At 59.0% G+C, this 113,959-nt stretch carries 104 protein-coding genes and 4 pseudogenes (2 of these 108 only partly in view); 42 read left to right on the forward strand and 66 right to left on the reverse strand.

Going from position 1 to position 113,959, the window contains the following annotated elements; translation table 11 throughout:
* A protein-coding gene (locus ACOI6Z_RS13615) for a flavin-containing monooxygenase (protein WP_065813099.1) crosses the window boundary here: on the reverse strand, positions 1–629 show its 5' portion. 628 nt of this gene lie to the left of the window's left edge; 629 of the gene's 1,257 nt are visible here — the first part of the coding sequence; its start codon is at positions 627–629; its stop codon lies off the left edge, out of view.
* A gap of 170 nt (positions 630–799) precedes the next feature.
* Positions 800–1,714 carry a LysR substrate-binding domain-containing protein gene (locus tag ACOI6Z_RS13620; RefSeq protein ID WP_004204026.1) on the reverse strand — a complete coding sequence of 305 codons (915 nt, stop codon included), beginning with the start codon at positions 1,712–1,714 and terminating at the stop codon, positions 800–802.
* Positions 1,715–2,202: 488 nt separating this feature from the next.
* Between ACOI6Z_RS13620 and ACOI6Z_RS13625 the strand changes: the two genes are divergently transcribed.
* From ACOI6Z_RS13625 to ACOI6Z_RS13640, 4 genes are read left to right on the forward strand one after another with little or no spacing between them, the layout of a single operon-like run.
* On the forward strand, positions 2,203–3,723 hold the full coding sequence (locus tag ACOI6Z_RS13625; protein ID WP_050534142.1) for an amino acid ABC transporter permease/ATP-binding protein: 1,521 nt from the start codon (positions 2,203–2,205) through the stop codon (positions 3,721–3,723).
* Between the two features lie 26 nt (positions 3,724–3,749).
* The gene (locus ACOI6Z_RS13630) at positions 3,750–4,622 is read left to right on the forward strand and encodes a phytanoyl-CoA dioxygenase family protein (RefSeq protein ID WP_044522589.1); all 873 of its coding nucleotides are present in this window, start codon (positions 3,750–3,752) and stop codon (positions 4,620–4,622) included.
* A 23-nt stretch (positions 4,623–4,645) separates the two neighbouring features.
* Positions 4,646–5,476 carry an ABC transporter substrate-binding protein gene (locus ACOI6Z_RS13635; RefSeq protein ID WP_023289439.1) on the forward strand — a complete coding sequence of 277 codons (831 nt, stop codon included), beginning with the start codon at positions 4,646–4,648 and terminating at the stop codon, positions 5,474–5,476.
* A gap of 5 nt (positions 5,477–5,481) precedes the next feature.
* Positions 5,482–6,213, forward strand: coding sequence for a class II aldolase and adducin N-terminal domain-containing protein (locus tag ACOI6Z_RS13640; protein WP_032452631.1), 732 nt, complete (start codon positions 5,482–5,484; stop codon positions 6,211–6,213).
* A 17-nt stretch (positions 6,214–6,230) separates the two neighbouring features.
* Here ACOI6Z_RS13640 and ACOI6Z_RS13645 read toward each other — a convergent pair whose 3' ends face one another.
* Together ACOI6Z_RS13645 and ACOI6Z_RS13650 are read right to left on the reverse strand one after the other, a co-directional pair.
* A complete protein-coding gene (locus tag ACOI6Z_RS13645) occupies positions 6,231–7,121 on the reverse strand; it encodes an oxidoreductase (RefSeq protein WP_065813100.1) in 891 nt (296 codons plus the stop codon).
* A gap of 124 nt (positions 7,122–7,245) precedes the next feature.
* The gene (locus ACOI6Z_RS13650) at positions 7,246–8,745 is read right to left on the reverse strand and encodes an aldehyde dehydrogenase family protein (protein ID WP_065813101.1); all 1,500 of its coding nucleotides are present in this window, start codon (positions 8,743–8,745) and stop codon (positions 7,246–7,248) included.
* A gap of 235 nt (positions 8,746–8,980) precedes the next feature.
* On the opposite strand from ACOI6Z_RS13650, the gene feaR reads away from it, so the two are divergent.
* Positions 8,981–9,883: a transcriptional regulator FeaR gene (gene feaR / locus ACOI6Z_RS13655; protein ID WP_065813102.1), complete on the forward strand. Its 903-nt coding sequence runs from the start codon at positions 8,981–8,983 to the stop codon at positions 9,881–9,883.
* On the opposite strand, the gene ACOI6Z_RS13660 is transcribed toward feaR, so the two are convergent.
* Genes ACOI6Z_RS13660 through ACOI6Z_RS13670 form a run of 3 tightly spaced genes read right to left on the reverse strand, consistent with a single transcriptional unit; the run spans position 9,884 to position 13,036 of the window.
* On the reverse strand, positions 9,884–10,207 hold the full coding sequence (locus ACOI6Z_RS13660; protein WP_023289434.1) for a YdbL family protein: 324 nt from the start codon (positions 10,205–10,207) through the stop codon (positions 9,884–9,886).
* A gap of 7 nt (positions 10,208–10,214) precedes the next feature.
* Positions 10,215–10,400 carry a YnbE family lipoprotein gene (locus tag ACOI6Z_RS13665; RefSeq protein WP_004204017.1) on the reverse strand — a complete coding sequence of 62 codons (186 nt, stop codon included), beginning with the start codon at positions 10,398–10,400 and terminating at the stop codon, positions 10,215–10,217.
* A complete protein-coding gene (locus tag ACOI6Z_RS13670; protein WP_065813103.1) occupies positions 10,397–13,036 on the reverse strand; it encodes a YdbH family protein in 2,640 nt (879 codons plus the stop codon). The genes ACOI6Z_RS13665 and ACOI6Z_RS13670 overlap by 4 nt, the downstream gene beginning before the upstream one ends.
* A gap of 206 nt (positions 13,037–13,242) precedes the next feature.
* Between ACOI6Z_RS13670 and ACOI6Z_RS13675 the strand changes: the two genes are divergently transcribed.
* From ACOI6Z_RS13675 to hslJ, 3 genes are all read left to right on the forward strand, one after another.
* Complete coding sequence (locus ACOI6Z_RS13675) at positions 13,243–13,743, forward strand: DedA family protein (RefSeq protein WP_420687413.1); 501 nt, start codon at positions 13,243–13,245, stop codon at positions 13,741–13,743.
* A 147-nt stretch (positions 13,744–13,890) separates the two neighbouring features.
* Positions 13,891–14,880, forward strand: coding sequence for a 2-hydroxyacid dehydrogenase (locus ACOI6Z_RS13680; protein WP_032452619.1), 990 nt, complete (start codon positions 13,891–13,893; stop codon positions 14,878–14,880).
* 122 nt (positions 14,881–15,002) lie between these two features.
* Positions 15,003–15,443 carry a heat shock protein HslJ gene (hslJ, locus tag ACOI6Z_RS13685; protein WP_023289430.1) on the forward strand — a complete coding sequence of 147 codons (441 nt, stop codon included), beginning with the start codon at positions 15,003–15,005 and terminating at the stop codon, positions 15,441–15,443.
* Between the two features lie 31 nt (positions 15,444–15,474).
* On the opposite strand, the gene ACOI6Z_RS13690 is transcribed toward hslJ, so the two are convergent.
* The gene (locus tag ACOI6Z_RS13690) at positions 15,475–15,738 is read right to left on the reverse strand and encodes a DUF333 domain-containing protein (RefSeq protein WP_008805145.1); all 264 of its coding nucleotides are present in this window, start codon (positions 15,736–15,738) and stop codon (positions 15,475–15,477) included.
* A 361-nt stretch (positions 15,739–16,099) separates the two neighbouring features.
* On the opposite strand from ACOI6Z_RS13690, the gene nifJ reads away from it, so the two are divergent.
* The 5 genes and pseudogenes from nifJ to ACOI6Z_RS13715 form a co-directional block, all read left to right on the forward strand.
* Positions 16,100–19,627 carry a pyruvate:ferredoxin (flavodoxin) oxidoreductase gene (gene nifJ, locus ACOI6Z_RS13695; RefSeq protein WP_065813104.1) on the forward strand — a complete coding sequence of 1,176 codons (3,528 nt, stop codon included), beginning with the start codon at positions 16,100–16,102 and terminating at the stop codon, positions 19,625–19,627.
* Between the two features lie 358 nt (positions 19,628–19,985).
* Positions 19,986–21,110, forward strand: coding sequence for a porin OmpK37 (ompK37, locus tag ACOI6Z_RS13700; protein ID WP_023289428.1), 1,125 nt, complete (start codon positions 19,986–19,988; stop codon positions 21,108–21,110).
* Positions 21,111–21,254: 144 nt separating this feature from the next.
* A complete protein-coding gene (locus ACOI6Z_RS13705; RefSeq protein WP_023289427.1) occupies positions 21,255–21,467 on the forward strand; it encodes a KTSC domain-containing protein in 213 nt (70 codons plus the stop codon).
* A gap of 81 nt (positions 21,468–21,548) precedes the next feature.
* The gene (gene uspF, locus ACOI6Z_RS13710) at positions 21,549–21,983 is read left to right on the forward strand and encodes a universal stress protein UspF (RefSeq protein ID WP_023289426.1); all 435 of its coding nucleotides are present in this window, start codon (positions 21,549–21,551) and stop codon (positions 21,981–21,983) included.
* A 327-nt stretch (positions 21,984–22,310) separates the two neighbouring features.
* Positions 22,311–22,478, forward strand: a pseudogene (locus ACOI6Z_RS13715) (SOS response-associated peptidase); the annotation flags it as partial.
* Between the two features lie 291 nt (positions 22,479–22,769).
* Here the strand turns inward: ACOI6Z_RS13715 and ACOI6Z_RS13720 are convergent.
* The 3 genes from ACOI6Z_RS13720 to ACOI6Z_RS13730 form a co-directional block, all read right to left on the reverse strand.
* Positions 22,770–23,030 (reverse strand): bacteriocin immunity protein, encoded by a 261-nt coding sequence (locus ACOI6Z_RS13720; RefSeq protein ID WP_004203992.1) that lies wholly within the window; start codon positions 23,028–23,030, stop codon positions 22,770–22,772.
* Between the two features lie 205 nt (positions 23,031–23,235).
* Entirely contained in the window at positions 23,236–23,373 is a 138-nt protein-coding gene (locus ACOI6Z_RS13725) for a hypothetical protein (RefSeq protein ID WP_349950190.1), read from the reverse strand.
* Positions 23,374–23,522: 149 nt separating this feature from the next.
* Positions 23,523–23,843, reverse strand: a complete 321-nt coding sequence (locus ACOI6Z_RS13730) for a TonB family protein (RefSeq protein WP_071996700.1) — start codon at positions 23,841–23,843, stop codon at positions 23,523–23,525.
* A 446-nt stretch (positions 23,844–24,289) separates the two neighbouring features.
* On the opposite strand from ACOI6Z_RS13730, the pseudogene ACOI6Z_RS13735 reads away from it, so the two are divergent.
* Together ACOI6Z_RS13735 and ttcA are read left to right on the forward strand one after the other, a co-directional pair.
* Positions 24,290–24,724, forward strand: a pseudogene (locus tag ACOI6Z_RS13735) (tyrosine-type recombinase/integrase); the annotation flags it as partial.
* Positions 24,725–24,772: 48 nt separating this feature from the next.
* Positions 24,773–25,708, forward strand: a complete 936-nt coding sequence (ttcA, locus tag ACOI6Z_RS13740) for a tRNA 2-thiocytidine(32) synthetase TtcA (protein ID WP_023289425.1) — start codon at positions 24,773–24,775, stop codon at positions 25,706–25,708.
* 45 nt (positions 25,709–25,753) lie between these two features.
* Here the strand turns inward: ttcA and dbpA are convergent, their stop codons facing one another.
* From dbpA to zntB, 3 genes are all read right to left on the reverse strand, one after another.
* Positions 25,754–27,127 carry an ATP-dependent RNA helicase DbpA gene (gene dbpA / locus ACOI6Z_RS13745; RefSeq protein ID WP_044522571.1) on the reverse strand — a complete coding sequence of 458 codons (1,374 nt, stop codon included), beginning with the start codon at positions 27,125–27,127 and terminating at the stop codon, positions 25,754–25,756.
* 14 nt (positions 27,128–27,141) lie between these two features.
* The gene (locus ACOI6Z_RS13750) at positions 27,142–27,318 is read right to left on the reverse strand and encodes a hypothetical protein (protein ID WP_369707506.1); all 177 of its coding nucleotides are present in this window, start codon (positions 27,316–27,318) and stop codon (positions 27,142–27,144) included.
* Between the two features lie 335 nt (positions 27,319–27,653).
* Complete coding sequence (gene zntB, locus ACOI6Z_RS13755) at positions 27,654–28,637, reverse strand: zinc transporter ZntB (protein WP_032436262.1); 984 nt, start codon at positions 28,635–28,637, stop codon at positions 27,654–27,656.
* A 277-nt stretch (positions 28,638–28,914) separates the two neighbouring features.
* On the opposite strand from zntB, the gene ACOI6Z_RS13760 reads away from it, so the two are divergent.
* From ACOI6Z_RS13760 to ACOI6Z_RS13770, 3 genes are all read left to right on the forward strand, one after another.
* Positions 28,915–29,658 carry a DeoR/GlpR family DNA-binding transcription regulator gene (locus tag ACOI6Z_RS13760; protein WP_065812966.1) on the forward strand — a complete coding sequence of 248 codons (744 nt, stop codon included), beginning with the start codon at positions 28,915–28,917 and terminating at the stop codon, positions 29,656–29,658.
* Entirely contained in the window at positions 29,621–30,739 is a 1,119-nt protein-coding gene (locus ACOI6Z_RS13765; RefSeq protein ID WP_048334941.1) for an oxidoreductase, read from the forward strand. The genes ACOI6Z_RS13760 and ACOI6Z_RS13765 overlap by 38 nt, the downstream gene beginning before the upstream one ends.
* A gap of 236 nt (positions 30,740–30,975) precedes the next feature.
* On the forward strand, positions 30,976–31,170 hold the full coding sequence (locus ACOI6Z_RS13770; protein ID WP_004203980.1) for a hypothetical protein: 195 nt from the start codon (positions 30,976–30,978) through the stop codon (positions 31,168–31,170).
* A gap of 274 nt (positions 31,171–31,444) precedes the next feature.
* Here the strand turns inward: ACOI6Z_RS13770 and ACOI6Z_RS13775 are convergent, their stop codons facing one another.
* Positions 31,445–32,824 (reverse strand): amino acid permease, encoded by a 1,380-nt coding sequence (locus tag ACOI6Z_RS13775; RefSeq protein WP_065812967.1) that lies wholly within the window; start codon positions 32,822–32,824, stop codon positions 31,445–31,447.
* 334 nt (positions 32,825–33,158) lie between these two features.
* On the opposite strand from ACOI6Z_RS13775, the gene ACOI6Z_RS13780 reads away from it, so the two are divergent.
* From ACOI6Z_RS13780 to ACOI6Z_RS13790, 3 genes are all read left to right on the forward strand, one after another.
* Positions 33,159–33,638: an Lrp/AsnC family transcriptional regulator gene (locus tag ACOI6Z_RS13780; protein ID WP_065812968.1), complete on the forward strand. Its 480-nt coding sequence runs from the start codon at positions 33,159–33,161 to the stop codon at positions 33,636–33,638.
* A gap of 251 nt (positions 33,639–33,889) precedes the next feature.
* Positions 33,890–34,504: a YitT family protein gene (locus ACOI6Z_RS13785; protein ID WP_004176405.1), complete on the forward strand. Its 615-nt coding sequence runs from the start codon at positions 33,890–33,892 to the stop codon at positions 34,502–34,504.
* Between the two features lie 38 nt (positions 34,505–34,542).
* A complete protein-coding gene (locus ACOI6Z_RS13790; protein WP_023289418.1) occupies positions 34,543–35,742 on the forward strand; it encodes an amino acid aminotransferase in 1,200 nt (399 codons plus the stop codon).
* A 44-nt stretch (positions 35,743–35,786) separates the two neighbouring features.
* Here ACOI6Z_RS13790 and ACOI6Z_RS13795 read toward each other — a convergent pair whose 3' ends face one another.
* From ACOI6Z_RS13795 to ACOI6Z_RS13805, 3 genes are read right to left on the reverse strand one after another with little or no spacing between them, the layout of a single operon-like run.
* Entirely contained in the window at positions 35,787–36,455 is a 669-nt protein-coding gene (locus ACOI6Z_RS13795; protein WP_044522560.1) for a methionine ABC transporter permease, read from the reverse strand.
* Positions 36,448–37,461, reverse strand: coding sequence for a methionine ABC transporter ATP-binding protein (locus tag ACOI6Z_RS13800; protein ID WP_032429140.1), 1,014 nt, complete (start codon positions 37,459–37,461; stop codon positions 36,448–36,450). The genes ACOI6Z_RS13795 and ACOI6Z_RS13800 overlap by 8 nt, the downstream gene beginning before the upstream one ends.
* An 8-nt stretch (positions 37,462–37,469) precedes the next feature.
* Positions 37,470–38,273: a MetQ/NlpA family ABC transporter substrate-binding protein gene (locus ACOI6Z_RS13805; RefSeq protein ID WP_048297379.1), complete on the reverse strand. Its 804-nt coding sequence runs from the start codon at positions 38,271–38,273 to the stop codon at positions 37,470–37,472.
* 220 nt (positions 38,274–38,493) lie between these two features.
* Between ACOI6Z_RS13805 and ACOI6Z_RS13810 the strand changes: the two genes are divergently transcribed.
* Positions 38,494–39,669, forward strand: coding sequence for an aminotransferase class I/II-fold pyridoxal phosphate-dependent enzyme (locus ACOI6Z_RS13810; RefSeq protein WP_049015174.1), 1,176 nt, complete (start codon positions 38,494–38,496; stop codon positions 39,667–39,669).
* 19 nt (positions 39,670–39,688) lie between these two features.
* Here the strand turns inward: ACOI6Z_RS13810 and ACOI6Z_RS13815 are convergent, their stop codons facing one another.
* The 3 genes from ACOI6Z_RS13815 to ACOI6Z_RS13825 all read right to left on the reverse strand — a co-directional run bounded on the left by ACOI6Z_RS13815 (position 39,689) and on the right by ACOI6Z_RS13825 (position 42,029).
* Entirely contained in the window at positions 39,689–40,048 is a 360-nt protein-coding gene (locus ACOI6Z_RS13815) for a hypothetical protein (protein WP_049015170.1), read from the reverse strand.
* A gap of 206 nt (positions 40,049–40,254) precedes the next feature.
* On the reverse strand, positions 40,255–41,166 hold the full coding sequence (locus ACOI6Z_RS13820) for an NmrA/HSCARG family protein (protein WP_065812970.1): 912 nt from the start codon (positions 41,164–41,166) through the stop codon (positions 40,255–40,257).
* Positions 41,166–42,029: an MBL fold metallo-hydrolase gene (locus tag ACOI6Z_RS13825; RefSeq protein ID WP_074423660.1), complete on the reverse strand. Its 864-nt coding sequence runs from the start codon at positions 42,027–42,029 to the stop codon at positions 41,166–41,168. Before ACOI6Z_RS13825 ends, ACOI6Z_RS13820 begins: the two co-directional genes overlap by 1 nt.
* 87 nt (positions 42,030–42,116) lie before the next feature.
* Here ACOI6Z_RS13825 and ACOI6Z_RS13830 point away from each other — a divergent pair, with 87 nt between their 5' ends.
* A complete protein-coding gene (locus ACOI6Z_RS13830) occupies positions 42,117–43,040 on the forward strand; it encodes a LysR family transcriptional regulator (protein WP_049015163.1) in 924 nt (307 codons plus the stop codon).
* 60 nt (positions 43,041–43,100) lie between these two features.
* Here the strand turns inward: ACOI6Z_RS13830 and ACOI6Z_RS13835 are convergent, their stop codons facing one another.
* Positions 43,101–43,967 (reverse strand): LysR family transcriptional regulator, encoded by an 867-nt coding sequence (locus tag ACOI6Z_RS13835; RefSeq protein WP_420687414.1) that lies wholly within the window; start codon positions 43,965–43,967, stop codon positions 43,101–43,103.
* Between the two features lie 138 nt (positions 43,968–44,105).
* On the opposite strand from ACOI6Z_RS13835, the gene ACOI6Z_RS13840 reads away from it, so the two are divergent.
* The gene (locus tag ACOI6Z_RS13840) at positions 44,106–45,035 is read left to right on the forward strand and encodes an aromatic alcohol reductase (protein ID WP_065812973.1); all 930 of its coding nucleotides are present in this window, start codon (positions 44,106–44,108) and stop codon (positions 45,033–45,035) included.
* A gap of 25 nt (positions 45,036–45,060) precedes the next feature.
* A complete protein-coding gene (locus ACOI6Z_RS13845; RefSeq protein ID WP_032452602.1) occupies positions 45,061–45,267 on the forward strand; it encodes a DUF1471 domain-containing protein in 207 nt (68 codons plus the stop codon).
* 50 nt (positions 45,268–45,317) lie between these two features.
* On the opposite strand, the gene ACOI6Z_RS13850 is transcribed toward ACOI6Z_RS13845, so the two are convergent.
* The gene (locus tag ACOI6Z_RS13850) at positions 45,318–46,196 is read right to left on the reverse strand and encodes an AraC family transcriptional regulator (RefSeq protein ID WP_023289406.1); all 879 of its coding nucleotides are present in this window, start codon (positions 46,194–46,196) and stop codon (positions 45,318–45,320) included.
* 158 nt (positions 46,197–46,354) lie between these two features.
* On the opposite strand from ACOI6Z_RS13850, the gene ACOI6Z_RS13855 reads away from it, so the two are divergent.
* Positions 46,355–47,110 (forward strand): SDR family NAD(P)-dependent oxidoreductase, encoded by a 756-nt coding sequence (locus ACOI6Z_RS13855; RefSeq protein WP_032452600.1) that lies wholly within the window; start codon positions 46,355–46,357, stop codon positions 47,108–47,110.
* Between the two features lie 4 nt (positions 47,111–47,114).
* Here the strand turns inward: ACOI6Z_RS13855 and ACOI6Z_RS13860 are convergent, their stop codons facing one another.
* The 20 genes and pseudogenes from ACOI6Z_RS13860 to tssB form a co-directional block, all read right to left on the reverse strand.
* Positions 47,115–47,609: a hypothetical protein gene (locus ACOI6Z_RS13860; RefSeq protein ID WP_065812974.1), complete on the reverse strand. Its 495-nt coding sequence runs from the start codon at positions 47,607–47,609 to the stop codon at positions 47,115–47,117.
* A 126-nt stretch (positions 47,610–47,735) separates the two neighbouring features.
* Entirely contained in the window at positions 47,736–48,278 is a 543-nt protein-coding gene (tssJ, locus tag ACOI6Z_RS13865) for a type VI secretion system lipoprotein TssJ (RefSeq protein WP_049015155.1), read from the reverse strand.
* On the reverse strand, positions 48,256–49,341 hold the full coding sequence (tssG, locus tag ACOI6Z_RS13870; protein WP_065812975.1) for a type VI secretion system baseplate subunit TssG: 1,086 nt from the start codon (positions 49,339–49,341) through the stop codon (positions 48,256–48,258). Before tssG ends, tssJ begins: the two co-directional genes overlap by 23 nt.
* On the reverse strand, positions 49,305–51,059 hold the full coding sequence (tssF, locus tag ACOI6Z_RS13875) for a type VI secretion system baseplate subunit TssF (RefSeq protein WP_065812976.1): 1,755 nt from the start codon (positions 51,057–51,059) through the stop codon (positions 49,305–49,307). The genes tssG and tssF overlap by 37 nt, the downstream gene beginning before the upstream one ends.
* A gap of 76 nt (positions 51,060–51,135) precedes the next feature.
* The gene (locus tag ACOI6Z_RS13880; protein WP_077269270.1) at positions 51,136–51,606 is read right to left on the reverse strand and encodes a hypothetical protein; all 471 of its coding nucleotides are present in this window, start codon (positions 51,604–51,606) and stop codon (positions 51,136–51,138) included.
* Positions 51,603–52,658, reverse strand: coding sequence for a polymorphic toxin type 44 domain-containing protein (locus ACOI6Z_RS13885; RefSeq protein WP_074423656.1), 1,056 nt, complete (start codon positions 52,656–52,658; stop codon positions 51,603–51,605). Before ACOI6Z_RS13885 ends, ACOI6Z_RS13880 begins: the two co-directional genes overlap by 4 nt.
* Before the next feature lie 30 nt (positions 52,659–52,688).
* Entirely contained in the window at positions 52,689–54,287 is a 1,599-nt protein-coding gene (gene tssA / locus ACOI6Z_RS13890; RefSeq protein WP_420687415.1) for a type VI secretion system protein TssA, read from the reverse strand.
* Positions 54,284–57,742: an ImcF-related family protein gene (locus ACOI6Z_RS13895; protein ID WP_077269271.1), complete on the reverse strand. Its 3,459-nt coding sequence runs from the start codon at positions 57,740–57,742 to the stop codon at positions 54,284–54,286. The genes tssA and ACOI6Z_RS13895 overlap by 4 nt, the downstream gene beginning before the upstream one ends.
* The gene (locus ACOI6Z_RS13900) at positions 57,739–58,947 is read right to left on the reverse strand and encodes a hypothetical protein (protein WP_065812979.1); all 1,209 of its coding nucleotides are present in this window, start codon (positions 58,945–58,947) and stop codon (positions 57,739–57,741) included. Before ACOI6Z_RS13900 ends, ACOI6Z_RS13895 begins: the two co-directional genes overlap by 4 nt.
* A 17-nt stretch (positions 58,948–58,964) precedes the next feature.
* Positions 58,965–59,564 (reverse strand): annotated as a pseudogene (vgrG, locus tag ACOI6Z_RS13905) (type VI secretion system tip protein VgrG); the annotation flags it as partial.
* 64 nt (positions 59,565–59,628) lie between these two features.
* Positions 59,629–60,015, reverse strand: a complete 387-nt coding sequence (locus ACOI6Z_RS13910; protein WP_065812981.1) for a hypothetical protein — start codon at positions 60,013–60,015, stop codon at positions 59,629–59,631.
* Positions 60,016–61,230, reverse strand: a complete 1,215-nt coding sequence (locus tag ACOI6Z_RS13915) for a hypothetical protein (protein WP_065812982.1) — start codon at positions 61,228–61,230, stop codon at positions 60,016–60,018.
* Positions 61,223–63,733, reverse strand: coding sequence for a type VI secretion system Vgr family protein (locus ACOI6Z_RS13920; RefSeq protein ID WP_263063900.1), 2,511 nt, complete (start codon positions 63,731–63,733; stop codon positions 61,223–61,225). The genes ACOI6Z_RS13915 and ACOI6Z_RS13920 overlap by 8 nt, the downstream gene beginning before the upstream one ends.
* Position 63,734: 1 nt before the next feature.
* Positions 63,735–66,389: a type VI secretion system ATPase TssH gene (gene tssH, locus ACOI6Z_RS13925; protein ID WP_065812984.1), complete on the reverse strand. Its 2,655-nt coding sequence runs from the start codon at positions 66,387–66,389 to the stop codon at positions 63,735–63,737.
* A gap of 265 nt (positions 66,390–66,654) precedes the next feature.
* The gene (gene hcp / locus ACOI6Z_RS13930) at positions 66,655–67,146 is read right to left on the reverse strand and encodes a type VI secretion system effector Hcp (protein ID WP_023289393.1); all 492 of its coding nucleotides are present in this window, start codon (positions 67,144–67,146) and stop codon (positions 66,655–66,657) included.
* Between the two features lie 4 nt (positions 67,147–67,150).
* The gene (locus ACOI6Z_RS13935; protein WP_065812985.1) at positions 67,151–68,857 is read right to left on the reverse strand and encodes an OmpA family protein; all 1,707 of its coding nucleotides are present in this window, start codon (positions 68,855–68,857) and stop codon (positions 67,151–67,153) included.
* A complete protein-coding gene (gene tssL, locus ACOI6Z_RS13940) occupies positions 68,854–69,543 on the reverse strand; it encodes a type VI secretion system protein TssL, short form (RefSeq protein ID WP_064157522.1) in 690 nt (229 codons plus the stop codon). The genes ACOI6Z_RS13935 and tssL overlap by 4 nt, the downstream gene beginning before the upstream one ends.
* Positions 69,540–70,883: a type VI secretion system baseplate subunit TssK gene (gene tssK / locus ACOI6Z_RS13945; protein WP_072199075.1), complete on the reverse strand. Its 1,344-nt coding sequence runs from the start codon at positions 70,881–70,883 to the stop codon at positions 69,540–69,542. The genes tssL and tssK overlap by 4 nt, the downstream gene beginning before the upstream one ends.
* A gap of 9 nt (positions 70,884–70,892) precedes the next feature.
* Positions 70,893–72,437 carry a type VI secretion system contractile sheath large subunit gene (gene tssC, locus ACOI6Z_RS13950; protein ID WP_420687416.1) on the reverse strand — a complete coding sequence of 515 codons (1,545 nt, stop codon included), beginning with the start codon at positions 72,435–72,437 and terminating at the stop codon, positions 70,893–70,895.
* A gap of 42 nt (positions 72,438–72,479) precedes the next feature.
* Positions 72,480–72,971, reverse strand: a complete 492-nt coding sequence (tssB, locus tag ACOI6Z_RS13955) for a type VI secretion system contractile sheath small subunit (RefSeq protein ID WP_420687417.1) — start codon at positions 72,969–72,971, stop codon at positions 72,480–72,482.
* Positions 72,972–73,571: 600 nt separating this feature from the next.
* Between tssB and ACOI6Z_RS13960 the strand changes: the two genes are divergently transcribed.
* Entirely contained in the window at positions 73,572–74,138 is a 567-nt protein-coding gene (locus ACOI6Z_RS13960) for a DJ-1/PfpI family protein (protein ID WP_023289387.1), read from the forward strand.
* A 142-nt stretch (positions 74,139–74,280) separates the two neighbouring features.
* On the opposite strand, the gene ACOI6Z_RS13965 is transcribed toward ACOI6Z_RS13960, so the two are convergent.
* Positions 74,281–75,042: an SDR family NAD(P)-dependent oxidoreductase gene (locus ACOI6Z_RS13965; RefSeq protein WP_065812986.1), complete on the reverse strand. Its 762-nt coding sequence runs from the start codon at positions 75,040–75,042 to the stop codon at positions 74,281–74,283.
* Positions 75,043–75,150: 108 nt separating this feature from the next.
* Between ACOI6Z_RS13965 and ACOI6Z_RS13970 the strand changes: the two genes are divergently transcribed.
* Together ACOI6Z_RS13970 and ACOI6Z_RS13975 are read left to right on the forward strand one after the other, a co-directional pair.
* Positions 75,151–76,065, forward strand: a complete 915-nt coding sequence (locus ACOI6Z_RS13970; RefSeq protein WP_065812987.1) for a LysR family transcriptional regulator — start codon at positions 75,151–75,153, stop codon at positions 76,063–76,065.
* 302 nt (positions 76,066–76,367) lie between these two features.
* Positions 76,368–76,556, forward strand: coding sequence for a hypothetical protein (locus tag ACOI6Z_RS13975; RefSeq protein ID WP_023289384.1), 189 nt, complete (start codon positions 76,368–76,370; stop codon positions 76,554–76,556).
* 45 nt (positions 76,557–76,601) lie between these two features.
* Here ACOI6Z_RS13975 and ACOI6Z_RS13980 read toward each other — a convergent pair whose 3' ends face one another.
* The 5 genes from ACOI6Z_RS13980 to opgC are packed head-to-tail and all read right to left on the reverse strand — an operon-like array spanning position 76,602 to position 80,767.
* Positions 76,602–77,069, reverse strand: a complete 468-nt coding sequence (locus ACOI6Z_RS13980) for an ATP-binding protein (protein WP_072199077.1) — start codon at positions 77,067–77,069, stop codon at positions 76,602–76,604.
* A gap of 19 nt (positions 77,070–77,088) precedes the next feature.
* Entirely contained in the window at positions 77,089–77,427 is a 339-nt protein-coding gene (locus ACOI6Z_RS13985) for an STAS domain-containing protein (RefSeq protein WP_023289382.1), read from the reverse strand.
* The gene (locus ACOI6Z_RS13990; RefSeq protein ID WP_060590975.1) at positions 77,417–78,631 is read right to left on the reverse strand and encodes a PP2C family protein-serine/threonine phosphatase; all 1,215 of its coding nucleotides are present in this window, start codon (positions 78,629–78,631) and stop codon (positions 77,417–77,419) included. Before ACOI6Z_RS13990 ends, ACOI6Z_RS13985 begins: the two co-directional genes overlap by 11 nt.
* An 8-nt stretch (positions 78,632–78,639) precedes the next feature.
* Positions 78,640–79,539, reverse strand: coding sequence for a hypothetical protein (locus tag ACOI6Z_RS13995; RefSeq protein WP_065812988.1), 900 nt, complete (start codon positions 79,537–79,539; stop codon positions 78,640–78,642).
* 10 nt (positions 79,540–79,549) lie between these two features.
* Complete coding sequence (opgC, locus tag ACOI6Z_RS14000; protein WP_065812989.1) at positions 79,550–80,767, reverse strand: OpgC domain-containing protein; 1,218 nt, start codon at positions 80,765–80,767, stop codon at positions 79,550–79,552.
* Positions 80,768–81,043: 276 nt separating this feature from the next.
* Between opgC and ACOI6Z_RS14005 the strand changes: the two genes are divergently transcribed.
* The 7 genes from ACOI6Z_RS14005 to ACOI6Z_RS14035 are packed head-to-tail and all read left to right on the forward strand — an operon-like array spanning position 81,044 to position 92,424.
* Positions 81,044–82,861 carry a glycosyltransferase gene (locus tag ACOI6Z_RS14005; protein WP_065812990.1) on the forward strand — a complete coding sequence of 606 codons (1,818 nt, stop codon included), beginning with the start codon at positions 81,044–81,046 and terminating at the stop codon, positions 82,859–82,861.
* Complete coding sequence (locus ACOI6Z_RS14010; protein ID WP_065812991.1) at positions 82,858–84,189, forward strand: DUF3131 domain-containing protein; 1,332 nt, start codon at positions 82,858–82,860, stop codon at positions 84,187–84,189. The genes ACOI6Z_RS14005 and ACOI6Z_RS14010 overlap by 4 nt, the downstream gene beginning before the upstream one ends.
* Entirely contained in the window at positions 84,186–85,733 is a 1,548-nt protein-coding gene (locus ACOI6Z_RS14015; RefSeq protein ID WP_065812992.1) for a DUF3131 domain-containing protein, read from the forward strand. Before ACOI6Z_RS14010 ends, ACOI6Z_RS14015 begins: the two co-directional genes overlap by 4 nt.
* Positions 85,718–87,112: a DUF3131 domain-containing protein gene (locus ACOI6Z_RS14020; RefSeq protein ID WP_065812993.1), complete on the forward strand. Its 1,395-nt coding sequence runs from the start codon at positions 85,718–85,720 to the stop codon at positions 87,110–87,112. The genes ACOI6Z_RS14015 and ACOI6Z_RS14020 overlap by 16 nt, the downstream gene beginning before the upstream one ends.
* Positions 87,109–87,543, forward strand: coding sequence for a hypothetical protein (locus ACOI6Z_RS14025; RefSeq protein ID WP_023289374.1), 435 nt, complete (start codon positions 87,109–87,111; stop codon positions 87,541–87,543). The genes ACOI6Z_RS14020 and ACOI6Z_RS14025 overlap by 4 nt, the downstream gene beginning before the upstream one ends.
* Positions 87,544–87,545: 2 nt before the next feature.
* Complete coding sequence (locus tag ACOI6Z_RS14030; protein ID WP_064154736.1) at positions 87,546–90,236, forward strand: hybrid sensor histidine kinase/response regulator; 2,691 nt, start codon at positions 87,546–87,548, stop codon at positions 90,234–90,236.
* Positions 90,226–92,424 (forward strand): glycosyl hydrolase 2 galactose-binding domain-containing protein, encoded by a 2,199-nt coding sequence (locus ACOI6Z_RS14035; protein WP_420687418.1) that lies wholly within the window; start codon positions 90,226–90,228, stop codon positions 92,422–92,424. Before ACOI6Z_RS14030 ends, ACOI6Z_RS14035 begins: the two co-directional genes overlap by 11 nt.
* Positions 92,425–92,448: 24 nt before the next feature.
* On the opposite strand, the gene ACOI6Z_RS14040 is transcribed toward ACOI6Z_RS14035, so the two are convergent.
* The 3 genes from ACOI6Z_RS14040 to ACOI6Z_RS14050 form a co-directional block, all read right to left on the reverse strand.
* Positions 92,449–93,318, reverse strand: coding sequence for an aldo/keto reductase (locus ACOI6Z_RS14040; RefSeq protein ID WP_023289371.1), 870 nt, complete (start codon positions 93,316–93,318; stop codon positions 92,449–92,451).
* Between the two features lie 77 nt (positions 93,319–93,395).
* Positions 93,396–94,598 (reverse strand): MFS transporter, encoded by a 1,203-nt coding sequence (locus ACOI6Z_RS14045; RefSeq protein WP_065812995.1) that lies wholly within the window; start codon positions 94,596–94,598, stop codon positions 93,396–93,398.
* A gap of 72 nt (positions 94,599–94,670) precedes the next feature.
* Positions 94,671–95,807 carry an alpha/beta hydrolase gene (locus ACOI6Z_RS14050; protein ID WP_065812996.1) on the reverse strand — a complete coding sequence of 379 codons (1,137 nt, stop codon included), beginning with the start codon at positions 95,805–95,807 and terminating at the stop codon, positions 94,671–94,673.
* 172 nt (positions 95,808–95,979) lie between these two features.
* Between ACOI6Z_RS14050 and ACOI6Z_RS14055 the strand changes: the two genes are divergently transcribed.
* Together ACOI6Z_RS14055 and ACOI6Z_RS14060 are read left to right on the forward strand one after the other, a co-directional pair.
* On the forward strand, positions 95,980–96,864 hold the full coding sequence (locus ACOI6Z_RS14055) for a LysR family transcriptional regulator (RefSeq protein ID WP_065812997.1): 885 nt from the start codon (positions 95,980–95,982) through the stop codon (positions 96,862–96,864).
* Positions 96,865–97,187: 323 nt separating this feature from the next.
* The gene (locus ACOI6Z_RS14060) at positions 97,188–97,574 is read left to right on the forward strand and encodes a VOC family protein (protein ID WP_064154740.1); all 387 of its coding nucleotides are present in this window, start codon (positions 97,188–97,190) and stop codon (positions 97,572–97,574) included.
* A gap of 167 nt (positions 97,575–97,741) precedes the next feature.
* Here ACOI6Z_RS14060 and ACOI6Z_RS14065 read toward each other — a convergent pair whose 3' ends face one another.
* A complete protein-coding gene (locus ACOI6Z_RS14065; protein ID WP_064158363.1) occupies positions 97,742–99,358 on the reverse strand; it encodes a peptide ABC transporter substrate-binding protein in 1,617 nt (538 codons plus the stop codon).
* Positions 99,359–99,472, reverse strand: a pseudogene (locus ACOI6Z_RS14070) (hypothetical protein); the annotation flags it as partial.
* 72 nt (positions 99,473–99,544) lie between these two features.
* On the opposite strand from ACOI6Z_RS14070, the gene mpaA reads away from it, so the two are divergent.
* Positions 99,545–100,252: a murein tripeptide amidase MpaA gene (gene mpaA / locus ACOI6Z_RS14075; protein ID WP_032452569.1), complete on the forward strand. Its 708-nt coding sequence runs from the start codon at positions 99,545–99,547 to the stop codon at positions 100,250–100,252.
* Here mpaA and ycjG read toward each other — a convergent pair.
* A complete protein-coding gene (ycjG, locus tag ACOI6Z_RS14080) occupies positions 100,249–101,214 on the reverse strand; it encodes an L-Ala-D/L-Glu epimerase (protein ID WP_064158316.1) in 966 nt (321 codons plus the stop codon). The two genes, mpaA and ycjG, sit on opposite strands and share 4 nt — an antisense overlap.
* 102 nt (positions 101,215–101,316) lie before the next feature.
* Between ycjG and tpx the strand changes: the two genes are divergently transcribed.
* Positions 101,317–101,823, forward strand: coding sequence for a thiol peroxidase (gene tpx, locus ACOI6Z_RS14085; protein WP_008805229.1), 507 nt, complete (start codon positions 101,317–101,319; stop codon positions 101,821–101,823).
* Positions 101,824–101,893: 70 nt separating this feature from the next.
* On the opposite strand, the gene ACOI6Z_RS14090 is transcribed toward tpx, so the two are convergent.
* The 3 genes from ACOI6Z_RS14090 to ACOI6Z_RS14100 form a co-directional block, all read right to left on the reverse strand.
* On the reverse strand, positions 101,894–102,946 hold the full coding sequence (locus ACOI6Z_RS14090; RefSeq protein ID WP_023289363.1) for an AbrB family transcriptional regulator: 1,053 nt from the start codon (positions 102,944–102,946) through the stop codon (positions 101,894–101,896).
* Positions 102,947–103,047: 101 nt separating this feature from the next.
* Complete coding sequence (gene tyrR, locus ACOI6Z_RS14095) at positions 103,048–104,589, reverse strand: transcriptional regulator TyrR (protein WP_023289362.1); 1,542 nt, start codon at positions 104,587–104,589, stop codon at positions 103,048–103,050.
* 172 nt (positions 104,590–104,761) lie between these two features.
* The gene (locus tag ACOI6Z_RS14100; RefSeq protein ID WP_065812998.1) at positions 104,762–106,075 is read right to left on the reverse strand and encodes a 6-phospho-beta-glucosidase; all 1,314 of its coding nucleotides are present in this window, start codon (positions 106,073–106,075) and stop codon (positions 104,762–104,764) included.
* A gap of 143 nt (positions 106,076–106,218) precedes the next feature.
* Here ACOI6Z_RS14100 and ACOI6Z_RS14105 point away from each other — a divergent pair, with 143 nt between their 5' ends.
* Positions 106,219–107,088 carry a LysR substrate-binding domain-containing protein gene (locus ACOI6Z_RS14105; protein WP_223825673.1) on the forward strand — a complete coding sequence of 290 codons (870 nt, stop codon included), beginning with the start codon at positions 106,219–106,221 and terminating at the stop codon, positions 107,086–107,088.
* 99 nt (positions 107,089–107,187) lie between these two features.
* Here ACOI6Z_RS14105 and ACOI6Z_RS14110 read toward each other — a convergent pair whose 3' ends face one another.
* The 6 genes from ACOI6Z_RS14110 to pspA all read right to left on the reverse strand — a co-directional run bounded on the left by ACOI6Z_RS14110 (position 107,188) and on the right by pspA (position 111,300).
* Positions 107,188–108,249 carry a YcjF family protein gene (locus tag ACOI6Z_RS14110; RefSeq protein WP_023289359.1) on the reverse strand — a complete coding sequence of 354 codons (1,062 nt, stop codon included), beginning with the start codon at positions 108,247–108,249 and terminating at the stop codon, positions 107,188–107,190.
* On the reverse strand, positions 108,246–109,643 hold the full coding sequence (locus ACOI6Z_RS14115) for a YcjX family protein (RefSeq protein WP_032452561.1): 1,398 nt from the start codon (positions 109,641–109,643) through the stop codon (positions 108,246–108,248). Before ACOI6Z_RS14115 ends, ACOI6Z_RS14110 begins: the two co-directional genes overlap by 4 nt.
* Positions 109,644–109,745: 102 nt before the next feature.
* Positions 109,746–109,964 carry a phage shock protein PspD gene (gene pspD / locus ACOI6Z_RS14120; RefSeq protein WP_002901915.1) on the reverse strand — a complete coding sequence of 73 codons (219 nt, stop codon included), beginning with the start codon at positions 109,962–109,964 and terminating at the stop codon, positions 109,746–109,748.
* 28 nt (positions 109,965–109,992) lie between these two features.
* Entirely contained in the window at positions 109,993–110,352 is a 360-nt protein-coding gene (gene pspC / locus ACOI6Z_RS14125; RefSeq protein ID WP_004203911.1) for an envelope stress response membrane protein PspC, read from the reverse strand.
* Positions 110,352–110,576, reverse strand: coding sequence for an envelope stress response membrane protein PspB (pspB, locus tag ACOI6Z_RS14130; protein ID WP_023289357.1), 225 nt, complete (start codon positions 110,574–110,576; stop codon positions 110,352–110,354). The genes pspC and pspB overlap by 1 nt, the downstream gene beginning before the upstream one ends.
* A 55-nt stretch (positions 110,577–110,631) precedes the next feature.
* Positions 110,632–111,300: a phage shock protein PspA gene (gene pspA / locus ACOI6Z_RS14135; protein ID WP_004203910.1), complete on the reverse strand. Its 669-nt coding sequence runs from the start codon at positions 111,298–111,300 to the stop codon at positions 110,632–110,634.
* A 152-nt stretch (positions 111,301–111,452) separates the two neighbouring features.
* On the opposite strand from pspA, the gene pspF reads away from it, so the two are divergent.
* On the forward strand, positions 111,453–112,442 hold the full coding sequence (gene pspF, locus ACOI6Z_RS14140; RefSeq protein WP_074423658.1) for a phage shock protein operon transcriptional activator: 990 nt from the start codon (positions 111,453–111,455) through the stop codon (positions 112,440–112,442).
* On the opposite strand, the gene ACOI6Z_RS14145 is transcribed toward pspF, so the two are convergent.
* Both ACOI6Z_RS14145 and ACOI6Z_RS14150 read right to left on the reverse strand, forming a co-directional pair.
* On the reverse strand, positions 112,433–113,824 hold the full coding sequence (locus ACOI6Z_RS14145) for an MFS transporter (protein ID WP_050533916.1): 1,392 nt from the start codon (positions 113,822–113,824) through the stop codon (positions 112,433–112,435). The genes pspF and ACOI6Z_RS14145 overlap by 10 nt on opposite strands.
* Before the next feature lie 25 nt (positions 113,825–113,849).
* A protein-coding gene (locus ACOI6Z_RS14150; RefSeq protein WP_064158318.1) for a M20 aminoacylase family protein crosses the window boundary here: on the reverse strand, positions 113,850–113,959 show its final stretch. 1,060 nt of this gene lie beyond the right edge of the window; the window shows 110 of its 1,170 coding nt (coding positions 1,061–1,170); its start codon lies off the right edge, out of view; its stop codon occupies positions 113,850–113,852.

The following is a 113,959-nucleotide window of genomic DNA, read 5'->3' on the forward strand; positions in this document are numbered from 1 at the left end:
TGGCGATAGCGACGCGGCGGCCGGTCGTGCGCCCCCACCGACAGCCACACCGCGCGTCCGGCACGCTGTAGCTCATCGGCAATCTGCACGCCGGAGGATCCGGCCCCCACCACCAGCACGCCGCCCTCCGGCAGCTGCTGCGGATTAAAATAGTGCGCCGAATGGAGCTGCTGAATAGCCTCACTCTGCGGGGCGATGGCCGGGATCGTCGGGCGCTGAAAGGGTCCGGTAGCCGCCACGATCCGCTGCGCCTCAATCACCCCCTCGGAGGTGTCGACACGAAAGCCCGGCCGCCCGGCGAGGCGTTCGGCGCTGTACACCTCCACCCCGGTGCGGATCGGCGCATTGAAGCTGCGGGCATAGGCGGCAAAATAGTCCGCAACCTGCTCTTTGCCGACAAAGCTGTCCGGCGGGCTGTCAGGGAACACCATCCCCGGAAACCGATCGTGCCAGGCCGGGCCGTTGGCCACCAGCGAATCCCAGCGCCCGCTGCGCCAGGCCTGGGCAATACCCTGTTTCTCCAGCACCAGATGGGGGATATCCAGCCGGGTCAGATGCTCGCTCATGGCGACGCCCGCCTGTCCCGCGCCGACCACCAGGGTATCAATCTCGGTTATCTGTTCAGTCATTTCTCTATCCTTCAAGCACAGTTGCCGACGAGGTCGCCGGAATTGACGGCTTTCAGGTTATTTAACTGTGACGAATTGGTAAAATATTATAAAACGATCGACTGAATAGAATTTTACGAGGCTGAGTGGCGACAGAAAAAATAACGCCTGCCGGATCGACAGGCATTATTTCAGCCGTGAGAGGGGGTTAATTCGATACTGCGACAATAATCCATAAACAGTTGCGTCGGCCGCGTCGGCTCATTATTAGCGAGGTGCGCCATAATTAAGGTTGAGGCGGGCATGTCGTCGGCAATATCCCGCTGCACCACCCTTTCGCCATCGTAGGTCATATCGCAGCAGGGCCGGGTGACCAGCACCGAAAAACCGAGCCCCTGGCCGACCATACAGCGCACCATTTCGATAGAGGGGGAGCTGTAAGCCACTTCCGGGTGATAGCCCTTTTCCTTAAAGATGGAGATGAAATAGTTTTTACTCGGGACCGCATCGAGGAGGATCATCGGCTCGCGACTCAGCTCCTGCAGCGTCACCTGCGCCTTTTGCGCCAGCGGATGCGCGGCGGGCAGCAGCGCGTAGGGTTTATGCGGGGCATTAAGCCGCTCTTTATTGATCGAGTGGCCGAGCTCCAGATCGTAGACCAGCGCCAGGTCGAAGCGGCCGCGGTGCAGGCCATGCATCAGCTCATGCTGTTCGCCGTCATACAGATGCAGCGTAATTTCCGGATAGCATTTCTTAAACCCGGCCACCAGCTTCGGCATATACAGCGGGGCCACCGACTCAAAGCAACCAATGGAGATCATGCCAGAAACCAGCTCCTTATCCGCTCGCGAATTCTGCTCAAATTCCCACGACAGGCGCAGCAGCTCCTTCGCTTTATCGTAGATCCGCCGACCGCTGGAGGTGAGCGAGACGCCCTGCGCGTGGTGGCGAATAAACAGCTGCTGGTCGAAGGTGCTCTCCAGATTCTTAATGGCAATGGAAATCGACGGCTGCGCAATGTGCAGCTGGCGGGAGGCCTCGGCGATACTCTCCGTCTCCACCACGGTGACGAAATATTTGAGCTGCTTCAGGGTAAATCGGTTCATAGCATCACCATTGATAAAATATGGTCCGGCGCACGCGGGGAATAGTTTTCCTCTAAGTCCCAAGCAATCCGCGTGCCACCCGCGAAGAATGGCGGCGCATTGCCCGCCAGGGGGCGATATTATTTTTTCTCCGCCCGCGCCGGCGCGGTTTATTTCCCCGTTTGCACCATCATGCATCACGCTGCACATTGAGCAGGCAGCGGTCGCCCCAGTTTCGCGCAAAATAACCTGTCTGCATAAAATGGCGTTATTGAATTACAGCTATTGTTTTTAAATTGTTTACGTAAAGTATCCTGATAATCACTTTAAATTCCATATCGTTAATAACGCTGTATAGTTTTTTTAAACTTAAAGACCAAAAATTTACTAATTGCCTCTGAAAGCATCCTGCCAGCATAGTGTATTCGCACGATGAACACCGGCGGCTCCCCATTAATGCACAGCCGAGCCGCTTTCATTTAGGTTAATTATGACGAGTGAAATAGCCCATGACGTTTAACTGGAACTACATGTTAAGCCTGCTCAGCGATGCCGATTTTTGGTGGGCCACCTGGACCGTCATTAAATTAAGTCTGCTGACCTGGGGCTGCAGTATTGTGCTCGGATTTGTTCTGGCGCTGGCTAAACAGTCGCCGCGCGGCTGGTTATCCACCCCTGCCCGGCTGTATATCTGGTTATTTCGCAGTATGCCGCTGCTGGTCCTGCTGATTTTTGTCTACAACATGCCGCAGGCGCTGCCCTCCTTCGCGCCGGTGCTGAACGACCCCTTCTGGGCCGGCCTGCTGGCGATGGTCCTCAGCGAAGCAGCCTATATCGCCGAGATCCATCGCGGCGGGCTGCTCTCCATCCCCCGCGGGCAGAGTGAAGCCGCGCGGGCCCTGGGTTTGCGCTACGCCGGGATCCAGTGGCGGGTGATCATTCCCCAGGCGCTGCGCGTCGCCCTGCCGGCGCTGGCCAATGAGTATATCGCCATCGTGAAGCTCAGTTCGCTGGTGTCGGTGATCTCCCTGACCGAAATATTGATGGTCGGCCAGCAGCTCTACTCGCAGAACTTTCTGGTCATGGAGACCATGACCGCCGTGGCGTTTTATTACATCTTTATCGTCACGGTGTTCGATTTTCTGCTGAAACGGCTGGAGAACTACCTCGATGTCACCCGACGCGACACCGCCCGGCCGGTGGATGCCGAGATGCAGCAGTTGGCGACCGCCCGCCGCCCGGCGATGGCGCGCAGCGTCTCCCAGGGCCATGAGCCGGCGCTGCAGGCCTCTAAGCTGCATAAGGCCTACAACAACGTCGAAGTGCTGGGGGCGGTGAGCCTGCAGATCCAGCCCGGCGAAGTGGTGTCGGTCATCGGCCCGTCGGGCTCGGGAAAAACCACCCTCATTCGCCTGCTGAACGGTCTTGAGCAGATCGACAACGGCGAAATTCAGATTAACGGCCAGCCCTTTATTCATCTCGACCGTCAAGGGCAGCAGAAGCCGCGCTTTATGGAGAATGCCGAACACCGTCTGAATATCGGCATGGTGTTCCAGAGCTTCAACCTGTTCCCGCATCTGACCGTGTTCGGCAATCTACTGCTGGCCCCGCGCTATCACCATCTGGCAAGCGACGCGGAGCTGCGCCAGCACGCCTGCGAGCTGCTGCACAAGGTGGGCATGCTGGAACACGCCTGGAAGTATCCGCACCAGCTCTCCGGCGGTCAGCAGCAGCGGGTGGCTATCGCCCGCGCCCTGATGATGCGCCCGCAGATCATGCTGTTCGATGAGCCCACCTCGGCGCTGGATCCGGAAAAAGTGAATGAGGTGCTGCAGGTTATCGAATCCCTGGCCCATGAAGGCATCACGATGGTCATCGTCACCCACGAGATGAACTTCGCCTTCAAAGTGTCTGACCGGATCGTGTTTATGGAGAAAGGCCGGGTGGTGTGCGATGACACGCCGCAGGCGATGCGCAGCGGGCAACACCCGCGGGTCGAGGCCTTTCTGAAAGATGTTTCTCTGGCTTAACTATCGGGACGTGAAGAGGAAAAACTATGATTGCGCAGTGGCAAATTGAGCAGTTTCATCAGCAGGGTTATCTGGTGGTCGAAGGGGTGCTTTCCGCCGCCGACATCGCCACTCTGCAGAGCGATTTTGACGGCTGGGTCGAGGAGAGCCGCCGCCACGCGTCGGCGTGGGGGGAAACCCTCGACGGGCGGCCGCGCTTCGATATCGAGCGCGACCATGCTCCCGACCATCCGTCGCTGCGCCGGGTCGCCTCCCCGACGGAGATCTCCGAGGCGTATCGCCATACTGCGCTCAACTCGCGGATGGCGACCATCGCCGCGCAGTTGATCGGCGGCAGCGGCACCCGCTTTCATCACAGCAAAATTAACTCCAAGCTGCCGCACACCGCCACCGAGGTGAAATGGCATCAGGATTTCCTCTTCACCCCGCACAGTAATGACGACATCATCACCGCCCTGCTGATGGTCAGCGAGGTGACGCCGGAGAATGGCCCGCTCAATGTGGTGCCGGGCAGCCATCAGGGGCCGCTGTGGTCCCACTGGCAGGAAGGGCGCTTCACCGGAGCGGTGGATGACGAGGTGGTGACGGCTCACTGCCAGCAGCCGCAGGCCTGTTTTGGTCCGGCGGGCTCAGTCTGCTTTATGCATACCCGCCTGCTGCACGCCTCCAGCCCCAACGAAACCGCCCTGCCGCGCACCCTGTTCATCAGCGTCTACGCCGCCGAGGATGCGCTGCCCTTCGGCGAAAACCCGCTGCCGAGCCGCCATGCCGGCCAGCTGGTGGCCGGGGAAGAGAGCGGTCTGGTGCGCAGCACCGATAACCAGCTTCGTCTGCCGCAGAAGCCGCGCGGCGCTTCGTTTTTTGTTCAGCAGGCCGGTGCCGATCGCGCCAGCATGTAATTCGCCCACACTCCGGAGGTTTTATGACACGCTTTTTCGCACCACGCCCGCTGGCTCTGCTGCTCTGCGCAGCGGGGGCTCTGACATCCCTGAACGCGCTGGCCTTCCAGCAAAGCGGCAAAATCACCGCCGGTTCGGACATGACCTTTTTCCCTTACGAGTATATGGAGAACAATAAGCCGGCGGGGTTTGATATTGAACTGCTCGACGGCCTGGCGAAGAGCATGGGCCGCGAGGCGGTGAATATCGATACCCGCTTCCCTAACCTGATCCCCGGACTGCAGGGCGGGCGCTTCGATATCACCAACTCGTCGATGTACATTACCGCCGAGCGCCTGAAGGTGATCGACATGGTGCCGTACCTGAAAAGCGGGGAAGCGATCCTCGCCCGTAAAGGGAGCGACTATCAGCCAAAGACCCCGGAAGACTTCTGCGGGCATAAAATCGGCTCGATGGGCGCCACCTCGTGGCTGGCGCAGTTGCAGAAGCTTTCCGCCGACTACTGCGTGAAGAAGGGGCTGAAGCCGATTGCGCTGAGCGTCTATACCACCGACCCGCAGACCACCCAGGCGCTGCTGTCGCGCGCAGTGGATGCGCAGATCACCGACGCCGCCGTGGCGCGCGGGGTGGTGGAAAAGCTGGGCGACCGGGTGGTGATCGCCTCTGACACCCTGATCTATCCGGTGCTGAACGGCTTTGGCGTTAAAAAAGGCAACACTGAGGTGAAAACCGCCCTTGAAGAGGCGCTGAAAAAATACAGCACGACGCCGGAATACGCCGCCCTGCTGAAGAAATATCACTTCCAGGCGCCGACGGCAGAGGATCTGCAGACCCTGATGCCAAAAGCGGAGTAATGCCCATGCGCGATACCGATGAAGAGCAGATCCGCATCGACCTGGCGGCCACCTTTCGCATCATTGCCCATCTTGGCATGCATGAGGCGGTGGCCAACCATTTCAGCGCCGCGCTCTCCGCCGACGGGAAGACGTTTTTACTGAACCCGAAGTGGAAACACTTTTCGCGCATCCGCGCCAGCGATCTGCTGGTGCTGAACGCCGATGATGAAAGCTGCGCCGCGCGCCCTGACGTCGATGCCACCGCGTGGGCTATTCACGGGCAGATCCATCAGCGGCTGCCGGACGTGCGGGTGGTGCTGCATCTGCACCCGGTGTACACCACCAGCCTCGCCTGTCTGGCGACGCCGCAGATCCTGCCCATCGACCAGAACACGGCCCGCTATTTTAACCGGGTCGCCGTCGATACGCTGTACGGCGGGATGGCGGACACCGCGGCAGAAGGGGCCCGGCTGGCGGGGCTGCTGGCGGATAAACGCCGTCTGCTGATGGGCAACCACGGGGTGCTGGTGACCGCCCCGACCATCGGCGAAGCGTTCGACGATATCTGGACCCTGGAGCGCGCCTGTCAGATCCTGATCACCGCCTGGTCAACCGGCCAGCCGCTGAAGGTGCTGTCAGACGCGGTGGCGGAAAAAACCGCCCAGGACTGGGAGAAGATTGCCGATTTCTCCCGGCAGCACTTTGCCGAGATGAAGCAGTTGATGATCGACCTCGATCCCTCCCTGGTGGACTAACCCCGCGCCAGCCCGGGTCAGCCCGGGCCATCGCTGGCCGCCGCCAGCAGCGGCACGATGATATCGCTGAGCGGCGTCGGTATGCCGTGCTGACGCCCGCGACGCTGCACCACCCCGTTACGAATATCCCACTCCAGCGGTCGGCCATGCAGGCGATCGATCAGAATAGAGGTGCTCAGGTCGGCAGGCGCCCGATGAAAACCGGCGATGATCTCCTCCGGCACGCTGTCGCTCAGGACGGCCCCTTCCGCCCGCGCCACCTGCAGGCATTCGCGCAAATAGGCCAGTCCGAGAGCGGTGATCTCCTCCCGGGCGAACATCCCGGCGCGTCGTCCGGTCAGCACCATCAGTCCGGCGACGGCGTTCTGCAGCAGTTTACGCCAGGCCACGGTGGTAAAATCGGCCGCCAGCTCCACCGCGCAGCGGGTTCCCGCCAGCGCCTGCTGCACCCGCTCCGCCCCCGGCAGGTCCGGCAGCGTCAGTCGCGGCGCGGCGCGCAGCCAGACGGAAGCATCGGCGTCGCGCTGCGCCGGAAACCAGACCACCGACGGCAGCACCGTCGCGCCGCCGGTCAAAGGGGCAAACTGCTGGCGCTGCTCGACGCCGTTTTGCAGCACGCATACCACGGTGTCCGTCGAACACAGGGCCGTCAGCCAGGGGGCGATGGCCTCCGTCTGGGTGGCCTTCACCGCGACAAACACCAGGTCGAAGGGGGCGGCTATCGCCGTCGGGTCGGTGAGCACCGGGCCGGGCACCACGATCTCACCCTCATCAGTGCGCAGCACCAGCGACGTATGGGCAGTGCGCCCGCAAACCACCGGCGCCCTTCCCACCGCAAACAGGGCGGCGGCGATAGTCGTGCCGATGGCGCCGGGACCAATTAGTGCAACCTCAGGAAATGCTGTCATGCCGAAGACCTCCTCATCATTCACTGCCCTGCGCGGGCAAAGATTGCCCTCCACAGTAGCGAGAAAGCGCGGAGGTCGGCAAGCGGGATGTCGGGAAAAGCGATGCGCCTTCCCCGACGGAGGGCTAGTAACGCACGCAGACCGATTTGGTTTCGCACCAGCCGTCGAGCCAGTCCGGGCCGAAATCGCGACCGGTACCGGACTGCTTCATGCCGCCGAACGGCAGGTTGGCGTCAATCAGGGTATGGCTGTTGACCCATACCGTCCCGGCCTGCAGGCGGTCGGTATAGTTGAGAGCCTGGGTCAGGTCGCGGGTCCAGACGCTGGCGGTCAGGCCGAAATCGCTGTCGTTGGCCAGGCGCAGCGCCTCCTCGCCGTCAGCCACCCGCACCAGGTTCACCACCGGGCCAAACACCTCCTCGCGGGTAAGGCGCAGCCCGGCGTCCGGGTTGACCACCAGCGTCGGCGGAATATAGTACCCCCCGGCATCCGGCCCGGCGCTGCCGCTGATAAGCTCCGCCTTCTGCTGGCGGGCCTCTTCGAGGTAGGCCGCCACCTTGTCGCAGTGGGCCCGGGAGACCACCGGGTTGATCTGCGCCGTCTCCTGCATCCCCGGTCCCACCTGCAGCGATTTCACCGCCTGCTCGAAACCGCTGACAAGGGTGTCAAACAGCGGCGCTTCAATGTAGATCCGCGAACTGGCGGCGCAGACCTGTCCCTGGTTGAGGAAGCTGCCGGTCATCAGCCCCTCAATGACCCACTGGGGATCGGCGTCTTTGAGCACAATCGCCGGGTTCTTGCCGCCCAGCTCCAGCGTCACGCGGGTCAGTCGGTCGGCGGCCACCCGCGCAATCTGTTTCCCGGTGGCCGTCGAGCCGGTAAAGCTCACCTTCGCCACCTGCGGATGCGAGGTCAGCGCCGCGCCGCAGCCGGCGCCGCTGCCGGTGACCACGTTGAACACCCCGTCAGGAATGCCCGCCTGGGTCGCCAGCTCCGCCACCCGCAGCAGGGTCAGCGGGGTGGTTTCCGAGGGTTTGATGACGATCGAGCAGCCCGCCGCCAGCGCCGGCATCACCTTCCACATGCCGATCATCAGCGGGAAATTCCACGGGACGATGCCCGCCACGACCCCCACCGGCTCTTTTTTGGTCCACGCCTGGTAACGGGCCCCTTGCGGGAACGGGATCGAGACGTCCAGCGTCCGGCCGCTGATTTTGGTGGTCAGCCCCGCCGTGTAGCGCATCCAGTTCAGGGTGCAGCCGACCTCGAAGGCGCGGGAGATGGCGATGGATTTACCCTGCTCAAGGGTCTCCAGCTGCGCCAGCTCCTCGCCGTGCGCCTCCACCAGATCGACAAAGCGCAGCAGGATGCGCTCACGGTCGGCCGGGGTGCGAGCGGCCCAGCGGCGATCGACGAAGGCGCGCCAGGCGGACATCACCGCCCGGTCGACATCCGCCGGGCTGGCGTCGGCGGTGGTGGCGATCGCCTGCCCGGTGGCCGGATCCCAGACGGTTAACCGGTTTTCGCTCTGCGCGGCGCAGGGAGCGCCGTCGATATACAGGCCATGCTGACGGTCTAAAAACTGCTGGACGCTGGCAAGCAGCGCTATCTGAGAGGTGGACATACCCTTTCCTTATTCTTCGCGGATAGTGCTTTCAGTCTATGTCCGGTTGGCGGCTGGCGCTTTTTTCTCTGTGACATTCGTTTGCGCCGCTGTGACAGTCGCCGCAATTCCGTCGCCTGCCCTGACAGAAATGTGCCGCAGGTAATAGTTCTTTCATATACCCGCCATCGCGCCCTTGCCTGAGGCGGCATAAATGCAACAATGCAGAAACATTATTATTACAGGAGAACGGCGAATGATGACCACGGCTGAGGGGGGGCTGGCCTACCAGCGCTGGCTGGCGACGATCAATCAGGTCTGCGGCCATTTCGCCGCCCGGCCGCTGGAGGGACGCTTTCACGGCGAGATTGACGCCCGCTACGCCGTCAGTCTCAAAGTCAGCACGGTCACCGCCGCCGGCGTCAATCTCTACCGCACACGCAATGAGATCAAACGCGATAACGACGCCTGGTTCTATACCGTGTTTCAGCTCGCCGGCGAAGCGGTGATCGAACAGGACGATCGCCAGGTGACCCTGGCGGCGGGGGATATCACGCTGATCGACGCCGCCCGCCCGTGCTCTATCGTCTGGCAGCAGACCTCGCGTCAGGCTTCGCTGCTGCTGCCGCGCCAGCGGGTGGCGCCGACGGGCGAGATCGCCACCGCCTGCCGGCTGGACAAGTCTCTGCCGATGGTGCAGCTCAGTCAGCGCCTGCTGCTGGAGAGTATGGGCGGCACGACGCTCTCCGCCAGCGAGAGTGAGGCGGCGCTGGACGCGATCGCCTGCCTGTTGCGCCCGGTACTGCGCCAGCGCGAGCCGACCCCGTCCCGGCGGGACCAGCAGTTTCAGAAGATCATTGCGTTAATCGATGCGTCCATTCAGTCGGAACACCTGCGGCCGGAGTGGCTGGCCAGCGAGACGGGAATGTCGGTGCGCAGCCTCTACCGGCTGTTTGCCGACAAAGGGCTGGTAGTGGCGCAGTATATTAAGAACCGGCGGCTGGATCTGTGCGCCCGGGCGTTACAGAACGTCCATGACGACGAAAAGCTGGCGGGGATCGGCTACCGCTGGGGCTTCAGCGACCACAGCCATTTCTCCACCGCCTTTAAGCAGCGCTTCGGCGTCTCGCCAGGCGAATACCGTAAGCGCTGCCGCTAACTATTTGCGCAGCCACTGGCCGTTCAGCCCCTGAACGTACTCGCCGGGCTGAGCGCGGGCCACCAGCTTCTGTCCGGCCATTTTCGCTACCTCATCCACCGGCAGATTGTTGTCATCCGCCAGCTGCTGGTAGCTTTCACTGCGCGCGGCGTTAATCTGCTTCACCAGCGCCAGCGTCTCTTTATCCTGACGCAGCGGCGCCAGATAGCCGTTCAGCGTCTCCCCCACCCGCCCCTGCTGGCGCGCTTCGTTCAGGGTCAACGCCAGCGCGGGCGCGCTGAGCAGAGTCAGCGCCAGCGCCGCGGTTAACAGTCGTTTTCTCATCGTCGCCTCAGAACAAATCGCTGCGGGATTTCAGCAGGTTTTCCACATCCTTATCGACCTTGATATGGATCTCATGCTCAATTTTGACATTCATATTGATGGTGATGGGCTCTTTCGACGCCGCAATTTCGATACGCGGCGTACAGCCGGCGAGCAGCATCGACGCCACTATGGCCAGTAACAGCTTCTTCATTTAGGTTCCTTACATGTCTTACCGTCCGTACAGCGCCGCACGGGCAGCGTGGCATTTTGCTCAAGCCACGCCTGTAAATTGTCGCCGAAGCGTAAACTGCGCCACAGATCGAAAATATTCTCCTCATGAGCGTAGTTTAAATGCACGGTACTGCTTTTCCCGTCCACCCGGCTGGTGCCGTTGATGGCGGCCTTAAGCGTCAGCACGCCCAGATTGTTGAGGTTAATCTGCGTCGATGAACGGGAGATCTCCATATAGCGCAGCCAGTTGATCGCCGCCCCGGCGGAGACGTTGTCCGCCACCAGCGCATCGGCGGTGTCTTTATCGAGCCGCAGCGTCATCGGTCCGTCATTGCGCAACCAGCCGTCGTGGATAATCCATTGATTGTTCTCCAGCCACAGCGGCAGCGCGCCGCTCACCGCCCCGGACATGGCGAACTGCTTCACCTTGACCGCGCTGGTCAGTTCGCTGCTGGAGATGTGCTGCAGACGGATCAGCGCCGGGTCGCGCTGCGGCATGCGCAGCTGCAGCAGGGTCAGCTTGCCGCCTAACAGGTCGACGCTGACGTCGCTAAGCTGCAGCGGATTGGCCTCGCTCCATGGCCAGGTGCCCTGCAGGTCCGCCGTCAGGTTGCGCGCGGTGACCTGGTTGACGATTTCGCCAATGCGCAGGGAGACCGGACGGCGGGTGCCCAGCTGCCAGTGGCCATCGCTGAAGCGGAACGGCAGAACGAAGTCGACGCCATTGATCTGGTTATCCGGCATCCAGGCGCTGCCGCCCTTCAGGACGCCATGACCGCCCGCCTCAAATCCCTGCCCGGCTGCCGCCGAGAAGGCCACCTGCGCATAGAGACTGCCTTCGCGCAGGTTCATCTTCCAGTCCGGCGGCACCAGCGGCTGGAATACCGTCAGCGACTGTTTAGGCCACCAGGCCTGGCCGCGCAGCCGTTCGCCATCCCAGCGCCCGGTCAACCGCACCGGGCCAATGGTATCGGCGTGCAGCGCGCCGGTGAACTGGAACCACGTCGGGTCCCGGCCGTCGACAGCGAATTTCAGCGTCGACGCCGGGAGATAGCTGCCGCCGGAGAAGGTGGTTTTTGCCGCATCCAGCGACAGCGCGCCGGTCAGCCGCGGATGCTCAGCGTCGCGCAGCCAGCGAATCGGCTGCTCGAGGGTCAGACGCGGCGTGCTGACCCGCATCGTGCCGTACTCGAGCTTATCGAAGCCAGTGGAGAGGCTGCTCAGCGTAATGGCATTGTCCCGCCACTCACCGCTGCCCTTCACATCCCAGCGCGCCTGCATTGGCGTGAAATGCCCCTCGCCCCAGTAGCGCCACTGCCAGCGGCCGCTGTCGGGCAGAAAATCGTTCGCCAGGCCGTCCAGGTGCAACGTAAAGTCGCCCATCTGCTGCTCATGGGCGCGGAGGATCGCCTGCAGGCGGCCATCGACGCCCTGCTGGGTGACCTTCACCCCGGCCAGCGGCCAGCGGATTTCGTCAATGTTCAGCGCGTCGATCACCCGCCCGCGCGAACGCAGTAGCGCCCCGGGGTGAAACGCCAGCTGCGGGCTGACCAGCGACCCGCTGAGCTGGGCCGGCAGCGCGGCGTAAAAGATCATCTCTCCCAGCTTGGCCTCGCCGGTGAGCCGCAGCGGCAGGTCGCTGTTATCCATGCTTAACTTGCCCGGGCCGATATTCAGCACCGCGTTGCCTTTGCCGGCATGCCCCTCGGTGAGCACATTTAAGCGGCCGCTGACGATCATCTGTTCCGTGCCCTGCTGCCAGTTACCGACCGACAGCGCCACGCGGCCGCTCAGCGGATACGCCTGGTAGCGGGTGCGCCAACGGCCGTCGCTGATGGTGATCCGTTCCGGGGTGATCTCCCACGGCAGGTCGAGAATGGGCTCCACCTCGCCGCGCGGGGTGACCAGCAGCTGGCCGCGATTATGCTGCCACGCCAGCTCGGCATCGATCCATTCTGCAGTCTGCGGGAATTCGAAGGTGCCCTGCATCTGGCCATCGACCGGCAGGCCATCCGGCACCAGCGGCAGATGGAAGGTCCCCACCAGCTTCACCGGCGGCTGATCGTCAGTCAGCCGGGCGCTGAACTGGCTGACAGTGAGCGCCTGGCCGCGCAGGCGCGCCTGCAGGCTCAAATCGTTTCCGGCGAAGCCGATATCCTGCTGCGCAGGCGTCAAGGACATCACCAGCCGCCCCTGCCATTTTTCCCACGGCGACAGCCGCAGGTTCTCAATGGTTAACCAGCTGTAGGGCAGCATTGATTGCCATTCGGCGAGGGTGCGCGGCGACCCCGGCGCGGGATCGCTGGCCGGCAGTTTGCTCAGGCAGGCGCTGTTGATCTCCAGCTGGCCAATATGCAACCGCCAGCGGCTGGGGCGCGAGAGACGGGCATCGGTCACCCGGGCGAGTTCACAGTCGCCCACCAGATAGCGTAGATCGGGGATCAGCAGGGCGGAGCGCGTAAGACGCGGGCTCTCCTGCAAAGCGATATGAGTCCCCACGGGCAGCCAGATGCCCGCCAGCGTCGGCACCCAGTGGGTCAGCGTCAACAGCAGGGTTAGCGGCAGTAACACCAGCGCTAACACCAGCGCGATGGCGGCTTTATATTTACCCTTCATGGGCAGTTAATATCCTGATTCAACATAAGTAAAAGCCGAAAGGCGCCCATTGTGACACGTTCGACCAGTGAGTGAAAGTTTGCGACCTGTTAAAGCATAGTTGCCAGCCGGTATCGCGGCGCGGCGATCGCTCGTCACTATTTAGCTTTTGTTTAAGCGCTACCTGCCACACTCCAGCCAGTTCGGTTTTGCTTGCGGGAGAGACAGTGTCGTTAATTATCTCGCTCATTGAGAGCGCACAGGGCCACTATCCATTGGTATTACTGATGGTTTTCCTGCTCACTTTCACTAAATCCTGCGCGCTGGTGTCGCTGGCGATCCCGGGCACCTCCGGCCTGCTGCTGCTGGGGACATTCGCGTCCGCCAGCCTCGGTCATTTCCTGTTAATGTGGTCCAGCGCCAGCCTCGGCGCCATCGGCGGATTCTGGCTCTCGTGGTGGTTAGGCGTTCGCTATCGTCACCGCCTCACGCAGTTGCGCTGGCTGACCGCCGAGCGGCTGGCCCGCAGTCGACTCTTTTTTCAGCGCCGCGGGCTGTGGGCGGTCTTTTTCAGTCGCTTCCTCTCTCCCCTGCGCGCCACCCTGCCCCTGGTCAGCGGCGCCAGCGGCCTGCCGCTGTGGTCGTTTCTGCTGGCTAACGTCACCTCCGGTCTGCTGTGGCCGTTTCTGCTACTCTCCCCCGGTGCTTTAAGCCTGAGTTTATGGTGAAAAAACTTTGTCTTTCAAAGAGATTCCGCAAATCCGCGATATGCTCTAGAATTAGGATAAGCACCTGCTATTTAAACTATTTTTTAATAATTGTACGATTATTTTAAATATGCTACCGTGACGTTATAATCACTGGAGAAAAGTCTTATGAAAATCGCGGTTTACAGTACGAAGCAGTACGATAAAAAGTACCTGCAGCACGTTAATGATACCTACGGCTTTGAACTGGAATTCTTCGACTTCCTGCTGACAGAGAAAACCGCCAAAACCGCCCACGGTTGCGAAGCGGTATGCATCTTCGTCAATGACGACGGCAGCCGTCCGGTGCTGGAGGAGCTGAAGGCTCACGGCGTGAAGTATATCGCCCTGCGCTGCGCCGGGTTTAACAACGTCGACCTCGAGGCGGCGAAAGCGCTTGGCCTGCGCGTCGTGCGCGTCCCGGCCTACTCGCCGGAAGCGGTCGCTGAACATGCGATCGGCATGATGATGTCGCTTAACCGCCGCATCCACCGCGCCTACCAGCGTACCCGTGATGCCAATTTCTCCCTCGAAGGCCTCACCGGTTTCACCATGTACGGCAAAACCGCCGGGGTGATCGGCACCGGGAAAATTGGCGTGGCGATGCTACGGATCCTTAAAGGCTTCGGCATGCGTCTGCTGGCTTTTGATCCGTACCCAAGCGCCGCCGCGCTGGAGCTGGGGGTGGAATATGTTGACCTGGCCACGCTGTACAAGGAGTCGGACGTGATCTCCCTGCACTGCCCGCTCACCGACGAAAACTACCATCTGCTCAATCGCGAGGCCTTCGATCAAATGAAGGACGGGGTGATGGTGATTAACACCAGCCGCGGCGCGCTGATCGATTCCCAGGCGGCCATCGATGCCCTGAAGCACCAGAAAATCGGCGCGCTGGGGCTGGACGTTTATGAGAACGAACGCGATCTGTTCTTCGAAGACAAATCCAACGACGTGATCCAGGACGACGTCTTCCGTCGCCTCTCCGCCTGCCACAACGTGCTGTTCACCGGCCATCAGGCGTTCCTCACCGCCGAGGCGCTGATCAGCATTTCGGAGACCACCCTGGGCAATCTGCAGCAGGTCGCCAACGGTGAAACCTGCCCGAACGCTATCGTCTGATTCCTTTCCCTTTTGTGCTCCTCTCCCCGGGGGAGCACATTCAGATAATCCCCACAGATCCCCGCTGCGATACCGTTACACTGGCTTTGTTTTATTAGTAATGTGAATGTTTTGGAGTAAAAATGAACAAATTTGCGGCATTACTGGCGGCAGGGTTGCTGCTGTCCGGCTGTGTCTATAACAGTAAGGTGTCCACCGGCGCGGAACAGCTACAGCATCATCGTTTCGTGTTGACCAGCGTCAACGGCCAGGCGGTGAACGCGGGCGACCGGCCGCTGGAGTTGAGCTTCGGCGAGAAGACGGCTCTTACGGGCAATATGTATGTTTCGGGCAATATGTGCAACGGCTTCAGCGGGGAAGGTAAGGTGTCGGACGGCGAGCTGAAGGTTAAATCGCTGGCGATGACCCGGATGCTGTGCCACGATGCCCAGCTCAATACCCTTGACGCGACCATTGGTAAGATGCTGCGCGAGGGCGCGCAGGTCGATCTGACGGAAAACCAGTTGACGCTGGCGACCGCCGACCAGACGCTGGTCTATAAACTCGCCGACCTGATGCACTAGCCGGCGTGGTGAACCCGCTGCGGGGCTGCCATTAATAGCCGCAGCTTCCGCCCGCCAGCGCCTGCTCGCTGCAGCGTTTACCGTTCGGCAACGCGCACATGCCGATCGCCGAACCATCGAGCTGACGAGCCACCGATAACGAGCCGCCTATCATGGCGCAGTTGGCCTGGCCGGCGTCGCTCATCGCCGCCCGCATTCCTGGCGTGACGTGCGCCGCCGTGGCCTGCTGAACGGGTTCACTACTGCACGCCGACAGCAACAGCGCCGCACATCCCACTAATATCGCAGCTCGCATTTTCTCTCCCCTCGGAAACGTCTTAAAAAGCAAACCCAAGAATAATAGGCAGCGTGGCGCGCGGCGTCGAGAGGGGAAGTACGTATTTATGCGTCTCATTAACATTTTCTAGCAAATTTCTGCCTAAAGGTTGATCTCCCCCGGGTTCGCCACCGGACAATCGCTAGCCTTCACGCCCTGGAAAGCCACTTTCTCCGCGAAACGCGCAAAATATTGATCTGGTCACGGGTGGCCGCCGCATTGAGGACACAAATGCAAAAATGGCGGCATCAACGGTTTGCTAAACTACCTCTTATATAATTACAGGGCGCGTCGCGGTTTTACGCGTCCATTCTTTTGCGCAATGTAAGGGTGTCTTCCTATGATTACTATTGATGGTAATGGCGCGGTCGCTTCCGTCGCGTTTCGCACCAGTGAAGTTATCGCCATCTACCCGATCACGCCCAGTTCAACGATGGCGGAACAGGCCGACGCCTGGGCCGGCAACGGGCTGAAAAACGTCTGGGGCGATGTGCCCCGCGTGGTCGAAATGCAGTCGGAGGCAGGCGCCATTGGCGCCGTACATGGCGCGCTGCAGACCGGCGCCCTCTCCACCTCCTTTACCTCATCGCAGGGCCTGCTGCTGATGATCCCCACGCTGTACAAACTGGCCGGCCAGCTGATGCCGTTTGTCCTGCACGTCGCCGCCCGCACCGTCGCCACCCACGCGCTGTCGATCTTCGGCGACCATTCCGATGTGATGGCGGTCCGCCAGACCGGGTGCGCCATGCTGTGCGCCAGCAGCGTTCAGGAAGCGCAGGATTTCGCGCTGATCTCGCATATCGCCACTCTGCAAAGCCGGGTGCCGTTTATTCATTTCTTTGATGGTTTCCGCACCTCGCACGAAATCAACAAAATCGCCCCGCTGGCGGATGACACGATTCGCACCCTGCTGCCGCAGGAAAAAATCGCTGAGCATCGCCAGCGCGCGCTCAATCCGGAACACCCGGTGATCCGCGGGACCTCGGCCAACCCTGACACCTACTTCCAGTCGCGGGAGGCCACCAACCCGTGGTACGACGCGGTTTATGATCATGTCGAGAAAGCGATGGACGACTTCGCCGCCGCCACCGGCCGCCAGTACAAACCGTTTGAGTTTTACGGCCATCCGCAGGCGGAGCGCGTCATCGTCATTATGGGCTCGGCCATCGGCACCTGCGAAGAGGTGGTCGATGAGCTGCTGAGCCGCGGCGAGAAAGTCGGCGTACTGAAGGTCCGCCTCTATCGTCCGTTCTCCGCCGCCCACCTGCTGGCAGCGCTGCCGGAGAGCGCCCGGGCGGTGGCGGTGCTGGATCGCACCAAAGAACCTGGCGCGCACGCGGAGCCGCTGTATCTCGACGTGATGACCGCCCTGGCGGAAGCCTTTAACCGCGGCGAGCGCGAGACGCTGCCGCGGACCATCGGCGGCCGCTACGGTCTCTCTTCCAAGGAGTTCGGTCCGGAATGCGTGCTGGCGATATTCCATGAGCTGCAGGCCGCCCAGCCGAAGCCGCGCTTTACCGTCGGCATCTATGACGACGTGACCAACCTGTCGCTACCGCTGGGCGAAAATACCCTGCCGGCAGAGGCCAAGCTCGAAGCGCTGTTCTACGGCCTCGGCAGCGACGGCAGCGTGTCGGCCACCAAAAACAATATCAAAATCATCGGCAACTCCACCCCGTGGTTCTCCCAGGGGTACTTTGTCTATGACTCGAAGAAGGCGGGCGGCCTGACGGTCTCCCATCTGCGGGTCAGCGAAAAGCCGATTCGTTCTTCGTATCTGATTTCGCAGGCCGATTTCGTTGGCTGCCACCAGCTGCAGTTTATCGATAAATACCAGATGGCCGAGCGGCTGAAGCCCGGCGGCATTTTCCTGCTCAACACGCCGTACAGCGCCGATGAAGTCTGGTCCCGCCTGCCGCAGGAAGTGCAGGCTACCCTGAATCAGAAAAAAGCGCGTTTTTACGTGGTCAACGCGGCGAAGATCGCCCGCGAATGTAGCCTCGGGGCGCGCATTAATACCGTGATGCAGATGGCCTTCTTCCATCTGACTCACATCCTGCCTGGCGACAGCGCGCTGGCGGAACTGCAGGCGGCCATCGCCAAAAGCTACAGCAGCAAAGGTCAGGAGCTGGTGGAACGTAACTGGCAGGCGCTGGCCCTGGCCCGCGAGTCCCTGGCGGAAGTGCCGCTGCAGCCGGTGAATGCCAGCAGTCCGAACCGCCCGCCGGTGGTCTCCGACGCCGCGCCGGATTTCGTCAAAACGGTTACTGCCGCCATGCTGGCCGGCCTCGGCGATGCGCTGCCGGTCTCCGCCCTGCCGCCGGACGGCACCTGGCCCATGGGCACCACCCGCTGGGAGAAACGCAACATCGCCGAAGAGATCCCGATCTGGAAGGAAGCGCTTTGCACCCAGTGTAACCACTGCGTTGCCGCCTGCCCGCACTCGGCAATCCGCGCCAAAGTGGTCGCGCCGGAGGACATGGAGAACGCCCCTGCCAGTCTGCACTCGCTGGACGTTAAATCCCGCGATATGCGCGGGCAGAAATACGTACTGCAGGTCGCCCCGGAAGACTGCACCGGCTGCAACCTGTGCGTGGAAGTGTGCCCGGCAAAAGATCGCCAGAACCCGGAGATCAAGGCCATCAATATGATGTCGCGCCTGGAGCATGTGGAAGAGGAGAAAGTGAATTACGATTACTTCCTCAACCTGCCGGAAATCGACCGCAGCAAACTGGAGCGGATTGATATCCGCACTTCGCAGCTGATCAGCCCGCTGTTTGAATACTCCGGCGCCTGCTCCGGCTGTGGCGAAACGCCGTATATCAAACTGCTGACCCAGCTGTATGGCGACCGGATGCTGATTGCCAATGCCACCGGCTGCTCATCCATTTACGGCGGCAACCTGCCCTCGACCCCGTACACGACCGATGCCAACGGCCGCGGCCCGGCGTGGGCCAACTCGCTGTTTGAGGATAACGCTGAATTCGGGCTCGGCTTCCGCTTAACCGTCGACCAGCATCGCCAGCGCGTGATGCGCCTGCTGAGCGAATTCGCCGACCAGCTGCCGACAGAGCTGAACGCGGCGCTGCATGCCGAGGCGACGCCGGAAGCGCGCCGCGAACAGGTGGCGGCCCTGCGTCAGGTGCTGGCCGGCGTGCAAGGCGCTGAAGAGCTGCTGACCGATGCCGACGCGCTGGTGGAGAAATCCGTCTGGCTGATCGGCGGCGACGGCTGGGCCTACGATATCGGCTTCGGCGGTCTGGACCATGTGCTGAGCCTGACGGAAAATGTCAACATTCTGGTGCTGGATACCCAGTGTTACTCCAACACCGGCGGCCAGGCGTCAAAAGCCACCCCGCTGGGGGCGGTCACTAAGTTTGGCGAGCACGGTAAACGCAAGGCGCGCAAAGATCTTGGCGTCAGCATGATGATGTACGGTCATGTCTATGTGGCGCAGATTTCGCTGGGCGCGCAGCTGAACCAGACGGTGAAAGCGATTCAGGAAGCGGAAGCCTATCCGGGGCCGTCGCTGATCATCGCCTACAGTCCTTGCGAAGAGCATGGCTACGATCTGGCGCTCAGCCACGATCAGATGCGTCAGCTGACCGCTACCGGCTTCTGGCCGCTCTACCGCTTCGACCCGCGTCGGGCGGAAGAAGGTAAGATCCCGCTGGCGCTGGACTCCCGCCCACCGTCAGACGCCCTGGCTGAGACGCTGCTCAATGAGCAACGCTTCCGTCGCCTGAATGCGCAGCAGCCGGAAGTGGCGGAGCAACTATGGAAAGACGCGGCCGCCGACCTGCAGAAGCGCTACGACTTCCTCGCCCAGCTGGCGGGCAAAGCGGAGAAATCACCGAGCGAGAACTAAGGTTATTTTTCCTCCCGCAGTCATAAAAAAAGCCCGAACATAAAGTTCGGGCTTGTCGTTTTACCGATAAACAAAATCATTCCGCAGAATGAGACGGCAAATAAAAATGCTTGGTATGACAATAAAGGCATATAACGCCCGAATAATACGCGATCAAACTGAATATGTATAATTTTTATTTTGTATATTATTTGTAGATATATTCACCACAATTATCACCATTACTTCAGAAGTATTTTATTTAGATTTTACTTATATCGTAACAATTGAGTCTTACCATATCTCAGACCGCTCCTTTAGCATGAGTTCACTTCCTTCCCGGAAGCTAGAACATAAAAACAGTTAAAGGAATTTCTTCATGAAAAGAAAAGTACTGGCCCTCGTTATTCCGGCTTTATTAGCCGCTGGCGCTGCGCACGCGGCGGAAATTTATAATAAAGACGGAAATAAATTAGATGTCTATGGCAAGGTAGACGGTCTGCACTATTTCTCCAGCGACTCGAAAAAAGACGGCGACCAAACTTACGTTCGCTTTGGCTTTAAAGGCGAAACCCAGATCAACGATATGCTCACCGGTTACGGCCAGTGGGAATACAACGTTCAGGCCAACAATACCGAAAGCGCCGGCGATCAGGCGTGGACCCGTCTGGCCTTCGCCGGTATCAAAGTGGGCGATTACGGTTCTTTCGACTATGGTCGTAACTACGGCGTGCTGTACGACGTCGAAGGCTGGACCGATATGCTGCCGGAGTTCGGCGGCGACTCTTACACCTATGCGGATAACTTTATGGCAGGCCGCGCCAACGGCGTCGCGACCTACCGCAACAGCGATTTCTTCGGTCTGGTGGATGGTCTGAACTTCGCCCTGCAGTATCAGGGTAAAAACGAAGGCCAGAACGCCCAGGATATCAACGTCGGCACCAACAACCGCAGCAGCGACAGCGATGTTCGCTTTGACAACGGCGACGGTTTCGGTCTCTCCACCTCCTATAACTTCGGCATGGGCATCAGCGCGGCTGCGGCCTATACCTCTTCTGACCGTACCAACGACCAGATGACCCGGACCAACGCCCGCGGCGATAAAGCCGAAGCCTGGACTGCCGGTCTGAAGTACGACGCCAACGATATCTACCTGGCGACCATGTACTCTGAAACCCGCAATATGACCCCGTACGGCAATGACGGCGTGGCCAACAAGACGCAAAACTTCGAAGTCACCGCTCAGTATCAGTTCGACTTCGGTCTGCGTCCGGCTATCTCCTACCTGCAGTCCAAAGGCAAAGATCTCTATAATACCGGCAGCTACGCCGATAAAGATCTGGTCAAATATATGGACGTCGGCGCCACCTATTACTTCAACCGTAATATGTCCACCTACGTTGATTACAAAATCAACCTGCTGGATGACAACGACAGCTTCTACAAAGACAACGGTATTTCTACCGACAACATCGTCGCGCTGGGCCTGGTTTACCAGTTCTGATGCGCCAGCCCGCCGGTTCCGGCGGGCTTTCTCTCTCTCTGCATCGCAGCAGCTAAAACAAAACAATATATCCCACAGCTTAAAATAGCCGTCCGCTTAGTGATATAGTCGTGCTCAGTCAGTGCCTGCCCGAGGACGTCCATCATGCATCATCACCCGGTAAAATCTTCCCGAATTATCTCTGTCGCCTATGATGACGCCTCCGCCACGCTGGAAATCTGTTTTTATCACCAGCCGCCGTTGCAATATACCGGGGTTCCACCGCGTATTTTTCGTGACTTTTTACAGGTGGTGTCAAAAGGCCGATTTTATGACGGCGTGATAAAGGGAAAATTCCCCGAACGCAAGCCACGTTAATGTCAAAGTGTGACTGCGGTCATGATACAAAACGTGCCATAATGCCGTACAATATGAGGGGATACTTAAACAGGAGGTTTTATGAGCAGAATGATTCTTGTCCCCATCGATATCTCTGATAAAGAATTTACTGAACGCATTATCAGTCACGTTGAATCGGAAGCGCGGATTGACGACGCTGAGGTCCATTTCCTCTCCGTTATCCCTTCCCTGCCTTATTATGCCTCACTGGGAATGGCCTATACCGCCGAACTGCCTGGTATGGATGAGCTGCGCGAAGGGACGGAAACGCAGCTTAAAGAGCTCGCGAAGCAGTTCTCTATCCCGGAAGATCGGAAACATTTTCACGTTGCCGAAGGATCGCCAAAGGATAAGATCCTGGCCCTCGCCAGGTCGCTACCCGCCGACCTGGTGATCATCGCTTCGCACCGGCCGGATATTACCACCTATCTGCTGGGCTCCAACGCCGCCGCGGTGGTCCGCCACGCCGAGTGCTCGGTGCTGGTCGTTCGCTAACGCCTCAGCCCGCCGCCCGGCGGGCTTTTTATTTTTACTTCTGCCCCTGCCCCCAGCCGAAAGTGCCGGAAAGATGCTGACATTCCGCCCCTGAATCCGTACCATACACGCCACGGTTGTCTGTCAGACCTCATTAATTGCTACGCGCCAGCGCCACGTTGTCCAGCGGCTGGCAGAACGCGTGCTCTTCTGATGCCACACTATGAATTGAGCCACTATTACATGCTGCAAAATAAAGAAATCAGTAAAAATGTACAACACCAATAAGTTGTGCCCCCTCCAACCAACTGAATTTATTTTATATTTACTTACAGCCAGCCCCCACAGCGCCGGCCGCTGGTCCTGGTATCTGAATCCACCCGGGAATGGATGAGGCAGGCTATTCGAGGAAAAGAGGTGAATGAGATAATTGCAGATGGTGCGGTACCTGCTGATCATTTCACATGGCACCCCGTTTTCCGAGCGGTGGACAACGTTAGGAATCAGGGGGCGTAATTGATTGAGGCTATTAAAATCCAATAACCTGATAATACCCGCACTATGCTGAAAGCAGACCTTGGTGTTCTGATTGCCTTTTGCTTCGGGAATGCCCTCAAAGCGCATAAGTTAAGGAAGTTGCTCAGGCTCCGAGGGCATCTTTAGGGCTGGTTGATAAAAAATCAAAATTGTGAGCTACTTTCATCGATAATAAATTCAACGTAATAAAAAACCGCCGGCGCGAGTTTCAATCAGAAGTCATCTATTATCACGTTAAGATAGGTAAGATAACGCAACTGTACCGATCAGCTACTCTTTGAAACCAGGCTTGCCATTCCTGGCCCGCCATTCTTTCACTTCCTTAACAACCCTTTCCGGACTATCCTCTCGGCCCTTTGGAGGATAGAAAATTACATCAGAACCATCAGGGTGTTCAGTGATACGTTCAAACTCTAAAACATTTTGCACATCTTCATCTTCGGTTGTATTATCCGGATTAAATATCTTTTTCACAAAAGCTAAAAACTCAGATTCGGTGTAATCAGAAATGCTTTTTTTATTGTCCATCATTTACCACCATTGCTTAGTGAACTTCGACATGGCTTTTTGTGCATCATAACTCGCCAGTTCTCAATACCATACACATCACCGGTATTTTAATAGCTTTTGCGTGCTCTAATTCATGTTTAAGCCTTCCCCCGACATGCTCATTTTACGAATGAACGACCGTGTTTCTAACTTGATACTCCCTAAGCTAGCTTGTCAAACCGCTCAGTTAGCTCAGTGGTATCAGAAACCGCCTTCCTGAAAGCTCTCCGAATGAATGAAAGTTCGAAAACTCACAGCCACGAAATTTTTCAGCAATCACACCGGGAACAGGAGAGCCTGACTCGTCTCCGTTTTTTTCAGCCAACCATGACTAACCTGCTCCCCTTAACCAGTGATTTTGCCAGGTAAATCTCTAGAGCTTGCCAACATAACATCACTTGGCTCGACTCCCATTGCAAGAGCATCAGGCTGCTAGATCTCTCAGTACAGAAAATCCAGGCAGGCTAGCAGTATTTACGGTTGAGATGGACGAAATCTTATTGTTCCACGCGCAATGCCTGGCTTTCCGGGCTCATACTTGCATTTTCTCATTGCTGATCTTGTTTCTCTAAAAAAGATCTCAGCACCAGTTGTCTCAACAGAAGTTACTTCCCCTTTTTCATTTACTGAGGCAGCGTAATTTACAGTGCCACTAATCCGATTAGCCATGGCAGAAACTGGATAATAAGGATTAGGGCAACTTATCCGCACAGGCACAACTTCTTCTTTATTTTCTGCAGCAAGTGCCAAGTTTGATATAAGAACAGCGCAAACCAGAAGTAATGTTTTTTTCATAACCGATACCAATTGTTGTTTTCCTTATGTCTATAGATCTCTAATACGCCTTTTTCATGCAACGCCTGAGAATGCGGCTCCACTTCTACATCCCCGCTGGTATGGAGGGGATTATATATCACAGCCGGGTTAGCTGCGCGCTTTGCGTTCTGCGGGGGATTGAGGCATCGCCATTCTTCCGCAGGGCTACTCCTTCCCTATAACGCTTCCATTCACCTATATTCCATTAAAAAATGAGGAGTTTCGACTTATCATTTAGAATCAAGTAAAGTAAACACCTCTCTTACAGCCAGATTTCCAATCTTATGTGAGCCCCAAAACCCGGCACTGATTGCCGGGTATTTTATTGCTTCCCAGGTGCTTTTACGGTTTCTCACGCCCGGCACATCTCCGGCGAGTTACCTCTCACCAGCGCCTCAGCAAAAGGCCTCGGTATGGCATTAGCAGCAGGAAACCGGACGATACAATTGCTCGGCCCTGCCCTGGACGCGCTCAAAGCGCAGCATGAACTGACAGCTGGACATCCGGTCGCCACTATCACGTTTCACCACAGGGAATACGGCTCAAGCGAGGAACAGAATTTGCGACTTGTTTTCATGCCGCGGAGACGGAAAGGCGAGCAAAAACCCTGCTACTCGCACAGCAGCATAGGCAGCAGATGGGAAGCTGCAGTAAAACGCGCTGGCATTCGCCGCAGGAATCCGTACCATACGCGGCATACTTTTGCCTGCTGGCTCCTGACGGCTGGCGCAAACCCGTCTTTTATAGCCAATCAGATGGGGCATGAAAACGCGCAAATGGTGTACGACGTTTATAGTACATGGATAGAAGAAATGAACGGCGACCAGGTTTCTATGTTGAATTCCCGGCTTGGGCTTTAACACGTTTTGCCCCCTATATGCCCCTTTAAGATTTTGAGAATGTTAATAATGCAAGAAAATCAAGAACTTACAAAGAAAGAGAAATACAACATCGATAAGCTGCAGAAACGTCTGCGCCGCAACGTCGGTGAGGCGATCGCCGACTTCAATATGATTGAAGAAGGCGACCGCATTATGGTTTGTCTGTCAGGCGGCAAGGACAGCTATACCATGCTGGAGATCCTGCGTAACCTGCAGAAAAGCGCGCCCATCTCCTTCTCGCTGGTGGCGGTGAACCTCGACCAGAAACAGCCCGGGTTCCCGGAGCATATTCTGCCGGCGTATCTTGAGCAGCTGGGCGTTGAATACAAGATTGTCGAAGAGAATACCTACGGCATCGTCAAAGAGAAGATCCCGGAAGGGAAAACCACCTGCTCGCTCTGCTCTCGCCTGCGTCGCGGCATTCTCTACCGTACCGCCAGCGAACTCGGCGCCACCAAGATTGCCCTCGGCCATCATCGCGACGACATCCTGCAGACGCTGTTCCTGAATATGTTCTACGGCGGCAAAATGAAAGGGATGCCGCCGAAGCTGATGAGCGATGACGGCAAACACATCGTCATCCGCCCGCTGGCCTACTGCCGCGAAAAGGACATCGAGCGTTTCTCCCAGGCCAAGGGCTTCCCGATCATTCCGTGCAACCTGTGCGGGTCGCAGCCTAACCTGCAGCGCCAGGTGATCGCCGATATGCTTCGCGACTGGGATAAGCGTTATCCGGGACGCATTGAAACCATGTTTAGCGCGATGCAGAACGTGGTGCCTTCGCACCTGAGCGACGTTAATCTGTTTGATTTTAAAGGCATCACCCACGGTTCTGAGGTGGTGGACGGCGGCGATCTGGCGTTTGATCGGGAAGAGATTCCCCTGCAGCCTGCCGGCTGGCAGCCGGAGGAAGAGGACGCCCGGTTAGATGAGCTGCGTCTGAACGTAGTGGAAGTGAAGTAACCCGAAAGCGTCTCAGGCCGCCGCCTGAGACGCGCTATTCTGCCCTTACTTCAGCAGTCGTACGCGGCAGGCTTTGCCTTTGATCTTACCGTTTTGTAACTGCTTATACGCTTTCTGCGCCATATTCTGGCGGATCGCTACATAGACGTGGGCCGGGTGGACGGTAATTTTGCCGATATCGGCGCCATCAAACCCCATATCTCCGGTCAACGCCCCCAGCACATCCCCCGGGCGCATTTTCGCCTTTTTTCCGCCGTCGATGCACAGCGTCGCCATCTCCGCCGTCAGCGGCGTAATAGCGTTGCCCGTCGGCGCCGGCAGCCAGTTAAGGGATAATTGCAGCATGTCGGCCAGAATGGTGGCGCGCTGCGCCTCTTCCGGCGCGCAGAAGCTGATAGCCAGGCCTTGTTCGCCGGCGCGGGCGGTGCGGCCGATGCGGTGAACATGCACCTCCGGATCCCAGGCCAGCTCGAAGTTCACCACCAGCGCGAGAGATTTGATGTCCAGGCCGCGGGCGGCGACGTCGGTCGCCACCAGAACCCGGACGCTGCCGTTCGCGAAGCGCACCAGCGTTTGATCGCGGTCGCGCTGCTCGAGGTCACCGTGCAGCGATAATGCGCTCTGCCCGGCGGCGTTGAGCGCATCGCAGACCGCCTGGCAGTCGCGCTTGGTATTGCAGAACACCACGCAGGACGCCGGCTGATGCTGGCTAAGCAGACGCTGGAGCAGCGCAATCTTGCCGTGACGGGAAACTTCAAAGAACTGCTGTTCGATAGCCGGTAGCGCATCGACGCTGTCAATCTCAATCGTTTCCGGATGACGCTGCACCCGACCGCTGATCGCCGCGATCGCCGCAGGCCAGGTGGCGGAAAACAGCAGCGTCTGCCGGTCAGCCGGCGCGAAGCGGATCACCTCGTCGATGGCGTCGCTGAAGCCCATATCGAGCATGCGGTCCGCTTCATCCATCACCAGGGTCTGCAGCGCGTCGAGAGAGACCGTCCCCTTCTGCAGATGATCGAGCAGACGGCCCGGGGTGGCGACGATAATATGCGGGGCGTGCTGCAGTGAATCGCGCTGAGCGCCAAACGGCTGCCCGCCGCAGAGCATCAAAATCTTGATGTTCGGCAGGCAGCGCGCCAGACGGCGCAGCTCGCCGGCAACCTGATCGGCCAGTTCGCGGGTCGGACACAGCACCAGCGACTGGGTCTCAAAGCGCGACGGATCGATATGCTGCAGCAGGCCCAGCCCGAAGGCGGCCGTTTTTCCGCTGCCGGTTTTTGCCTGCACGCGCACATCTTTCCCCGCGAGGATCGCCGGCAGGGCGGCGGCCTGAACCGGCGTCATCGACAGATAACCCAGCTCGTTAAGGTTGGCTAATTGGGCGGCAGGTAAAACAGTCAGGGTAGAAAAAGCGGTCACAATGTATTCTCGTATTAAAGGACAGACGATCTGCAGGCGCGTATCCTCGCAGATCTCCGCGCCTGATGCGACAATTTAATCGGCTCTTCATCAGGCGGCGGATCGGGCTGCGGCTGCGGGCGCGGTCGCGGATCGGGTAAAGGAACCGGATCGTTCGGCTCGGGCGAGATGGGGATGGACTGGGCTGTCAGCCCTGAAGCGTAATGCATAGTGGCCTCCCGGAAAGTGATACGGGCGTACCCGCAGGCGTAAACGGCCTGAAGACCGTCGGGTGTCTTAGTAAGCGTAGAAGCTGGTCAGGAGAGCGCAAAAAAAAAGCCGACTCAACAAAGTCGGCGTCGTACGAATCAATTGTGCTATGCAGTAATTCAAAAAAGGAAGTAAGACAATATGGAGCGCAACGCCCATCGCTTGACGTTGCATTCACCTGCGAGAGAGATATTGCCCTGAATGGGTAGAGGGTTTATTGATTTCGCTCAAAGATTGCCGGGTTTTCCCGGCATCGTCGCCGCCAAAAGGCGATTCTTTACAACCATTTACTGCGATGTAACCACCACGCAACACCACCGATGACAACGACTAACATCAGGCAAAAGAGGCTAAAGCCCAGATGCCAGCTGTTACCAGGGATCCCCCCGAGGTTGACGCCGAACAGGCCGGTTAAAAAGGTGCTGGGCAGAAACACCATCGCCATCAACGACATCGTATAGGTCCGCCGCGCCAGCGACTCCTGCATAATCTGGGCGATCTCATCGCTCATGATCGCCGTCCGGGCAATGCAGCTGTCGATCTCGTCCAGCCCGCGCCCCAGCCGCTCGGCGATATCCTGCATCCGCCGCCGCTGATCGTCGCTCATCCACGGCAGGCGTTCGCTAGCCAGCCGGGCGTAAACATCGCGCTGAGGCGCCATATACCGGCGCATCACAATCAGCTGCTTACGCAGTAGCGCGAGAAAACCGCGCGGCGGCACCTGCTGATCGAGCAGGTCGTCTTCGAGGTCGATAATTCGGTCGTGCAGTTGTTCAATAAACTCACTGGCATGATCGGTCAGCGCGTCGCAGACTTCCACCAGCCAGCTGCCGCCATCCGTCGGCCCATTGCCCTCCTTCAGGTCGCCCAGCACATCGTCCAGCGCCAGCACTTTGCGCTGACGAGTGGAGACGATCAGCCGCTCATCCATATACAGACGCATCGCCACCAGCTGGTCTGGCCGTTCATCGGTGCTGCCGTTGATGCAGCGCAGGGTAATCAACGCCCCGTCGCCGATCCGCGTCACCCGCGGTCGGGTGCTCTCGCCCGCCAGGGCATCGCGCACGTTATTGGGCAGCAACGGGGTGGCCGCCAGCCAGTCGGCGCTGTCGCTATGGGTATAGTTGAGATGCAGCCAGCAGGGCTTCTCTTTATCGATAATATCGTCATCGGCGAGCGGCTTCACGCCCCCCTGCCCGTCGAGCACCCACGCGAAGATCGCGTCCGGTATCTGCAACTCCGAGCCTTTAATCGCGTCCACTCAACCTCCGTTAATCCATGCCTGTCGCATTGCGCGCGCTCTGTATAAGGTACGCGAAAGCGCGCTTTTTCGCTGTTTATTGCCCGGTGAAAGAGGCTAATCGCTTCATTAAAAAGCGCTTTCCCCGGGCCGCGCCCGCTTTCCTCATTTAACGTTAAAGTGTAGTGAAATCAAGTTCTTCAGGTTTTGCGCGGTTCACTGCGACCTTTTGCGGTTTATTTTGCGGCCTTTTGCTGTATTATGCCGTTTATTGCGTCAATTTGCGGAGTCCCTCGCCATGCATAAGCTCGCGCGACAAAAACACATCCTTGACCGGCTGAGTGAAACCGGTCAGCTGAGCATCAGCGAACTGGTTGATGCGCTGCAGGTGTCGGCCGATACCATACGCCGGGATCTCAGTGAGCTGGAAAACCAGGGGGTACTGCAGAAAAGCCACGGCGGCGCCATCGCGCTTAACGTCCCGGCGATGACGCGCCAGGGAAGAAACGCCCTGCTCCCCGGAACGAAACAGCGTCTGGGCCAGCAGGTCGCCGCGCGCATCCCCTCCGGCTCGACGCTGTTTCTCGACGCCGGCAGCACACTGCTGGCCGTCGCTACACAGCTGAAAGGCCCCATGACCGTGATCACCGCGTCGCTGGATATCGCTCAGCTGTTCAGCGACCGCGCCGATATCCAGCTTATCCTGCTTGGCGGCCAGTGGGACAGTGAACAGCGGCTGTTCGCCGGCAGCGCCACGCTGTCGCTGGTGGCGCGCTACCGCGCCGATATCGCGATTCTCGGCGCCTGCGCGTTGCATGCCGAACTGGGCCTGAGCGCCAGCCAGGAGGCCGATGCGGACGTAAAACGCGCCATGCTCGCCGCCAGCGCGGAACACTGGCTGGTGGCGGACCATACCAAAGTCAACCATTGCGAACCCTGGCTGGTGGCCGGTCTCAGCGACATTCGCCATCTTTTCCTCGATCGTCCCTGGCCTGAGCTGGGGGATGACCCTGTCCTCTCTGTACATATTGCTGACGCTTAACAACGTGGAGAACCTGATGAGTAACAACACGATAAATATCGCCCTGATTGGCTATGGCTTCGTCGGTAAGACTTTCCACGCGCCGCTTATCCGTTCGGTGCCGGGCCTGAACCTGGCCTTCGTCGCCTCGCGCGATGAAGAGAAAGTCAAACGCGACCTGCCGGACGTCACGGTGATCGCTTCCCCGGAAGCGGCGGTCCAGCACCCGGATGTCGATCTGGTGGTTATCGCCTCCCCTAACGCCACGCACGCGCCGCTGGCCCGCCTGGCGCTGAACGCCGGCAAGCATGTGGTGGTGGACAAACCCTTTACCCTTGATATGCAGGAGGCCCGGGAGCTGATCGCCCTGGCGCAGGTGAAACAGCGGCTGCTTTCCGTCTTCCATAACCGCCGCTGGGACAGCGATTATCTCGGTATCCGTCAGGTTATTGAGCAGGGCGCCATCGGCACGGTGAAACATTTTGAGTCCCATTTCGACCGTTTCCGCCCGGAAGTCCGCGTCCGCTGGCGCGAGCAGAACGTCCCCGGCAGCGGCTTATGGTTCGATCTGGGGCCGCACCTGATCGATCAGGCGCTGCAGCTGTTTGGTCTGCCGCAGTCGGTACAGGGCAATATCGCCACCCTGCGCGACGGCGCGGAGATCAACGACTGGGCGCATGTGGTCTTAAACTACCCGGCGCATAAAGCGATCCTCCACTGCAGCATGCTGGTCGCGGGGGGCTCCTCGCGCTTCACGGTGCATGGCGATAAAGGCAGCGTTGTCAAAGCGCGGGCCGACCAGCAGGAGAGCCAGCTGCTGGCGGGTGTGGTACCGGGAAGCGCCGGCTGGGGCGAGGATGAGGATGGGCTGGTTATCTATGACGCCTCGCTGCAGACCCAAACCCAGCCTACCCCGCCGGGCGATCAGCGCCAGTACTATATGCAGATCCGCGACGCGCTGAAGGGCCAGATCGCCAATCCGGTGCCGCCGGTACAGGCGCTGGCGGTGATGGCCGTCCTGGAAGCGGCGGCGCGCTCTGCAGAAAGCGGCGTGGCGCAGACCCTCGACCTGACCGACGACGAGCGCAACGCGCTGCGCTAAGCCTGTCGTTACTCCGGTTATCTGTGCGGCCCGCAGGTAACCGGATCGCCACCCCGACTGCAGAAATAATCACTGCCTGTCAGCAGATTATCCTTTCTTTATCCTGCCTTTTTGCCTAAAGCACCGCTGGAAATTTCAGCCAATTGGGAGGAGGATAGAGAACAGATCGATCGTGATGAGAACAAGGTTGCTGACGCTGTGGACGCGGTGACCGCAATACCCGACAGGAGAAGCTCATGTACTACACGTTAGGAGATACCACTCTCCATTTTTATCGCTATCAGTGCAAATTCTACGTCGCCCACTGGGAAGGAGGGAACGTGATGGACGAAAAATTTAAACCGTTTATCGAGCAGATCACTGAGAAGACCGGGCTGGACGCGAAGCGCGTCGAGACCGCCGCGCGCGATTATTTTACTAACGTGGATTAACAGGCAGCCTGTTGCGGTATACCCAAGGCCTGGCCGACGTGCCTGCCGTTGATCTCCCCCCTTCCGCCGCCACGGCCCTCGTTCCCGCTGGCGGCTCTCCTTCCCCACCGGCGATAAACAGGATAACGACCAGCCAGAACCCCATGCTGTCTGCCCCACGCTTTTGTCAATTTTCAGACCGATAACGTGAAATGTCATTTATCGTAATTATCTATTTCCCCGTGATTTTTTAGTCGAAACAATATCGCCCTGCCGCCAGGCAGGGCGTCGGCGACTACCGCTCCTCCAGCGCCGCCACCGGCTCCGGCGCGCTTCTCCTGCGCAGCAGATAGCCTGCGGCAAGGATCAGCAGCCATACCGGGATCAGGCAGACGGAGATGCGGATGTCCGGGGTCAGATACATCACCCCGAGGATCCCGGCGAGAAACAGCAGACACAGCCAGTTTGTCAGGGGATAGGCGAAACTCTGGAAAGCCGTTACCTTCCCGGCCCGCTGCATGGCGCGGCGGAACTTAAGATGAGTGATGCAGATCATCGCCCAGTTGATGACCAGGGCGGCCACCACCAGGGCCATCAGCAGGGCAAAGGCTTTCCCGGGCATCACATAGTTAATCACCACGCAAAGCGCCGTGGCGACGGCGGACACCGCCAGGGCGGTCAACGGGATCCCGCGGTGGTTCACCCGCAGCAGCGCGCGCGGGGCGTTGCCCTGCTGAGCCAGGCCGAACAGCATCCGGCTGTTGCAGTAGACGCAGCTGTTGTAGACCGACAGCGCGGCGGTGAGCACCACCAGATTGAGGGCGTTGGCCACAATATTGCTGTCAATGGCGTGAAAGATCAGCACAAAGGGGCTTCCCCCTTCCACGACGTTCCGCCACGGGTAGAGTGACAGCAAGACCGCCAGCGACCCCACATAAAAAAGCAGAATACGGTAGATCACCTGGTTGGTGGCTTTGGGAATGGTTTTATGCGGTTCGTCGGCTTCCGCCGCGGTGATCCCCACCAGCTCAAGCCCGCCGAAGGAGAACATGATCACCGCCATGGCCATCACTAAGCCCGTGATACCGTTAGGGAAAAATCCCCCGTCCTGCCACAGGTTGGCCACCGTCGCCGCCGGCCCGCCGTGACCGCTAAATAACAGATAGCAGCCAAAGGCGATCATGCTGATGATGGCGGCCACTTTGACAATCGAGAACCAGAACTCCAGCTCGCCATACACTTTGACGTGCGTCAGGTTGATGGCGTTGATCGCCACGAAGAAGATTGCCGCCGACAGCCAGGTAGGTACCTCCGGCCACCAGTACTGAATATAGATGCCCACCGCCGTCAGCTCCGCCATGCTTACCAGCACGTACAACACCCAGTAATTCCAGCCGGACATAAACCCGGCGAAGGGCCCCCAGTAGCGGTTGGCGAAATGGCTGAACGACCCCGCCACCGGCTCCTCTACCACCATTTCGCCAAGCTGACGCATGATAAAGAAGGCGATAACCCCGGCGATGGCGTACCCCAACAGGACCGAGGGGCCTGCCATACGGATCGTTTGCGCGATACCTAAAAACAGTCCGGTGCCGACCGCCCCCCCGAGGGCGATTAACTGGATATGGCGGTTTTTTAACCCGCGCTTTAACTGATGCTCTTGCTGCGTTGTCATCTCTGACCTGCCCCTGTCTGTAAAAAGTCACTTTCGCCGGTAGCAACTTTCAGGCCAGTGGATCGCCGCGGAGCGGCTGACCCAAACTAATCCATTGAATGATATTGAAATATTATTTTCCAGTTCGTTCTGAAAGCTGGTCATCGCGCCGCTGACCTGGCGCATAACGCGCGAAAATTGGCCAGATGACGCACAGATCATGAGAAAACAAGTGGCTTAATGCATGAAGCTGACCCGTTTTGGTGCATCCGGTTTGCCGCCGTCGGGTCAGGCTTCACGCCAGGCAAAAAACTGTTAGGCTGGTAGCCACTTTTACGTTCCACTAGTGGCCACTATGTACAACATCGACGACTATGATCTGAAAATTCTTACCCTGCTGCAGGCCAATGGCCGTTTGACCAATCAGGAGCTTAGCGAGCTTATCGGCCTGTCCGCTTCCCAGTGTTCGCGCCGCCGTATCGCCCTTGAACAGGCGCAGCTTATCCTCGGCTACCATGCGCGTCTGGCGCCGGATGCCGCCGGGCAGGAGATGCTTGGCCTGATTGAGGTGCGCCTGCTGAATCACACCCCGAAATGCGTGGAGAGCTTTCATCAGATGCTCAGTGAAGTGGACGCCATTCTGGACGCCTGGAAAACCACCGGCGACGCCGATTATCTGCTGCGGGTAACGGTCCCGGACCTGCCCGGACTGAGCCATTTGATCAGCCATATTCTGGCGCAAAACAAAGGGGTGGCTCATCTGAAAACCGCCGTCGTGCTCAACCGCCTGAAGGAGAACGGCCAGCTGATGCCGGGCACGCCCTCGCTGCGCTGAACCGGAGCACAGTGCCCTGCGCTGGTGCAGATGCGGGGCCAGTCAATGCGTGATAAGCAGTAAATTCGCACAATTTACGCATTTCATAACCATTATGCGCACGACTCGTGCGATTCTCTCTTTCCAACAGAACAACAGGTTAGGCTAATCCTCGGCTATTTTTTCCGCAACCAATCGCCCGGGCCCGCTCCTCTGGTGCGATTTTTGCAAACAAGAGCTTATCCTTGTTAACGAAAAGATAGTGCTTATTTATGGATAACGTCCTTTCCCCTGAAAAACTGACCCACACCTGGCTGGAGGATGCCCTGGCGCTGCTGTTCGGCACGCTGATGATCTCCTTTGGCATTATCCTGTTTCGCCAGGCCGGCGCCCTGACCGGCGGGACGGCAGGCATGGCCTTTCTGATCCACTACGCCACCCACCTGCCGTTCGGCGTGGTTTTCTTCGCCATTAACCTGCCCTTCTACTGGCTCTCCGTCCGGCGGATGGGCGCCGCCTTCACGCTGAAAACCTTCTGCGCGGTCGGACTGGTGTCGCTGTTCTCCGACCTGCACGGCTACTTTATCCATGTCGATCGCCTGAACCCCTATTACGCCACCCTCTTCGGCAACATCATGGTCGGTATCGGCTTTGTGGTGCTGTTCCGCCATAAAGCGAGCCTCGGCGGCGTCAATATTCTGGCCCTCTATCTGCAGGATAAAAGCGGTATCCGCGCCGGTAAATTCCAGATGGTGGTGGACGCCTGCATCGTCACCGCCTCGCTGTGGGTGGTTAGCCTGCCGATGCTGCTGGTCTCTGTCCTCGGCGCCGTGATTTTGAATTCGATTATCGCCATGAACCACCGCCCAGGACGCTACGCGGTGTAATGGCTTCACCTTTAACGGTCATTTCAGGAGTAACCACTGTGTTCCAGAACGTTGACGCCTACGCGGGCGATCCTATCCTGTCGCTGATGGAGGCCTTTCAACAGGATCCCCGGGCAGACAAAGTTAACCTTAGCATCGGGCTGTACTATAACGAGCAGGCCATCATTCCTCAGCTGGAGGCGGTCCGTCAGGCCGCTGACCGGCTGCAGAGCCAGTTGCACAAGGCCAGCCTCTATCTGCCGATGGAGGGACTGGCTCCCTATCGCCGCGCGGTCCAGACGCTGCTGTTTGGCGAACACCATCCGGCGTTGCGTGCCGGACGCATCGCCACCATCCAGACGCTGGGCGGCTCCGGCGCGCTGAAGGTGGGTGCTGATTTCCTCAAGCGCTACTTCCCCGACTCCGCGGTCTGGGTCAGCGATCCAACCTGGGAGAACCATGTGGCCATCTTTGCCGGGGCGGGTTTCGAGGTGCATACCTATCCCTGGTTCGACAGCGCCACCCGTGGGGTCAATTTCCCCGCGATGCTTGCCGCCCTCCAGCAGCTCCCGCCGCGCAGCATCGTGCTGCTCCATCCTTGCTGCCATAATCCGACGGGGGCCGATCTCGCCCCCGAGCAGTGGGATCGGGTGATTGAGGTGTTGATCGCCCGGGAGCTGATCCCGTTCCTCGATATTGCCTACCAGGGTTTTGGCCGCGGGCTGGATGAAGATGCCTATGCCATACGCGCCATCGCCAGCGCCGGACTGACGGCGCTGGTCAGCAACTCGTTCTCGAAGATTTTTTCACTGTACGGCGAGCGTGTCGGCGGCCTGTCGGTGGTCTGTGACAACGCCGATGCCGCCGGGCGCGTGCTGGGCCAGTTGAAAGCCACCGTACGCCGCAACTACTCCAGCCCGCCGGGGTTTGGCGCCCAGGTGGTGTCGCAGGTGCTCAACGATCCCGAGCTGAATGCCCTGTGGCAGGGGGAAGTGGAGGCCATGCGCACCCGCATCAGCGCCATGCGCGTCGCGCTGGTGAAGGCCCTGCAGGCAGCCCTGCCGGCGGCGGATTTTTCCTATCTGCTGACCCAGCGCGGCATGTTCAGTTACACCGGCTTTAGCGCCGATCAGGTAGACGTTCTGCGTGAAGAACATGGCATCTATCTGATTGCCAGCGGTCGCGTCTGCGTGGCCGGGCTCAACCACGGCAATATTGCGCGGGTAGCCAGCGCCTTCGCCGCGGTCTGCGCACGCTGATCCGCTTTCCCGCTGGCCGGGGCAACCCCGGCGCGGTATAGCAGTTATTCGCGACGCAGTCGGCGAGCCAGGCGGGTGCCCAGCGTCTGAATAAGCTGGACAATAACAATCAGCACCAGGGCGGTGGTGAGGGTGGCAAAGGCGTCGAAACGCTGATAGCCGTAGGTGATCGCCAGGTCGCCGATCCCGCCGCCGCCCACCGTTCCCGCCATGGCGGTCGCGCCAAGCAGACCGATGGTCGCGGTGGTAAGGGCCAGAATCAACGACGCCGCCGCCTCCGGCAGCATGAAATGCCAGACGGTCTGCAGAGGGGTCGCGCCCATGGCGTCTGCGGCCTCAAGGATCCCCTCATCCACCTCCAGCAGCGAGCTCTCCACCAGCCGGGCAATATAGGGGGCGACAAAAACGATCAGCGGCACGATGGCCCCCGCGGTGCCGATAGTCGTGCCCACCAGCAGCCTGGTGAAGGGCAGGATCACAATCAGCAAAATGATAAACGGCAGCGAGCGCAGCACGTTGATCAGCGGATTCAGCGCCTGATGCACCACCGGGTTGGCCACGATGCCGCCAGGACGGCAAACCACCAGCACAATTCCCAGCGGGACGCCGAGCAGCGCGCCAAAGCCCAGTGAGATGGCGACCATAATCAGGGTATCATGCAGCGCCAGCAGAAACTGCTCGCCGGTAATGGCGGTATCAATAAGATCAAACATGGATGATTTTCACTCCTGCGTCGGCCAGATGGGTGATGGCGCGTTCGGTTTCGTCAGGCTCGCCGAGGAGTTGCACAATCATAAATCCCAGTATCCGGCCCTGAACTTCGGACATGCTGGCAAACAGGATATTCACCTCGACAGCATACTCGCGGATCAGGCGGTTAATGATCGGCTGCCGGGCCGTCGCGCCGATAAATTCGAGGCGTAAAGCCCGGGCGCCGTTGTCGCGCTGCAGGAGCGATGCCACCCGCTGCGGCAGGCGATCGTGCACCACCGACTGCACGAAGCTGGCGGTGACCGGATGCTGCGGCTGGGCAAAAAGATCGAAAACCGTCCCCTGCTCAACAATGCGCCCGGCCTGCATCACCGCCACCTTGTGACAGATTGTCTGGATCACTGACATTTCATGCGTAATCAGCACAATGGTGATGCCATAGCGGCGATTAATCTCCTGCAGCAGCAATAAGATCTGTACCGTGGTATGGGGGTCGAGCGCCGAGGTGGCTTCATCGCACAGCAGCACCGACGGGTTGGTGGCCAGCGCCCGGGCGATACCGACCCGCTGCTTTTGCCCACCCGACAGCTCATTCGGGTAACTGTGCATTTTGTCGCTCAGGTCGACAAACGCCAGCAGCTCCGCAACCCGCGCCTGGATAAAGGCCTTGTCGCGTCCCTGCAAAATAAGCGGGATAGCGATGTTATGAAATACCGTTTTCGAATTCAGCAGATTAAAATTCTGAAAGATCATGCCGATATCTTTTTTTATCGCCTGCAGGCGCTGGCCGCTGCAGTCCTGGAGCGACTCACCGTTCAACACCACCTCGCCCTCACCCGGCGTTTCCAGACGATTAATCAGCCGCAATAAGGTGCTTTTTCCTGCGCCGCTATAGCCAATAATGCCGAAAATATCGCCCCGGTCGATACTGAGATTAATATCCTGCAGGGCCAGAACCGGATGCCCTTTTCTGTTAAAGGTTTTACTGACATGGCGAAATTCTATCATCGCGTTATTCATTTTAAATAATCAGGCAGCAGGTAACCATCATACTGCGGATGGCTGAGAATATATTTTTTGAAATCGGCAGAGTGATAGCCGTCGATGATATCTTTGGCAAACTGCGCCTTCTGATTTTTACCGGCAACGGTCACAACGTTAATAAAATGGCTGGTAGCGGCCTCCAGCTTTAATGCCGAGGTAAGCGCCATGCCGCTGGAGACGGCGAAATTACCCTGAATCAGGCCATAGTCGACGTCCGGCAGCGCGCGAACCTGCTGGGCATTGTCCATCTCCTTAAGCACGATGTTATAGGGGTTGGCAACGATGTTACGCTGCGAAAAGGTGGCGGGATCGCTGTCCGGTTTAATCTTCACCCAGCCGAGGCTTTCCAGCACCAGTACCGCGCGATATTCGTTCGACGGCTGGTTTGGCACCGACACCACCGTGCCGGCTGCCGGGGTGCCCAGGGTCGTCAGTTTGCCGCCGTACAGACCCATCGGCGGCGTGGGTACCTGCACAATGCCGACGTTATCGATCCCCAGTCGCTCATTGATCGCTTTCAGGTATACCGGATGCTGCATAATATTCGCTTCGATATCGCCGCGAGCTACCGCGTCATTGACCTGAATACCGTCGCTGAAATCTTTATATTCGATTTTATATCCTTTACTCAATAAATAGGGGGCGACCCCTTTTTCAAATTGCTCTTTATACGGCCCGGGGTTAAAGCCGATGCGAATAATTTGATCGGCGGTGGCGTAAAAGGAGGAAGCGGATAACAGGGCGAGCGTCATTCCGAGCGCAACTGACTTGTTCATAAGGTATTTTCCTGGAAGGTTGGCGATATTGAGCGATTAAATCACAGCCGAAAGCGGGTTGTAAGCCAGAACGCCGGATTTCCTTTTGCTTATTCCTCATAAACTTTTGCCATCCCGACATATCCTAAAAACAATAATCCTTTGCATATATTGTTATTTAGCCAGGCGCAATAAATCCCTTAAAGATGGCAGATTATTGATAACGTAAACCGGGAAAATTATGCCTGATTTCGCTGCTTCACCGCTGGTGGACGCCCTGGAAGAGAATCTGTTCAGCCTGCTGGAAAAACTGGCCGCGGAGGTCAACACCGACGCGCTGCCGTTGATCGACCTCTCCAGCGGCAGTCCGGATCAGCCCACGCCGCCGGAAGTGATTGACTCGCTGCAGAGCGCCATTCATCGTCGTGAAAACCATGGCTACCCGTCGTTCTGGGGCAAGCCGCAGGTCCGCGAAGCGATCGCCCATTTTTATCGCCGCCAGTATGATGTGGAAATCGATCCGCACAGCGAAGTCGCGGTATTTCAGGGCTCGCATATCGGTATTGGCGGCATCCCGCGGGCACTGCTCCGTCCCGGACAATACCTCATCTCCACCGATCCCTGCTATCCCATTTACCGCTCAGCGGCGCTGCAGTCCCAGGCGGCGTTTTATGGCCTGCCGCTCAGGGCTGAGAACCACTTCCTGCCGGATTTTAACGACCTCCCCCGGGAGGTGGCTGACCAGGCCGGGCTGGTGGTGCTTAACTATCCGCATAACCCCACCGGCGCCCTCGCCACGCCGGCGCTGTTCGCCAGCGCCCTGCAGTTTGCCCGCCGTCACCAGGTGCCGATCCTGCATGATTTTGCCTATGCGGCCATCGGCAGCGCGGCCAGCGATGCGCCGCTGAGCCTTTTCTCCCAGCCCGACGCGAAAGCGTGGGGAGTGGAGACCTACACCTTCTCCAAGACCTTTAATATGGCCGGCTGGCGCTTCGGCTTCGCGGTCGGCAACGCCTCGATTATTCGGGCGTTTAAAAAACTGCACACCCACAGCTACAGCACGGTGTTTGGCGCCATTCAGGATGCAGCGATCGCCGCGCTCAGCCTGCCGGCAGAACGGATTGCGCAGCTGACGGCGGTGTATCATCAGCGCCGGGAGTGGGTTCTGCGTCGACTGGCCGCACTGCGCTGGCCGGTTCGTGCCGCACAAGGCACTTTCTTCCTCTGGCTGAGCGTGCCGCCCGGGTACCGTTCACAGGAGTTTGCCCGCCTGCTGCTGCAGGAGGCGCATATTCTGGTGGCGCCAGGCACTGGTTTTGGCGATGGGGGTGAAGGGTTTATTCGCATCAGTCTGACGGCTGGGGACGACGCGCTGCGCAAGGCGCTGGACCGTCTCGCCCGGCTGGCGCTGTTTTAGCGCCTGCCTCGCGGAGGCGTTACATCTTCAGGTAGCCCGCCATGCGTTGAATACGCGCGGCGGAATAGTCATAGCAGGCGCTGGCGGGTTTACCCAGTACGCGATATTTGGCGCCATTGTAAAAGGCGGTCTTATTCTCCTCTTCCAGAAAGCGCCGGGAGACGGTGTCGCTGAAAATACGGTCGCCATCCGACTGTGGCTGATAGCGGCTGGATTTGACGCTCTCCCACGCCACGCCGATCGGCTTATGGTCATAGCCGGTCATACAGAACAGCCGGTTGGAGGCCAGCAGATCGGCCTCGATGGTTTTAAATTCCGCCGCCGTAGCGGCGCAGGTTATGCTTAACAGGCAGGCCGAAGCCCATCGGTAAATTGTCATTATTCAGGCGATCCCAGAGAGTTTCCTCCATTCTAAGCGGCTGAAAATTCTGGACGTTCACTTTCACCTATCGTTGCCAGCAAAAACCGCAAAATAATTTACACTCAGACTCCTCGTGCGTTGTCTTAACGACCTGCAGGCCTTCCCTGCGCAGCTCATCCGCCGGGCCAGACAACGAGACGCCGGCGGGAAGGATATAGCCGTCTTTAACGATTAAACGCCCAGCGGGTCCCGCTGGTCAGCGCCCGCTCGAAGGCGGGACGGCCGGGGCCCGCCAGCCAGCCGGCGAAGGTGTGCAGCTGCGGGTGCAGCTGGCGCAGGGCGTCGAGGTCGGCGTGCCCCGCCAGCCGCCCGTCGTCCACCAGCCCGGTCAGCTTGTGCAGAAAAGGGCTGGCGGCCAGCACCTCGTCGGAAAATCGCGAATAGGGGATCGGCCGTCCCGCCGCCGCGGAGAATAACGCCTCGAGCTGATGACCGGTCACGCTGTCGCTGGCGATCTCGAACGTCTTGCCGGCAAACCGCGCCGGCGCGGCAAAAATCGCTGCGACAAGCTGGCCGATATCCTCCACCGCCAGCACCTGCATCCTCCCCTCCGGCAGCATAAAAAAGTGAAAATGACCTTCATCAAGGCCAAAACCGGGCATCACCAGCAGCTCCATAAAGGTGGCGGGCCGCACGATGGTCGCCGCCAGCGGCAGGCGGCGGATATGCCGCTCAATCGCCGCTTTGGTGTCATAATGCGCTACGCCGGTCGGCGTCTCCCCCGCCGCGCTGCCGGAGCTGTACACCAGATGCTTCACCCCGCACTCGACGGCAAGGTCGGCGATGGTTATCCCGTAGCGCACCTCCTGCTCATCGGTTACCGTCCCGCCCGGCGAGCTGGGCTGCACGCTGAAGACGCCGTCGACCCCGGCCATCGCCGCCCGCATTGCCGCCCGGTCTTCAAAGGCGCCCACGACCAGCTCGGCTCCCCGCGCCGCCAGCGCGACAGCCCCGGCGGAGAAAGGATCCCTGACCAGCGCCCGCACTCGCCAGCCGCGGTGCAGCAGCGCCCGCGCCACCGAGCCGCCCTGCTGGCCGGTGGCGCCAAAAACCAATACGCTCTGGGCATTATTCATCACCGTTCCCCCTCGTCAGCAGATAGTTGTCCGGCGTCTCGCCAGCGATACTCCCCTGGCCTGTCCTCCTCCAGCCAACCGCAGGAGGGTCCGGCGAAATGCCCGGTGAACCATTGGGCATGATGGCTTGCGCACCACGCCATCATCTCGCGTCGCGAACGTTCCGCCTGCCGGGGATCGCCGCAGAACGCCGAGCTCCAGTGCGGATGGGTAAACTGGCGCGGGGAATGAAGAAGATCGCCTGAGAAACAGGCGTAGTCATCGCCAGAGGAGAGGATCAGCGCGGCATGGTCCGGACTGTGGCCGGGGGTAGGGATAAAGGCGATCCGTCCGCCGACCAGCGGCCTGGCCGCCACATCCACAGTCTCCAGCTGGCCAGCCTCGATCACCGGCAGCAGGCTGTCGAGCCACAGCGCCCGGTAGCGTTCGCTGTTCTTCACCCGCGTGAGCTCTTTTGCCGAACACAGGTAGCGCGCGTTGGGAAACAGCGGCGCCCAGCGATCGTCCCGCCAGACGGTATTCCACCCGACATGGTCGGTGTGCAGGTGGGTCAGTAGCACCAGGGTCACCTCCTCCGGGTTCACTCCCGCGGCGCGGAGATTCTCCAGATAGGGCGTGTTAAGTTGATGATAGAGCGAATTGCCGCCGCGCTCCCGACCATTGCCGGTGGCGGTATCGATAACGATCAGATCGTGGGGAGTCTGTACCACCCAGCTGTGGATTGACAGCGCGATTGGCTGATTATCGGCGTCCGCCTCCGTCACAGGGAACGCCGCGGGATAGAGCGCCGCCGGCTGCAGGCTAATCTCGCGCTCCGGCACTTTGAATATCAGGCTGTCGCCTGTCTGGTAAGTTTGCATCACTCCCTCCGCGCGCATTGCGCTGGTTGATTTACCGGGGTGATATTCACTATGCTGCCGGGATAACCCACATTCAAATTGATTAACATAATGAAGAAAATCATTGAAAATGATTTTAGTCGTATCGATCTGAATTTGTTGACGGTCTTGATGGTGCTGTACCGCGAAGCCAGCGTTACCCGCACCGCAGAGGCGCTGCATCTTGGCCAACCGGCCATCAGCGGGGCGCTGAAACGGCTGCGCGAGATGTTTGACGATCCGCTGTTCGTGCGCAGCGCCAGAGGCATGCTGCCGACCCCGCGGGCGCAAGCGCTGATGACCGAACTGCAGCCGCTGATGGAACACCTGCATTCGGCAATGTTTGGCGCCGGGGAGTTTTCCCCCGCCAGCGCGCAGCAGCTTTTCCGCGTCGGCCTCAGCGACTGGAGCGAACACTGGCTGATGCCGCAGCTGTTACCCGGACTGATGCAGGAGGCGCCCGGGGTGTCGCTCCAGACACTCGCCGCCGACCCCTTCCAGGTACGCCAGCTGCTGGAGGCGGATCGCATTGATGTCGCGGTGTCCCTCAACAAGCAGAGCCGCGGGGAGATCGTCAGCGAACCGGTGATGAGCATGGGGGTGACCACCCTCTGGTCGCCGCAGCAGATCCCCTGCCGCGGGCCGTTGTCGGTGGGCGATTTCGTCGCCTGGGAACATGTGATGGTGGCCTATCGCGAAACCGGCCACGGGGAAATAGATCGCCAGCTCGCCAGTCAGGGACTCGCGCGGCGCGTGCGCTTCGCCACGCAGAATTTCTCCACCTTTCCCCTCCTGCTCACCACCCTGCCGCTCTTCGCCACCGTCCCCCAGGGGCTGGCGCAACGCTGGCAGGCGCAGTATGCGCTGCGCGCGGACGCCCCGCCGGTGGCCTACCCGGAATTTACCCTGTGTATACTGCGCCACAAACGCCGGGCGCAGGATCCGGCGCTGAACTGGCTGATAGCGAGGATAAAACAGGCCATGCGCGGACCATAGCGGTAGCGAATACCACCGTCATCAGGCCTCGCTGCGCGGGGGTTGCAGAACGCGCCTGCTTCAGTCGTAAAACGCGCGCACCGCCGGCGGCAGATAGCGGTTTTGCGGATAGACCAGCGACAGGGGAAGATCAGCCGCGGCCTGCTCCAGACAGGCGACCAACGCGCCGCTCTGCAGCCAGGGTTGCGCCAGATAGCTGGCGACGCGGATCAGGCCCAGCCCCTGAACGCCGGCCTGGATATAGGCCTCGGTATCGTCGACCACCAGCGTCTCCTGCATGCGGATCGCGCAGTCGCCGTCATCGAGGGAGAAAAGCCAGTCGATGGTCCGCCCGGTACGGTGGTTCAGGTATCCCACCGCCCGGTGCTGGTGCAGATCGTCGATGCTTTGCGGCCGGCCGTGGGCCGCTATCCAGGCCGGCGAGGCGAGGACCATCCAGCGGTAGCGGGCCAGAGGGCGCGCCACCAGGGTGGTGGAATCTTCGATTTGCCCGGTACGGATCACGCAGTCGAATCCCTCCTGGATAATATCTTCCACGTTGTCGCTTGAGCAGAGGATCAGCTCCAGGTCGGGATACTGCTGCAGAAACTCGCCGATCCTCGGCAAAACGCAGTGCCGGGCGAGAGATTGCGGCATCCCCACCTTGAACCGCCCGGCGGGCTGCGCCGAGCGGCCGGGAAAGGAGGCTTCCATCGCCGTCATTTCGGCCAGCAGCCGTTTACACTCTTCGTAATACCGACGCCCCTCCGCCGTCACGCTGAGCTTGCGGGTGGTGCGCTGAAGAAGCTGCGCCCCAAGCCAGGCTTCCAGCTCCTTCACTACCCGCGACACCGTTGAGCGCGGCTGCCCCAGCGCCTCCGCCGCCCGGGCGAAGCTGTGGGCATCCACAACCGCAACATACAACTGCATGGCATCCAGTCTGTCCATTTGGTGCTCCCCCGACGGTTATTATCCCATTATGACGAACAGTCTAACCCGAAATCCTGTTCTTATCGAATGATGCCCTCCCCCCTACACTGAGCCTGTAGCCAGTGAATACAAGGCTTAACTGAGCAAGGAGTTAAAATGAAAACTGATGATATTAATCTTGAGGAAAAAGTATTAGTTCTGGGAGCGGGACAACTGGGGGCCGCCGTACTGGATGCGCTGGTGCCAGCGGTGATCCAGCGCCAGGGCGCGGTCTCGGTGATCGTCTCGCCGGCGGCCTGGGATGAAACCGGCCAGCTGCGTTCGGCAAGCCACCGGGCGCTGGCCGACGCCGGGGCCGCCTTTCTCGCCGTCGACATCGCCGGTAGTTCACTGGAGACCCTGACCGGCGCGTTTCGCGGGTACAGCACCGTGATTAACTGCATGGGCTTTGTCGCCGGTCCGGGGACGCAGCTGAAAATTACCCGCGCGGTGCTGGCCGCCGGAGTGCCTCGCTATTTTCCCTGGCAGTTTGGCGTCAATTATGATGTGGTCGGCAAAGGCAGCGGCCAGCCGGTCTGGGACGAGCAGTATGATGTCCGGACCCTGCTGCGCGCGCAGCAGGCCACGGAGTGGGTCATTGTCTCCACCGGCATGTTTACCAGCTTTCTCTTCGAGCCAGACTTCGATGTGGTGAATTTATCCGCCCGAACCCTTCACGCCCTTGGCAGCTGGGACACCCAGGTGACCGTCACCTCGCCAGCGGATATTGGCCGCCTGACCACCGCGATTTATCTGCATCAGCCGCGGATCGTCAACGAGGTGACGTTTGTTGCCGGCGAAACGACCTCTTACCGGCAGCTGGCGGACACCGTGGAGCGCGTGACGCAGCAGACGTTCAGCAAAGCCCTTCACACCCTGTCCGCCCTGCTGGACCAACTGCGGACAGACCCGGATAACGCCATGCTGCGCTATCGCGCCGCCTTCGCCCGGGGGGATGGCGTGTGGTGGCCGATGGGCGACACCTGGAATACCCGCCACCATCTGCCGACCCAGGACATTGCCGGCTGGCTGCAGGCCGCGCGCTGATTTTCTCTCACAGGACAGAATGACGATGAACAAGCTGATTCCACTGATCGTATTGAGTTGCCTGCTGCCGCTGGCGGTCAACGCCAGGACCCTCACCGCCACCGGCGATACCCTGGACCACGCGGAAAGTAAAATTCGCCAGCAGGCCGCCCGCGAGGGCGCAACCGCCTATCGGATCATTGAGGCGCGAATGGGTAACAAAGTGCACATCACGGCGACACTCGATAACTGAACCACCGCTATCCGGCTCAGGGAGGAGCCGCCGCCAGCCCGCGCGCCAGATCAGGCGCTCATTCTTTCCCGTCGACGGTCGCGGCCCGGCGGCGCGCCGTACAGGCGAGCGTATTCCCGGGTGAACTGCGACACGCTGATATAGCCCACTTCGCCGGCCGCCTGCGCAATGCTCATCCCTTCCGCCAGCATCAGGCGGCGGGCGTGGATCAGGCGCAACTGCTTCTGAAACTGCAGCGGCGACAAGGTGGTCATGGCGCGGAAATGACGGTGAAAGACCGAAACGCTCATCCCGGCGGCGTCGGCCAGCGCGTCGACGCTGACTGGCTGCATAAAATCCCGGCGCAGCACCGCCACCGCCCGGCGGATCCGCGCCGAATGGCCGTCTGCGACGCCCAGCGCCCGGATGGCCGCCCCGTGAACACTCTGCAATAGCCAGTAATGCAGCTCCCGCCGCAGCCCTTCGCCTAACACCGCCAGCGCCCCCGGTTGATCAAACAGTCTTGCCAGCCGGTAAGCGGCGTCCGTCACGTCGGCATTCATCGGTTCGATACCCACGCGGGGCGCCTCATCCGCCCCTGACGGCCCCACCTCCTGCAGCTCGCGCAGGATAGCCAGATCCAGCTCCAGCACCAGCGCGTAATAGGGAAAACGCTGGCTGGCCTCGGTGATCTGGCTGGTGGTGGGGACATCCGCGGCGATCACCATCGCCTCCCCCGGACCATAGTCGAAACTTGCCAGGCCGGTGGTCACGCTTTTGCGCCCCTGCAGCAGCATGGCCACCAGCGGCCTGGCGATGGCCGCCTGCAGATCGCCGGGGTGCAGGGCCCGCACCAGAGTGATGCCGGGAACCGGGGTAACCGCCACCCCGCTGCTATCGACATGAGCATCGGCATACCGGCGGCAGAGAGCGAAGAGTTCGTCGCGCATAAGATCCTTTCAGGCAAGTTTTAAAGCCTCAGTATGCGCTATTTCCCACCAGAAGAGAGGGTATTGAGAGGAATGGGCAAAAAATAACAAGGATTGGGCAACCCGGTCTGGTAGCCCCCCCCTATTGTAAGGACTCCACACACCAGAGAGGATCGAACATGACTAAGATTGCACTTATCACCGGCGCCAACCGCGGCCTTGGCCGTCAGACCGCACTGGATATCGCCCGCCAGGGTGGGGACGTCATCGTCACCTGCCGCGGCAATATTGAACAGGCGGAAGCGGTGGTGGCCGACATTCACGCCCTCGGCCGCAAGGCCATCGCCCTGCCGCTGGATATGGCGCAGACCGCCAGCTTTCCGGCCTTCGCAGACAGCCTGCGCGCTGCGCTGGGCAGCGTCTGGGGACGGGACACCTTCGACCATCTGATCAATAACGCGGGACACGGCGAATTTGCCCCGCTGGCCGAAACGCGCGAGGCGCAGTTCGACGGGCTGTTTAACGTCCACGTTAAGGGGGTGTTTTTCCTCGTTCAAACCCTGCTGCCGCTGCTGGCTGACGGCGGACGGATCGTTAACTTCTCCTCCGGACTGACCCGCGTCTCTTATCCTGGCTTCTCCGCCTACGCCGCGGCCAAAGCGGCTGTGGAGATGCTGAGCGTATACATGGCCCGCGAGCTGGGCGGGCGCGGCATCACCGTCAATACCGTCGCCCCCGGCGCTATCGCCACCGACTTTGGCGGCGGACTGGTGCGGGACGACGCGGGGGTTAACGCGCAGTTTGCCGCGATGACGGCGCTGGGACGGGTGGGCGTTCCCGAGGATATTGGGCCGATGATCGCCAGCCTGCTGCGCGACGATAACCGCTGGGTGACCGCCCAGCGGATCGAGGTATCGGGCGGACAGACCATCTGACCAGTCAGGCCAGGCTGTCGATCGCCATAAAAAAGCGGTCTTCGGTGAGAATCTGTCGCGCCTCCGGGGGCTGGCGCGCCTGACGGATCAACCAGCCGCCGTCCGGGGCCAGGCTCAGATAAAACACCTCCCGGGAGCCCGCCCCGCCAGGTGTCTCAAGGCTCAGGGTCACGACCCCCTTTTCCACGCCATCCCACAGCTGCTGCGGCACGATATTGACGCTGCGCTCGCCGTTTTGCAGGCGGAGAGTGGGGATATCGTAGCGGCAGATGCCGCTATTGAGGCTGTAGCCAAGGGTGCTCAGATCGTGGAGGTGTCGGGTCGAAACCACCACCTCGATGCCCGTTCCGTCAAACCACTGATTCACCTGCCGGGCGAGTGCCGCCATCTGCTGGCGAAACATGGCAATATCCGCGGCGGCCGCCCTATCGTAGGTGGTTGTCCGCGGCGGATTTTGCTGGTGCTGCAGTTTCTTAAAAAAACGCTCCCTCGCTGTCACGTTATCTCCCTGTGCTGTGATGAAACCGGTGAGGCTGGATGAGGATGGTTACCGCCAGTTCGCTGGTTAACGAAGATTACGGGCCAATCGCCACGATGGACCCGCCGCAGAAATTTGTTTTCGACATTACTTCGCCGCTTCAGGCCTGAGCCTTAGCTGGTTAGTTTCGGCGGTAAAAATACGTGGCTTGTCAGGATCCAATTCCTCACGCGCCAGCACCTGCTTCCAGGTATTTCTTTCTGTATCCGGATGGCGGAACAGGCCGACAACCGCCACGAACTTCGCCTGCGTTTCCAGCGGCATAGTGAGACTGGCGTCCCCTCCGGGGTTGATCACTACGTCGCGACTGGCGAGGAGATCGGCGGCGAGCAGAATATCCCCCTCCTCCAGCAGCTGCTGGTAAACCAGCCGGTCAAAGGTCCGGCGATCTTTAAGCTGATAGATGCGCACCACCACCGGTTCGGAGAGCGAGTGATTCTCTCTGGCATCGGTGTTGAGCGCTTCGCGCGCCGTAAAATCCAGATGCAGCGTATTAATTTGCTTATAAAAAACGGCGTTGAAGGCGGATTTTGTTCCCTCCGAGACGCGCTGGGTGAGCCCGCATCCGCTCAGGCAAAGCGCTAGCAGGGACAGCAGGCAGGCGGTTTTAATTAAACTTATACGTAACACGTCGGTTTCCTTGCGATGAGGTGGCAGGCTGCAGGCCGGTATAGGTGCCCAGTTCGGTGGTAAATGTCTGTGGGATATCATCCTGACTCTCACCCTCTCCAGCGCCCAGCACGCCGTTCATACCGAGCCAGAACGGTCCGTCCCCCAGCGGCGGGACAGCCAGCAGTCGGGTCGGCGCGGTCAGGGTGATTCTGGCCCGGAATCGCCAGCCCAGATACACCCGCAGCAGGATGAGAAAGTCCCGAAACAGCGGGCCATCAGGCTTCCAGCCCTGCGCCTCCTCGGGATTATCGGTGATAAGGGCGACGAGGAGCTGGCTACTGCTGTCCATCGCTTCGTCACCCAGCGGGGTATTGCCGTCCAGTAAGAAGTCGTCATCGCCGTAAAAGCCCAGCGGCTGGCTGACCGCCACCGGACGCAGGCAGTAAGGGCTCGCCCTGACGGTGGTCTTCGGGGCCAGCAGCGTGACCAGCGCCTGGATCCCCTGCTGAGTTTTGCCCGGCTGACGCAGCACGCCAGTCAGCGCCAGAAAGCGCGACGCTGGCGAGGCGATATGCCGCGTCGTGCCGGGGATGCCCAGCCCCGCCAGACCCAGCAACGACTGTGACAGGCGGTCGGTACCGCCGGGCTCAAAGGTGGCGGGCCAGCAGTATTTCCGCCAGAGGCGGTAATACTGCGTGATAATCCGGTGACTGAAGATATCCAGCACCCCCTGCAGCGCTTCATGCCCTTCCCTGCGCTGGGCGATATCATCGAGCCAGGCCGTCGGGAGCGGCGAATCGACACCGTACAAGCCCATAAAGGTGGTGCGAATGACCGGCGGCCCGCTGTCATTGGCCTCATCGTATTCCACGGCTCGGAGTTCGCTGGCGGGGAATCCCATCCCCGGATGCGGATAAAAACGTACCGGATCGTCAGCCGGATGGCTGGTCGCCCCCAGCAGCGGTTTATCGGGGTGCTGTCGTTCCAGAAGCTGACAAAAGCGGTAAAAATTGATCCGCGGCAGGTCGGCCTCCAGACGCGGCATCAGCCGGGAATGCGTCGGCTGTGCTTCTCTTCCCATTCCAGTCGTTCTCCGGTTGGTTGCAGAATGATAATCAGGCGGTTGAACAAGTAGATATCGGTGTAGAGCGCAAAGAAGCGGCTGAGCATCTCGCCAAACAGGCATATATCGCCTCGTCCGGCAAAGCCGCGGCTGTCGAGGGTGACTTCAATCTGCACGCCGCGCACCAGATGGCCCTGTGCAAAGCGCTGTGTTGCGCGGTGCTTCACCTCGAGGATGGCTTCCAGACGCCGACGATTCATCTCTCTGTCGGTCCATTCATACAGCGCCAGGGTGCCGCGCAGGACTTCAGCGTTGTCCATCAGGGAAAGAAAACTGCTGCCCAAATGGCTCAGCACCCGCCAGTGAAAACGATCCTGGGCAGGGGGATAGCACGGGAGCGTCGGCGCGCAGAGGTTACGAACCGCGACGCTGGCCGAGGTGGTTTTCATCACCGTATCGAGCACGGTGCTCTGCAGCGCACGACGCGGAAGCTGGCCGTTGGTTCCGGTGAGGGTGAGCGACAGGCTTTCATCTTCCGGTACGGTATGCTTGTCAAAGGCTTCCCCGCCGACGATAAGCCAGGTGTTATGCAACCCGGAGGGGCCACGGCGCACCCGGGTATGATAGTAATAATCAGGCGCGTCATGACGCATCATGCCGCCTTTGTGACGAAAGCTTGAGAACGGCGCGTAAGCCTGTTGGCTCGAGGAGATCACGGAATCGACGGTGTAAATTTCAGTGTGGCCGTCCTGCACGCGCAGTGGGCGCAGCAGGTATTCTGTCTGCAGGGAATTGATGGTCAGCGGATCAGACTCCAGCGGGAACAGGTTGATCGCCGGCACGCAGTGCAGGCGCAGCTGCTTTTCGCTGAAGCGGAAGTCATGTTCCCAGCGTTCCGCCAGCACGACGTCGATCTCAAACCACGCCATCCCGGCCGGGAAAGCCACCGTCTCCAGCCCGCGCAGGTCGATGAACATGAACTTTTCGCGGAAGGTAAAATACTCCAGCAGCAGCTGGTAGCCGCGAAAACTGCGGCCATCTTCGGGCCAGAGGCCGTCATCCTCGCCAAATCCCAGCGCGCTGAAATACCCGTCCAGCGGCTTTCTGTCCTCCTCACCGGGTACGCGCAGCCACATCCTGGCCACCTTGAGGGTAAAGGCCTCGTGCATGGCGCAGGCCAGCGGCGCATCGGCGTTGCAGTACAGCGGGATATGGCTGAGATCGATCCGGCGCCAGTCCGTCAGGCTGCTGCAGTTAAAGCGCAGCGTGATCACCGACCGGCCATCCGTATCGGTGGTCAGCTGAGCGCGCTCCAGGGACAACGGCTGCAGAGCGATCGCTTTGGTGGTGGTGTACCGACAGCGCGTGCCCTTTTCACCGATCGGCCGGGAAAGCACTTCAAAGCCTTTGGCCATCGTCATCGGCTCTTTCATTTCCTGCCAGTCGGGGGTGAATTCCACGACCGACAGGGAAGGAATGGTACGTAAATAATGTGGCCACAGCAGGCTGACCACGCCTTCGGTGAGTTCGGGCAGATCGTCATCGAGCTTCTGGCGCATGCGGCCCATCAGGAAGGCAAAACCTTCAAACAGACGCTCGACAAAGGGGTCGCGGGCGCCCGCTTTGTCAAGATTGAGCATTGCCGCCTGCTCAGGATGAGTGCGGGCAAACTCTTCACCCGCTTCCAGCAGGTAGCGCATTTCAGCGTCGTAATAACGCAGGGTTAAATCGTCCATATATTTATATTGATTTCCTTTCAGTTATCAGATTTTGAAATTGTCTACTAAAAAAATAATCTTTATAACACCTGAATTAATATTTATAATTAAATGCCTTTATTTTTTTAAAACATTTATTGCCAGGACTATTTTTAATCATGCCTTTAACAAAATCATCTTTTATATAAATCGACGCGTAGCACACGCCCTCTTTTGTGGAAAGAATAAAATTTTGACCGCCGCCACCTGCAGCGTTATATTCGTATTGACCGCCAATCCTCCAACCAATATCGAGTGCTGCATCTTTCCTAAACAGAGATATAAAAGAAACTTTAATTTTAACTCTTTTTCCAGGCGCTATAATTTCAGGCTTTGATCGTACTATACGCGCGACTTCGTCAGGCTCAGGTTCGACATTATATATACTCTCACCTGCATACACGAATATAGTTTCATTGGTGTTATTTATAATAACTACGACTGGCCTTATCGGAATAAAATGAACAACAATGAATGACACTGCCATAAATAATGCAATAGCTGTTAACGTTTTTATTTTTTTCAAAATGATTCGTCACTTTTTTCTGGATTATCTGTATTCCAGCACCAATGATTTTCTCTTGAGTGTGGAAGGCGCGCATCAGGTGTTTTTTCTAAAACGCAAAGAATATTATCTGCCGTCAACGTCTCTGCAAATTTCCCATGTTCATGAAAAAGATTAAACCCTATTTTCATGCTAGTAATATCATCCAGGGTATCATCCCCCATTGCACCTGGCGTCATGTTTTGTTCCCAAGTAGATCCTTTCAGGAGAATTGCTTCAGAAAAGCCGACACTAAGTCCAACATAACCATAATGTATGTTTGACCACACATCATAAAAATAATCATACTGTTTGAATTTATGGTAATAAGACTTTGATGATTTTCCTTTCCTGGGAAGTGGTCGTGCTACTGCAACGGATGAAAACCGATCGCGAATCTTCGGTTTATGATCCCAGATTGAACCTGTTTTCACGGTCTGATACCAAATAGCCATTGCAGAAAGTAAATCCCTTTTAGGGGGCGGACCCAGCTTTGCATAAAAAGGAAGTTTATTCCATTCAGTAAGCCTTTTTATTAGATAATCTTCGTCAATTAAATATCGTATTGTTTCTGCCGTATCGCTTCTGACATTCGCCTTGATTTCACTTAGTATATATTCTGCAACTTTAATCGCCCCATCTGTGTGAGTACATTGCCGTTCAGTCTTATTTTCTGGATGAGGATTCTTATCGGGATCCTGTAAAGATGCCTTAAGCCCATCGAGTGAAAATAAAGTAGTTATGCACTCACCTCCTTTCTCATAAGTATCATTTATCATTGATGGAATAAACTTCGCCTTACAGGGGCAAGTACTACAGCTGTCGAGGCTTCCAGCCATTCGCCGGCCGTGAATGGTATCGTTGTCGATGCCACCGGCAATCTTGTATCGACCCGGGTGCTTTCCGCAAGTGACGCTGTCCTGCTCCCGGGCAACAGGTTTATCAAACAGAGTGTGATCTTCAGCGCCCGTTGTTATTCTTCCGCCACAGGTCGTTCTGTCTCCCTGCACCAGATAAAATCCTTTAGTTGTCATAGGTTCTCCTTGGCGTCAGTTTCCGTTCAGTTAGCCGCAAAGCACCGCGCTACTGGCTGGATCGAGCGCAATCAGCCGCGCCAGCAACTGATCCATCTCCGGTTGCAACCGTAACTTTTCACTCTCGCTGCGAGTGGCTTTCATGCGCAGCAGCCTGAGCCGTCGCGATTTAATCTCGAATAACAGGGCTGGGATCCACTGCGTGAGGGTGATAGATCCTGCCGTATCGTCAAGTTCTTGCAGCAGATAGAGCGCGAGGTCATTCTTCCCCTTCTGTTCGGCCACGCGGGCCATCAGCAGGCGCAACAGCCATTTATCTTTAATGGATTCCGTGCCCGGGCGAGTCTGAAGCCAGTGGAGTGCAGCATCGAGACCGTCTGTGTCAGCCTTCTCAAGTGCTTCAGGTTCGAGGGCCAGAATGTCGTTATCAGCGCCGCTGGCAGCCGATACTGGCTCATCCCGCCAGATGGACATATCGTCGACTACATTCTGATTTATCCAGCTCAGCGTGACCTCATCGGCAAACGGCGTGCCATCGTTAAAAGCCAGTGTTTCAAGCCCGGTCAGACGGCGCAGCAATCCTTTCAGATCGGCAATGATAATATCGGCCAGCACATCCTGACCCGACTTCATCAGCGCCTGATGGATATACCATTGCAGGTCAAGCCAGAGATGATTAGCGCCACGTGAGAAGTTGCTGTCTGCCTGTTCCAGTATCTCCGACCAGCTCTGTTGAAGATACAGTCGCTTGAGCATGGCACGCTGATCTGCTCTGGGAGGCTCGATACGCGTTTTTCCATCAGCATCAGGCGCTGGGATGATTGTCAGGGTGTCATGACGAAGGCTTTTCATTAGCCGATGCGCGGCAAGCCAGCCATCGGGTTGAACACGCAGATATGCGGTCAGGGCTCGCGCCTGGGCCAGCAGATCCTGACCGGAAGAGATGTTGCTGAGAACTGGCGCTTCATATTCAGCCGTGCGGGAAGCAGTTTGATCCAGCCCCTGATTTCCGACGTTCTGAGGCACCACCGCTTCGACTCCCCCGCTCTTTATCAGGCGCGACTCCAGTGCGCCCCAGAGCGCTTGCAGATCTGGCCGTGATGTTTCGGGTTCTGACGTCAGACAATCATCAATGAGAAGCAGCGCGCCGATGGACCGCCTTGCGTCCTCCCGGACAACTTCTGGAAAAAGTGAAAGACTGTCCAACATACGTGTACCGCCCAACCACTCGAGGGCTGCTTTGCGGCTACGGTCGCGCTGCGGATGAAGCTGCATGCCATATTGTTGCAGCAATCCTGCCAGCAGCTCCAGCCCATCGGCCAAGCCAGCTTCCCCGTCCTGGTGTAAACGGGCCCAGCAGTAATAGGTGACAATCCGGATATCTTTTGTTGTTGCCAGTAACTGTCCAGCCAGCTGGCAAATCAGTCCCGTATCGACACCGGCGATCTTATTGACCTCCTCGCGGATACGCTGAAAATCATCGTCATAGCCCGGATCGCTGCCGGTGGGCTGGCTATCACTGATTGGCGCAAGCCATGACTGCCAGTTTTCCTGGCGTGACCGGGCCTGCTGGCGCAGTACGCTTTCATCCAACTGACTGGCGGCAACCAGATTTTGTAAAATACTCATTTTTCCATCTCATCCATGTCACTATTCCCTACCCCCGCCGTCAGGGCCTGTGCGCTCTCAGCCGCATCGACAGTGAAAATCTGATCCGGCAGGGTCAATCCGCGCAGCGCCAGAAGCACCAGCGGGCCGCTCCCAAGCTGGGAGCGCAGTACCCACTGCAGGGTGCGGCCATCCGGAGCGGTGAAGCTCATCATCCACTGGCTGCGTTCGAGCTGCTGGCGTTTACCCTGCTCCAGCCAGCGAATAAAACCCCAGGTTCCGCTGTAGTCACCAAACAGACGCGTGCCCGCATTGACGGTGGTCCAGGTCAGCAGAGCGCCGGGTTTATACGTTTCCCCCGGCCAGCGGAAAGTCTGCCAGTCGGCCATCTGATTGAAATAGCGCAGCTTTTGGCCGTCTATCGTCAGCTGTGTCTCCACGACCTGTGCAACAGGCCTGGCCTGCAATTCGAAGCTGATGCCCTGGCTGCCATCGGTGAAAAGAATGTCGGACAGCTGGCTTAGCTGGTTGATGGCGCGCAGAAAGGCTGGATTAAAGACCAGGCCGTGGCTGTTGACCTTATCCGGCACCCACTGACTACCTTCTTTATGCAGGACACCGTTCAGCTCCGTCGTAAGAAAACGTTCGATTCGCCCGCTGTCTTTGCGCACAAACTCAGCCAGCATCGGCAGAGAGGCGTCGCTTTTGCTGGCGGCAAACGGAAAGCGGCCGTCAAAGGCAGTGTGCCAGTTGGCGACTACCGATCGGCGCCATTTATCATTCAGACTGGCCGCCGACGGCAGAAGCACGGTTTCCCAGGCCTGAGTCAGCGGCTGCACAAACAGAGTGTTACCGAAGCCACTCCACTCTTCGCCAAGGCTTGCCGAAATCAGACTGCCATATTGTTGCGTGTCGGTCAGGTCGACGCTTTTCCCCTGGAAGACGGTCTGCGCCAGGGTCTGCATCATCTCCTGCGGATCGGAGGCATTCGCAACCTGCTGCAGACGCAGGCGCACGCGGGTGATGCGGGTCAGATAGGTTTGCAGGCTCAGGGTGCTGTCGGCCGACATGACGTTGTTGCCCGTGTTTTTCCCCATTAGCTGGAGCAGTGGGCCGAACGTGTCATCCAGAGGCCCCTGCGGCCCGGCTGCCGACTGGTCGATGACCGGCTTGTCTTTTCCGCCCACCAGATCTTTGGCCGATTTAATAAGGCTGTCCGACAGCCCCTCCCTTTGTTGCCCCGCCTGCCCCTGCCAGGCAAGGGTATTCATCAGGGCAATCAGCGGCGACTGGCGGACATCGCTTATCAGCGTGAGCTGGTCGGTAACATCAGCAATGGTGGTCGCCGGATTAAGTCGCAGACTGTTGAGAAAATTCAGCCAGCTGCCAGCGAAATCGGTGAAGTAGCGTCGGGTCAGACGCGCTTTCAGCGCCTCCGGCGACAGGTCTGTCGACACCGTTTTGCGCGAATCGCTCAGCACCCAGTCGATTTCCTCCCGGCGCGAGCTGGCTGCCTTATCAATGGCCTGCTGAATGCCGCCTTCCCATGCCTGGCGGGTAAACATCCCCGGGACCACTTCATCGGTGGTAAACAGGCGGCGCGCATCGGTGCCACTGGTCATGTCTTCCAGCGATACATCGGCAAAATTACGACGCACGGATTTGAGCATGTTCTCATATAAGGTGCTTTCGGCATTGCGGCGACCTATCTGCTGCAACAGAACCTGACGGCTCTGACTGACACGTTGTGCATCCGGGATGATCTTCCACTCTGGCCGCTCGGGCAGCAGGGAGAGATAAAAGGCCCACAGATCCGGCGCCAGACTTTGCCACAGTCCGGTCGAGATCCCCTTTCGCGTTGGCTGGACCGTTTTCATGGTCTGCGCGAAAAAGGCGCCATCGGCTTTATCCGGACGAGCCATCATCAGCCAGGCTTTCAGCTGGTCATAGCCCGGTTTCGCCAGCCGGGCTCGCTGGTCGCTATTGGGTGCGGAGTTGACCAGCGCGCTGAGCGCCTGCTGCAGCGCGACATTGGCCGGGTCACGTATCAGGCGGTTGTTTGCCACGCCGTACCAGGGCAGGACGGCGTCTAATAGTTGCTGATGATGGTCCAGACCAAAGCGCCGATACCAGGGCGCTCCCTTCTGGCCATCGTGCACGAGACGGCCGGCCTCATTGCGCAGGGCATGGAGGGCCGTCAGTTGATAGTCAGAAACAGAGGGGTGGGTCAGCAGGTCACGGGCTTTTCCCGCTACCGAAACAATCTGGCTGTAATTAAGGGTAAAGGAGAGCAGCAGTCCCGCCGCCCACAGGCCGAGGATGGCCATCAGACCGCACGCCAGGCCCCGCTCCCACGCCATTCCCACGTGATGCCCGCGTAAACGGCGGCAGTCATCGACGATTCCCTGCCAGGTGGCGGGCAGCGTCAGGAGATGAGGCTGGCCCGCAGGCGAGGTATCAGCCTCCTGATAAGGATCTACGGTACGAGGCGCCGGCAGGCTAAACATTAGGCCTCGCAGCGCAAACTTCTGCCGCGAGGCGGTCAGCCATGGCGCCAGCTGCCAGCGCCATTGCGCGATCCCCCCGTCGAGAAGCTGCTGCCCCAGACGCAGCAGGAAGTCGTGGCGGGTCTCCTCCGCGATCTGGCGCATCCCCTGCTCCCGCAGCGTGGGCAGCATCTGCGCAAGCTGACGGGCGACATCGTCCTCGGTAGCGCGTAACGGGAAGCTAACCCCTACCGCCTGCACCGCGCGGTCAGCCTGCGACCACTCACTGCCGCACAGTTTCCACAGCCAGACCGGAGCGGCATAGCCCAGCAGTTCGCTAATTTTTTCCAGCCCGCGCAGGTCGTTTTCGCTTATCTGCGGCGTCAGGGTGAGAGACGATGGCATCACCCGCACAATCCCGTCCAGAGGACGGCCGCGGCGCAGCTTGCGTAGCGCGATGTATTTTTTTCGGTCAGGCTCCGATGCAAGGCTGCCGCCGTAAATCAGCACGGTGCGGTTGCCTTCAAGCCAGTGCTGCCGTTGTAGGCCGGGAACCAGTTGTTCGATTGCCGACTCATCGCCAGTGACCAGAAGCAGGCGGACTTTGCGCCGCCAGTGAATTCCAATTCGGGTTCGCAGATGGTCACGTATCCTGGCACACATCACCACTGCCGGAGAAACAGAGATGTTTTCACTCTCATTTTTTCTCTCATTATCATCACCACAGGTGACATCCAGGAGAGCCTCAAACTCCTTTTTACCGGCACTGAGCGCTGTCCAGAGGAGCACAACTGACATGATAAATATACATCCCGTAATGCAACACCCACCAATAAGCCAGTAAATCTGCTGCTGATTATCGTCCTCAAGTCCGGCCATGTCAGGATGTTTCCAGACGATAAATGTCATTGCAGCCAAGAGTAAAAAGAGAATGAATACAACAGAAAGATAGCGACCTTCCGTAGTTTTCGGTGCTAAAAGTAACTTCACGGATCCATCTCCTGTCTTGAAGCTATCGGAGTAATAAGCGTGCTCCACAGTACATTCTGAGTGGTATCTCCGCATATGATCATCTGTGGCGATTGTGTTTGTCGGGCAATTTCAGTGGCGGCAGCAATAGCCAGCCAGGGTGCAGCGGCTCCAGCATTCCCCATAGATATATCGAGTGAAATGACATCCTCATCTTTTACGCACTGCGCAGGATGTGCATTCTGACATCCAATCGCTTCTGCACGTTGCTCACCTGCCATTCCAGCGAGCCATAAATTTTTCACCATATTTTCTTTTAGCGGGACGTTCCAGGCGGCCATGCCCATCCCCTCGCTCAGTTCACCTGATCGAGCAGCATCTGGCCGGTGTAATAACGCTTGGGGTTCGAATACATCCTGCGTCAGGCGGTTACCAAGAAGAAGAGCTACCCCGGCTTCTGCGGTGTTGTCAGAAATGACCGGATTAAACTGGAGCCCTATAATCAATAACATTGCTTTATCTTTAGTACGTACGTTCAACCAGTGTTCAATTATGCTAAGTCCATTCCCTTCGCCGTATTCAACTGGAATATTAATATTATTGCTTTGCCAAGCCGCATCCCAGTATTGGCGAATACTTTTCAGAGGCAGCGATGTTGTTACATCAAAAAATACTACTAATGGATATTTATCAGGAATTTGTGTAAAAGGAATTTCGGCTATCAACTGCGAAAAAATATTTGTTATTACGAATTTCAGAGAATCCTGCGGGCTGGAAGTAATTTGGCTCATTCTGGAGCTTTCATTACCATCCCGGTCAACCTGTGAAACAATAATGCTTTCGTTGTTTTGCATAGCAATAGCTGTATCTTTCTGAGCAACTGATGGGTGGCCGGTAATAAATGTTGCATTCAGCACCTGCAGTGCACGCCGTGCCTTACGGGTTTCCCGCAGAATCCACTGTTCTCGCTGTTTGTCAAAAGCGTTTGCTTTACTATCCTGTAAAGACCCAAGAAGCAGACGAGAAGAAAGCAAGACACTCCATAAAGCAACAGGAAAACCTAATGCTAATTTCCAAAAATACAGACTTTCAAGATAATTTCCCCAAATATACAATAAGATAATGCTGACCAAAAACATGACAACCAGAGCAATAAGCCAACGAGAGAAATTCAGAGGCTTAGTTCTGGGATAGCGTCTTGGCAAATTTTTAAGTGTATATGGCATCTGTTTTCTTATATTACAGTGTCGCAGAACTCAGCGACGTCGATGTGAAGCCGCGTGCCGGCGGTAAAGCGAAACCAGATCCCTACCTCACCCAGCAGCCGGGTGATAAAGCACAGGTCATCCTCACCGTACTGCATCACCTGCTCACGGCGCGGATACGTTTTTGTCAATGAGAATAGAAAATCCTGACCGCGCAGGCCGTGGCGCTCGCGGAGGATTTTTTCCACAATTTGCGGAACGGACTGGTCCTGGAAAATGGCGTTCTGGTGTGAGCGGTTAAGCAGCGGCTGGAGCGTCAGCGCGTAGTGCGTTTCATCCCCGGAGGTACTGAGCCGTTCAAACCCCTTCACCACGCCCTGGATCACCCGCACGGCTTGCTGAACATCAATGCCGAAGCCCTGAGCCATCGGCGCCTGCAGCGTCAGGGAGGCAGCCTTCATCAGCATCATCTCTTTGCTGATGGCATGGTCTGCGCTGGTGAATTCGATACGGTAGCGAAACAGCTGACTCAGGGCGTCATCGCCCTCAAACGCCAGCAAATCAAGCCCGGCTTCAAATCCTTTCACCATCAGCAAGTGATGGTTGTGGCTGAATTTGATCGGAGGGTTACTGCTCATAGTATTCCTTCACATCGGCAGAGAAATAATGCTCTAGAAGAACAAACATGCATTAAGTCAGTTACTACTTGATCTTTATCGTATATTGCTTATAAAAATCTTCACCGGAATACATTGTGCCAAGAGTAAATCCAGAAATAGTTACGCGATAATCACCTGATTTTTTCGGGATCCCAGATATGATGATGCGATGAAAATCTTTTTTTACTCCATCCTCTCCACCAAGCCTATATTTTATGTCTTCCGGACTCCATGCTAACCCTGAGTCGTTCGGGATTATACTCACCGACACGCTGGATTCATTAACAGCCCCACCTTTTATTTCAATGACATCTTGGTACTTGTGATTAACTATTGCAACTTTAAGATCTTTTTTTTCGGGCAGGATTGTTGGGTAAGTACCAGAGCAACCAGCTACAATAACAATCAAAACACAGATAAAATATTTCATTCAGTTCAATGGTTTAAACACCACCCCTCCAAAAATGTGCTTGCGGACATATTCCAAATCTTTGTTTAACTTAATTTGATTTTTTACCGCCCCCCATGAGAATAATTTCAAATTAACAATCTCATCAGGCGGTGAGTTTTTTGTTATAGCTTTCCCATTAGCATTTTTTAAAGCACCGGCCCAAACAACCCAATGGTTTTTTGAGGAAGTATCGTCAGAGCCAAAATCAAACAGCATCCCAGCAGAAATTAGACAAAGAACTTTAAATCCATTATCAGCATATTCACTGAGCCGCGCAACATCCTCAATACTGCACCGACTTAAGCCAACATTGCTATAAACTTTTACATAGCCACTCTTTTCAAACCACTCGGTAATCTTTCCCCACATTGTAATCCCGGCGACTTCATCGTCTATATCATCATAACTCATAATTGAGTTTTCAGAGTCTCTCAAACTGGCAAGTGTTATCCAATCCAAACCTGAAATTCTCTCACTACCGCCAAAATAAAAACTGCCCTTTGGATGTTTACATCCATCGCCAGGAGTTATATCTAAAGTTCCTATCTTCGTTTTTCCTTGCATCCATAGATCAATTGCAGCTTGTTTATATACATCCGGCCTGTCCATTTGCAAGCAGTAAAAGAAGGAGGCTGGCCCACATAAACTTGTCCTTCCCTGATCAGGAAAACTACTGTAATTTATTCTTGATGAAACTTGAGTTTCAAATTTACTTCTGTCAAATGGATCATCAGGACTACCTACAGGATACTCTTTTGCAATAAACACTCTTTCCTGACAGGTAATCTGCACAGTATGTATATTATCCTCACCCTTATCATTAACCGGTTTTGTCTGTGCTTTTGTCTCAAAATAACAAACATTTTCACGCTTATTTTTAGAATATGCTTGCCCTGATGCCATTTCACCAAGTGTGTACATCTTTTTCACAGGCGAGGAAAGCACAGAAAACAACTTACCACCGTGCTTACGATATAAGTTCATTTCCATTATGTAGATTACAGACAACCCATCCTCTGTGTCATTCGTTTCATGGGACTGAGTTTGATAATTTGATGTTACTGGTTGTTGCGCCACTGACAGTAGTATATGTTTTTTATTACTGGCATCAGTTTTGTAAACATTCAGATCGTAAAAAAGGTCGACTGCTGAAACATTCGATTCAATCTTTGTATAAACATTATATTTAGGCATTGATGGCCTCCGGGATCATATGCAGCAGAACATCCTGTATCTGTGCAGAAGTAAACAACGTCGTATACCCCTCGCCATCACTGACACCCTCTAATACCGAGCCATCAGCCAGAAAGGCCCTGTAAGGAGTATTCAGCATCGGCATCCCATTATCATCTGTACACAGGTAGCGAATATTATGGCTGCCGTCATTTATCGCATTAGCTAAAGGTGTAATGTCAGGCTTATGCTGTGCTCTCGTCTGTCTCGCGTAATACCCGGCCCTTGTTCTGTACTCACCAGCCGTCGCTGATTCAATGGCATTAACATCCAGAGTAATGTAACTGCCCCCGCCATTTACCGTCAGCTTCTTCTTCGCAATAATTTTGATTTCATCCTCCGTGCTGACAATGCTGATTTCCTTCCGGGCAAGCAGCGCCATCAGGTCATTCTGCGCCTGCATCTGTACCGGTCCCTGGTTCGCTATCAGCCTGATCCCAAGCTTTCGCACAAACACGCTCAGCGCACTGCCCACCCCGATGAACAGATTTTTCACCACGCTAACGTCTGCATTTTTACCAGCTGTGGCGATCAGGTTCTGGCCGGCTGAGACCTGCAGATGTTGTCCGCTGGTCAGCGCTATTCCATCCGGCGCGCTGAGGAGCAGTACTGATTTTTTGAGATCCGTCAGTTGCTGTTCCAGCAGAGTGATTTGCGCCTGGAGATCGGCAGGGTTAGCGGTCGCCTTCTGCGCGTCACCGGAGATGGACATCATCTGCTCCCGGGCTTCGGCCAGATTGCTGACCGCCGGCTCCATATCCAGCACCTGCCCCTGGGCCTTCGCCTGCCCGTCAGCGCTGATAAATATCCCTTTCTGCGCCCGGATGGCCCCCCAACTGTCGGTTCTCAGCTCAAAGCCTTCGCCGCGCGGCTGCCTGTCGCTGCTCACCAGATGCCCCAGATTCAGCTGGCTCTTGCCGCCATACTCCGTCGACACCTTGATATGCTCTTTCCCACGCTCATCGTCGAGGCGGATTTTGTTGTTGGCCGGGGTGCGCAGGACGTTACGTTTGTCATTGCGGATGGTGACGTGATCGCCGTGCGCCGAATCGTGGAGCACGCCGGCGATATACGGCCGGTCCGGGTTACCGTCCTCAAAGCCAATCGCCACCTCCGTCCCCGCCAGCAGCGGCAGGTGCAGGCCATAAGTGTCTCCGGCATACGGCCGCGCCTGGCGGACCCACAGGCTCTCGAACCCGGTTTCCCAGCGCGCCCGGTCAAACAGCATATTCACCCGGTAGCGCCCGTGTTTGTCGATATGCCCGTAGGTGTCGTTTTCCCGGGTGCTGGTCACGCGGGCCGGCAGCGTCCCGGCCATCACCGGACGCGCGCCGGGCTCGGGCCGGTAGCCGACGTCCGGGCTGTCCGGTATGCCGGCAAACTCCACCGAAAAGTCGGCATCGCGCCGGGCGTGGCTGTGCATCGCCGTGATAAGCACACCATCAGCAAACTCTCCGGCCACCTCCTCTCCGCCGGTCACCTTCAGCACCTGACCCGGGCAGAGCGTCGGGCAGCTGGTGGTGGCCTGCATCCGGGTCTGGCCGTTCAGATAACGCTCATGGCGAAGCCGGGCGTAAAACGCCCCGGTCTCCGGCGCCGGATGGCGGTCATGGACATTCCCGGCGGTCTGGTAGTTATCTCCCCAGTGGTAAGCCTCACCAAAGGTAGTCGTCTCCCCGCGGGTGACATCCACCTGCGCGTTCATGTCAGCCGTCGCCTCGCGGTAGTTGTAGTCGCAGGTACTGACCTGCTGCTCCACGACGCGGTGGCGGCATGCCATCCCCCACACCGCGTCCACCCCGGCCGACTGCTGCCCGGACGGCGGGACCGAAGGCAACGTCAGTCCCTTCTCATAGCCCTGCTGACTGTCGCAGAACTCCGCGACGTCGATGTGCAGCCGCGTGTCGGCGGTAAAGCGAAACCAGATCCCCACCTCACCCAGCAGCCGGGTGATAAAGCGCAGGTCATCCTCACCGTACTGCATCACCTGCTCGCGGCGCGGATACGTTTTTGTCAGCGAGAACAGAAAATCCTGACCGCGCAGGCCGTGGCGCTCGCGGAGGATTTTTTCCACAATCTGCGGAACGGACTGGTCCTGATAAATGGCGTTCTGGTGCGAGCGGTTAAGCAGCGCCAGGCGCGGCTGGAGGGTCAGCGCGTAGTGCGTTTCATCCCTGGAGGTGCCGAGCCGTTCGAACCCCGTCACCACGCCCTGGATCACCCGTACGGCTTGCTGAACATTGATGCCGAAGCCCTGAGCCACCGGCGCCTGCAGCGTCAGGGAGGCAGCCTTCATCAGCATCATCTCTTTTCTGATGGAATGGTCTGCGCTGGTGAATTCGATACGATAGCGGAACGGCTGGCTCAGGGCTTCATCGCCCTCAAACGCCAGCACATCAAGCCCGGCTTCACATCCCTTCACCGAAAGCAGATGGTGGTTGTGGCTGAACAACAACGATTTCACGCTACTCATCGGCGATTGCCCCCTCGTCAAACGCCATCACGATGCCTTCTTCTTCGTGATACCCCAGCGTCACATGGTTCGGTTTATGCCCCGCCGCCATATGGCTCAATAGCTGCTGACTCAGCGCCGGCAGGATCTGCTGATTGAGCAGAATGTCGACGTTGCGGGCGCCGGTGTCCGGCAGCAGGCAGGCCTCGGTCAGCGCGTCGAACAGGCTCTCGCTGAGGGTGGCGGTCATCCCGTAATGGCAAGCCAGACGCTGACTCACCTGCCCGAGCTTCATGCCGACAATGCCGCGCAGCGCTGCCGCCGGCAGCGGACGGTAAATCACCGTCTGGAAGCGGGCCAGCAGCGCAGGCTGGAAGTGACCGCGCAGCACCGGGCGCAGCAGCTCGTGCAGGTCTGATTCGCTGGCTTCAGGCTGTTCATCCAGCAGCTGCATTAGCAGGTCACTGCCAAGGTTGGCGGTCATCAGGATCACGGTGTTGCGGAAGTCGATTTCACGCCCCTCGCCGTCGCGCATTACCCCCCGGTCGAAGACCTGGTAGAACAGGTTCATCACATCGCGATGGGCCTTTTCCACCTCATCGAGCAGCACCACGCTGTAGGGGCGTTTGCGCACCGCCTCGGTCAGGATCCCGCCCTGGCCGTAGCCGACGTAGCCCGGCGGAGAACCCTTCAGCTGGCTGACGGTGTGCGGTTCCTGGTACTCGGAGAGATTGATGGTGATCAGCGCTTTCTCGCCGCCGAACAGCGCATCGGCGAGGGCGAGCGCCGTTTCCGTTTTGCCGGTGCCGCTCGGCCCGACCAGCAGGAACACCCCCTGTGGACCGTTCTCCGGCGTCAGGCCGGTTTTCGCGGCGCGCAGGCGCCGGGCAATAGCGCTCAGGGCCGCCTCCTGGCCAACCACCCGTTTGCCGAGACTCTGTTCCAGGCTCAGCAGCTCCGTCTGCTCATCCTTCATTAACGAGGAGAGCGGCACGCCGGTCCAGTCGGCAATCACCGTCGCCACGGTGCGGACGTCGACGTCCAGCCCGAGCAGCGGATTGCCGTGCTGGGCGGCAGTAAGCGCGTTTTGCAGGTCGTTGATTTCCCCCTGGCGGGAGATATCGCGACGACATGCCCGCAGCGCCTCCGTCAGCTGCAGCTCCTGACCATATTGGATTTCGAGGGTATCCAGCGCCAGGATAAGGCGGTTCTCCTCCTGCTCAATGAACGCCAGCCGTTCGCCGTGGGCGCTGTTGCCCAGCGCGATATCCTCCAGCAGCGCCTGCTTCTCCATCGCCAGCGCGGTGAGCTGCGCCTTCAGGCGGGTCAGCGGCTCTGGCACGGTATCAAGGCTCATGCGCAGGCGGGCGGAGGCGGTGTCGAGTAAATCCACCGCCTTGTCCGGCAGCTGGCGGCCGGTGAGATAGCGTCGTGACAGCGTCACGGCGGCACGCACCGCGTCATCCGTGATATGCACCCCGTGGTGGTGGGCATACCGGGGCTTCAGGCCGCGCAGCATCAGGCAGGCGGTGTCGTCGTCCGGCTCATCCACCTTGACCATCTGAAAGCGGCGCTCCAGCGCGGCATCGCGCTCGAAGTACTGCTTGTATTCACGCCAGGTGGTGGCGGCGATGGTCCGTAGTTCCCCCCGGGCCAGCGCCGGCTTTAACAGGTTGGCGGCATCCGCCCCGCCGGCCTGATTGCCCGCGCCGATAATCGTGTGCGCCTCGTCGATAAACAGCAGCACCGGCCCAGGCGACTGCTGCACCGCCTCAATGATATTTTTCAGCCGCTGCTCGAACTCGCCTTTTACCCCGGCGCCGGCCTGCAGCAATCCGAGGTCCAGGGTGCGCACCGACACCGGCTTCAGCGCGTCGGGGACGTTGCCTTCAGCAATGCGCAGCGCCAGGCCTTCCACCAGGGCGGTCTTGCCCACGCCCGGTTCACCGACGAGGATCGGGTTGTTTTTACGACGCCGGGAGAGAATATCCACCATCTGGCGGATTTCCGTATCACGTCCGAACACCGGGTCAATCTGCCCGTCTCTGGCTTTGGCAGTGACGTCGAGAGTAAATTTGTCGAGGGCGTTCTGCAGCGCCGGGTTGGGCCCATCCGCGTTCGGTACCCCGTCCGCAGGACGCCCCACAAACTCCACGTCCCCGCCATGACGCTGCGCCAGCGCCGCCTCCTGCTGCGCTTGCGGACGTTCGTCGGACTGGGTATCCAGCAGGGGGCGCAGGCGTTCCAGCTGGCTCTGGCCCAGGGTTAACAGCGGCCACAGGCCATCGCACTGGATCAGATTCTGTTTTGCTACCAGCGCCATCAACAAGTGAACACTGCGGATCTGCGCTTCGCCGCTGAGCGAGGCAATCAGCCAGGCCTCCTGCATCAGCTTCAGGATAGCGCCAGATAGCTGAGGACGATGACGTACCGAGCGCGGCTGTTTATCCAGCCAGCTAAGCAGATCCTGCCATAGCGCATTCACATCCCATTCATAGCGCCGCGCCAGCACCGTCAGATCGCCTTCCCCCTGTTCCAGCAGCTTGAGCAGCCAGTGCTCGGGCAGGATCTCAGCGTGCGCCCGGGACTGGCACAGCGAGGCCGCCCCCTCCATCGCGCGGGCACAGCAGGGATTAAGACGGCGTAACAGGCTGGCTGGATTTTCCATGAGATCCTCTCTTTATTGGTTCCGGACACGCTACCGCCCGTCGCTGTTCCCCAACAGGAACCCATAGCGCACAGGGTCAGGCAGGCAGATTGTGTTTTCCTTTGCTGAGTACCCGCATCTCAGGCATTCAGCAAAAAACGGCGGACAGAGAAACGCTGTCCGCATCAGGCGATGGCCCTCCTTACTCCCCGGTCGCATAGATAACGATGCGACCGGGGTGAGCGAACGCCGCCAACGCGCCTCCGGCGCGAAGAATGACGGGCAATTACGCGGTAGCGCGTTCGTTCCAGCTATCGGAATGAATGATGTTGCCGTCTTTATAGGTCCAGATGATCTTCTCGTAGCGCAGCTCGATCTGTTCCAGATGGTTGTGCTTCTCGTACGCAGGGTCTTTGATGTCGTGCATCAGAGGATTCACTTTCACCACCTTGACGTTCTCAAGCGTGGTGTTGAAATACTCCACTTCCTGGCCAGCATCGTTGATCCGGTACCACTTGAACTCGGCGGATTTCAGGGTCTGACCGGTGGTCACCGCCTTGTACAGGTAGGGGCTGGAGGAGTCGATCTCCTTGGTGAACAGGAAAGGCGTATGGATCCGCGTGCCGGTCAGTTTGCCGGTGTTGTTATCGGTCGGGATGTACAGGTTATGCTCCTGGGCCACCACTTCGATACTGCCTTCACGATCCTGAACGTCGACAGACCCTTTAATGTCCGCGCCGCCGTCGTCTTTCAGCCAAAGATAAACAGGAATTGCCATGGAATTACTCTCCATTGTGTAGTGAAGCGCCATCATCCTGGGATGACGCAGAGGGTTTGTCCGGTAACCGACAGGCGTCGACCTGCGGCACCAGACTGATTTCGACACGTCGGTTCAGCGCCCGGCCTTCCGGCGTGTCGTTTGTTGCAATTGGGCGGCTTTCGCCATAGCCCTGAACGGCAAAGCAGCTGTCCGGCACGTCGCCGGTATCGCGCATCCAGTCGCGGACCGATTCCGCGCGTTTCAGCGACAATAGCTGGTTGGCTTTTTCCTCACCGACGCTGTCGGTGTGGCCGGCCACCACGATAAGCCACCCGGGCCTGGCCTTAATGTCCACCAGCGAGTGGACCAGCTGCTTTGTCGAACCGGGTTTCAGTACCCATTTCCCGGTATCGAACAGCGACATGCTGTCAAGGCGGATGACGTGCGGCGCGACGCGCTGCACCGGCCTGGGGGGCGGTGGCGGCGGCACGTAGCGGCGAATAGCCTCCAGCAACGGCAGGCGAATCCGCTCCCCGCGATATAAGCCAAGACTCAGGCGCAGCGGGACGCCGTTACGCGCCCAGCTATCCAGCAGCGCGGCATCTTCACGCAGCACCCTGACGGCGCTGGCTTTTGCCCCATAATCATCCATCGCGATCCGCTCATAACGGGCAATATCAGCGCCCACGCGCTGCAGCAGTTGTCGATTATTCCAGCCACTGCTGAGCAGCGCGGCGACAGCCGCAAGAGTGAAAATAGCGAGTGCCGCGCGCCCGGCCCTGCCCCATGGCGTGAGCCCCCGTCCCGCCGGTAACTGCGGCAGGATGAAATCCGGCAAGGATGACGCATCCGGGGTGTCGGTCTCGCCTGGCTGCCAGCCAGCTACCCGCGTCAGGCCGGTATGCCGGGATAACCACCTCGTCCATGCCGACGACGCCAGGCTCCCGGCATGGGTGGGTTCGATCCCCCAAAGTACGGCCGCTGGGGTCAGGGGTGGCAGGTCGGCATTCTCCTCCGTTAACACGGCAAGGACGTGCCGTTCGAACCAGCCCATCAGGCTGTTCATTAACACCTGCTGCTGCAGCGCCGCCGCGCCGCCGACGCTCAACCAGGTCGCCACAGAACAGGGGGCGCAGGATGGCTGCCAGACTTTCACCGCCTCACCCGGGATCGCCGCCTGCCAGAGCAGACTGGGGCTCATCGCGCTGCCCACCTGCCCCTGCAGCGCCAGCGGTACGGCATACCTCGTCTGCTGCCGCAATTGGCTGAGTTGCCAGCGCAGGGCCAGCAGGGCGCTGGTCAGCGCGTCGCTTTGCGCGTGCCGCTGCGGGCAGACGCAGAGCAGCACCGACAGCTGAGGCCCCCACTCCGGTCGCTGGCTTAATATCTGGCGCGCAACCTGCGGCAGCTCCTCCGTCTTTTCCACTCGGATCCAGCAGCCCTGTTTGACGACCCGCACCGGGGACGGCTGCGGCCAGACACACGGCAGATCGCCGCAAACGAGGACTACCGGCTGGCGATAAGCGATCGCCGGAAGTTCGTGCAGGGTTGACGTGACCTGACGTTCGGCACCACGACGGGCAATACGCCAGATCGCAATAATCAGGGCCAGCGTGACCAGCAGAATGAGCCACGCCCCCCAGCGGGGAACCGGCAAAAATAGCAGGCACACCAGCGCGCTCAGCAAGCCTGCCCACAGCGCCAGCCCGCGCTGCTGGGCGGGGCTCATTTCACCTCCCCCGGCAGCAGGGTCAGCAGCAGATGATCGAGCCAGTGGTTCAATCCCCACCACAGGGCCACGATCACCGCCACGCTCAGCCCTGCACGTACCGGCCAGGAGGCCAACCAGCCGCTTATCCCCAGTCCGGCGCGGCTCTCTATCAGCACCGGAGCGCTCTGCGGACAACGGAAAGGCGGGACATGTTCACTGAGCGCGTTGACCAGCTTCAGGCGCTCCGGGTCGTGGAGGGAGCGAAAGCTGCCAACAAAACCCAGCAGCATCACCCGCTGAAAACAGGTGACCACAGCCAGGTCGGGCGTCGGATCATGCAGAACCTCGCGCATCCGCTCGCACAGGGTGTCGCCGGCGTCCATGGTGCCGAGAAAATGCCCCTGCAGCGGAATGTCATACCACTGCAGGCAGGCATCATCTTCCACGCCGCGCCCTTTCACGACTTCATCGAGCAGCGCGCACTGGGCGGTGAGAATATGCTGACAGCTGACGTCATCAAGCCCGCTCGCCTTCAGCTCAGTTTGCACGCGCTCGACATCAGCAATACACCGCTGCCATAGCGTGTACCCCTCCTCATCGCGGAACTGCGGGCCATGGCGCAGGCTGATAACCTGCAGCCAGGTGTTTTGCAGCAGCGCATCGATATCAATGGACGCGGCGTTGCCGCGTTGACGTTCATTCACGTTCGTAGCACCGCAAAAAGTTCAAGTTCTGGCTCGCCAAGCATCCCCGGGACGTAGAACATACAGGTACCGCTCTGCAGCATTTCCGTCGCCAGAGGATGGGACACATCGAGGCTGAAATACTGGTTTTCCAGACGCAGCGGGATCGCCGCCGGCACATGACGCAATGGCGTCAGGGGCACCCCTGTCCGCGAGGAGTTGACGATGGCTTTGACATGATCCGGACTGCCCACTTTGCACTGCCGCGGAAACTGTTCCTGCAGCTGAGCGACCGGTACCGACGAACGAACCGACAGATAGTAATCCGCCCCTTCCCGCAGCCGGGCATCGTGCAGACGCGCCTGCCAGAAGTGCAGCCGGGCATCATGCTCCAGGGCAATCGCTACCACCCGCGACGGCAGGCTCGCCTCCAGCAGGTCGCTGAGTAAATCAAACAGCGGCGGAAAAACCGCGTTCAGCTGGTCATGTTGATAGATCGGGACGGCATTCGCCTGATGGGTCAGCGAAAAGGTCAGCAGGCTGCCAGCCAGGCGCGCCAGCTCCGGATAGAGGCGTTCCGGCGGGCTTTGCCGGTAACGCAGAAAATACCCCAGCACCGGCTCAGCGCTGTTCAGCGCGTTCAGCAACCAGAACAGAGAGACATCGGCCACGGCAAAATCAGCCATCCGTTCATTGCTCTCGCGACGCATGGCCATCAGGCGCGTCAGACGAGCCCGGAGCTGAGTAAGCAGCAGTTCAAGCTGCGTCGCCAGCCAGCGGCTGCCCTGAATCTGCAGCAGCGGCGGGAGAAACGTCTCGTCGATGAGCCAGGCCCCCTGCGAATCCCGCAGCAGGCGTACCACCGGACAGGTCAGGTAATCGCTGTTATCCTGATGGGCGAAGCGGAGGGATAGCTCCGGCTGCATGACGGCAATCTGCCGGGTATCATCCCCGAACTGGTTGCGGACATCGCGCCAGCGCTGCCGGAAGCGCACCGGCCTGTCGGCCACATCATCAGGCTTCAGGCAGTTGCCGCCATTGGCCTTCATCAGAGGCAGCGCCAGCATCACCAGTCCCGTGCGAGATTCGCCCTCCAGCGACAAAGCCGGCGGCAGCGCATCGGCATTGTCCGTATCAATCATCGTGCCATCCTGGAACCGGACCTGCAGCCTGTGAGCCTGCAGGCGGCCCAGTTTGAGCATCTCTGGTTCGAAGGTCGCCTCAACCACTCCCCAGGGGTGGTTGAGGCCCATCCGGGCAATCGCTTCCGCAGCCCAGGCGGCATACGCAGCCTGCTGTTGAAAATGCTGGGGCGACACCATAATGCCCCGGCCCCATAACGGACGTTCGGTTTTCATCATCGTCCGACCCTACGCCTTCGCCTTCGGCATCTGGCTGACCAGCGACAGATTGACGTCCAGCCCCTCGACCTGGAAGTGCGGCACGGCGTACAGCTTCACGCGGAAGAAGCCCGGGTTGTCCTCGATATCTTCCACCACCACGCTGGCATCGCGCAGCGGATGGGAGGCCTGCAGCTCGTCGCCCGGATCGGTCATTTCGGTGACCAGGCTCCGCACCCAGGTGTTCAGCTCCAGCTCCAGCAGACGCCGGTCCTTGGTGGTGCCGATATTCTCGCGCTGGATCATCTTCAGGTAGTGCGCGATGCGCGACAGCAGGAAGATATAAGGCAGACGCGCGTTGATGCGGCTGTTGGCGGTAGCATCGGCGGTATCGTACAGCGCCGGTTTTTGCGCGGAGTTGGCCGAGAAGAAGCAGGCGTAATCGCGATTTTTGTAGTACGACAGTGGAATGAAGCCCAGGCTGGCGAATTCAAACTCCCGTGTTTCCGGGATCATCACCTCGGAAGGGATCTTCACCTGATTGCCGGTGCCCAGATCGTACAGATGGATGGGCAGATCTTTCACCGCGCCGCCGGCCTGCGGGCCGCGGATCTGCACGCACCAGCCGTTATTGACAAAGCTCTTCACCATATTGGAGGCGAAAGAGAACGCCGCGCTGGTCCAGAGATACTTTTCGTGGTCCGGCCCCTTCACCTGCTCGACATAGTTGAAGCTGCGCACCGGCACGGTGTCCGGACCATACGGCAGACGACCCAGCACGCGCGGCATGACCAGGCCGATGTAGCGGGCATCGTCGGTTTCCCGAAACGCTTTCCAGCGAATATATTCCGCACGTTCGAAGTAGTTACCGATATCTTTGATGGCGGCGACCTCTTCCATGGTCTCTTTCAGGAAGAAAGCCGGGCCGACGGCGCCGATAAACGGCATGTGGGCGGCAGCGGAAACCCGGGAGATATTGCGCAACAGCGCCACGTCCTGCGCGCTGGCGTCGAACTCATAGGCCGAGATCAGCGAGCCGATCGGCTCGCCGCCGGGGGTGTCGTACTCCGCGGTGTAGGTGTGCCAGTAAAGGCCGCTCTGAATCAGCTCCGGCGCATCCTCAAAGTCCTGACGCAGATCGTCCTTTGAGACGTCGAGGATCTCCGTTTTCACGTTCTGGCGGTAGTCGGTGTTGTCCACCAGCTGTTTGAGGCCGCGCCACAGGGATTCGACCTGCTGAAACTCCGGATGGTGCATCACTGCGTCCAGCTGGCGGCTTATCTGGAAATCCAGTTCAGCGATATGGTGGTCAATCAGCGTTTTATCGAGCTTTTCCACCCGCTGGCCGGACTGGCGGATGCGCTCCATAAACACCTGCATCGCCGCGGTCAGACGCTCCGCCGCCGGCGCCTCGGAGAGCGCGGCATCGTCCAGAAAGTCGTTGATTTCCCCGAGGCGAGAGGCCGGGGCGAGATTGATTTTTTCAAATAGCGACGCGTAAACGCCCTCGCTCACCGTGTTTTCCTGCAGCGCGGTTTGCCCCTGAACAGGGCTGTTTTCTGTGGTAACAGACATTAGCATTTTCCCGGTTATTCCATTAACAGACTTGCCCCGCCATTATTTCGGAGCAAGCGCACTCATTTCGTCGCGTAATTCCTGTGACAGCGCCGGATCTTTCAGAATTGCCTCAAGCTCTTTTCTGAAAGTGGCGTTATCGAGCAGATTGGATTTGAGATCGCGTAATAAATTACGCATCGCCAGCATGGCGCGGAGTTGTGGAATTTGCCGGGCAATCTGCTCCGGTTCAAAATCGTTGATATCGGTAAAACGCAGCCTGACGTTCTCCTCTTCGCCATTGCCAGCCAGCGTATTCGGCACCGAGAGATTCACCTCCGGGCTAAATTCCGAAAGTACGCTGTTAAAGTTATTTTTATTGACGTTAATTTTTTCTCTTTCCGATAATGGCCGGTTTTCTTTACCGTGACTAAAATCACGAATGGTAAGTAGCTTTAATGGCAGCTCAACCTTTTTTTGCACGCCGCCGGTGTGGAGAGATAATTTAAGATTAATGCGAGCCTTAGGCACTTCATTCTGGAACGTATCAGCCATAGCAGTTCCTTTCCTCAGGGAATAATTATTGAAGAGTTGACGGTAAAAGCCTGAGGATAATAAAACAAAAACAGATTATCGATCAACTTAACAAGAAGATTTATTGAATATACTCACAAGGTGAATGATTTTATTTTTTCTTAGCGCCAGGATAAATATTTAATAAATAAATACAAAACCTAAAACAATAATCAAAATAAATTACGCACCAAAGAAAAATATAAGAATAAACATAGCGATAACAGCACCTGGAATTAAATCATCCCCTCGCAACGCAATTTATCGTCACCCGCGCGGCAAAACATTCAAGAGCAACCTTTTTCCCAGCAACTGGTTTGCGCTAACCGGTCAGCGAGCGTGACGAGGAATGACCGCGGACCCAGCGATATGTTCCTCCGCAGACAGTCGTCAGTGGCTGAAGAGCCTATTTTTCTGGGCGACTGACCACAGCGCGATGGCGAAAAAAGTTGTCGTTACCAAAAAAATATGAACCCGGTTACAAGATGCGCACGCCACCGTCTTCGGCATCCTGAGGAGGTCGCATTCTGCGGATCGCCAGGCTATATCTATGACACCTTTCTCCCACAACGAGTAAAAATAATGAGCAAGAAGATCCTGATGCTGGTCGGCGATTACGCCGAAGATTACGAAACGATGGTCCCTTTTCAGGCACTGCAGATGATTGGCCACCAGGTCGATGCCGTCTGCCCGGATAAAGCCGCCGGCGACTATGTGATGACGGCGATCCATGATTTTGACGGAGCACAGACCTACAGCGAAAAGCCGGGGCACCGCTTCACCCTGAACGCCGATTTTGCCGCGGTGAAGGCCGAGGATTACGACGCGCTACTGATCCCCGGCGGACGCGCGCCAGAGTATCTGCGTCTGAACGAACAGGTCATTAAACTGGTCCAGGCGTTCGACGCCGCGCGTAAACCTATCGCCGCCGTCTGCCACGGGCCACAGCTGCTGGCCGCCGCCGGGATTCTGCAGGGGCGGACCTGCAGCGCCTATCCGGCCTGCGCCCCGGAGGTGCGCCTGAGCGGCGGGCATTATGCCGATATCGGTATCGATCAGGCGCATGTTGACGGCAATCTGGTCACCGCCCCCGCCTGGCCGGCACACCCGCAGTGGCTGGCGAAATTCGCCGCCCTGCTGGCGGAGTAACGCATTTTCTCTGACTAAGTGAACGACTATCGCCGCGCTGGCGCTCTCTTTGTTACCGGTCCGGCGGTTTTCGAACGGCCGTTTCCGCTGCCGCCAAACCTGATTCAGCTCAGCGAAACGCTGGCCGGATTGTCTCCTCGCCTCAGATGCGCATTCCCCCGGAAACTTCAATGCGCTGGGCATTAACCCAGCGATGATCATCGGATAACAGCGAGGCGATCACCGGCCCGATATCCTCTGGCACCCCCGGTCGGCCAAGCGCCGTCATGTTCGCCACCGCCTGAGCGACCTGCGGGTTATCCCGCACCACCCCGCCGCTGAAATCCGTGGCGATGGCGCCCGGCGCCACGCAGTTCACCGTGATCCCGCGGCCGCCCAGCTCAAACGCCATATAACGGGTCAGGGTTTCCACCGCAGACTTCATGACTGCATAGGGCGCCCGATTCGCCATCACGATACGGGTCAGTCCGGACGAGATATTCACAATTCGCCCGCCATCGGCCAGCAGCGGCAATAATTTTTGGCTGAGGAAAAAAACACCCTTCACATGGATGCGATAAAGCGCATCGAGCTCCGCTTCGGTAGCGTTCAGAAACCCCATGCCGCTGGCATTGCCGGCATTATTGACCAGGTAATGAAACCGATCGGCCCCCAGCTCCGCCAGGGCCGCCTGAAAGGTGCTGACAAACCCGTCAAAGGTGTCGGTTTCGCCGGCGCTGAAGGGCAGCGCGATCGCCCGCGAGCCCTGGGCTTCAACCCACGCGACCACATCGGTCGCCTCGGCGAAATGCGCGTTGTAGGTCAATACCACATTCACGCCGCGCTGAGCCAGCGCTTCAACGGTCGCGCGGCCCAGGCCACGGCTGCCGCCTGTCACCAGGGCGATTTTTGCGCTATTGTTCATGTTTTCCCCTTTTATCTCTGCTGAAAACATGAGCGATTATAGGCCTCTGAATGCCGACGATAAGACCGCATGGTGCGACAGGATTGTTTTGCCAGCTGGAACAATGTCATGGATAAACTGGATACCCTGACCCTGTTCGTGCGTATCGTCGAACGGGGTTCGTTCAGCGCTGCCGCCGCGGATCTGGGTTTTTCCCGGCCGGTGGCGACCGCAGCCATTAAGGCGCTGGAGGCCAGCCTTGGGGCGCGCCTGCTGCAGCGCACCACCCGGCACGTGCAGCCGACGGCGGAGGGGTCGCTGTATTATCAGCGCTGCGTCTCCATCCTGGCGGCCCTGGAGGAGGCCAACCGCAGCGCCGGAGGGAGCATCTCCGGCACCCTTCGGGTGGACGTGGCGGGCAATCTGGCGCGAACCCTGCTGCTGCCCGCGCTACCGCAGTTTCTCGCCCGCTATCCGGCCATTACCTTGCAGATTGGCGAAAGCGAGCGCGACGTCGATCTGGTCCGCGAAGGGGTAGATTGCGTCATTCGCGGCGGCCATCTTCCCGATAGCGAGATGATTTGCCGGCCGCTCGCCATGCTGCAGGAGATCACCTGCGCCAGCCCGGCCTACCTCGCCCGGTACGGTACCCCGCATACGATTGACGAGCTGGCGGGACACGTGACGATCGGTTTTGTTTCATCGCGCACGCACCGTACCTTGCCGCTCAGTTTTACCCTGGATGGCCGCCAGACCGAGGTCAGTTTGCCCTGTCGGCTGCTGACTTCCGATGCCGACGTCGGCGCCGAAGCGGCCAGGCTGGGCTTTGGCCTGTATCAGGCACCCTTGTCCCGCCTTGAGGCCGATCTGGCATCCGGTGGGTTAACGGAGGTGCTGGCTGATTTTCGCCCTGCGCCGCTGCCGCTCTCCCTGCTCTATCCCAGCAGCCGGCAGCTCTCTGCCCGGGTACAGGTATTTATCGACTGGGTGACGGCGCTGATGAAGGCGCCCCTTCCGCAGCAGGCATCCGGAAGGCTAAAATAACGTTTGCTATTATTTGCGGCTCGTGCGTTAATCATTAAGTCGATTTACCAGACGAAAAATTATTATCGAAGCACGTGTTCTCATCTCCAGGCGTTATCCCTGATACCACCTTCCTTTGAGCAGTCCCGTTAGTATTTTGCTTTTTCTGTAAACAGGCCCTGTCAGACCCCTGTTGGCTCGTTAAAAAAGCCCTCCGTCTGACCCAATACCCGGCTTACCACTTACAAAAATCAGCCGCGTTAATTTCCCTGAAAACGACCATTGTCTTTTCAACAGAACATTACCCATACAAGGTTTACATTATGATTGAACATATCCATTTTAGATGCCCATGCTGCCATGGCTCCCAGTACAGAACGTCCCAGTTTGACGTGACGGAAAAAAATCCCTTTGGTGCGAAATGCATTTTCTGCAAATCGGCCATGATGACCTTAGATACTATTCGCCCTTATCACCTGGGCGCGCTGTCCACCGCTCAGGCACAGCCATAAGACGATGAAGCTGGTGAACGCGGGCGGGAAAATCCCCCCGGTGATTCACCTGGGGGCAACCTCTGGTCCTTCACCTGACGCACCGTCGGTGGAATGGCGAAGGCCGGCATCCGGCAACGCTTTTATCAGGGTCGTCACATTCTCCCCGGCGCGGCTTTCCACATTAAAATAGTCCACCGCGCGCAGAATGAGCCGCAAACCTCTGCCGCTTTCCGCTAACGGATCGACATCGAAGCGCTCATCGCTACGCGCCAGCGCCAGGCGCTCTGCCGGAAAGACCTCTCCTGCATCAATAAAGCGCAGCGTCACCCGGTCCTCCGCTGCGATAAATTCGACACGAAAAACGCGTTGCCGATCCTCATGCAGCGCATAGCGAATGATATTGGCGGCCGTCTCACAGGCGGCAAGATCGAGCGCGAAGCGCCACTCCTCCCCGACGGACAGCGGCGTCATTTGTTGAGTCAGCCACGCCGCCAGCGGTGAAAGCGAGCTGAGTTGGGCAGGAAACAGCATGACGTTATTCACGGGCGCATCACGGATTGAACTGCGCAAGGGCTGAAGTGCGATCCTCGCAAATACGAAAAATACGATCCATCCTGGTCAGGGTAAACATATTGCGGATGCCGGGGTTCAGCGCGCACAGTGTCATTTCTCCTTTACCATTCATCATTTTCATCAGGGAAACCAGCGTTCCCAAACCGCTGCTGTCGATAAAATCGATTTTACTGAAATCAACAATCAGATCGGTGCGATCTTCGCCTATCTCTTGGGCGATTGCCGCTTTAAAGGCTACCGCGACGGACGCATCCAGCCGACGCACCGCCGGCGTCAGGATCGTCACCGAGGCCTGCCGTTCGGTTTCAATTTTCATCACTGTCCCCTGTTCGTTCAATAATCAAGAGTGAAACATCATCGGCCATCGCCTGAGTCTCCTGCCCGTCGCCACTGCGCCAGCGGATCAGGTGCCGGGCAAACCGCGGCAGCAGCGCGGGCAGCGGCTGCGTCACGCTGTCCTGCAGCCATGCGTGTAAACGCGCCTCGCCAAACTGTTCACCGCTCCGGTTTTCACATTCGGTGATGCCGTCGCTGAACAGGCACAGCCGCTCTCCCGGCGCCAGTGAGAAACTGACATCTGCCCACGAGAGATGGTCTATCAACCCCACCGGCGCCCCGCCGCTGCCGACCGGACGGACGGCTGCGTCCGGGCTCACGATAAAAGGCGTGGGATGCCCGGCCTGACAGAGTTTGCCCGCGCCGGTCTTCAGGTCGATGACGCCATAGATCAGGGTGAAATAGCTGACAATCTCTGTTTCGTCACTGCAAAAACGACCATTAAGGATCGCCACCACTTCGGCAGGCGACGCCGGCTGGTTGTCTGCCGTAAAAAGAAAGCGCTCAACGGCCCTGCCATGCAGAAACTGGCGGGCGACGGCGAGCGACATCATCGCCGCCCCCACGCCGTGTCCGGAGACATCCACGCAGTAAAATCCGAGCCGATCGCCCAACGGGAAGACGTTAAAAATATCCCCCGACACCCAGGCCGAGGGCAGGAAAATCCAGTCGGAGAAAAATCCCTGATGACGCAGCTGATGAGCCGGGAGAACCGACTGCTGAATGCGCGCAGCCAGCTCCAGATCCTGTTCAATCTGTCGCAGCGCTTCGCTCAGCCGCGCATTGCGCGCGGCGAGGTCAGCCTCAAGGGAGAGGATCCGCGACCCGGCGTGCAGCCGCGCCCGCAGTTCGCTCTGCTCCACCGGTTTGCTGAGAAAATCATCGGCCCCGGCCTCAAACCCCTGCGTTAAATCGCCAGGGTCTTCGCGGGCGGTAAGCAATATCAGATAAACGTAGTGACCAAACTGGCGACGGCGAACTTCCCGGCACAGCGTCAGGCCATTCATCTCTGGCATCTCCCAGTCGCTTATCACCAGGCTGACGGGCTGGTTTTCGAGGATCGCCAGCGCGGCGACGCCGTTTTCCGCCTCACTGACGATATAGCCCCACTGCGTCAACATCCGGCTTAGCAGCCGACGATAAACCAGCGAATCTTCAACAATCAGGACGTGCTGTGCCGACATCGCGCCTCCTAAATCGGCAAGAACCAGATAAGGCTGATCGTGCCTTCACGAAACTTGCCGCTGCCGCTGTCGTGCCCCGGATAGCGGGTACCGGCATAGTTGGCATACTGCACAGAGAACGATCCTGGCGTATAGCCCGCGTAACCGAAACTGTAACTGTAGTCGCCATTCCACGGCTGCTGCTGGCTACTCTCCGGATACCAGAACGCGGTAGCGCGCACAAAAAAATGCTGCTTAAAGGTATATCCGCAGCCGCCGAGCAGCACATTTTTGTTTTTGCGGATGTCATCGCTCTCCAGATCGTAATAGCGCGGCACCCAGCTGTAGCCTACCTGGCAGATAATGGCATCGCCTTTGTTAATCAATAGCGCATGCTCCATGGGCTTCGGCAGCGAAAATTTATACGCCAGGGTAATCGCCCCCTGCTCAAAATAGGTGTGACGCTTGCTGCCCGAAGTCCAGAAGTGGTTATCGCCATAGTTACTGTAAACCAGGCTGACGGTGTTGGCATGCCAGTCGTCGTAGCCAAAACTATAGCGAAAATCGGCGGTATAGCGGCTGGTATCGGTCACCGGTAAACGTGATGTCACGTTGGCGAACCAGAAGCTGTAAGGCGAGTATTGCAGACTGAGGTTCAGCGTCTGATTATATTTTTTCTTCTGTTCTGCGCTGTCTGAGCTGTTGGGGACTGTCATCCACTGCTCTTTTAAACCCGAACTAAAGCTCAGCGCTCCGGAAAACACCTTGTCATTCCCGGAAAAAAGCCGTCCCCAGCGGCTGGTAAACACGCCGGCCTGCACCGGTTCACCATTTTTATCACGCAGCGGTTGTGCGTCGTTCTTCTCTGCTCCTTCCGCACCTGCGATGGCGCACCATAGCGCGCAGGCCAGCATGTATTTCTCCCGCATTTGCCCTTCCTTAGTTAGGTATCCAGCGTGCGGCGACGCGGTATTTGGCCATCAGCCACAGTACGCCCAGCGCAGCGGCATGGATCAAGGTGTTCACTATCCACGCCTGGCGCCACAGATCGAAGGTGATCAACTGGCTTACGGCGAGCACGATGTAAACATGCAAAATAAAGGTGTAGAGCGAACGCTGCCCGAGCGGGATCAGGAACCAGCCTGCCAGCCAGTTCAGGGGGCGCCAGCACCAGGTCAATAGCAGATAAATGGTGACCATCAGACTGATATCATTAAGGATCCGTACCGGCCCGAGGCCGTTTTTCGCCGCCCAGGTATGGTAAAAGGCGTTAAATTCCGCCGGTGGGATCACGTGCATCAGCAGCGCGGGCGGCATAAAAGGATTGGTATGATTCTGGGCGACAAACGCAAGGATAAGCGCGATGCACACCAGCGCCGCGACGGCGACTTTGCCGGGCGGCGTGCGGGCGAAAGAGATCAGTTCCGCTTTGTACCAGCCGCAGCACATTCCCAGCACAAAGATAAATTGCCAGGCCATCAGGGGAAAGGCGAATTCAAATTCGCAGGGCGTCACCCGTACCGGCCAGCGTTGCCAGCATCCGTAGATCAGCAGCGAGACGCCCAGTAATGGGTAGACGTGACCCTTTTGCAGCATGCCGAGAAACAGCGGGCTGAGCAATAACAAAAAAATATAGAGACCGAGGATCTGCGTCTGATGCGGGCCAATCTGCAGATAAAGGATAATGTTAAACCACGTCTCTTTTATTTGTGGGGTTAGCGGATAAAGCGACCAACTGGTCCCGGAAAAGCGGTCGGTAAAATGAGTGACTTCATAGACATTAATATGAGGTAAATATCTCAGCAAAAGAAAAGAGACAATAATAATAATATTAACCTGATATATTTTCCAGGCGCGAAGATAAAGCCCCCAGCTCACCGTCAGTAATACTGCCTTTTGTAATCTGACACGATTTAGCATCCCTAACATGAAGCCGGACAGGATCACAAAGCCCTCGGCACCGGTGGTCAAACCAAATCGTTCCCAGCTGAAAATATTAAATATCGACATCACTTCCGTATGCGCCACCACCATCATCACGAGAGCAATACCGCGCATAAAGTCGATACGCAGGTCGCGATCCCCGGTCAGAGAGTAACGCCAGGCCGTTGATTTATCAGTTTCTTTTTGCGAAATCGCTGAAACAACCTGGCTCATGAGGGATCCCGTCGTCTACCCTGCAACATTTATTACAAATTATTTAGATAGTGTAGAATGCGCTATCTTGCAATGCTCATTTTATAAATTCCGCCTGCGTACATCACACTATGTTAAGTCATCCCGGTGACTACCAGTTCGCGCTATTGAAATTTTTACGCCACCATCTACACTCACTTTACTGTTATTTATAAGCCCCTGTGCGTTCTGCAGAACGCTGCCAATCAATAACAGACCAGTCATTCAAACTCAGCGCGGAATCAGGATATCCTTGCTATGGATTTTTATTTTTCCCGTTTTGAACATCGTCGACCGCCTGAGCCGCTCAGCACCCCGCGCTGGGTGAGGATGATCTGGCAGGTATTAGCCGTAGCCGCCCTGGTTCTCGGCGCCAATTATATTTACTGGCGCTGGACCGCTTCTTTAAATACCGACGCCCTATGGTATGCCGTTCCGCTGGTGCTGGCGGAAACCCTGGCGTGGATTGGCACAGTCCTGTTCACCATAAATTTATGGCAGGAAAAAGATCCTCCGCCAGGCGTCCCCCCGACGGAGATTAACGACTGTCTGCGAGTGGATGAAGCGGTGGAGTCGAGGCCGATTAAAGTCGATCTGTTTATCGCCACCTATTCCGAAGATGTGGAGCTGGTCAGGCTGTCGATCCGTGACGCCATGCGGATGACCTATCCCGGTCCGCTCGACTATAAGGTGCATGTTCTTGACGACGGGCGTCGCCCGGAGATGAAGGCGGTCTGCGAGCAGGAGGGGGCGAACTATATCACCCGTCAGAGCAATATCGGCTATAAGGCCGGTAACCTGCGCAATGGGCTGGAACATACCGATGGCGACTTTCTGATCATCTGTGATGCCGATACCCGCGTTTTCCCGACCCTGCTGAGCAATACGCTCGGGTATTTTCGCGATCCGGACGTCGCCTGGGTGCAGACCCCGCAATGGTTTTTCGATCTCCCGGAGGGGGAGGATCTGGCGCGCTGGCTGCGGCGTAAAGCGGGCGGCGCAGGCTACGGCGTGGGCTGGCTGGCGCAGAAAATCGTCGGTCCGGTGTCCATTGGTCGCGATCCGTTTTTCAACGATCCGCGCATGTTTTACGACGTGATTTTACGGCGCCGCAACTGGGCTAATGCCGCATTCTGCTGTGGTGCCGCCTCCGTTCACCGGCGGGAAGCGGTGATGCAGGCCGCGCTGCGCAGCTACGTCTGGAGCGTTGACGCCGAGATCGCGCGTCATACGCGGGATATTCGCGACCCGGCAACGCGGGAAGCGCTGCAGGAGGCCATGCGCCCCCACGTGGCCTTCGATACTGAACTGACGCCCTATAAGTTCCACGTCTCGGAAGATATTTATACCTCCATCCTGCTGCACGGCGACGCTGCCCGCCGCTGGCGCTCGGTAATGCACCCGCGGATCGAGTCGAAAATGCTCTCGCCGCAGGATATGCTGACGTGGATGATCCAGCGCTTTAAGTACGCCGCCGGTTCGCTGGATATCCTGTTCCATGACAACATCTTCAGCCGCCGCCGCTTTAAACTCTCGCTGCCGCAAACGCTGATGTACGCGACCACCTTCTGGTCCTATCTGGCCTGCGTATGGAATACCGTGTTCCTGATTTCACCCATTATCTATCTCTTCACCGGCATTCCCCCGGTGTCGGCGTGGTCTACCCCTTTCTATCTGCACTTTTTACCCTTTTTTATCGTCTCCGAACTGGCCTTTATGTTCGGCACCTGGGGTATTTCGGCCTGGGACGGCCGGGCCTCTTACCTCTCCTTTTTCTCGATGAATCTGCGGGCGCTAAACACCGTTTTGCGCGGGGAGCAGATCAAATTTCACGTCACGCCAAAAGAGCGACAGACGGGCCGTTTTCTCTATCTCGTCAAGCCGCAAATTGCCATCGTTATACTCACCCTGACGGGGCTGCTATGGGGCGGCATCCAGGTGGCGCGCGGGCAGGTTGACGATCCCTCCGGGTACGTCATCAACATTTTTTGGGGCGCGGTGAATATTGCCGCCATGCTGCCGCTGATCTTCGCCGCCATATGGACGCCCCCCGAAGAGCAGGAGACAAGTCGATGAGGATCCGCGACGCCCTGCTCCCCGCCCGCAGCTACCTCACCATCCTCATTGGCTTCCTGCTGGGTTTTGCGATTGTCGTGTGGGTGGAAAAACAGATGCCCGCGCGCGTCGAGAGCAGCGGTGGGATGACGTTGAGCCAGGATTTTCCGCCGCTCCCTGCCCCGCGCGAGCTGACCTTTGACGAGGCGATCTGGGCGCGAGTGGCCTGGCAGTATTATGTGAATAATACTCAGCCAAACGGTCTGGCCAACGCGCACGATGGCGAACCCTGGCTTAGCCTGTGGAGCGTCGGCAGCTATCTTTTCGCCGTGGTCGCCGCAGAGCAGCTGCATATTGTGACCGCCGCCGAAGGTGATGAGCGCATTGCCGCCGCCCTGTTTACGCTCGGTCAACTGCCCCTCAACGCCCAGGGATTGCCCGCCGCTCAGTACCATGCCGACACGCTGCAGATCCTCGGCAGCCCGGACTCCTCCGCCATCGGTATGGGACGCCTGCTCACCGCCCTGCAAACGCTGCTCTGGCGCTATCCTCAGCACGCCGCCGCGGTGCGGGATCTGTTTAATCAGTGGCGGGTCGGCGCGCTCATCAGCAACAGCCCCGCCAGCCAGGCCGCGGCGCCGCTGCACCACTGGGCGCTGGCGGCGGATGAACCGCGGGACAGCTTTGGCTACCGGCTGTACGCCAGCCATACGCTGCGGCTGATCGACAGCGCCGCGGGGCTGGCGGTGACCAACCCGCCGCAGGGGCAGCAGATGATCGATATCGACGGCATCATGGTGCCCGACGAGGGGCTGCGCACGCCCTGGGGTCGGCAGCCTTCGCTGATCAGCCTGCCGTACCTGCTCACCGGGCTTGAGCTGGGCTTTGACGCGCAAAGCGCGGAGATCGCCTGGCGCATCATGCAAATCCAGCAGCGCCGTCATAGCCTGAGGGTCAGCAAGCCGCCGATCAGCACCGACTACGCCGAGCCCGCGCCGGATTATGCCAGCGCGCTGGCGGACCGGCAGCCGCAGAGCGCCTTCGCCCCGCGCAGCGCCGCCCCGGAGCAATCGGCGATCACCTCCACCCGCACCGCCTTTGCCTGGTACGCCCTGTTCCGTAATAGCTGGAGCGAAGCGCTGCGCCAGCAGGTCCAGACGCTGCAGGTCCCGGGCAGGGGCTGGCAGCGCGGGTTAAACCTCAACCGCAGCGTCAACGACGTTATTGACGGCGATACCAACGCGATCGTGCTGGAAAGCCTGGCCTACATTTCCCGGGGGCAGATGCTGTGTCTGGCCTGCCTGAGCCCTGCCCCTCTCCCCTCGTCCTCAGCAGGAGCAACGCCATGAAGCTGATCTATTTATCCCGTTTTCCCCTGCTGGCCGGACTCATGGCGCTGTGGCTCTCGCTCTCCGGCGCGCAGGCCGCGACCGGTCTGCCGGCTGCCGAATACGCCCCGCGCAGCGGGGAGCTGACGCCGAGGGAGATGACTATCGCCAGAAACGCCTGGCAATATTTCGTCGCCAACTTTCAGCCCACCACCGGGCTGGTCAATGCGGTGAACAAATACCCCTCCACCACCATGTGGGACAGCGCCTCCTATCTGGCCGCGATGACCGCGGCCCGTGAGCTGGGGATTATTGATAAGGCGGAGTTCGACCGTCGGATGCTGAAGTTTCTCGCCACGCTGAATAAGCTCGATTTATTCCGTAACGAATTGCCCAACAAAGCCTATAACACCGTGAGCGGACAGAAGGTGAACTACCAGAACAAGCCGGGCGAAATCGGCTATTCGGCGCTGGATATCGGCAGAATGCTGATCTGGCTGAAGGTGATCAAGGAGCGCTATCCGGAATACAGCAACAGCATCGATAACGTGGTGCTGGGGTGGGATTTCAGCCATGTGGTCGATCCCTGCGGCACGCTGTACGGGGCGTATCTGGAAAACGGCCAGCCAAAATACGTTCAGGAAGGCCGCCTGGGCTACGAGGAGTACGGCGCGGCGGGCTTTCAGCTGTGGGGATTTAACACCTGTCAGGCCAGCCGTCCGCAGCCCTACGAGCTGGCGGAAATTTACTGCGTGCTGGTCCCCTATGATTCGCGCGACCCGCGGCAAACCAGCCAGCATAACTATGTGGTCAGTGAATCTTACGTGCTGTATGGCATGGAGTTTGGCTTTGATAATCCTGCTGACCGGAACAACAGCCCGCGCGAGTACTCCCATCCATGGATGAAAAACTTTGCCGACCGGGTCTATCAGGCCCAGGAGAATCGCTACGCCATCACCGGGATCCTCACCGCCCGCTCAGAGCATCAGCTCGATAAATCGCCGTACTTTGTCTATGACACGGTGTTCAGCGATGGTTTTAACTGGAACACCATAACCGACAAAGGCCAGTTCGTACCGAACAGCGCCGCCGTGTCGCTCAAAGCGGCGATGGGGATGTGGGTGCTGTGGAACTCGCCCTATACCGATCGTCTGCTGGACGCCATTGAAAACGCGAACGAAGCGGGTAAAGGCTATTACGAGGGGCTGTATGAGAACGGCGACGGGCCAATCAATGAATTTACCGCCAACAATAACGGCATCATGCTGGAAGCGCTGTTGTTTAAAAAAGAGGGCAAACTGCTGCAGTTTTCCAGCGACAATCCGAAAAACCGCAATTTCGCCCCGTCGCTGTGGGACAAGAAGCTGGTGGATCTCTTTGAACCGAATAACGGCCCGCGCAATCGCCCGTTCCTGAGCAACACCCCGGCCGTCAAAACATGGTGCGAGCAGACCGGGACCACGCAGCGCACCCAACCCGCCTGCCAGGCCTGCCAGTGCGCCGCCTGCAAGGCTGACGAGCCCGTTAAACTTCCGCCGGTGACCGCGCAATGCTTAAAACCCTAGCCCGCTGTCTGGCCGTCGCCGTCGTCCTGCTGCTTATCGCCCTGGCGCTGTTTGGTCGCGAAGGCACGGGGTGGCGCTGGCTGACTAAAGGCGGCTGGCACACCACCGCCCGTATCAGCAGCCTGACGCCGCAGGAGCGGACGTGGGCGCAGATCGCCTGGAGGTACGTCGAGAACAATACCCAGCCGCATACCGGCCTGGTCAACGGCAGCGACAAACAGCCCCGCGCGACGCTATGGCAGATGGGCGACACCCTTATCGCCCTGCTCGCCGCCAGAGAGCTGGGGCTGGTAAAGGAAGCGGAATTCGACGCCCGCCTGACGCCCCTGCTCGGCACCCTCAATCGACTGACGCTGACCGACGGCGGTTCGCCGGGCAGGCTATACTCCACTCAGACGGCGACCCCTGTCGACTTCAGCGGCAAACCGGCGGGCAGCGGCTGGTCAGCGAAAGATATGGCGCGACTGATGCTCGCCCTGCGGCTCACCGCCGAACGCGCGCCGCAGTATGGCGAGTACATTGATAAAATTATCCTGCGCTGGAACTTCTGTCCGGTGATCGATAAAGACGGTGAGCTGTGGTCCGCCTCACTGCAGAACGGGCAGCGGACGATCCGCGAGGAGCTCCGGCTGGGAGACAGTGAATACGCCGCCAGCGCGTTCCGCCTGTGGGGATTTCCGGCCGGTAAGGCTCTCTCTCCCCCGGCGCGCCATGTGATTATTTATCAGCGCCGCCTCGCCGTTGACGACCGCGACCCGCGAACCACCTGGCAACCCGTGGTGCTCTCCACTCTGCCCGCCATGCTGCCGGGACTGGAGTTCGGCTGGCAGCCGCCTGGCGTGTCGGAAGAGGTACAAAAAGCTATGCGCGCCCGGGCGGAAGGGATATGGCTCAGCCAGAAAACGCGCTGGACGCAGGATAAGGTGCTCACCGCCCGGGCCGATTTTTCGCTTACCCAGGCGCCCTGGCACGTGGAAGACACCGTCTGGGGAAATGGCTACGCCTGGAATACGCTCGGGGACGACGGGAAATACTACCCCCGGCTGGCGCAGGTGACCACTAAAGCGGTCTTTGTCCTGTGGACGCTGTGGGAAACCGAGTATACCGATGCGCTGATGGCGGTCACTACCCATCTTAACGACCCGCAGCGCGGCTGGTATGAAGGTCGGGTCGAGGCCACCGGCGACGTCAACGCCACCCTCACCCTCTCCACCAACGCCATGGTGCTGGAGGCGCTGTTTTACAAACACAACGCCGGGCCCTTGTTCAAAAACGGCCTCGCGGATGACAACAGCTATTTTGCCCGCCGCGCGACGGACGAATTTAACCCGCCCCGTCGCTGCCTGCCGGGCGAACGGGTCATGAGGAGCGCACCATGAAGTTTTATCGCGATCTCTTTGAAGCCAGCCTGAATCGCGTCGTACCGGAGCACGACAAACAGCGCTTCTTCGAGGCCTTCTACACTACTTTTATCCATATGTCTGCGGAAACCGAGCAGCACTTCTCACAACGCTCCGGCGAAGAGGGCCAGCAGATGATCTTTAAAAGCTTTTTCGCCATGCTGGCGGTCAACGGCGACCTCTTTGTACCCGATTTCCTGGAACGGCTGGCGCGGGCGCAGAGCGAGGAAGGCCTGCGTCTGCCGCCGCGTTTTTTTGCCCTTTGGCGGGAAGCGATGCTCAAAACCGTCCGCGCCAGCGATCCGCTGTGCGATGAGGAGATCCTCACCGCATGGGCAATGGCCATCGCCCCTGGGCTTGAGTATCTGCGCCGCCAGGCGGAGCTCCACTATCAAACCGCTGGCCAGTAATCATGCATGCCGCTAACCGTACCGACCTCAATCTCCTGCCCTCGGCGGTGATGATCTACGATGAGCGTGAACGACTGCAGGCCTGGAATGATAAGGTGGCGCTGTTTTATCCAACGATCGCGCCCTGGCTCGCCGTCGGCGCCTCTCTTGAGAGCCTGGCGGAGAAGTTTATCGATGCCGGATATAACATCGACCCAGGCCGGCAACAGACGCTGCGCGAGGCGATAATCCGCAACTGCCGCCAGACGAACCACTGCGAGGTCCGTCAGTCGGGCAACCGCCGGATTTACGTTCAGCATCAGCGGCTGGCGGATGGCGGGATTGTCAGCCTGCATACCGACATCACCGAGCTTGACGAGGCCCGACGCTCGCGTCACCAGCTTCATGACGACTTTTTATTCACCGCGGAGTCGATCCAGATCGGCATCTGGGACTGGCAGGTCTCCGGCGACAGCCTGCAGGTCAATGACACCCTGCTGGCGATGGTCGGCCAGTCACGGGCGCAGTGGCGCTTTCCACTGCGTTTTATGCTCAATCTGGTCCACGAGGACGATCGCGCCACCCTGCAGCAGGCGATGATCGCCTCGCAAAACGAGCATATGCCGGTTTTTGAATGTGAACTTCGCGTCCAGCACCCCACGCAGGGCTGGCGCTGGATGCTGCTCTCGGGGCAAATCGTCACCCTCAATATGCAGCAGCAGGCAGAGCGGGTGATCGGCACCTTGCAGGATATTACCCGGCGCAAAGCCGCAGAGCTGCTGGCCATTGAGGCGGCGAAGGAAGCCCGTGAGGCGAACGAAGCGAAAAGCGCCTTCCTCGCCAATATGAGCCACGAAATCCGCACCCCGATGAACGGCATTCTCGGCATGACGCAGCTCTGCCTCGACACGCCGCTGACCGCGGAGCAGCGGGAGTATCTTTCGCTGGTGATGAGCTCAGCCCAGTCGCTGCTGCACATTATTAACGACATTCTTGATTTCTCACGCATTGAGTCGGGCAAGATGCAGGTGGACGAAGAGCCGCTGGAGATCCGCCCCTTTGTTCAGTCGCTGATCCGCCCGCATATGCCTGCCGCCAGCGAAAAGGGCATTGAGCTGCTGGTGGATATCTCCCCAGCGGTGCCCGAGGTGCTGATCGTCGATGGCCCCCGGCTGCGGCAAATCCTGACCAACCTGTTGGGTAATGCGCTGAAGTTCACGCATCAGGGGGAGGTCCTGCTGGCGATTGCGCCGGCCGACGACGAAAACCGCTGGCGCTTTCGCATTCGCGATACCGGCATCGGTATCGCCCCGGAGAAGCAAAAGGCGATCTTCGAGGCTTTCAGCCAGGCCGATAGCTCCACCACCCGCCGCTACGGCGGCACCGGTCTGGGGTTAACCATTTCGGCCCGCCTGGTCAGCCTGATGGGCGGCGAGCTGACGGTGGAGAGCCAGCCCGGGGCGGGCAGCGAATTTGCCTTCACCCTGCCGCTGGCAGCGCTGCACGCTGCCGCCGACAGCGCCCCGCTGGGCCACTTTAACCACCAGCGGGTGCTGGTGGTTGACGACAACAGCACCAACCTGCGCCTGCTCGACGCCATGCTTCGCCAGATGGGGCTGATGCCAAGCTGCGTGGACAACGCCGGCGAGGCGCTACGCCGGGCCGCCGAAGGGCCGCCCTGGCCGCTGATCCTGCTGGACGCGCAGATGCCGGATATGGACGGCGTATCCCTGGCGCTGGAGCTTTCCGCCCTGCCCGAGGCCCGGCAAAGCCAGATTATTATGCTCAGCTCCATGAGCCGCCATTTTGACGCCAATATGCTCAAGCGCATCGGCATTGCTCACTATCTGCATAAACCGGTGGCGCAGCGCGAACTGCATCAGGTTATCGCCGGCATTCTGGTTCCCACGCCGGTGGCGGCGACAGCGCCAGCCCCCGTTGCGGAACCGGTCAGGGAACAGGCCGGGCTGCATATCCTGCTGGCCGAGGACAATCTGGTTAATCAGAAGGTCGCCAGACGGCTGCTGGAACAGCTTGGCCACCGCTGCGAGGTGGTGAACAACGGCCGGGAGGCGCTGGCGCGCTGGCGCGCCGACTGCTGGGATCTCCTGCTGATCGATCTGCAAATGCCGGAGATGGACGGTGAAACCGCCATCCGCCTGCTGCGTGAAGAGACGCAGGCGCTCGGCCGGGAGCACCAGCCCGCGATGGCTATGACCGCCCACGCGATGCAGGGCGATAGAGAGCGCTGTCTGGCGATGGGCTTCGACGGCTATATCGCCAAACCGGTGAGCCAGGAGGCGCTACGGGAGGCCATCGCCCGCGTCGGCGCGGCGGAAAATAGCGGTCCGGAGGAAGAGGAAGGCCTGCCGGACGAGGCCCGCCTGCTGAAACAGTGCGCCGACGATCCTGAGCTGGTCGAGGAGCTGCTGGGGCTCTTCGCTGCTGGGCTTGACGCTGCCGCCGCCGCCCTTACCCACGCCATTAACGCTAATGACCGGGAGACGTGGCGTCGCGCCGCCCACAAACTGCGCGGCGAGGCGGCCACCCTTGGCTTTCAGCGCCTTTCCGGGGTGCTCCAGCAACTGGAGAGCCAGGCAGCCTCGCCCGACCAGAGCGTGCCGGGCGACCTGTGCGACGCGCTGGCCGAGGCGATCGCGGGCTGCCGCCTGTGGCTGCGCCGCAGAATGCAGGAGGCTCCCCGTGATCGCTAGACGTCTTCTGCTGCTGGTGGTTTGCCTGCCGCTGGCGCACGCCGGCTCAGCGCCGGTGACCTGGTCACTGGCCGGACAATGGCGGGTGCATGACGCCAACGACAGCGCCTTCGACGGCGCGCAGGCTTCGGACGGCGACTGGCGCACGCTGCGGGTACCGGCAAACTGGTACAGCGCCGGATACGATCATCAGGGCGCCCTGTGGTATCGCCATCAGTTTACCCTGCATGGCCTGACGCCGGACGCCATGGCCACCCTGGTGTTTGACGGCGTCGATTACTTTGCCGAGGTGGCGCTCAACGGCAAGACGCTGGCCCAACACGAAGGGTATTTTCAGCGCTTCCCGGTGGACATCAGCGGGGTCGTTCGCCGCCATAATCAGCTCGTCGTGCGGGTCGACAGCCCCTATGAAGACCCGCAAACGATCTGGCCGCTGCACAAAACGCTGATGAAAGGGATCCTGAACCAGCACGATACCCGCCCGGGCGGCGCCTGGTCGGTTCAGGGGCAGGATGCCAATTCCGGGGGGATCTGGGCGCCGGTGAAGCTCCATCTGAGCCGCGGCGTCACCCTCGACGAGGTGATCCTGCGCCCGGACTGGCGACAGGGGCTGGAGCAGCCCATTCTGCGTGCCGAAATCCGCTATCGGGCCGTGACCCCCGGCCCCGTCACGCTGCGCCTGACGGCCACCCCGGACAATTTTTCCGGCCCGCGTTTTCAACAGGCCTTCGCGGTCACCCTGGAGAACACCGCAGGCGTCCTGCGCGTCTCGCTGCCCATGCCCTCGGCAAAGCTCTGGTGGCCCGTGGGTGCTGGCAAACCTAACCTCTACCGGGTGCGCGCCACCCTCGCGGATAACCGGGGGATCATGGATACCGCCGTCACCCGCACCGGATTACGTAAGGTGGAAGCGCTGGCGGACAATCAGGGCTGGCGCATCAATGACAAACGGCTGTTCATCAAGGGCAGCAACTATATTGGCTCGCCGTGGCTGAGCACCATGACGCGGAAAAAATATCGCCGGGATTTCAGGCTAGTCACGGCCATGAACGCCAACGCCATCCGCGTTCATGGTCACGTGGCGGGTCGCGCGCTGTATGAGGTGGCCGATGAGATGGGGCTGATGATCTGGCAGGATGTTCCGCTGCAGTGGGGTTATGATGACAGCGTCGCCTTTGCCGATAACGCGGTGCGCCAGACCCGGGCGATGATGGACCAGTTCGGCAATTCGCCGGCGATTATTGTCTGGGGCGGTCACAACGAGCCGCTGTGGAACTCGCCGTGGATGGAGAAACGCTTCCCCGACTGGCGTAAAACCTTAAACCAGACCCTGACGCAGCGGGTGGGCGATGCGCTGGCGGAAGATACCTCCCGCATCGTGCATCGCTTTTCCGCTGTTGAAGAGCACTACTGGGCGGGCTGGTATTTCGGCACCCTGCGCGACCTGCTCTCCCCGGCGAAAACCGGGATTATTTCCGAGTTTGGCGCCCAGGCGCTGCCCCGCCTCTCCACCCTGAAGACCATTATCCCGGCCCGTCTGCTGTGGCCGAAAACCACCGCCGCCGACGACCCCGGCTGGGTGCGATGGAAGTACCATAATTTTCAGCCTTTCCAGACCTTTAAATTTGCCGGTATTCCACGAGGCAACACTATTCAGGAGATGGTTGAAAACACCCAGGCGTATCAGGCCAGGCTGGTGGCGCTGGCAGCGGAGAGCTATCGCCGCCAGCGTTATCAGCCGGTGACCGCCCTGTTCCACTTTATGTTTGTCGAGACATGGCCCTCCATCAACTGGGGGGTGGTGGATTATCTGCGCCAGCCGAAGGCGGGTTACTATGCCCTGCAGCGCGCCTATCAGCCGATCCTGCCATCCATCGAGCCGGTGACCGCCAGCTGGCGTCAGGGTAGCCCGGCGACGGTGCGCCTGTGGGCGATTAACGATACCTGGACGGCCTGCGAGGATTGTCGCCTTACCTGGCAGGTCAGGCAAAATGGCCAGATGCTCGCTCAGGGTGAAACCACCCTGACCCTACCGCCGGACGCCGGCCAGATGGTCAGGGAGCTGACCGTCACCCCCGCCGGCCCGCAGCCCGTGACGGTCGACTACCGCATCGACAACCGTCGCGGCACACGCGTGGGCGCTAACCAGCATACCGAACCCGTCGCCGCAGCGCAGGCAGCTAAATGAAGCAGGCTTCACGCTGAGCCGCGATCAGTCGTGGATTTTCACCCCCAGACAGCCGCGAACGAATTCAGGGTTAAAGTGTTTCACTGCTTCGCCAACGTAACCTAAATCCAGATCGCTAATTTGCGCCATTTCGCGCGCGGTGAGCGAGAAATCCCAGATGGCAAAGTTCTCTTCAATACGCTCCTGGCGGGTGGATTTAGGAATGACCGTGACGCCTCGCTGCACGTTCCAGCGCAGGACCACCTGAGCAACGGTTTTTTGGTGGGCATCGGCAATCTCCTGCAGCATGGCCTCTTCATACGGATTATGTCTGCCACCGCCTAACGGCGCCCAGGCTTCCGGCTGAACATGATAGTGCTTCATGGTTTCCAGCGCCGCCGGCTGGGCGAAATAAGGATGCAGTTCGACCTGATTCACCATCGGCCTGATTCTGACGGTTTCGCAGAAGTTAGCTAACACATGGGCATAGAAATTGGACACACCGATCGCTTTCAGGGTACCGGCTTCATAAGCCTCCTCCAGCGCGCGCCAGGCGCTGAAATAATCGCCCATCGCCTGATGCAACAGATATAGATCGAAGTATTCCAGCCCGGATTTTTTTAAGGACGCGGCAATCCCGGCTTTCGCCATTCCGGCGTTGGCCATGTCCTGAACCCACAGTTTGGAGGTAATAAACAGCGCCTCGCGGGTACACAGACCTTCGGCGATGGCTTCGCGAACGGCCTCCCCCACCGCATCTTCATTATCGTAGACGGCGGCGGTATCGATGAGGCGGTAGCCGGTGCGAATGGCGTTCAGCACCGACCGCTTACACTCTGCTTTATCGGTCACCTTAAAAACGCCAAAACCCAGCATCGGCATTTTACGGTTGTTACTTAATACGCAATATTCCATGGTCAGCCCTCATCTTGTTTAACCATCATGGTAGGCCATAAACGTCGCCGTGATTACCCTGTTATTTGTGATTTGACTTATGCATCCAGCTCATTAATCGGCGTGCGCTGAGATGAGCTGATTTTGGCAGAGAGCAGAAAAGTCGCCCCTGCCGCCGCCAGCAGTAACAGACCGCTCAGTGCAAAATTGCTGCGCCATCCCAGACTATCAAACACCAGGCCGCCTGTCGTTGACCCGAGGGCAATCGATAGCTGGATCACGGCGACCATCAGACCACCGCCCGCCTCCGCATCCTCGGGCAGCGTCCGCGCAATCCACGTCCACCAGCCGGTGGGCGCGGCCGTCGCCAACAGGCCCCACAGGCTTAACAGTACGGCGACTGATCCCGGGTGGTGTCCGGCCAGCAGAAGCGTTCCGGCAATCGCGGCCATGACCAAAGGGATAGCCACCAGCGTCGGATAAAACCGGGCGTTCAGCGCGCTCGAAATAAGCAGCGTGCCGACAAAACCGGCGGTACCCATCGCCAGCAATATCAGGGACAGACCAGAGGAACTGACTCGGGTCACGGTCTCCAGAAACGGTCGCACATAGGTAAATAAGGTAAACTGCCCCATAAAAAACAGCCCACAGGCCAGCAATCCAAGGAATACCGTCGAGCGGCGGAACAAACCCAGCACGGTTCCCTGCGGCTGTGGTGCGCGCTGGCTTTTCATCGACGGCAGGCTAACGCATTGCCAGACGAAGGCCACCATCGCCAGCGGGACGAGACATAAAAAGGCGCCGCGCCAGCCGACGGTGGCCCCCAGGTAGCTGCCCAGCGGCGCTGCCACAACGGTGGCCAGCGCGTTGCCGCCGTTAAAGATGGCCAATGCGCGGGGGACCTGACGTTGCGGCACCAGGCGAATGGCCGTTGCGGCCGACATAGACCAGAAGCCGCCGATGACGATCCCAATGAGCGCCCTGCCCAGCATATAAACTGGATAGCTGGACGCCAGGGCAATCATCATTCCCGAGACCGCCATCAGCGCCGTGAGCGCTAACAGAAGGTATTTACGATCCCGTGCTCCCGCAAGGCGAGAAATGGTCAGGCTGGTCAGCACCGCCAGCGCGCCTGAAATGGCAATGCCCTGACCGGCTAATCCCTCGGTGACGCCTAAATCGCCAGCGATGGGCGTTAACAGGCTGACCGGCATAAATTCTGAGGCAATGAGTACAAATACGCAGAGCGTCATCGCCAGGACGCCGCTCCAGTGTGCCCGGGTGTTACTTAATGCAGACATTGTTTATCTCCGACAATACAAAGCCGCCCGCAGGCGCGTGGCGGCTTTGGGGATGTCTCCGGCACCGGAGATCTATTTCAGGTTGGTTTTAAAGAACTGCTCAAACTGACTAAAGGGAATTTTGCCTGCGGCGTTGTCATAAAGATCGACATGGTTTGCGCCAGGGACAATCACCAGTTCTTTCTCGTTGCTGCCAATAGCCTTATAGGCAGCTTCGGCAAAATAGCGAGAATGGGCTTTTTCGCCAGTCACGATAAGCGTCGGAATAGTCACTTCGCCGGCATAATTCAGCAGCGGCATATTCATAAACGACAGCGGCATCGTCGCATTCCATGCCCCGGTTGAATTAACCGAACGCGGATGGAAACCACGCGGCATACGGTAATAATCGAAGAACTCTTTCAGGACCGGGTTGGGATTGGCGGGCAAGGTTTCCGGCAAAATACGATCGGCAGCGCTGACGTTGCCTTTATCATCAACATAAATGTCATGCCCGCCGGGGGCGAAAGTGCCGTTTGCCGCATCCTTCCAGCGCTGCGCGTTCAGGTACTGCAGTACCGCTCGGCGGTCGGCTGTCGTGTAGCGGTCTTTGCCATCGCCGACTCCATGCCCCATCGCGCGGCTCATGTCATACATGACGCTGGTCGCCACCGCTTTGACGCGCGTATCCATCGCCGCGTCGTTTAAGGCCATACCGCCCCAGCCGCAAATGCCGAGCAAACCGATACGGTGGCGATCCACCTCTTTTTGCAGGCCCAGAAAGTCCACCGCGGCACTGAAATCCTCGGTATTGATGTCCGGCGAAGCCACGTTACGTGGGTAGCCACCGCTTTCACCCGTATAGGATGGGTCAAACGCCAGGGTGACAAACCCCTGCTCGGCCAACGTCTGGGCATACAGGCCGCTGGATTGCTCTTTTACCGCGCCGAAAGGACCGCTAACGGCAATGGCGGCCAGTTTGCGGTCGCCGCGATCCTTCGGCAAATAGAGGTCCCCGACCAGGGTGATCCCGTAGCGGTTGGTAAAGGTCACCTTACGGTGATCCACTTTCGTGCTCTCAGCAAACGTTTTATCCCATTTTTCGCCCAGGGAAACGGGCGCGTTCGGATTGGTCGTATCTGCATAACTCATCGTTGTGACTCCACTTAATGAGACGCACAGCAGCATGGCGGGTATCGCGGCTGTCAGTTTTTGGGTGAAAGCAGTCATCAAATTCCCCTTCATTAAACGTGATAGAGACGGTTTTCATACGGACAACGCTGCTGTGCTTTGTTGTCATGCGCCCATTATAGTTAGCAGGATTAGTGCTGATTAGAGGGTGAAAAATGCTAGAATTAATATCATATTGTTATAAATAACAGACGACAGTAGAGAGGGACCGATGGCAAAACGGGAAAACTATAACGATCTTTATCTGTTTATGCAGGTGGTGCGGGAAGGCAGTTTTACCGCCGCAGCGCAACGACTTGGCCTGGCGCAGTCCGGGATCAGCCGTGCGGTTCGTGAACTTGAAGAGCGCCTGGGCGTTCAGCTTCTGGTGCGCACCACCCGCCGTTTGTCGCTCACTCAGGCGGGTGAACAGCTCTATCACAATGTCGAATCCGGTTTCGACGCCTTAGATATGGGACTCGCCACGCTGGCCCACTATCGTCAAACGCCCTCCGGTACGGTACGCATCAATGCCAGCCAGCATGCCATTGATAAAGTCCTGCTGCCGAAGCTGGCAGTATTTAAACAACACTATCCCGATATCAGACTGGAACTGATCAGCGAAAGCCGGTTTGTCGATATTATTGCGGAGCGATTCGATGCGGGCGTACGTCTGGGCCCGGAAGTCGGAAGCGGCATGATTGCGGTGCGCATTTCGCCCGATATGGAGATGGCGGTGGTGGGTACACCGGAACATTTTCGACGCTACGGCTTTCCACAAACGCCCGCCGATTTAGTCGTCCACCCCTGCATCGCTTATCAGTTTGGCGACGGCAGCCTTTACGCCTGGGAACTTAACGTGGATGGCAAAAAAATAACTCATCCGCCGCAGGGACAGTGGGCTTTCGCCGATAGCTATATGGAAGCCAAAGCGGCCAGGCTCGGTCTGGGGCTGGCCTATGTCCCGGAAGAACTGATTACCGACGATCTAGCGCAGGGCACGCTTATCCGGGTACTCCAGCGTTATAGCCAGCGTCTGGAAGGTTCATTTCTCTATTACCCGCACCGCAATGTGTCGCCCGCGCTGAGAGTGGTCATTGAGACATTGCGAATGTAGCAGAGGATGCCTGCGCGTAGCAGGTATCGGTTGGCGGAGGGGGCTGAGTTCAGAGCTTTCGATTAATTCCGAACTATGCAAATGGTCGTGCAAGGCGGAAATGATCTTATATCAGTATCAATTTTGCGACTTGCCTATTTGATTATAAAGTTATAATATAGCACCGCTTCGTAACAAGTTACACAACGCATATTTCCCTGCTGCGCAAACCCTTTTTTTTCGCCTATCCACGCCTGTTCTTGAAATACCTCTAAAACGCTTAAGCATTGCATTCCACCTCAGGACTGCCAGGCTATCTCTACGTCAATGGCAAAGGAGGTGTAATGAAAGTCCTCAATATTCTGATCCGTCGATGCGTGCTGCTGAGCTGTTATGAAGAAACCGTTTCGTTCTATGAAAACCTCATCGCGCAGAAGGCGAGGTTGCGTTTCGACTATCCCGAATACGACCTCAAACTGGCGCAGGTGGGTTCGGTGCTGTTAATCGGCGGAACCGAGAAAAGCCTGGCGCCTTTTCGCGCTACCGAGGCCACTTTCCTGGTCAACGACATTTCCGCCTGGGAGAAATATCTGCCTTCCACCGGAGCAACGATTATCAACCCGGTGAAGATCGTGCCCACCGGCTGGAACATGCTGGTTCGGCATCCAGATGGTATGATTGCCGAATACGTTGAGCATCATGACAAAAACCCAGCGGATGAGATCTTCTGATGCTTCGCTTTCAGAGGGTTAGACCTGGTTTCAGTCGGCCATACTACCAGAAAAGTGATGCTTTCTACTGTGGCGGGAGAAGGTGAGCAGGAGAAACTGGCGCCGTAATCCGCGCCAGCTCCGGCTTCAGCAATGGCAACCTGCCCTGAGCAGGAGGCCAGTACGCATCAGTGTTTAACGATATACATGGTACGGCTATAGGCCACATCTTCCGGGTTGGTGATCGGGTAGCCTTTCAGCCACGGCTTAATCAGCCGACCGTTGGTGTACTGATAGATCGGCGCAATCGGCGCTTTGACCATAATGATCTTCTCCGCCGCGTTGTAATCGTCGTTACGCGCTTTGGCTGAATTTTCCACCGCCGCCTGGGCGAGGATTTTGTCGTATGCCGGATCGTTAAAGCGGGAGATATTTCCGCTGTGGGTGGAGGTCAGCAGCGACAGGAAGGTGGACGGCTCGTTGTAATCCCCTACCCACGAGGCGCGGATCACATCGAAATTGCCGGTGTTGCGGCTGTCGATATAGGTTTTCCACTCCTGATTCTGCAGCTTCACTTCCACGCCGAGGTTCTTCTTCCACATCGACGCCACCGCGATGGCAATCTTCTGGTGGTTCTCAGAGGTGTTATACAGCAGCGTCAGCTTCAGCGGGCGATTCGGGCCATAGCCGGCGGCAGCCAGCAGGGCTTTCGCCTGAGCGTTAAGCTCGGCCTGACTCATGCTCTCAAACTGCGACGGCTGCGGCGTGAAGCCCGCCGTTACGTCCGGGGTAAAGCGCCAGGCCGGTTTTTCCCCGGTCCCCAGCACCTTCTCCGCCATCACCCGGCGATCGATGGTCATACTCAGCGCCAGTCGCACCCGCTCGTCCGCCGTCGGCCCTTTTTGGGTATTAAAGGCGTAATAGTAGGTGCCCAGCTGCGGCGGGGTATACACCTGCCCCGGAATATCCTTCAGCAGCTTCTGATACATATTTTTCGGGAAAGATTCGGTGATATCGATATCGCCGGCCAGATAGCGTTTGGTGGCGGCGGACTCCTGGTTGATCGGCACAAAGGTGACCTGCTGGATCACCGTTTTGGCGTTATCCCAGTAGTGGGTGTTGGGCACCACTACCAGCTTTTCATTCACGACGCGATCTTTCAGAACATAGGCGCCATTGCCCACCAGGCTGCCGGGCCGCGTCCAGTTTGCCCCGCTGTCGACGTTCGCCTTTTGTACCGGGTAGAAGGCAAAGCTGGCGGTCAGGTTGCTGAACCACGGCAGCGGCTTATCCAGCTGCACCCGCAGGGTGTGGGCGTCGACGGCGGTGACCCCCAGGGTCTCCGGCGCGGCTTTGCCATCAATGATGTTCTGCGCGTTGGCGATCCCCGCCAGCGCGGCAAACCAGGCGAACGGCGAGGTGGTTTTCGGGTCCACCAGACGCCGCCAGCTATAGACGAAGTCCTCAGCGGTGACCGGCGTGCCGTCGGACCAGCGGGCGTTATCGCGCAGGGTAAAGGTCCAGACGCGGTTATCGTTGCTCTGCCAGCGGGTCGCCACGCCCGGGATCAGGTTGCCTTTCGCATCCTGATTGACTAAACCTTCAAACAGATCGCGGATCACCTGGATTTCCGGCAGGCCCACCGCTTTAGCGGGATCTAACGAGGCGGGTTCATCTTTGATATGGCGCACTAACAGCTGGTTTTTCGCCAGTACCGTGCCCGACGGTACGTCCGCCGCCCAGGCCAGAGAAGATACGCTGGCTAACCACAGCGCGCCGCATGTCAAAGCGACAGGATACTTCATAAGATCCCCTTTAAAATGAGAAAAAACACCGCCAACAGAGCGATAATTATTTGTTTCATCACCTGAAATTGCAAACAACATATGATAGAAAATTGATGTGCCGTCGGATTTCACGCCTCAGGGAATGGGTTTGATTCCAACACGCTTTTCGCCAACACTACATAATAACGACACACAGGAAGCCCTATGTCTATTTCACGTCCTCGCCCGCAGCGCGGCGACTTTCCGCCGGGGACCCGGCAGTACGGCAGCTCGGAACTGGGCGCGCCGCTGCTGTGGTTTCCTGCGCCGATGGCCGACAGCCGCAGCGGCCTGATTATTGCCGGCACCCACGGCGATGAGAATTCGTCGATTGTGACCCTCTCCTGCGCCCTGCGCACCCTGAAGCCGGAGCTGCGCCGCCACCACGTGGTGCTGACGGTCAATCCTGACGGCTGTCAGCTCGGGCTGCGCGCCAACGCCCGCGGCGTTGACCTCAACCGTAACTTTCCGGCCGCTAACTGGAGACAAGGGGAAACGGTGTACCGCTGGAACAGCGCGGCGACGGAACGAGACGTGGTGTTATTGACCGGCGAACAGCCGGGCTCGGAGCGAGAGACCCAGGCCCTGTGTCAGTTGATACATCAGATCCATCCGGCGTGGGTGGTCTCCTTTCACGATCCGCTGGCCTGCATCGAAGACCCGGGACACAGCCCGCTGGGACACTGGCTGGCCGACGCCTTCTCACTGCCGCTGGTCGGCAGCGTGGGCTACGACACCCCAGGTTCCTTTGGCAGCTGGTGCGCTGATATCGGACTCCCCTGCATCACCGCTGAGTTCCCGCCGGTCTCCGCCGACGAGGCAACCGAGCGTTACCTGCCGGCGATGACCGACCTGCTGCGCTGGCAGGCTTAAAGATGAAGCACGCCGGTGCTGAACCGCAGCGCCGGCTCGACGTCCACCGCCAGCCATGTCGGGCCGTCGAGGTCGGCGAAGCGCGCCAGCGGCGCCAGGGGTAGCGCGGCGGCGATCCCGCGCGAGGTGCAGAGCATACAGCCCAGCATCCGTCCAAAGCCCTGTCGTTCTGCCTCCTCGGCGAGGGCCAGCGCTTCGCTCAGGCCGCCCGTTTTGTCCAGTTTGATATTGACCATCTCATAGCGTCCGCGCAGCCTGGGCAGGCTCTCCCGGGTATGGCAGCTCTCGTCGGCGCAAATCGGCAGCGGATGGACGAAATTTTCCAGCGCCGCATCGGCGTCGGCAGGGAGCGGCTGCTCAAGCATCGCCACGCCGAGGTCCGCCAGCAGCTGGCAGCGCGCCGCCAGCCCCTCGCTGTGCCAGGATTCATTGGCGTCGACAATCAGCGTAGCCTCCGGCGCCGCCTGACGGATAGCGATTAACCGCTCGCTGATCAGCCGGTCGTCGAGCTTCACCTTCAACAGCTGAGCGCCCTTCTGCCACAGCGCCGCGGCGCTGGCCGCCATCTGATCCGCCGTGCCAATGACCACCGTCTGGGCGGTGATCACCCGGTTTGGCAACGTCACCCCCAGCAGCTGGGGCAAGGTTTTGCCTTCGCGCCGCGCCTGCAGATCCCACAGGGCGCAGTCAATGGCATTGCGCGCGGCGCCTGCCGGTAGCAGCCGCTGCAGCTGTTCGCGGGTAAGTCCCGCCTCCAGCTGCTCGCCGATCGCCATCACCTGGGCCATGACCGAAGCGATGCTCTCGCCATAGCGGGGATACGGGGTGCATTCCCCCACCCCTTTCACACCGTCCTCTTCCAGTTCCACCACCACCACTTTTGCCTCGCTGCGGCTGCCGCGGGCGATCACAAAGGGGGTGTGGAGCGGCCAGGCTTCCTCATACACTCGCACGTTGCGCATTCCCTTGTCCTCTCTGGTAAATGTTAAATAGGGTTTGCCGTGTAGCTGGCGGATGTCATACACTACTCGCGACGTTAACTATATGTAAACAGGAAGATAACCATGTCACAAACCGTGCATTTCCAGGGCAACCCCGTTTCTGTTCAGGGCACCATTCCGCAGGCAGGCGCTAAAGCGCAGCCGTTTACGCTGGTCGCCAAAGATCTCTCTGACGTCGCGCTGAGCCAGTACGCCGGCAAACGTAAAGTACTGAATATTTTCCCGAGCATTGATACCGGCGTGTGCGCCGCATCAGTGCGTAAATTCAACCAGCTGGCCGCTGAACTGGACAACACCGTGGTGCTGTGCATTTCCGCTGACCTGCCGTTCGCCCAGTCCCGCTTCTGCGGCGCGGAAGGCCTGAGCAACGTGGTGACCCTTTCCACGCTGCGCGGCGCCTCGTTCCTCGCTGACTACGGCGTCGCCATCGCCGCCGGTCCGCTGGCGGGCCTGGCCGCTCGCGCGGTGGTCGTTATCGATGAAAACGATCAGGTTGTCTACAGCCAGCTGGTGAACGAAATCACCGAAGAGCCGGACTACGACGCCGCGCTGGCCGCCCTGAAAGCCTGATAACAGACTGCCCGGGGGCATCGCGCCTGCGGACATGCTATGTACTCAGCCCTCGCTCTGCGGGGGCTTTTTATTGCCGCGGCGCATAGCGGGAAATAGCCCGCGCCATCGCCGGGCCGGTCAGCAGGATGGTAAACAGCCGCAGCGTCTGAAGCGCCATAATAAACGACATATCCGCCCGGGTGCCGGCGGCGATAATCGCCACCGTGTCGAGTCCGCCAGGGCTGGTGGCCAGATAGGCGGTCATGAAATCCATCTGCAGAATGTGGGTCAGACCGAGGGCCATCAGGGCGCACATCAGGATCAGCCCAAGAATGGAGGCGATAATCTGCGGCAGCGTCTTCAGGGCCAACAGAAACACCGCCTTGTTAAACTGCAGTCCCACCGTCCAGCCCAGCACCGCGTAGGCCATCGCCAGCAGCCACTCCGGCAGCTCCAGCATCACCCAGCCGCCCCCCTGGGCCAGCGCGCCGAGCAGCATCGGCAGCAGCATGGCGCCGGAAGGAATGCGCAGCCGCACGCCCAGCCAGCAGCCCGCCGCTGTCAGCAGCAGCGTTAAAGGGAAATGAAGGGTCAACGGTGGAAACCAGACGATAGCCTGGCTCATTGTTTGCGCCTCGTTGCCCAGGGCATAGCGCACCACCAGCGCCGCCGCGCCGACGACAAACAGCACTCGCAGATACTGCATCAGCGCCACCAGGCGTACATCAGCCCCGTACTCCTGAGCCATTACCACCATTGCCGACGCCCCGCCGGGAGAGCTTCCCCAGGCGCCGGTGGCGCCCGGCAGCGCGCTGTAGCGGACCAGCAACCAGCCGGTGAGGCCGCTGATCGCCAGGGTCGTTAACAGGATCGCCAGCACCAGCGCCCAGTTGTTGAACAGCACGCCAAAAACGGAGGGGTTAATGGCGCGGGCGATCATACAGCCGACGATAGCCTGCGCCGCCAGATAACAGGCGCGGGGGATCCTCAGCTTCACCCCGCGCAGGCTCAAAATGAGACCGGCAATCAGCGGCCCCAGCAGCAGCGCTGCCGGCAGATGAATGCGTAACAGCAGCGAGGAAAAGAGAATTGAGAGCAGCAGCAATGTCAGCCATTGCCCGATCGCGCGACGCGACGCCAATATGCACCACCCCGGAAAAAGGATTAAAAAACCAGTATATACAGGTTTAGCCCGCTTTGCAGGCCGGGATACCGGCGACGAGCGTCGCCGGCGTTCAGCGATTATTCGTCGCCCTTTTTCTGACTCAAACCATATTCGCGCAGCTTATTGGCGATGGCGGTATGCGACACCCCCAGCCGCTTCGCCAGCTTACGGGTGCTGGGGTAGCTGCGATAGAGCTGGGTCAATACCGAGCGCTCAAAGCGGCGGGTAATATCGTCCAGCGATCCTTCCATGGCCTCCTCGCCCACCGGCAGCGAGGCGACGTCGTGGTCCGGCAGCAAAATGTCCTGTGGACGCAGCTCGAATCCTTCCAGCTGGGTTAGCGCGCGATAAACGGCATTCTTCAGCTGGCGGACGTTGCCGGGCCAGCTGTAGCGGGTAAGCACCGTACTGAGATCGGCGGAGAGCTTCGGTCGGGGGATCCCCTGCTCATCGGCAAAGCGCGCCACGAACAGCTCCGTCAGCGGCATAATGTCCTGCGGGCAGTCGCGCAGCGGCGGCAGATACAGCGTCAGGACATTGAGGCGATAGTAAAGATCTTCCCGGAACAGCCCTTTCTGCACCAGCTCGACCAGGTTTTTCTGCGTCGCGCAGATCACCCGCACATCGACGTGCACTTCATGATCCTCGCCAACGCGGCGGAAGGTGCCGTCGTTGAGGAAGCGCAGCAGCTTGGTCTGCATTCGTGGCGACATCTCGCCAATTTCATCCAGCAGCACCGAGCCGCCGTTAGCTTGCTCGAAGAAGCCTTTTTTGCCCTGCAGCGCGTCACCGAACAGCTCGCTCTCAACGGCGTCCTCAGGAATGGAGCCGCAGTTGAGCGCCAGATAGGGTTTGCCCGCCCGCGGACTGGCCAGATGGCAGGCGTGCGCCAGCAGATCTTTACCCGTGCCGGTGTCGCCGACAATCAGCAGCGGCGCGCTGAGCATCGCCAGCTTACGCGCTTGCTCCACCACGTGGCGCATTTTCGGCCCCACCGCGAGGATCTGGCTGAAGGCGCTGGTGTCCTGGCTGGTCATGGTCTGCAGCTGGCGTCCCATGCGCACGGTTGAGCGCAGCATCGCCACGGCGCCGGTCAGCACTCGCTCGTTATGCTCCCCTTCCAGATAAACCGGGGTCACTTCCAGCAGGTAGTTCTGCCCATTCACCACCACATGCTCCGCCAGCGTCTCTTGCGGGCTGCTTTCCAGCCAGCGCTGGACGTTAAAATCGTCGATCAGTTGCGCCACCGGATGGTTGCGCAGCTTCGCCTGGCTTTGGCCAAACAGCAGGCAGCTGGCGGGGTTGGCCAGTTCGACCCTGCCTTTGGTATCCAGCGACAACACCGGCTCCGGCATCGCCACCAGCAGCGCGCTCAGCGCCAGATGTTCACGCTCGGATGGCATCCACGGCACGGTGCGCACGTCTGTCACGCCGGCGATACGGCGGATCTCCGCCATCAGGCTGCTGAAGGTGGCGAACTCCAGTTCGGCAAAATTGAGGTAGATACGGCCAATAGGGTCAATATCGATACCACGCAGATCAATGCCGCGCAGCACCAGCAAATCGAGCAATTCACGAGTCAGACCGAGGCGGTCTTCACAAAAGACTTCAAGACGCATGGGAGTGTTCACCCTAAAAGTGCCAATGACCGGAGAATAATAGGCCAGGAATGGACTTTCGGGAAGCTAACTGTCAACAATTATTGACAGCATGGCGGAAAAATGGGCGTTGCGCCGTAAAGTCAGGCGGTCAGTGGTCAATTAACCGGCCATCCGGCCGGTTAATTGGGGGTTAAGCATGGAAGGCAGGCAGCCACTGGCGGTTATGGGCGATCACTTCATCCAACGCTTGTTCGAGCTTCTCGCCGCTGACAATCAGCGGATTCAGCACCAGCGCGCGCCACGCCGTATGGCGGTTGCCGGTGATGGCGGCCTCGATGGTCAGCTGTTCGAAAGATTTCATCAGCTGCAGCAAACGCAGGGTATCGTCAGGGAACGGCGCCACGTTGAGGGGCAGCGGACCGGAAGCGGTGATCAGCGAGCTGACCTCCACCGCACAGTCATCCGGCAGGCCATTGATGGCGCCGTTGTTGCGCGTGTTGACGTGCATGATAATGCGCTTGTCGTTGTAGATGGCATTCATCAGCTCGCAGGCCGCCTCGGAATAGTACTGACCGCCACGGCCCTCCAGCGCCTTCGGTTTAACCGCGAGGTGCGGGTCGCTGTACTGTTCAAACAAGGTTTTTTCCAGTTGCTTAACCACTTCGCCACGGGTCCCTTCGCCGCCCGCCTCCGCCAGCTCCTGACGCAGCAGATCGTCCTTCATGTAGTAATAACGCAGATAGGCGCAGGGGATCATGCCTAAGCCCTGCAGGAGATGCGACGGCCAACGGAACGGCGGAATGTTGCGCGGCACCAGCGGATCCCGACCGGCATTGATCTCGGCGATGACCTCCGGCAGCCACTCTTTTCCTTTGTGCAGGACCTGGCGCACGAAGATAAAGTGGTTCAGGCCGGCGACCTGCATCACTACCTCCTTTTCGTCAGCGCATTGCAGCAGGGTGGTCACCCCTTTTTGCATAATCACCGGCACATTACACAGGCCGACGGCTTTGATGCGACTGTGGCGCAGGATCGCTTCGGTCACCATCCCCGACGGGTTGGTAAAGTTCAGCAGCCAGGCGTCAGGGCAGAGTCGTTCCATATCGGCAGCAATCGCCAGGGCGATGGGAATGGTCCGGCAGGCATTGGCGAAGCCCCCAAGGCCGTTGGTCTCCTGGCCGATCAGGCCATACTTGAGGGAAATACGTTCATCGCTGATGCGGGCGTCAAGGCAGCCGGCGCGAAACTGCGAGCAGACGAAATCGGCATCGCGCAGGGCGCTCTCCCGATCCAGGGTAGCCACCACCTCGATGATCAGCCCGGCTTTGGCGATCATTCGCCGCGCCAGTCCGGCGATGATCTCGACTTTCTCTCTGCCCTCTTCAATGTCCACCAACCATAGCGAAGCGACCGGCATCTCGTGATAGCGGTTAAGCAAACCTTCAATCAGTTCCGGGGTGTAGCTGGAGCCGCCGCCAATCACCACAATTTTGAGTCCTGACATGGTATACCTCGGTTTAGTTACGATATAACTATTTAAAACCGGCCAAACTGGCGTAACAAACGAATTAAATCGGCCTATGCATGAAGCAAATTAATGCATAAGGGAGACAACCTGTGCTTGAACAACAAAGCATCCTTGCGCTGCTGCAGACCTTTGAGGTGACCGCCCGCCATTTGAGTTTTACCCTCGCCGCGCATGAAATGAACCTGACCCAGGGGGCGGTCAGCCATCGGATCCGCAAGCTGGAGATGCATATCGGATTTCGCCTGTTTATTCGCATGACGCGTAAACTGGCGCTGACGGAGGAAGGCAAACGTCTGCTGACGACGTTGAGCCATTCGCTGCGGGCGATTAACGATGAAATTGAGGATATTCGCGAACAGGATCTGCGCGGCACGCTGCATATTGGTATTGCGCCGACCCTGGCCCATCTTTGGCTGATGCCGCGTCTGCCCCGCTTCCAGGCCCAGTGGCCGGGACTAAATCTACAGTTTCGCGTCCGCGCCGGGGTGATGGATTTTAACGAGGAGCGGGTGGACCTCGCGATTTATTACGGCGCCACGCGCTATCCCGATCTTTATCAACAACGGTTGATGGCGGAAAGTTTGCTGCCGGTCTGCTCTCCGGAGTATCGCCGGCAGTATCGCCCGCTGAGCGGCGGTGACGCGGCGGCGATCGTCTGGATCCATGCCTGCGAATCCACCGACGTGCAGGATCAGTTTGCCGAATGGCGCCTGTGGTGCCAGCAAAGCGGACAGGCGTTACCCTTTGACGGCCGGTATTACGCGGTGAACAACCACTCGCTGGCCATTGAGATGGCGCTGAATGGACTCGGGGTCGTGATGGGGCGTAAAACGCTGATCCAGCCGCTGCTCGCCACCGGGAGACTGGTAGCCTTGTCCGAAGACGAGGCGGAATCTCCCTTTGGCTATGATCTGATTTGTCCGCAGGAGAACCGCTCGCGCCCGCGCTTTCGCGCCTTCAGCGAGTGGCTGGCGGCGGAATGCGTATGACCGGACATTGCCCGCGGCGCGGCAGGTGCGCAAGCCTGGACTCGACCTCGCAGGCCGGGCAAGGCCAAACCGCCGCCCGGCGATGTCTCTGAGCGGAGGTTACTTCTCCGGACTGGTTTTGCTTTTCTGCAGGGTCTCTTTCAGCTGGCCAATCAGCTCGCGACGAAAATCGCCGAGCCGCGGTTTATCATCGGCGATCCACGGCAGCGGGCGGCACAGCTCCATCGCCTTGATACCAAGGCGGGCGGTAAGCAGACCGGCGCCGATGCCCTGCGCGGCGCGCGCCGACAGCCGGGCCGCCAGATCCTGCGACATCCAGTCCATGCCCACCTCGCGCACCAGTTCGCTGGCGCCGGCGAAAGCGATATTCAGCAGCACCAGGCGAAACAGACGCAGGCGGCTGTAATACCCCAGCTCAATGCCGTACAGGGTGGCAATTCGGTTGATCAGCCGCAGATTGCGCCAGGCGATAAACGCCATATCCACCAGCGCCAGCGGACTGACGGCGATCATCAGCGTCGACTCCGCCGCCGAACGGCTGATTTCCCGCCGCGCCTGGGCATCGAGCACCGGCTGCACCAGCTGGGCATAGAGGCTGACCACTTCCCGGTCGCTTTGCGTTTCGTGGATGGCGGCATACCAGCGCTGCAGCGCCGGATGCGACTGATCCAGACCCGCCTGCTGCGCCAGCTTCTCACAGAAGGATTTCGCTTTGCCGACCGCGTGACTGTGCAGCATATCGCGGGCTTCATCGCGTTCGTGGGCGCGCTGGCGCAGTCGCCACAGGCGGCGCCACTCGGTGGCCACCGATCCGACGCCGGCGCCGACGATCAGCGCCCCGGCAGCGCAGCCGCCCAGCGCAATCCAGTCCTGCGTCTGCCAGGCGTTGGCGGTCCATTGCACCCCTTGCGCCACGACGCTGACGCCGAAGATCGCCAGGCCAGCGCTGACCATCCGCCGCCACAGACTGCGTTTCGGCCGCAGCACCGACTCCACCACCGCCTCTGCCGCCCCCTCTTCCTCTTCGCCGGTCACCAGAAGCGCCGGCGCGAAGTTGTCGGCTTCCCGTCGGTCGAAGGCGCGGGCGCTTTTCAGCGGCGGCGTTTTTTCCGCCTGCAGCGGGCCATCAAAATCAATCCGCGGTTTTAACGGTTCGCTCATCGCAGTTTATCTCCAATCAAAAATTCCAGCGCCGCGTCGAGGCGAATGTGCGGCAAGGGCCGATCGACATCCATGACCTGCGGACGAAAGTTTTCAAACTGAAATCCCTGCTGCTGCCAGAAGGCCTGCCCCGGCAGGCGCGCCGGCACCTCGCCGGGATAGATGGTCAACGGCTGGCCGTCGCTCAGCCGATTGCCGCGCAGGGCGGGGATTTTCTCGCCGTTCAGCTCAATCAGCCCGCTCTGGGTCGCCTGAATGGACGCCAGCCCCAGGCAATCCATACTGATCCCCTCGAAGGCGGCATTCTGCCACGCGTCCTGGATCAGCTGCTGCAGGAGCGACACCATATTGCTGTGCTGATCCACCGTGACGTGGTCGGCTTTGGTGGCGGCGAACAGCAGCTTGTCGATGACCGGCGAAAACAGCCGGCGGAACAGGGTGCGCTGCCCGTAATGGAAGCTTTGCATCAGCTGGGTCAGCGCCAGGCGCATATCGTTAAACGCCTGCGGCCCGCTGTTCAGCGGCTGCAGGCAGTCCACCAGCACAATCTGTCGGTCGAAGCGCAGGAAGTGCTCTTTGTAGAACCCCTTCACCACCTTTTCGCAGTAGTACTTGTAGCGTTCGCGCAGCATGCCGGCGTTGCTGTGTTTATCGGCCTGCGCCAGCTTGGCTTCGCCGACGGCATCGACGTCAGGCCATGGGAAAAACTGTAGCGCCGGCGCGCCGGCCATTTCGCCGGGCAGGACAAAGCGTCCGGGCTGGATAAAGTGCAGCCCTTCACGCTTACAGGCGTGCAGATAATCCGTCCAGGCGGCGGCGATCTCGGCCAGCCGGGCCTCGTCGGCAGGGGCCAGCGGATCCAGCCCGGCGCACAACTGTCGCCAGCGGGTAGACCACTCCGCACGCTGTCCCTGCAGGAGTCCGGTCATCTGCCGCGACCAGCTCAGATAATCCTGCGCCAGCATCGGCAGATCGAGCAGCCACTCGCCCGGATAGTCGACGATCTCCAGATACAGCGTGGAGGTGTCTTTAAAATGGCGCAGCAGGGAGTCGTTGGAACGGTAGCGCAGCGCGAGACGGATCTCGCTAACGCCGCGCGTCGGGGTTGGCCACATGGGGGGCTGGCCGTACAGCTGGGCCAGCCCTTCATCGTAGGTGAATCGCGGAATGCCGAAGTCCCGCTGCGGTACGCGCTTGACGCCGAGCAGTCGCTCTTCGCGCGCAGCGCTCAGCAGCGGCAGGCGGGCGCCGGTGTGAATATTCAGCAGTTGGTTGACCAGCGCGGTGATAAACGCCGTTTTGCCGCTGCGGCTCAGGCCGGTCACCGCCAGCCGTAAATGCCGGTCAACCCCGCGGTTGACCAGCGCATTCAATTCAGTTTTCAGTCGCTTCATCGCCAGTCCGTTATGCCCTGAAGGTGTGTCTCGTCATCATAAGCTATCTGCCGTGGATAAGCAGGAGAACGTTAATCCTTTTGCGCCTTCCCCACGGCGGCGTTATTTCATCCCGCGCGTGACGCGGTTGGCCAGCCGGCTGAGCAGCGGCTCCAGCGCCACCGCCAGCAGCATTTTCAGCGGCCGTCGCGCGACCGATTTGACCGCCCAGCCGGCAACGCCCGCCGGGCCGTAACGCAGCGCGGTCAGCAGCGCCAGCTTACCGACGATTTTCAGGCCGGGCTTAACCTGCTGCCCGGCGCGTTGCCATTTGCTATTCATGCGTTGCCTCACTCGTTAACAACAGGATTTACAGCTGACGAAAGCGGCTGCGCAGCGTGAAGGTGTCGGAGGTGACGTACCGTTCCATCTCACGCAGACGCTGTTCGCCGGAGGCCAGTTCGGCATCCACGGCGGCCAGCAGATCGCCATTGCTCGGCGCTTTGTGGCCGTAAAGCTCACTGTCCGGCATCGGGTCCAGGGCGAAGGTCAGAATGATGTAGGCCACCAGGACGAAGAAAAAGAGGCCAAAAATCATCGCCAGCACGGTAATCAGGCGCACCAGCTTCACCGGGACATCAAGATGCTGAGCAATACCCGCGCAGACGCCCTTGACCATCCCGCGCTGCGGGATACGCCATAGTTTTTTATTCAGATCCAGTCCAGCCATTATTTGTCTCTCCAGTTCGGATGTTCGGCATCCAGGATCGCTTCCAGCGCCTGAATGCGCTCGCGCATCCGCTTCGCGTCATCGGTCAACTGCAGCAGCCGTTGCTGCTCATTTTGCGTCAGCGTCCCGTTGGCGCCGCGATTGTTGTAGTGCAGCCACAGCCAGACCGGCAGAACAAACAGCACAAACAGCGTCAACGGAATGGCGAGAAAAAGCATGCTCATGTGTACTCCTTACAGGGGGTGAGCCGCGGCGCAACGCCGCGCCGCGCAATCGTACTTACTGGTTGGACTGATTCATTTTGGCTTTCAAAGCCGCCAGCTGCTCGCTGATTTCATCGTCCGCTTTCAGTTCGGCAAACTGCTGATCCAGCGTCTGCTGCTTGCCAAAGCGGTGACTCTCCGCTTCCGCTTCCATCTGATCGATGCGACGTTCAAAGGATTCAAAGCGTGCCATCGCCTCATCCAGTTTACCGCTGTCCAGCTGGCGACGCACATCGCGGGACGAACTCGCCGCCTGATGACGCAGCGCCAGCGCCTGCTGACGGGCGCGGGTTTCGCTGAGTTTGTTCTCCAGCTCGCCAATCTCTTTCTTCATGCGCGCCAGCGTTTCATCCACCAGCTGCACTTCGTGGTCCAGCTGAGCAATAAGGTCGGTCAGCTTCTGTTTTTCGATCAGCGCCGCCCGGGCCAGATCCTCTTTCTCTTTGCGCAGGGCCAGCTCGGCCTTTTCCTGCCATTCCGCCTGCTGGGCGACCGCCTGCTCAATACGACGGGTCAGCTGTTTCTTTTCCGCCAGCGCGCGGGCCGACGTGGAACGTACCTCAACCAGCGTGTCTTCCATCTCCTGGATCATCAGACGCACCAGCTTTTGCGGGTCCTCGGCTTTCTCCAGCAGGGAGTTGATGTTGGCGTTCACGATGTCGGCAAAACGAGAAAAAATACCCATAATTTCAGTCCTCATAGTTCTGGTTGCAGGCATTCACCTGTGGCTTAGCTAATACAAATGGCGTGCCAACTTTTTATCTTATTGATTTTAAACAGAGTGGTTGCGAATTATGCAGGGCATTGCTACAGTCACCTGGTTAATCACACTACTTAATGGCGAAATTCATCATGGCGCAGTACAAGGATAATTTGCTGGGCGAGGCCAACAGCTTTCTCGAGGTGCTGGAACAGGTTTCCCGGCTGGCTCCGCTGGACAAACCGGTGCTGGTCATCGGCGAGCGCGGTACCGGGAAAGAGCTTATCGCCAACCGTCTGCACTACCTCTCCGCCCGCTGGCAGGGGCCGTTTATCTCGCTGAACTGCGCGGCGCTGAATGACAATCTGCTCGATTCGGAGCTGTTTGGCCACGAAGCCGGGGCCTTCACCGGCGCCAGCAAGCGCCATCCCGGACGCTTCGAGCGCGCCGACGGCGGGACGCTGTTTCTCGATGAGCTGGCGACGGCCCCGATGCTGGTGCAGGAGAAGCTGTTAAGAGTGATTGAATATGGCGAGCTGGAGCGCGTGGGCGGCAGCCAGCCGCTGCAGGTCAACGTCCGGCTGGTGTGCGCCACCAACGCCGACCTGCCGCGGATGGTGGAGGAAGGCCATTTCCGCGCCGACCTGCTCGACCGTCTGGCCTTCGACGTGGTGCAGCTCCCGCCGCTGCGCGAACGGCAGAGCGACATCATGCTGCTCGCCAACCAGTTTGCCATTCAGATGTGCCGCGAGCTCGGTCTGCCGCTGTTTCCCGGCTTCAGCGAACGAGCCACCGCCACGCTGCTCGGCTACCGCTGGCCGGGAAATATTCGTGAACTGAAGAACGTCGTCGAGCGCTCGGTCTATCGCCACGGCGACAGCGAGCACGAGCTGGACGCCATTATCCTCAACCCTTTCCGTCAGACCGCCGTCTCCGTGCCGGAGGCCGCGTCCGGGGACGAACTGCCCGCTCTGCCGCTGGATCTCCGCGATTTTCAGCTACAGCAGGAAAAACGCCTGCTGCAGCGGAGTCTGCAGCAGGCGAAGTATCATCAGAAGCAGGCGGCGGAGCTGTTGGGGTTAACCTATCATCAGCTCCGCGCGCTGCTGAAAAAGCATCAGCTGTGAGAGGCGCGCGGCAGCAGCAGCGCGCTCACCGCCATCGCCCCCAGGCATAAGGCGGCGTTGAACCACAGGGCATACTGGGCGGCATGGGCCATACCGAGCGGCAAAAACAGCGCGAAAAGTGACGCCGTCACGGCAATCCCCATCGCCCCGCCCAGCGAGCTGCCCATCTTGTAGATCCCCGAGGCGACGCCAATTTTGTTCTCCGGCGCGTTGGCCACCGCCGTATCCGTTGACGGCGTGGCGTAGCAGCCCAGCCCGAGGCCGAACAGCACATTGCTGCCGAACACCACGCCGATATAGAGCGCCTTATCGAGAAAGGTGCAGGATATCAGGCCGATGGCGATGGCGGTCAGCACCGGGCCGGCCATCATCGGCAGCCGGGCGCCGTAGCGCTGCAGCAGCTTCTCGCCGACCCGGATCATCGCCAGGACGGTCACCAGATAGCCGAGGGTCATCATTCCACTCTCCAGCGGCGTCAGGTGGTGCCCCTGCTGCAGCCAGATGCTGGCGATCATCATGGTGCCAATCGCCCCGTTGAGCAGAAAGTTCGACAGCACCGCCGCGCCGTACGCCCGGTTGCGAAACAGCGCAAAATCGATCAGCGCCGCCTCGCCTTTGCGCAGCCCGCTGCGAATAAACACCGCGCCAGCGATCAGCGCCCCCGCCAGCATGCTCAACGACAGCGGACTGCTCCAGCCCCAGCCGTGGCCTTTGCTGATAAACAGATTCACCAGCACCAGCCCGGCGATAAGGCTCAGCAGGCCGCCAACGTCCAGCTTCTGCTGGCTGGCGCTGGCGCTGCGGCTCTCCGGCGTGCCGCGCAGTAACGCCAGCGCCGCCAGGGCAACGGCGATGGAAAAGACAAAGATCCAGCGCCAGCCCAGGCCGGTGGCGATAGCTCCGCCGACGAAGGAGCACAGGCCGCTGCCGCCCCACGAGCCGATGACCCAGAAGCTGACCGCCCGCTGACGCGCGCGCCCCTGGTACCAGGTCTTAATCAGCGCCAGCGTCGCCGGCATAATGCACGCCGCCGACAGCCCCTGCAGCACCCGGCCGGCGAGGAACAGCCCCGGCCCCTGGGCCAGTACCAGCATGGCGCTGCCGGCGATGCTCAGCCCCAGCCCGAGGGTGGTCATTCGCATGCGGCCAAACTTGTCCGCCAGGCCGCCGCTGGCCACCACGAAACAGCCGCTGAACAGCGCGCTGAGGCTGACGGCCAGGGTTAAGGTCTCAAGAGAAATATCAAGACTGCTTTTCATCGCCGGCACGACGTTAATCACCGACTGGGCAAACAGCCAGAAGGTTAAAACGCTCAGCACAATCCCCACCAGCAGACGATCGCTGCCGACATAGGGGGTGTCGCTTACGGTGACAGTGCTCATTGCATGGCCCTCCCGTTTCCGGTGATTAACGCAGATAGTGTTCCGTCAGGCCGCACCACAGCGCCGCGCCGCTAAGCAACAGCGCGTCGTTGAAGTCATAGCCCGGGTTATGCACCATGCAGCGATCCGGCTCGT

The organism is Klebsiella sp. C239 (assembly GCF_048822715.1).
Taxonomy (GTDB): Bacteria; Pseudomonadota; Gammaproteobacteria; order Enterobacterales; family Enterobacteriaceae; genus Klebsiella; species Klebsiella quasipneumoniae.

Excerpts from the sequence above, each read along its gene's own strand:
- nifJ (WP_065813104.1), top strand. The coding sequence starts at position 16,100 with ATGATTACTATTGATGGTAATGGCGCGGTCGCTTCCGTCGCGTTTCGC.
- ttcA (WP_023289425.1), top strand. The coding sequence starts at position 24,773 with ATGCAAGAAAATCAAGAACTTACAAAGAAAGAGAAATACAACATCGAT.
- uspF (WP_023289426.1), top strand. The coding sequence starts at position 21,549 with ATGAGCAGAATGATTCTTGTCCCCATCGATATCTCTGATAAAGAATTT.
- ACOI6Z_RS13990 (WP_060590975.1), bottom strand. The coding sequence starts at position 78,631 with ATGTCGGCACAGCACGTCCTGATTGTTGAAGATTCGCTGGTTTATCGT.
- ACOI6Z_RS13810 (WP_049015174.1), top strand. The coding sequence starts at position 38,494 with ATGCCTGATTTCGCTGCTTCACCGCTGGTGGACGCCCTGGAAGAGAAT.
- ACOI6Z_RS13640 (WP_032452631.1), top strand. The coding sequence starts at position 5,482 with ATGCGCGATACCGATGAAGAGCAGATCCGCATCGACCTGGCGGCCACC.
- ACOI6Z_RS13765 (WP_048334941.1), top strand. The coding sequence starts at position 29,621 with ATGACCCTGTCCTCTCTGTACATATTGCTGACGCTTAACAACGTGGAG.
- ACOI6Z_RS13995 (WP_065812988.1), bottom strand. The coding sequence starts at position 79,539 with ATGCGGGAGAAATACATGCTGGCCTGCGCGCTATGGTGCGCCATCGCA.
- tssF (WP_065812976.1), bottom strand. The coding sequence starts at position 51,059 with ATGGACGATTTAACCCTGCGTTATTACGACGCTGAAATGCGCTACCTG.
- ACOI6Z_RS14025 (WP_023289374.1), top strand. The coding sequence starts at position 87,109 with ATGAAGTTTTATCGCGATCTCTTTGAAGCCAGCCTGAATCGCGTCGTA.
- ACOI6Z_RS14010 (WP_065812991.1), top strand. The coding sequence starts at position 82,858 with ATGAGGATCCGCGACGCCCTGCTCCCCGCCCGCAGCTACCTCACCATC.
- ACOI6Z_RS13770 (WP_004203980.1), top strand. The coding sequence starts at position 30,976 with ATGTACTACACGTTAGGAGATACCACTCTCCATTTTTATCGCTATCAG.
- ACOI6Z_RS14005 (WP_065812990.1), top strand. The coding sequence starts at position 81,044 with ATGGATTTTTATTTTTCCCGTTTTGAACATCGTCGACCGCCTGAGCCG.
- ACOI6Z_RS13830 (WP_049015163.1), top strand. The coding sequence starts at position 42,117 with ATGAAGAAAATCATTGAAAATGATTTTAGTCGTATCGATCTGAATTTG.
- ACOI6Z_RS13775 (WP_065812967.1), bottom strand. The coding sequence starts at position 32,824 with ATGACAACGCAGCAAGAGCATCAGTTAAAGCGCGGGTTAAAAAACCGC.
- ACOI6Z_RS13625 (WP_050534142.1), top strand. The coding sequence starts at position 2,203 with ATGACGTTTAACTGGAACTACATGTTAAGCCTGCTCAGCGATGCCGAT.
- ACOI6Z_RS14050 (WP_065812996.1), bottom strand. The coding sequence starts at position 95,807 with ATGACTGCTTTCACCCAAAAACTGACAGCCGCGATACCCGCCATGCTG.
- ACOI6Z_RS13800 (WP_032429140.1), bottom strand. The coding sequence starts at position 37,461 with ATGATAGAATTTCGCCATGTCAGTAAAACCTTTAACAGAAAAGGGCAT.
- ACOI6Z_RS13720 (WP_004203992.1), bottom strand. The coding sequence starts at position 23,030 with ATGATGGACAATAAAAAAAGCATTTCTGATTACACCGAATCTGAGTTT.
- ACOI6Z_RS14100 (WP_065812998.1), bottom strand. The coding sequence starts at position 106,075 with ATGTCAGGACTCAAAATTGTGGTGATTGGCGGCGGCTCCAGCTACACC.
- ACOI6Z_RS13850 (WP_023289406.1), bottom strand. The coding sequence starts at position 46,196 with ATGCGCGACGAACTCTTCGCTCTCTGCCGCCGGTATGCCGATGCTCAT.
- ycjG (WP_064158316.1), bottom strand. The coding sequence starts at position 101,214 with ATGCGCAACGTGCGAGTGTATGAGGAAGCCTGGCCGCTCCACACCCCC.
- ACOI6Z_RS13670 (WP_065813103.1), bottom strand. The coding sequence starts at position 13,036 with ATGAAGGGTAAATATAAAGCCGCCATCGCGCTGGTGTTAGCGCTGGTG.
- ACOI6Z_RS13970 (WP_065812987.1), top strand. The coding sequence starts at position 75,151 with ATGGATAAACTGGATACCCTGACCCTGTTCGTGCGTATCGTCGAACGG.
- ACOI6Z_RS14110 (WP_023289359.1), bottom strand. The coding sequence starts at position 108,249 with ATGAGCGAACCGTTAAAACCGCGGATTGATTTTGATGGCCCGCTGCAG.
- ACOI6Z_RS13690 (WP_008805145.1), bottom strand. The coding sequence starts at position 15,738 with ATGCGAGCTGCGATATTAGTGGGATGTGCGGCGCTGTTGCTGTCGGCG.
- tssK (WP_072199075.1), bottom strand. The coding sequence starts at position 70,883 with ATGATGAAAACCGAACGTCCGTTATGGGGCCGGGGCATTATGGTGTCG.
- ACOI6Z_RS14020 (WP_065812993.1), top strand. The coding sequence starts at position 85,718 with ATGCTTAAAACCCTAGCCCGCTGTCTGGCCGTCGCCGTCGTCCTGCTG.
- mpaA (WP_032452569.1), top strand. The coding sequence starts at position 99,545 with ATGTCTATTTCACGTCCTCGCCCGCAGCGCGGCGACTTTCCGCCGGGG.
- hcp (WP_023289393.1), bottom strand. The coding sequence starts at position 67,146 with ATGGCAATTCCTGTTTATCTTTGGCTGAAAGACGACGGCGGCGCGGAC.
- pspD (WP_002901915.1), bottom strand. The coding sequence starts at position 109,964 with ATGAATAGCAAATGGCAACGCGCCGGGCAGCAGGTTAAGCCCGGCCTG.
- ACOI6Z_RS13900 (WP_065812979.1), bottom strand. The coding sequence starts at position 58,947 with ATGCCATATACACTTAAAAATTTGCCAAGACGCTATCCCAGAACTAAG.
- tssA (WP_420687415.1), bottom strand. The coding sequence starts at position 54,287 with ATGAGTATTTTACAAAATCTGGTTGCCGCCAGTCAGTTGGATGAAAGC.
- tssB (WP_420687417.1), bottom strand. The coding sequence starts at position 72,971 with ATGGCTGATACGTTCCAGAATGAAGTGCCTAAGGCTCGCATTAATCTT.
- tssG (WP_065812975.1), bottom strand. The coding sequence starts at position 49,341 with ATGGGAAGAGAAGCACAGCCGACGCATTCCCGGCTGATGCCGCGTCTG.
- tyrR (WP_023289362.1), bottom strand. The coding sequence starts at position 104,589 with ATGCGTCTTGAAGTCTTTTGTGAAGACCGCCTCGGTCTGACTCGTGAA.
- tssC (WP_420687416.1), bottom strand. The coding sequence starts at position 72,437 with ATGTCTGTTACCACAGAAAACAGCCCTGTTCAGGGGCAAACCGCGCTG.
- ACOI6Z_RS13680 (WP_032452619.1), top strand. The coding sequence starts at position 13,891 with ATGAAAATCGCGGTTTACAGTACGAAGCAGTACGATAAAAAGTACCTG.
- ACOI6Z_RS13815 (WP_049015170.1), bottom strand. The coding sequence starts at position 40,048 with ATGACAATTTACCGATGGGCTTCGGCCTGCCTGTTAAGCATAACCTGC.
- pspA (WP_004203910.1), bottom strand. The coding sequence starts at position 111,300 with ATGGGTATTTTTTCTCGTTTTGCCGACATCGTGAACGCCAACATCAAC.
- ACOI6Z_RS13975 (WP_023289384.1), top strand. The coding sequence starts at position 76,368 with ATGATTGAACATATCCATTTTAGATGCCCATGCTGCCATGGCTCCCAG.
- opgC (WP_065812989.1), bottom strand. The coding sequence starts at position 80,767 with ATGAGCCAGGTTGTTTCAGCGATTTCGCAAAAAGAAACTGATAAATCA.
- ACOI6Z_RS13795 (WP_044522560.1), bottom strand. The coding sequence starts at position 36,455 with ATGTTTGATCTTATTGATACCGCCATTACCGGCGAGCAGTTTCTGCTG.
- ACOI6Z_RS13985 (WP_023289382.1), bottom strand. The coding sequence starts at position 77,427 with ATGAAAATTGAAACCGAACGGCAGGCCTCGGTGACGATCCTGACGCCG.
- ACOI6Z_RS13705 (WP_023289427.1), top strand. The coding sequence starts at position 21,255 with ATGCATCATCACCCGGTAAAATCTTCCCGAATTATCTCTGTCGCCTAT.
- tssH (WP_065812984.1), bottom strand. The coding sequence starts at position 66,389 with ATGGAAAATCCAGCCAGCCTGTTACGCCGTCTTAATCCCTGCTGTGCC.
- ACOI6Z_RS13620 (WP_004204026.1), bottom strand. The coding sequence starts at position 1,714 with ATGAACCGATTTACCCTGAAGCAGCTCAAATATTTCGTCACCGTGGTG.
- ACOI6Z_RS13785 (WP_004176405.1), top strand. The coding sequence starts at position 33,890 with ATGGATAACGTCCTTTCCCCTGAAAAACTGACCCACACCTGGCTGGAG.
- ACOI6Z_RS13645 (WP_065813100.1), bottom strand. The coding sequence starts at position 7,121 with ATGACAGCATTTCCTGAGGTTGCACTAATTGGTCCCGGCGCCATCGGC.
- ACOI6Z_RS13760 (WP_065812966.1), top strand. The coding sequence starts at position 28,915 with ATGCATAAGCTCGCGCGACAAAAACACATCCTTGACCGGCTGAGTGAA.
- ACOI6Z_RS14065 (WP_064158363.1), bottom strand. The coding sequence starts at position 99,358 with ATGAAGTATCCTGTCGCTTTGACATGCGGCGCGCTGTGGTTAGCCAGC.
- ACOI6Z_RS14030 (WP_064154736.1), top strand. The coding sequence starts at position 87,546 with ATGCATGCCGCTAACCGTACCGACCTCAATCTCCTGCCCTCGGCGGTG.
- ACOI6Z_RS14060 (WP_064154740.1), top strand. The coding sequence starts at position 97,188 with ATGAAAGTCCTCAATATTCTGATCCGTCGATGCGTGCTGCTGAGCTGT.
- ACOI6Z_RS13845 (WP_032452602.1), top strand. The coding sequence starts at position 45,061 with ATGAACAAGCTGATTCCACTGATCGTATTGAGTTGCCTGCTGCCGCTG.
- ACOI6Z_RS13730 (WP_071996700.1), bottom strand. The coding sequence starts at position 23,843 with ATGAAAAAAACATTACTTCTGGTTTGCGCTGTTCTTATATCAAACTTG.
- pspF (WP_074423658.1), top strand. The coding sequence starts at position 111,453 with ATGGCGAAATTCATCATGGCGCAGTACAAGGATAATTTGCTGGGCGAG.
- tpx (WP_008805229.1), top strand. The coding sequence starts at position 101,317 with ATGTCACAAACCGTGCATTTCCAGGGCAACCCCGTTTCTGTTCAGGGC.
- ACOI6Z_RS13960 (WP_023289387.1), top strand. The coding sequence starts at position 73,572 with ATGAGCAAGAAGATCCTGATGCTGGTCGGCGATTACGCCGAAGATTAC.
- ACOI6Z_RS13980 (WP_072199077.1), bottom strand. The coding sequence starts at position 77,069 with ATGCTGTTTCCTGCCCAACTCAGCTCGCTTTCACCGCTGGCGGCGTGG.
- ACOI6Z_RS13885 (WP_074423656.1), bottom strand. The coding sequence starts at position 52,658 with ATGACAACTAAAGGATTTTATCTGGTGCAGGGAGACAGAACGACCTGT.
- ACOI6Z_RS13820 (WP_065812970.1), bottom strand. The coding sequence starts at position 41,166 with ATGAATAATGCCCAGAGCGTATTGGTTTTTGGCGCCACCGGCCAGCAG.
- ACOI6Z_RS13835 (WP_420687414.1), bottom strand. The coding sequence starts at position 43,967 with ATGGACAGACTGGATGCCATGCAGTTGTATGTTGCGGTTGTGGATGCC.
- ACOI6Z_RS13935 (WP_065812985.1), bottom strand. The coding sequence starts at position 68,857 with ATGAGCCCCGCCCAGCAGCGCGGGCTGGCGCTGTGGGCAGGCTTGCTG.
- feaR (WP_065813102.1), top strand. The coding sequence starts at position 8,981 with ATGATGACCACGGCTGAGGGGGGGCTGGCCTACCAGCGCTGGCTGGCG.
- ACOI6Z_RS13650 (WP_065813101.1), bottom strand. The coding sequence starts at position 8,745 with ATGTCCACCTCTCAGATAGCGCTGCTTGCCAGCGTCCAGCAGTTTTTA.
- ACOI6Z_RS14040 (WP_023289371.1), bottom strand. The coding sequence starts at position 93,318 with ATGGAATATTGCGTATTAAGTAACAACCGTAAAATGCCGATGCTGGGT.
- ACOI6Z_RS14115 (WP_032452561.1), bottom strand. The coding sequence starts at position 109,643 with ATGAAGCGACTGAAAACTGAATTGAATGCGCTGGTCAACCGCGGGGTT.
- ompK37 (WP_023289428.1), top strand. The coding sequence starts at position 19,986 with ATGAAAAGAAAAGTACTGGCCCTCGTTATTCCGGCTTTATTAGCCGCT.
- ACOI6Z_RS14045 (WP_065812995.1), bottom strand. The coding sequence starts at position 94,598 with ATGTCTGCATTAAGTAACACCCGGGCACACTGGAGCGGCGTCCTGGCG.
- ACOI6Z_RS13915 (WP_065812982.1), bottom strand. The coding sequence starts at position 61,230 with ATGCCTAAATATAATGTTTATACAAAGATTGAATCGAATGTTTCAGCA.
- ACOI6Z_RS13660 (WP_023289434.1), bottom strand. The coding sequence starts at position 10,207 with ATGAGAAAACGACTGTTAACCGCGGCGCTGGCGCTGACTCTGCTCAGC.
- ACOI6Z_RS14015 (WP_065812992.1), top strand. The coding sequence starts at position 84,186 with ATGAAGCTGATCTATTTATCCCGTTTTCCCCTGCTGGCCGGACTCATG.
- ACOI6Z_RS13840 (WP_065812973.1), top strand. The coding sequence starts at position 44,106 with ATGAAAACTGATGATATTAATCTTGAGGAAAAAGTATTAGTTCTGGGA.
- pspC (WP_004203911.1), bottom strand. The coding sequence starts at position 110,352 with ATGGCTGGACTGGATCTGAATAAAAAACTATGGCGTATCCCGCAGCGC.
- hslJ (WP_023289430.1), top strand. The coding sequence starts at position 15,003 with ATGAACAAATTTGCGGCATTACTGGCGGCAGGGTTGCTGCTGTCCGGC.
- ACOI6Z_RS13965 (WP_065812986.1), bottom strand. The coding sequence starts at position 75,042 with ATGAACAATAGCGCAAAAATCGCCCTGGTGACAGGCGGCAGCCGTGGC.
- ACOI6Z_RS13635 (WP_023289439.1), top strand. The coding sequence starts at position 4,646 with ATGACACGCTTTTTCGCACCACGCCCGCTGGCTCTGCTGCTCTGCGCA.
- pspB (WP_023289357.1), bottom strand. The coding sequence starts at position 110,576 with ATGAGCATGCTTTTTCTCGCCATTCCGTTGACGCTGTTTGTGCTGTTT.
- ACOI6Z_RS13855 (WP_032452600.1), top strand. The coding sequence starts at position 46,355 with ATGACTAAGATTGCACTTATCACCGGCGCCAACCGCGGCCTTGGCCGT.
- ACOI6Z_RS13665 (WP_004204017.1), bottom strand. The coding sequence starts at position 10,400 with ATGAAGAAGCTGTTACTGGCCATAGTGGCGTCGATGCTGCTCGCCGGC.
- ACOI6Z_RS13910 (WP_065812981.1), bottom strand. The coding sequence starts at position 60,015 with ATGAAATATTTTATCTGTGTTTTGATTGTTATTGTAGCTGGTTGCTCT.
- ACOI6Z_RS13805 (WP_048297379.1), bottom strand. The coding sequence starts at position 38,273 with ATGAACAAGTCAGTTGCGCTCGGAATGACGCTCGCCCTGTTATCCGCT.
- ACOI6Z_RS13780 (WP_065812968.1), top strand. The coding sequence starts at position 33,159 with ATGTACAACATCGACGACTATGATCTGAAAATTCTTACCCTGCTGCAG.
- ACOI6Z_RS14055 (WP_065812997.1), top strand. The coding sequence starts at position 95,980 with ATGGCAAAACGGGAAAACTATAACGATCTTTATCTGTTTATGCAGGTG.
- ACOI6Z_RS13630 (WP_044522589.1), top strand. The coding sequence starts at position 3,750 with ATGATTGCGCAGTGGCAAATTGAGCAGTTTCATCAGCAGGGTTATCTG.
- ACOI6Z_RS14145 (WP_050533916.1), bottom strand. The coding sequence starts at position 113,824 with ATGAGCACTGTCACCGTAAGCGACACCCCCTATGTCGGCAGCGATCGT.